We start from the raw sequence: 115343 nt of genomic DNA on the forward strand, positions 1-115343 counted from the left end.
AGCTGACATGCCGCCGGTGAACGGACCGGCGAAACTCTCTGCGACATTGATCAGTCTTCGGGAAAGGCCCGCCGCCTCCATGAGTGCACCCGCCAGGATAAAGGCCGGAAGGGCCATCAACGGAAAGGAGCCGACAGATGTGTAAGCAATCTGGACGAATTTGATCGGATTTTCATCAAGATAGATGAATGAGATCAGCGTCGAAACGCCCAGTGCAACAGTGATCGGAGCGCCGATGAAAAGCAGCAGCAGGAACGATCCGAACAGTATTAAAATGATTTCGCTTGCCATTATGTATTCCTAACAGATCTTCAGCTTCTGGCGGCTTCGGTCTCGGACTTGATAGCGTCGAGATCGATTGAATCGGGATCACGCATCTCTTCTTTGAGAATGATCTTCCGATAGTTGACCTGCAGAATACGTATGGTCATCAACGTGAAGGCGATGGGCAACACGATGTAAACCCAGCTCAGATGAAAGCCCAATGTTTGCGAGGACTGAAAACGGTTCATCTTGTTGAAGATGAAATCAATCGAGAGATAGACAAAATAGACATTGAAAAACAGCCAGAATATATCAGCAAAAGCTTCGATATATTTGATCGTGCCATTCGGCAAAAACTTGAACTGGAATGTCACCCGATTGTGGGCGCCCATCTTGGCGGCATAGCTGGCTCCGAAGAACACAAACCAAACGAACATATAAATGGATAGTTCTTCAACCCAGGAGAATGAGAACGAAAACAGGGTTCTTACAATAACCTGCAAAAACAGCAGGCATACAAAAATTACCAGCAATGTTCGGCAAATGTAACTTTCGATATGATCGATAACGTACCAGAATTTATTCATCTCACCCTCGCTTGGTGTGGATGAAGAGCGCCGGCGGCGCTCTTCAGGGTTTGTTTAAGCGGAAGGCTTATTCGGAAACCGGATCGCGACCGATTGCTGCAAGCATGGCGTTCACTTTTTCAATGCCACCCACGCTGTCGTAGAACTTCGGCCAAACCGCCGCAGTAGCCAGATCAATGAATTCCTTTTCGTCATTGTCAGCATCGACAATTTCCATGCCGTGATCGTCGATCAGCGACTGCTGGATTTCGGATTCTTTGTCGCGCAGGTATTTTGCGGAAGCTGCCGTGGCTGCCTTAGCGGCTTCAACAACGATAGCCTGATCTTCTGATGACAGTTCCTGAAACAGCTGTTCGGAGACGATCAGCGGCTCGATCAAGAAGAGATAGCGCAGGTTGGTCGCGTATTTCTGGATCTCGTAGAACTTCATCGCGTTGATCGTGATGTAGGGCGTGTCTTGGCCATCAACCACTTTGGTTTGAAGACCGGCAAAAGTTTCTGACCACGCCATCGGCGTAGGGCTGATGCCCCAGGACTTATAGGTGTCAATCATGATTGCGTTTTTAGGAACGCGAATCACCAGACCCTGCAGATCGGCAACAGTGCGCACCGGCTTTTTCGAATTGGTCAGACGCCGGAACCCTGCATAGGTCCAACCAATGATGCGCACGCCAGCGTCTTCGATTGTGTTGGCAACCAGTTCGTCGCCAATCGGTCCCTGGGTCAGCGTTTCAGCGTCTTCAAGGCTCAGCATTGCGTAGGGCAGCGAAAGAACGCCAACGCTAGGGGAAAAGGGTGTGATGTTGTTGATCGCGAGGATCGACATATCGAGCACGCCGATTGCAGCGTCATTAACTGTGTCCTGTTCGGACCCAAGTTGGCCGTTCAGGAACAGGGTTGCGGTGTGTTTGCCGCCCGAAAGCTCTTCTAGCGCTGCCTTGAAGGCCAGCCCGCCGACTTCCTGTGTGCTGCCGCCGCTGTCGCCGACAGCGATCTTGAAATTTTTGGCTGAGACACCAGATACCGCAGCGACGGACAGTGCCGCCGTGATCATCAGAGCTTTCGAAATTTTGTTGAAATATTTCATATGAAGTTCCTGTGTTTGACAATGTAACCGGAGCCACAATCAAAGCGGAGGAAGGACAGAATGCCAGTCCGCTGGTTTGACTGTGAATATTCTTCCCATCTCCTCAAGAACGGATCATTTTGTCAATGATCCCTACTCTGCAGTGATGGCAGCCTATGGAACTTGGCCTGCCGACTACGCTAGCAACTGGACAATGTTTCAGAAATAAGAAACAATGAATTGGTAATTTCAGTTTTATGAAACCTTTTTCATGGCAAAAACAGCGCTTCTACGGCGCCTCAGCGATACTGACCTCCGGCTGTTACGCGTATTTCGCGCGGTCGCTGATTGCGGGGGTGTGTCGGCGGCAGAGCTTGAGCTGAACATAGGGCGTTCAACGATTAGCCGACATCTGACCGATCTGGAACTGCGCCTTGGAAGCAAGCTTTGCCATCGCGGGCCATCCGGGTTTTCTTTGACAAATGAAGGTGTGCGAATTTATCAGGCGGCTCTTCAACTTTTTTCCGCAATGCATGATTTTCAGTCAGAGGTGGATGAAACAAATCATTCAATCACCGGTCGACTTTCAATCGCTTTTTTTGACAAGAATATGACCAATGCCCATGCCAGTGTACCACTGGCCATTAGAAGATTTGAGAAACTGGCACCCAAGGTTGAGGTGGAATTGCATGTTGAACCAATCAACGCGATTGAAACTGGCGTCCTCAATGGCACACACCAGCTTGGCATTGTCGCGATGCACAAGAAGTCAGATAATCTGAATTACCATTTTTTGTATCATGAAGAGATGCACTTATATTGCGGCAACCATCATGAGCTCTTCAATTACCCGGACAACACGATTACACGTACCGAGGTCCAAAAACACAAATATGCTGCCTTCGCATTTCACTCGCCAAACATGATGGCCAGCCACGACTGGAAGCTAAGGCGCAGTGGAACTGTGAACAATGAAGAAGCGCTGGCAATGCTGATCCTGTCTGGAAGCTATATCGGTTTCCTGCCCACCCATTTCACCAGGCAGTTCACAGAGCAGGGCCTTATGCGGACTGTGCGACCAGACATTTATCACTACCGCAGCGATCACGCAGCCATTGTGCGTAAGATACCGCGCATGCCCCGGCGGGTCGAAAAATTTCTGAACTGTCTGATCCAAGCCCACACGGTTTGAAACCACGATGACATGGCTCTCAAACCAGAAGGACATCGGCTGGGTGTACGTCAGCTGGATGTATTCATGTCTGACTGTTTTTTCGAGAATTCATCCGCAATAATTTGCCCGATCTGCTGGCAGTCTTCCACGCTGAAGCTGAGCGGAATGCGCATATCCATGATCCGCTTCAACACCAGTATTGTCTGGTCAAGAGACTGGTTTTGGGCATAGCGCCAACTGTCAAACCGGCTCGTGAAGCCAACAGGGTTGGCATCGCCAAACCATTTCAGTTCAACACCACGTTCAAGGCACGCAGCCAAAAATTGCCGACACGCATCGTCATCCCAATTCGGAACCAAAAACTGAAACGATGAGCCGACATAGAATTCCTGCTGCGGCCGAACCGGTATCGTCAATCCTGGAATGGTTTGCAGGGATTGTTCCATGACTTGATAGCGATGGTTCCAACGTTCAATATTCTGGTCCAGCAGCTTAAGCTGAGGCCGCAGAATGGCAGCGCGCAGATTGTCCATGCGCGAGGAACAGTTCGGCATATCCAGACGCGCCTCGGCATGGGCATCCATATCAGGTCGTGCGAGGTGTTTTTCATAGAGCATGTAAGACCCGGAAAGGATGGATGCCTTTGCCATCAGGTCAGGATCGTCTGATGTCAGCAATCCGCCTTCACCGCTATTGATGTGTTTGTAAGTCTGGGTGCTGAAGCAGGCGGCCAGGCCAAAATTTCCGCTCTTGGTGCCGTTCCATTTGGCACCCATTGTATGGGCGCAATCTTCAATCATCTGCGCCCCATGTTGTTCCAGCAGCGCGCAAAGCTTCTCCATGGGCGCAATATGCCCCCGCATATGCGACAGCATCAATGTCTTTGCGCCAGTGGAGGCAAGTTTGGCGGCCAGATCATCCAGATCAATCGTGAGGTTGTCATTGGCCTCGACAAAAACCGGCTCGGCACCCACCGCCGAAATGGCTCCGGGAACCGGCGCCAGCGTAAATGCATTGGTCAAAACCTGATCGCCGGCTTGAACACCGGAAGCACGCAGCGCAATTTGCATGGCTGTGCCGCCAGATGCCGTCGCCAGGCAGAACTTGCTGCCCTGATAGGCTGCATATTCGCGTTCCCATTCGGCGGTTTCGCCAAATTCGCCAGGCAGCGTATTGTATCTGTGTAAGCGGCCGGATTGCAGAACTTTGACAGCCTCATCAATGGCATCTGCGGGAATTGGTTCCTGCTGTGTAAAAGGCTTGTTGAAAACGGCTTGTGGCATTGGAAGGCTCGCTTGCTGTCTGCGGTATCTGGGCAGGGCTGTGGCCCTACAGGAAATCGTCGCGGCGCGGGGTGAACGTATCGATCAACTCTCCAGCCTCCATACACTGGCACCCATGCACAGCATTGGCAGGGATAATCAGCGAATCGCCTTGGCTGAGCTCAAAGTCCTCTCCAGAAATATGGAACAGGAATTTGCCGGAGTTCACATAGGTGGATTGTATATGAGGATGTTTGTGCAGCGCGCCTTCAGCACTTTTTTCAAAGCAAAAGATGACAGTCATCATTTCCGGTGCATCTGAAAGAACCTGACGTGTCACACCCTTGTCAGGGCTGATAACCGGAAATTTGGTGCGTTTGGTTGGTTGCATTATATTGGCCTCAAAATGTGGTGGGGCAGGATTAAGGAAATGATGTGGAGACGCGCTTGCCGCTTTACTGTCAGTTTAGACCATAATTTACCAATGTTAAATCCGGTCCCCGGTGATCAGATCTGGGCAAACATTTCCATAGTCAGCTGATCCAAAGCTGGCCTGAAGCTGCTGTGGCAACGAGGCCTGACGCGTAGGGCGAGCCGATGTGGTTGATCAAATAGTTTAACATTGGCCAATTATGTTCTAGTATGGTAGTCGAAGATACCTCAAGAGTGCGACATGAATAATCCTGCCAATCCAACGACAACAAGATTTTCCGGAGCATCCGGCCTGCGCCAACGGTCCGAGCAGATTCGGCGCACCAATACGGATGACATTTTCGATAAGATCTACGCCGACATCACGACCCTTCGCCTGAAGCCGGGCACAAAGGTGTCAGAGGTGGAAATTGCCCGTCAGTTTGATGTCTCGCGTCAGCCGGTTCGTGAAGCCTTCATTCGGTTGAGCAATATGGGGCTGTTACTGGTCCGACCTCAGCGGGCCACGATCGTCAAGAAAATTTCGTTGAAGGATATTGCCGATTCCCGCTTTGTCCGTAAGGCAATCGAAGTTGAAGTCGTGAGTGTTGCCAGCGGAAAGTTTGATAAATCCCACGAAGCAGCCTTTGATGAAAATCTGGCCTTGCAGAGTGAGGCGGTTGAAAACAACGATTTTCAGACCTTCAAGGAACTGGATTCTCAGTTTCATAAACTCCTGTGTCTGGTAGCCGACAGCGAGCTTGCCTATCAGACGATTTCGGAAAGCAAACTTCAGGTGGATCGCCTTTGCGCATTTGCCTTGTCGCGCCGTACCGAGTTCAATGATGTGTATCAGGATCATATCAAAATGTATGAATTTCTGAAGCAGGGTGATGCAGATGGACTTGTCGCTTTGATGCGCCTGCATCTGTCCCGGCTGGATTCAACAATTGCAGAAGCGACCGCTTCCAACCACGACTTTTTCGTCGACTGACGACGATGCCGGTGTAACGCGTCCTTATCTGAAAAGCGAAAATCCAGCTTGAAGCAAGAAACTGGTATACTAGTATAATTTCCTGTGATAGAGGTTGCAAAGGCAAGAGTGAGTTTCGTTCATTCCTGCTGTTCGAATTTGCCTGCTGACATAAATGATTGTTCTGGGAGGAACTCATGAGTATTTCGTCGAAATTCAGAAGACTGGCGCTTTGCAGCGCTCTGGCTCTTACATTTGCCGCTGGTGCCATTGGTACGCCAACAGCCGATGCAAAAGAAATTCGTGGCTGGAACATCCATGTTGAGGATTATCCGGTATCCATTGCAATAGAATCGTTTCTGAAAGAAGTCGCAGAAAAGACCGAAGGCCGCATCAGTGGCAAGGTTTTCCACAATGGCGTGCTGGGTTCACAGCCAGACGCAATTGAGCAGGTCCGCCTTGGTGCTATTGATTTTGGTGAATTCAGCCTCGGGCCAATGGGTCAGGTCATTCCTGAGACCAATGTTGTATCGCTGCCATTCATCTTCAAAAGCATTCCGCAAATGTATCGCCTGATGGATGGCGAAGCAGGCGCGAAAATCGCTGAAGGCATGGAGAAAAAAGGCCTGATCGCAGTTGGTTGGTATGACGCCGGAGCGCGTTCATTCTACACCTCCAAACGTGCCATCAATACGCCGGATGATGTAAAGGGCCTCAAGGTCCGCGTCATGAACAATGATCTGTTTGTTGGCATGATTGAATCCATGGGCGGCAATGCAACACCAATGGCATTTGGTGAAGTCTTCCAGTCTTTGAAGACAGGTGTTGTGGATGGAGCGGAAAACAATCCGCCATCCTATGAGTCTACCAACCACTTTGAAGTAGCCAAGTTCTATTCACTGTCTGAGCATCTGATCATTCCAGAATGCCTGTGCATCAGCAAAAGAACCTGGGACACCTGGTCCGCTGAAGATCAGGAAATCGTTCGTGCTGCAGGCCACGCAAGTGCAGTACTGCAGCGTGAGTTGTGGCAGGCACGTGAAATGAAAAGTATGGAAAAAGTTGCAGCCGGTGGCTCAACGGTCAACAAAATCGACGACAAGGCACCTTTCCAGGCTGCCATGACGCCAGTTTATGACAAATTCCTGGCTGCAAATCCTGACCTGACAGATCTGGTGAACTTGATCCGCAACGCGGACTAAGGGCACACTACCAAAACCAACCCGCGCCTTCATGTCCGGCTTGGACAAAAGGCGCGGGCTTTTCTTGGCAAAATGACAGGTGGCCCGTGCGCAGCATAGCCGGTTTTCTCAAAATGATTGATGGCTTGCTTCCCCTGATCAGCAGGGTCTGCATCTTCATATGCAGCATCGCAATCGTCACATTGCTGGTGATTTTTGGCTGGCTGGTGTTCGGTCGCTATGTGCTGAATGTCACGCCGACCTGGGTTGAGCAATTGGCGCTTCTGCTGGTGGTTTACATCACGTTTCTTGGTGCCGCAGCTGGCGTCCACGAAGAGACTCATCTGGGCGTGAGCTTCATTCGGGAATCGTTTCCGGACTGGCTGAGGAAACCCTTGCGCATCGTCGCCGATCTGCTCCTGGCTTTCTTCGGCCTCATCATGTTGCTGGCCTGTATTGAACTTGTGCAATTCGGTTGGAGTACAAATCTGGCGATGCTGAATATTCCAGAAGGCATTCGAACATTGCCGGCTGCAATTTGTGGTGGTCTCATTTTCATCTTTGCGTCAGCCCATGCCATGTCACGCACATATCGATATTATTTTGCCGATCCAACCACGCTTGAACAGGTCGCTGACTGATGGGCCTTGCTATTCTTCTCGGCCTGTTTGCCGTTTGTGTCATTATTGGTGTTCCTGTTGCATTCGCAATGGGTGTCGCAGCTTTGGCAGCCTTCTTCTACGAGGGTTTTCCGCTGCTGATCCCGTTCCAGCGGATTGTCTCGGGCACGACAATATTCTCGCTTCTGGCCATTCCATTTTTCATCTTTGCCGGTGAATTGATGCTCCATGGCGGTATCGCCAAGCGGCTCGTCCACTTTGCATCAGCTCTGGTTGGCCATGTGCGCGGCGGGCTGGCGTCGGTCAACATTTTTTCCAGCATGCTGTTTGGCGGCATCTCGGGCTCGGCTGTCGCCGACATTTCCGCGCTGGGCTCCCTTCTTATCCCGATCATGAAGGAAAAGGGATATGACGGTGACTATGCAGTCAACGTAACGGTGACGTCGTCCATTGCCGGTGTCGTCATTCCACCAAGCCACAACATGATTATTTTTGCTGTGGCCGCCGGTGGGGGAATTTCCATTTCGAAACTGTTTCTGGCAGGCGTAGTTCCCGGAATTTTGATGTGCGTTTGCCTTGCAATCGCTGCTTATGTCATTGCAATCAAAAAGAATTACCCCTCCGAGCCATTTCCCGGATGGCGCACCGTTGCAATTACGGCCGCCTCGGCTCTTCCGGGTTTTGTAACCGCCGTCATCATTGTAGGTGGCGTCTTGTCCGGCGTGTTTACGGTTACTGAATCAGGTGCATTCGGTGCAATCTATGCTTTGCTCCTGACCGCCTTTGTCTACCGTTCATTGTCCTGGAAACAGTTCAAGACCGCCGTTACCACATCTGTGCGCACAACCTCCATGGTCATGATCCTGATCGCTTGCGCCGGTGCCTTTGGTTATTTGCTGGCGCTTTATGAAGTGCCCGGATTGTTGTCCCGCTTCCTGCTCTCGATCTCTGACAATCCATTGATCATTCTCCTGATGATCAACATCATGCTGCTTCTGTTGGGCATGATCATGGACATGGCGGCTCTTATCCTGATCTGCACACCCATTTTCATGCCCATTGCGACAAGTCTTGGCATGGACCCGGTGCAGTTTGGCATCATGCTCATGATGAACCTTGGCCTTGGCCTTTGCACACCGCCCGTCGGTGCCTGTCTGTTTGTCGGCTGTGCTGTTGGCAAAGTGCCGATTGAAGACGCCTTGAAGACAATCTGGCCTTTCTATCTGGCAATTCTGGCCGCCTTGCTGCTGGTCACCTACGTTCCGGCCATCTCGCTGACTTTGCCTGCGTTAATGGGGAACTAGGACAATTTGACGCCGCTTGGCGTCACATTTCGGTCTTATCCCCAACACATTCTAGGCCTAATTCAATTCGGCAGATTCAAGTTAAACGCATGTCGTGTATGGCCTTTCCTGATAACCACGCTATTGTAAAATCTGAAAAACCTGCAACCCTTCACTGAGGCGCATTGCGCGTGTCGGAAAACTGTTCGTATGGAGTCTTTTTGAATGCGGCTGTCGCGGTTCCCAATCAGGTCTCTACCTGCTTTTGCGATAGCGCTGCTGGTTATGGTGCCGGCAGTGCCTGCGCCTGCTTATGCGCTGGAATTGTTCGGCAAATGTTTGTTCGGTGCCTGCAAGAGCGATGGTTCAGCAGACAGCGATCTGATTGACCCGAAGGAATATGAAGCCGAGCTCACCATCCTGCCTACGGAAGACAAAGACATTGCCAGCGCTGTTGAAGGCGCTTCCGAGCTGCTGCGCGGCAGTGGAACGCCCATCGGGGGCTCTGCAGGGCTGCTTGCCCGCGCCAAGGGTGATTATCGCCGCATTCAGGCCGCGCTTTATAATGAAGCGCATTATGGCGGTGGCATATCGATTAAGGTCAATGGCCGTGAGGCAGCTGACATTCCCGCCGGCACCCGGGTGCCGGATGTGTCGACCGTAGATGTTGTGGTGACACCCGGCAACAAATTCAGCTTTAAAGACAGCATTGTCATGAACCCGGCACCGGCGCCGACCGACCGGAAAGATGTTGTTGATCTGCCCGCAGATCGCGGCTTTGCAGACGGAGAACCGGCGCGTGCAAAAGTGGTTCGCCTGGCGGGTGAGTTGTCGCGCGAAGCATGGCGGCAGCAGGGTTATCCAAAGGCGCGCGTTTCAAAACAAACGGTTACGGCCGTGCACCCGGAGGATTATCTGCGCGTCTATCTATGGATGGCTGAAGGTCCTTATGCCGTCTATGGCGATGTCTCCGTTGAAGGCACCGAGCGCATGGACCCCGAGTTTGTGCGCTATATGGCAGGCCTTATCAAAGGCAAGGAATTCGATCCTGATGATCTGGAAAAGGCGCGCAAGCGTCTGGAGCGACTGGGCGTCTTTTCTCTGCAGAGAATTGAAGAAGCGCCAGAAGTTCTGTCAGATGGCAGCCTTCCGATCACCATCAGAACCAGCGAAAAGAAGACACGCCGCATTGGTATTGGCGCAACCCTGTCCACCATCGACGGGGCAGGCGTGCAAGCCTATTGGCTGCATCGCAATTTATTCGGAAAGGCTGAACGCTTGCGGATTGACGCGCAAATTGCCGGCTTCGGCAATACGGTCAATTACGACGAAATCGATTACCTTCTTGGGGCCCAGTTCACCAAACCCGGTGTCTTCAATCCGGATACGGATCTGAAACTTGGTCTGACTGCCAAGCGGGAAGTCAACGACACCTATACCGAGACATCTGTCTCCGGCGAGGCCACGCTGACACATTACTATTCCGATGAACTTACGTTTACCGGCGGATTATTTGCTGAATTTGGCGAGTATACGGACACGTTCGGAACGCGCCAACTGTTTACGACGGGCATTCTCGCAGAAGCCACTTTTGACAATCGCGACAACAAGCTGGAGCCAACCAACGGGTTCTATGCGGACCTGAAGGCCCGACCCTTTTACGAATGGGAATTTGAAAGCGCTGGCCTGCATCTGGAATTGGAAGGCCGCACCTATCTGGCGCTTGGCAGCAAGAAAACGGTTCTGGCCGGACGCGTCAAACTGGGCTCTTTAGCTGGCATTGCCGTGACCGAAGCTCCGCCCGATCTGCTGTTCTTCACCGGCGGTGGCGGTTCGGTGCGTGGTTATGGCTACAAGAATATCGGCGTGAACGAGCCGGACGGCTCGATCTCCGGTGGTCGCTCACTGCTTGAGGGCTCTCTTGAACTGCGCCAGCGTATCACCGAAAGCTTTGGAGCGGTTGCCTTTGTCGATGTCGGCACGGTCGGCGCGGAAAGCACGATAGATTTTTCAGAAGACATCAAAGTCGGCGTGGGCGCAGGGATACGCTATTACACCGGCCTTGGTGCTATCCGGCTGGATGTGGCGGTGCCGCTCGATCCGGATAAGGACGACCCGGACTTTGGTATTTATGTCGGCATTGGACAGGCGTTTTGATTTTGAGACCGCTGCTTTTTCTACTCGCTGTTACGATCCTGATGGTTGGCCTTGCGTCGCCAGCTGTGGCACAGGAAGAACAGGAAAAATCGACTTTTGTAGAATTTGTCGAGGGCCAGCTGTCTACGCCGAGCCGGCAGATCCGTCTTAACGGGCTGGAAGGGTCTCTGTCTTCGAACGTCTCGTTCGACAGCATCACAATTGCGGACCAGGCTGGCGTTTGGCTGGAGATTATCAAACCTGTCCTGATCTGGAACCGGACAGCCCTGTTTCGCGGCCGTCTGGAAGTTGAAAGCCTGGAAGCCGAGCGCATTGATTTCAAGAGAAAGGCGCTGGCCGACGAGAGCCTGCCGTCACCCGAAGCGGGCAGTTTTGCAATTCCTGACCTGCCGGTGGCCATTGAGCTTGAAAAACTCAGCGTACCGGTCATCGCCTTCGGGCCAACGGTGTTTGGTCTGGAAACGGAAGCAAGCCTGAATGGCGCTATCACTCTGGATGAAGGATCGCTGGATCTTAATCTGGACATCCAGCGGCTTGACGGGTCCGGCGGCCGTTTCATGATTGCCGCTGACTACCGCTCTGGCGACAGGACACTTGCCCTTGATGTAGATTTGCAGGAGCCGGAGAATGGCATCATCGCGACATTGTTGCGTCTTGAAAACAAACCACCGGTTGGACTGAAAATTACAGGCGACGCGCCGCTCGAAGATCTGGTCGTGTCGCTGGATTTCAATGTGGCCGCGCGACCGATTTTGCAGGGCCAGCTGACGTTTGATGATACGGCAGCCGGTCTGCAGACAATCGCTACCCTGCAGGGGCCCTTGTCAGACATATTGCCGGAAACGACACGGCCGTTTTTCGGAACGCGCAGCAATCTGACTTTTGATGCCTTGTTCGCACCGCAAGGCAATGTTGTCATCAACCAGTTGGAAATCGACAGCGGCAGTGTTCAACTGGCGGCCAATGCGGCGACGCTGGCCGATGGTTTCCTGAGCCGCCTTAATATGGATCTGTCGCTTGCACCAACCGGGGATGCGCGGCTGGAACTGCCTTTTGGCACCACAACAAGTACAATCGCCGGTGCATCGCTGACGATCGCTTACGATGTCAGCAACAGCGAGGATTGGCGGTCTGATTTACGCATGAGTGATCTGCAAAGTGCAGATATGAATCTCGATGAAGTGAGTTTCCAGGCCTTTGGCGTGGTGCAAAATGCCAATGACCCGACCAAGCGTCTGGTCACCCATCAATTTGAAGGCGTATTGGCAGGCATTGCGGCCACAAAGCCAGCTTTGGCACAGGCCATAGGCACGCAGATAAGCACCCGGGGCAGCGGCGAATGGTCTCCTGCAATTGGCATGAAAATCAACGATTTTTCCGTAACCGGTGAAACGCTGAGCGTGAAGGCCAACGGTATTTTGTCACGCGGCACATTCGATGGAAACATCGAACTGGAAACGGCTGATCTCAACGCGTTTTCGTTCCTCGCGGGACGCAAGCTCGGCGGTGCAACCGCCCTCACGGCACAAGGAAATATCGTCTTGATTGGCGGTAGTTTTGATCTGACGCTGGAAGGCGCTGGCCGCTCCATGCAGGTGGATATCGAGCCGGTAGATAATCTGTTGCGCGGCACAACGAGCCTGTTTGGCGGCGTTGCACGAACCACCGAAGGGTTGAGCTTTCGTAATTTCGAAGTCTCCAACGATCAGGCTCAATTGAACCTGAATGGGCGTTTTGCCTCTGAAGTTGCAGATTTAACCGGCAAGGCCCTGATCCGGAATATTGCAAGCATCAGCCCGAATGGCTCGGGACCTCTCACACTGGATCTGAGCCTGAACGGCCAGCAAACCCCGTTCAATCTGATGGCAACGCTTGGTCTTGAAGAGGGCATGCTGTCCGGCAAGCCGGTGCGCGATATCGCGCTTGTATTTGATGGCAACACCGATGGTGAAACGCTGACAGGTGATCTGTCCGGCGACGGGTTCATCGACCGTCAGCGCCTGACTCTGGCCGGGCGTGTGGATGCCAGCGAAGACGTGCGCAGCGTAACCGGGCTTCGCCTCAATATTGGCGCAACCGATATAGCGGGCGATCTGGCCCTGAACGCCAGTGGCTTGATTGATGCGGACCTCTCCATTCAAAGTCGTGACATAGGTCCCGTCGCTGCACTGGGTCTGGTCCGGGCATCCGGCGAAGTGAATGCCACCATCCGCTTGCAGCCCCAGGTAAATGAAACCCAGACAAGCGGAACTGGGGCAAAACAAACCCAGTCAGCAGATATCGATATGACGGCGCGCAATGTGCTGTTCAACGATATCCGCGTCGGAAGTGCTGATATAAAGGCAAAAATCTCGGAGCTGTTCCGGCTTCCAGGGATTGATGGCAAGATCTCAGCGCGGTCTGTGGTCGTCAGCGGTTTTAATGTCACAAGCATTGACGGCACGGTATCCACATCAGGGGATGTGACCAATTTTAATCTCGATGCGGCCTTGGCCGACAACAACACTTCGTTTTCCACGGCAGGGCAGATGGCCCGCGGTGAAGCTCTGTCCCGGATCACAGTCAATAAATTCGATCTGACATCGGACATCGCCGATGCCCGGCTCACTGCACCAGCAGAACTTCAATTGCGCGATGGCACGGTTCAAATTTCCAATGCCACCCTGCAAGTGGGGGATGGAAGCATCGAGCTGGCTGGCAGTTCGGGAAGCCAAATGGATATTCGCGTTGCGATCAACAATTTGCCGCTGAACATCGCCAACGCAATTGTTCCCGATCTGGCATTGCAGGGGCGTGTCAACGGGCAGGTGTTGATTACAGGAAGCCCGGACAATCCCAATGCCAGCTTTACAGCAGACGGGGCGGGCCTGTCCGCAAGGCCTTTGGCTGATGCCGGAATATCGCCGCTGCAACTCAACGCAACCGGCACGTTTCAGAATAATGTTCTGGTGTTGAACCGCGCTGCAGCGAACAATGATCAGGGACTGAATCTGACTGCAAATGGCGAGATTTCCCTGGCTGCATCCAGTCTGGCAATCGACGTTGCCGGCAATGCGCCGTTGTCCTTGGTTGATCCCGTGCTCCGTGATCGCGGTTCAAGAGCAACCGGCACTGCAACGCTGGACATGCAGATACGGGGATCCTTCCAAGACCCACAGATTGGTGGTCGACTGTCCGTTGCCAACGGCACGTTCTCCGATCCATTGTCCAATGCGCGGCTGAACAACATCAATCTCTCCGCATCATTAAGTGGCAGTCAGGCCATTATTGACAATTTCAGCGCTGCGCTGGCCTCCGGGGGCACCGTATCCGCCTCAGGTTCAGTGGGCATATTCGGTCAATCCACCAGCAATCTGACAATCCGTCTCAACGAGGCGCGCTATACGGACGCACAGACATTCTCCACCGTCCTGAATGGCACATTGTCACTGACCGGCAATCTTACCAGCAACCCGTTTTTGTCGGGTGAGATCAATTTGGGTGAAACGGAAATCACCGTACCGGAAAGCTTTGCCTCAAGCGCGGAATTGCTGGATGTACGTCACATTATGCCGCCGAGGATTGTGCGCCAGACCTTGGCCAGAATTGAGCGCGCGACACCTGCGCCCAAACCATCAGCACGTCCTTTTGTTCTGACTTTGGATGTAACGATCAATGCACCCAACCGCATTTTCGTGCGTGGTCGTGGACTGGATGCAGAATTGGGTGGCCGCATCCGCCTGACCGGACCTACTTTCGACATCGTGCCTGTCGGTCAGTTTGATCTGATAAGGGGCAGATTATCCATTGTGGGACAGCGCATCGATCTGGATGAAGGCAGAATCCTCATGCAGGGTGATCTCAACCCCCGGATTAATTTTCTGGCGCGCGTTGAGACGGAAGACGTTGACGCCTTCATTCGCATTCAGGGCCGTCTGGACGATATTGAAGTTACGTTTACCTCTTCCCCGTCGCTGCCTCAGGATGAAGTCCTGTCGCAAATCATCTTTGGCCGTGGCGTTGGTGAGTTGTCACCTTTGCAGGTCGCTCGTCTGGCCTCTATTGCTTTGGAATTGACCGGTGGCAACAGCCCCGGGCTGGTTGGCAGTCTGCGCGATGGCCTTGGTCTGGATGATATTGATATCGTGAGCGACAGCAGTGGAAACACCGCCGTGCGTGTCGGTAAATATATCAACGACAATGTCTATCTGGGCGTAGAGGCCGGTCAGGAAACGGAAGCCACCATCAATCTGGACATCACAGATGATCTGACCGCCAAGGGCTCGGTGTCTTCGGACGGCAATACCGGCATCGGTATCTTTTTCGAGAAAGACTACTAGAGCGTTTCCGGCTGTTGTAGTGTCGCTGCTGAACAATCATGATGTGAAGGCAGACACGTGGCGGGTGAACTAATCATTGGAATTGATGTCGGCACGACGGCTGTGAAAGTTGGCCTGTTGGATCAAACGGGTGCTGTTCTTGATCATGTCAGCCAGTCATACCCCACGCAGCGCGGGGAAGCTGGAATTGTTGAGCAGGATGCTGAACATTGGCTAGGGCCGGTTGAAACAGCCTTTGCGAAATTCTCACGCCAATTAAGCAGTGTCGCCGCCATTGGCATGTGCTCGCAGGTTAGCACCCATCTGTTTGTTGACAAGGATGGCAATCCTTTGGCGCCTGCAATTCTGTGGCAGGATGGCAGAGCCGTTGCCGAGGCGAAAGAACTGGACGCCGCAGTATCCCAGGAACAGCGCATCGCGTGGTGGGGTGCCCCCATGCCCATTGATGCAAGTCATGTTCTGTCGCGCATGCTCTGGATGGCCCGGCACAGACCGGATATTTGGGATAAAACGGCTTTGGTCATGCTGCCGAAAGACTATTGCATCCTCAAACTTACAGGTGAATTGGCGACAGACGGCCTGTCCAATATCGGGCTGGTTGATCAGAAACTGAAATTGATCCCGGAAGTTCTTGACCTTGTTCCAGGCGCTGCTGATCGCGTGGTCCCGGTGCGTGATGTGGTGTCAATTGTCGGCCAGGTTCGGTCTGGCCCTGCTGCCGGTATACCGGTTGCAAATGGAACCATGGATGGCTGGACCGGTCTGGTTGGGTGTGGGGCAACGAAACCGGGAACCACAGCTTACTTAAGCGGCACAAGTGAAATCCTGGGTATTTCATCGCCGACCCTGACCCCGACTGAAGGCGTGATTGTTGTACCTGAATGCGAAGGTATTCTCATACATGCGGGACCGACACAATCAGGTGGTGCTGCCAAATTATGGTATGGCGAACTGACAGATCAAAGCCCAACCGAAATGGCGGCTGCTGCCGCAACCTCTGATTTTTCCAAACCGGCGCCGATTTTCATTCCGCATTTGCAGGGCGAGCGCGCTCCGATCTGGAAGGCGCATACCAGAGGTGTTTTTCTGGGGCTCGACCAGACCACCAACAAAGCCGATATGGCCAGATCAATCTACGAAGGCGTGGCCTTTTCTGTGCGCATGGCGCTACAGGCGGTGGAACAGTCTGCCGGTGTGTCGAGCGGCTGTATCAATTGTGGCGGCGGTGGCTTTCAGTCCGACATCTGGAACCAGATCAGAGCAAATGTTCTGGGTCGCGAGTTGCAGCGGGTGGCCGTCACAGACACGGGTCTTCTGGGGGCCGCCGGTCTGGCCTCTACTGCGATTGGGCTGCACAATTCCGTGTCCTCGGCTTTCGAACAGATTGTACGTTTTGACAAAACCTATCAGCCGGATATGGCGATGAACAAACGCTATGATGCGCTTTTCGACATCTATGTCGACGCCATTTCAGCTAATGAGATGTTGAACAGCAGGTTTCTCGATGTGGCCAATTCGTCGCTGAGGGAGAAATAGCCCTACCCATTTTGGTAAAATTCTGGCTTCATGGGGTCATTAATAGAGCGGATGATTTATGGGCCCGTCCCAAACCGTCATCACGAATAAATCGGGAGATAATATGTTGAATTTGAAATCTGTTGCAGGCGCTCTCGTCGCAACGGCCATAAGCTTCGCGCCCGCTTGGGCGCAGAATGTAACGGTGGTGACACCCTATCTGGCGCAGCCAGGCACCCAGATGTTTGTCGAAGGCTTCAAGGCCGAAGCCGATGGCATGGGCTGGAATGCCAATATTGTTGATACGGCTGGCGATGTCGCTGCCGTCATCAGTCGCATTGAAGATGCGGTCACCCAGAAAGTGGATGCCATCGTCATCAATGTGGATCCTGAACAGATTGCAGCCGGTCTGGAAGTGGCCAAGGAAGCCGGTATACCGGTTATCGGCATGGACAGCGGCGCAAGCCCGCTTCTGCAGGCAAATGTCACATCCAATGGTTATGCCATGGCAGCAGAGACTTCGGTCTATGTGGCCAACCGTATTGCCGGCAAGGGCAGGGTGGTCATGTTCGTCTTTGACCCATTCCCACCGGTTCAGATCCGGGGCGTGATTGCTGACGCCGTGTTTGGTAATTTCCCGGATATTGAAGTGATCGACCGCATCACGCCTGATGTACAGGATGGTGGCATTGCCGACAGCCGCGCAAAAATGGAAGCCATTCTGGCTGCCAACCCGGAACCTGGCAGCATTTCCGCTGTTTGGGCTGCCTGGGATCAGCCAGGTCTTGGCGCATTGCAGGCAATTGAAGCTGCTGGCCGGGAAGGTGAGGGCATTGTCATCGTCGGGATTGATGCCAATCCGCAAGCCCGTGATGCCATCGCCGCAGGCGGCAATTTCGAAGCCTCCGTTGCACAGGATTTCGTCGGTATCGGCAAGGCCACAGCTGGTGTTGTGTCGCGTGCTATCAAGGGCGAAGAGATCAAGGAAGACGTGGTTTACGTTCCCACCGTGTTAATCACCAAGGCCAATGTTGGCGAATAAATCGCTCTCCAAAACATAAAACGGTCCATGGCTTCTTGAATTGATGATGCAGATGCTTTCAATCCGAAATGCTTCGAAATCATTTTCAGGAGCCATGGCCCTCTCTGCCGCGCAGCTGGATTTGGCCCCAAGCCGGGTTCACGCCTTGATGGGTGAAAATGGCGCGGGAAAAAGCACCTTGATCAAACTGCTGGCAGGTGTGCAGCGTGCCGATACCATGGATGTCACGCAGGATGGGCAAGCGCTGACGCTGAACAATGCCGAGGATGCGCGCAAAGCCGGCTTCCGTTTTATTCATCAGGAACTCAACATCGTTCCGCATTTGTCAGTGGCCGAAAACATCTTTCTGGGTTGGGCCTATCCAAAGCGGCTCGGTATTGCCATTGATTGGAAACAGCTGGAACAGCAGGCCGAGAAAGCGCTGTTGCGTCTGGGTGTTGATCATATTGATGTGAGGCTTCAGGCCGCCCGTCTATCCACCGGAGACCGAATGCTTGTGAAAATCGCAGGCTCTCTCGTCTCACTGGATGGCGAGGAGGCCCGACTTTATGTGTTGGACGAGCCGACAGCAGCCCTGTCGGAGGATGAAGCGGAAAAACTGTTCCGGGTCATCGAGCAGTTGAAGTCGGAGGGCGTTGCGGTCCTCTATGTCTCGCATCGGATGAATGAGGTCATGCGGATTTGCGATGACGTTACGGTGCTTCGAGATGGCAAAACCGTTCTGTCATCTCCTATCGCCGACACCAACAGACAACAGATCATTTTTGCGATGACGGGCCGTGATCTGGAAGAGGCCCATCCAAAACGCGAAACACCCATTGGCAAGGCGATTGTTTGCGCTGCAAAAGGGGCCGCAACCGCAGGCATTCGGGATATTGATTTTGAACTGCACGAAGGCGAAATCATTGGCATATGCGGCCTCACCAATGCGGGCCAAAGCGATGTGTTGCAGATGTTCATGGGCGTTTCCGCGTTGCTGAAGGGTGAAGCAATTGTCGCTGGCCAGCCTGCGCCCAAATCGCCCTCTGAGGCGTGGCGACGACATATTGCCTACGTTCCGCGGGAGCGGCGCAGCGAGGGGCTGATGCTACGCCGCAGTGCGCAGGACAATATTGTCCTGCCGCATCTGGCATTTCTGTCCCGAAGCACGGGCATAACGCATTCAAAAGCGGAAGCAGAAACCGCGAAGCAGTTCAGCAAGGCTGTTCGGCTGAAGGCGGCCTCCCCCAGACAAAGCGTCTATGAATTATCCGGCGGTAATCAGCAGAAGGTGGTGTTTGCACGCGCCCTTGCCGCAGCGCCAAAGCTCCTGCTGCTTGATGAGCCGACGCGCGGTGTGGATGTCGGCGCAAAATTTGATATTTATTCCCTGATGCGTCAGGCCAGCAGCGATGGTTGCAGCATTCTCTTAACGTCATCAGACCTGCCGGAACTGTTGGGGATGTGTGACCGTATTATTATCATGCGCGATGGCGCACAAAGTGCACCCATACCAGCCGAAACCCTGACACCCGCAAAGCTTCTGGCACAATTTTATCATTCTGAAGCGGCATGAGTATCTCCCTATGATCCGAACTCTTAAGCTATATGGCACCCTGATCGGGTTCGTCAGCATTTTGGTGTTTTTTGCGGTGCAATTGCCGGACACATTTCTGACGGCAAGAAACCTCCTCAACATCACTCAACAAGTCAGCATGCTGGCCGTGGTTGCCTGTTCCATGACCCTGGTCATGGTCATGAGGGATTTTGATCTGTCCGTTGGTTCAATGGCCAGTCTGGCCGGCATCGTGGCAGCACTCCTGTTTTCCATGGGCTATCCGATCTGGGTCGGCATTGCCGCCGCGCTTCTGGTTGGTGTGTTGGGCGGTGTCTTCAATGGTATTCTCGTGTCATTCTTCGGCATTCTGCCCTTTGTGGCGACCCTTGGCACGCTGACCATGTTCAGCGGCATGGCGTTCTTCACCAGCGGCGGAAAAACCATTTTTGGCCGGGATATCCCAACAGAATTTTCAGGTTTTGCGCGCAGCGGTATTGAACTGGATCAGATCGGCCTGATCGGTTTGAAACTGCCCTATCTCAGCCTGGTGGCATTGTTGGTGCTGGTGGTCGTCTGGTTCATTTTGGAGCAGACCATATTTGGCCGGCGTCTTTACGCCATTGGCGGCAATCAGGAAGCGGCACGTCTGGCTGGCTTGAAAGTGCGCACGCTGCGGCTCTGCGCCTTCGCCATGACCGGGTTTGGCGCTGCCATTGCCGGCCTGATGTATGCAAGCCGTGTTGCCTCTGCCAATCCCACACAGGGCAGTGGCCTGATGCTGGACGCTATCGCCGCCGTGTTCCTGGGCATGACCATGAGCGAGGAGGGCGAGCCAAGGGTCCTCTATTCCCTCATTGGTGTTTTGATCTTGGGAATTCTGGATAATGGCCTGACCCAGATGAGCGTGGACAGCTACATCAGGGAAATTCTGGTCGGTGCGATCATCGTAACCGCAGTTGCCTTTTCCAGCATTTCCAAACAGAGCCGATAGAAACCGCTCGGCTTTTTCATCAGCGTTATTTCTCTGTCATCGCCAGTGAATTGAAGAACCAGCGTTGAAAAATCAGCAGCAGGAAAAACGGCGGGGTGATCGTCAGGACGACAAGGGCCATGCCCGGACCGGATTCCTGCCCAATCAGCCTTATGCCGCGTACCAGCGTGTAAAGACTGTCATCTGTGCTGATCATCAGTGGCCACAAAAATTGATTCCAGCCGATCATGAAGGCGATGACGAAGATCGCACCAGTGCGCGGCCATGACAGGGGAATGAGGATGTCGCGCAGAAACTTGATCGGACCAGCGCCATCCAGTTGGGCTGCCTCCAGAAGCTCTTCCGGTAGGGTCAGGAAGAACTGGCGATAGAAAAACGTGCCCAATGCAGCCGCCAGAACCGGCAGAATGAGGCCGACATGGGTGTTGACCAGTCCAAGGCTGGAGGTCACTTCAAAGGTGTTGATGAACCGGGCTTCAAGAGGGAACAGCAGCGTGGTCAGGACAACCCAGAAAACAAAGCCCGACCATGGAAACCGAAAGAACACAATGGCATAGGCTGTCAACATCGAGAAAACGGTGGTCAGAATGGCAACGCCAAGACCGGCAATCATCGAGTTTTTCAGCATGGCGAGCGGCGTAACTTCGTCGGAGAATCCTGCCTCAAATCCCAGAAGGCTGGTATAATTGCGTTCAAATTGCCCACCCCAGGTCAGCTGCAGACTGTCGGTCTGCAGCGTTGCCGTGCTGTGAGTTGACGAGAAAAAAATCAACGCAATGGGCGCGACGAGGAATATCACACCCAGACAAAGTATCAGATGGTTGATGAAGTCTCTGAGCGTCACTTGATTGCCGTCAATTGAGATGGATGATTTGCATCAGCCTTCTCTATTACGGCCAAGCGACCCCTTAGACAATTCGTGCGCCGGTATCTTTTTCGAAAACCATCGTGCGAGATGTATCAAAGCTAAGTCCCAGATTGCTGTCGATATCAGGAAGGATTTGCTGATCCACCTTAATGCAAATCTCGGTTTCGTCGCCTTCGGTTGCGGCAGCCCCTTTCAGAACGCCATAGATAAGATTGTCCGCACCGTGCTGCTCAACCAGATCGACTCGCATTTCCAGTCGTGAATCACTGTTTTGACTCAGCGCATCGGGCCGGACCCCGAGAACAAGGTCTTTGTTTTCCGGCAGGTTTTCAAATCCATCGAGTTGAATTGAGCCGCTGACCAGCTTGCCGCCCTCAAAACGTGCCGGAATAAGATTGATCTGAGGTGAGCCAATGAAAGAGGCCACAAACAGAGTTGTCGGGTTGTTATAGAGCTCAATGGGCGCACCCATCTGCTCAATGCGCCCGTCATTGATGACAGCCAGACGATCCGCCAAAGTCATGGCTTCGGTCTGATCGTGGGTCACATAGATACTGGTAACACCCATACGGCGCTGTAAGCGCTTGATCTCGATGCGCATCTGCACCCGCAGCTTGGCGTCCAAATTCGACAATGGCTCGTCAAACAGAAAGACCTTTGGTTCGCGCACGATGGCACGGCCCATGGCAACACGTTGCCGCTGACCGCCCGACAATTGGTTCGGTTGGCGGTCCAGAAAGTCTGCAATGCGCAGCATCGTCGCGGTGTCTGTTACTTTCTTGTCTATTTCCTGTTTCGGAAGGCCGCGATTTTTCAGGCCGTAAGACATGTTTCCGCGAACAGTCATATGCGGGTAGAGCGCATAATTCTGGAACACCATGGCCACATCCCGTTCGGATGGTGACACATCATTGATGACACGGTCATCGATGCTGATGTCGCCACTGGTGATGGATTCCAGACCTGCAACCATGCGCAGCAGGGTGGATTTGCCACAGCCTGACGGTCCGACAAAGACGATAAACTCGCCATCATCGATTTTCATATCAACGCCGCGCACGGCTTCCGCTCCGTTGGGGTAGACTTTTTTGACCCCGGAAAGTTCAACGCCAGCCATTATTTTTCACTCTCTACAAGGCCCTTAACGAACCAGTTTTGAAATACAAGCACAACCAGCACCGGCGGTAATGTCGCCAGAATGGTAAGTGCAAATGCCTTTTGATATTGCGGCAACTCGCCGCCTTCAGACAGGATCTGGTAAATCTGCTTAATGCCGATAACCAGCGTGTAGTTCTCTTCCTTGGTGGTCATGATGAGTGGCCACAAATACTGGTTCCACCCCACCACAAACATGATGATGAGAATGGCTGCAATCATGGTTTTTGACAGCGGCACCAGAATGTCGATGAAGAACCGCCATGGTGTTGCGCCATCCAGCCGCGCAGCCTCAAGCAATTCTTCCGGTACCGATTTGAAAAACTGACGGAAAAAGAACGTCCCGGTTGCAGAGGCAATCAGGGGAACAATGAGGCCGGTATGCGTATCCAGCAGTCCTAATTGGGAGACCACCTCGTAAGAGGGGATGATGCGCACTTCCAGCGGCAGAAGCAGGGTCATGAAAATCACCCAGAACAGCGGCAGAGCCAGGCGAAAGCGGAAATAGACGATCGCGTAGGCCGCCAGCATGGAAATGATAACCTTACCAACCGCAAAACCGATGCCCAGGATCATGCTGTTTTTCAGCATTGTCGTCCCCAGGACCGATTTCATTACACCGCCTTCAACGAACAGCACTTCGCTGTAGGTTTCAAAAAAATGTCCGCCCGGCCAAAACTGCAGCCCGGTACGCAGAATTGTTTCCGGCGCATGGGTTGATGTGGCAAAAGCCACCCAGACCGGCAGGCTCATAAAGATCACGCCAACAATCAGGATTGCGTGGGTGGAAATCAGACGCCAATTGATCGAGTTCATAGTCGCGTCCCCCTAATAGTGCACTTTGCGTTCGATGAAACGGAACTGAATAACAGTCAGCGCCAGAACAATGATCATCAGAACAACAGATTGAGCAGAAGACCCGCCAAGGTCGGCACCACGGAAGCCGTCCTGGAACACCTTGAACACCAGGGTATTAGTGGCACCCCCCGGTGCACCCTGCGTGGTCGTATCGATAATACCGAATGTTTCGAAAAAGGCGTAGGTGATGTTGATCACCATCAGGAAGAAAGTCGTTGGCGCCAGCAACGGGAAGGTTATCGTCCAGAAGCGGCGCGTCGGACTGCGGCAGTCCATAGTCGCGGCTTCCATAACCGATGTTGGAATACCCTGCAGACCGGACAGGAAGAAGATGAAGTTGACACTCACCTGTTTCCAGACAGAAATCAGAATGACAACGAAACTGGCATCAAACGCATCAAGCTTGTGATCGAAATCCCAGCCGATCGCGTTGAAGAATTTGTAGAGATCGCCAATGATCGGATGGAACATCAAATTGCCCATCAGCCCGGCCACTGGTGGCGCGATGGCATAGGCCCACATCAGCGTTGTCTTGTAGGTGCGTGCGCCGCGCAGGACCTCATTGGCTTTAACAGCCAATAGAAGCGCAATTGCAAGCGAGAGAAACGTCACCAGGACGGAAAAAACCATCGTGAACCAGGCAGCCTGCAACCAGGATCCGCTTAGAATCGTATCTGAGTAGTTTTTGAACCAGACAAACTGTGAGGACAGCCCAAAAGCATCTTCCAGAAGAAATGATTGGTACATGGCCTGTGCCGCCGGCCACAGGAAAAACACGGCAATGATGATAATCTGCGGCGCGATGAACAGATATGGAATGGAACTGTGTTCAAATTGAACGCGCTTCATTGACGGCTCCCCCGAGGAAAATAGGTTTAAGCAGCTTGGTGGCAGGCAGAGCCCGCCACCAAACCGGTTTTATAACCGGATCGCTTAGTTGTAAGTCGCGTTGAAACGCTCAAGAAGATCGTTGGATTCTTCTTCCATAGCCACGAAAGCCTCATCAACTGTCGCGCTGCCGGAGAAGATGTTTTCAAAATTCTTGTACATCACTTCACGGATCTGAACGTAGTAACCAAGACGATAGCCTTTGGTCCACTCACCGCCCTTTTGGCTCAACTGCAGAATGCCGATTTCAGCGTCAGGTGTAGACTTATAGTAGCCTTCTTCCTTAGCCATATCGTACGCAGCAGTCGTGATCGGCACATAGCCGGTTTCCTTGTGCCAGAAAACCTGGCTTTTAGGATTGGTCAGATAGGCAAAGAAATCAGCAACACCTTTGTATTCTTCTTCGGTCTTGCCAGCCATTGCAAACAGAGCCGCACCACCGATGAAGGTGCCGGTTGGCTCATCAACAATGCTCTTCCAGTAAGGCAGGAAGGACGCACCGAATTTGAAGTCCGCAGATTTAGTCAGGCCACCAAATGAACCGGAAGAACCGAGCCACATGGCCACTTTCTTCTGCACAAAAGCATCCTGATTGTCGCCCCAGGCACGGCCATAGAAACCATAATAGCCAGCATCCAGCCACTCTTTCATTTTCGACCAGTGCATTTTCATTTGGTCGTTGTTGTAGAGCAACTTGACGTCAGTTGTGTCGTAGCCATTGTTTCCCGTGGCCATCTGAATGTTATGACGGCTGTGGAAATTTTCGGCCATAATCCATGGGCTGTGGCTCTGGGCCAGTGCAATGTAACCAGCTTCTTTCAGCTTCGGCGCCATTACTTCAAGTTCTTCCCAGGTCGCAGGAGGATTCTCGATGCCAGCTTCCGCAAATGCGTCCTTGTTGTAATACAAAAGCGGAGTGGAAGCATTGAAAGGCATGCCGATCATCTGGCCATCAGAATCAGCATAGAAATAGCGGACACCGGCAATGTAGTCTTCAATGTTGAAGCCTTCGCCATATTTCGTCATCAATTCTGCAACCGGAATGGTTGCGCCCTTGGCATTGATGATTGTCGCGGCACCAGCATCAAAAATCTGGATGATGTTAGGCTGTTGCTTAGCCCGGAACGCTGCAATGCCTGCAGTCATTGTATCTTCATAGCCACCCTTATAGGTGGGAATGAGATTGTACTCATCCTGACTGGCATTATAGTTTTCGGCAATTTCGTTGACGACTTCGCCAAGGCGTCCGCCCATGGCATGCCACCACTGGATATCAATAGCGGACCATGCTGCTGTGGTCATCAACGACGATGCACCGAAAACACCGGCGATTAAAATAGATTTTAAGTTCATAATATTCTCCCTGTTTGGGTCATGAAGTGCGCTCGCACTTCAGATCATTGTTCCGTGACACTTGCATGACACGAACATGATACCCCTCGTACAGACTTGTTATTGGTTTTGCCTGCTGCGGGAAGTCTATTCCTGTTCCTGCACAATTTGCAAACTCAATTAAGGCGGCTAATGAAAAACGTCTCAGTTAGTTGTGCACAGATTGTAAATTTAAATTTGTTTTTTGCTTGCTCAGACAATGTGCCCTATGTCCACATAACCCGCGTTTCAAAGGATTGAATTGATATGTTTCTCCGATTTACAACGCTCTGTCTTGCTGTGTCCCTCTTGTGTACCAGTGCAATAGCTTTTGATCTTCAGGGCCACCGCGGCGCGCGCGGACTGATGCCGGAAAACACACTCCCGGCCTTTGCAGAGGCGTTGACTATTGGCGTCTCCACTCTGGAACTGGATGTTGGCGTTACGGCCGACGGGCATGTGGTGGTGTCCCATGATCCTGCTCTCAATCCCAACCTGACGCGGAATGCCGACGGGTCATGGGTTGAGCCTGATCTGTTGATCAAGGACCTGACTTTAGAGGCACTTCAGGCCTATGATGTCGGGCAGATAAAACCAGGTTCGCGTGCAGCTTCCCGCTTTCCAGACCAGCAGGCGGTTGACGGAACACAGATCCCGACACTGCGTCAGGTGTTTGATCTGGTGAGGAAGTCCGGCAATGAAATGGTCCGGCTGAATATTGAAACCAAGATCAATCCTGGCAAGCCGGAAAGCACGTTGGATCCTGAGGCTTTTGTTGATGCTTTGCTGGCTGTGATCACAGAACAGAGCTTTGAAGATCGGGTCACCATTCAATCCTTCGACTGGCGTACATTGCAACTGGTTCAGGTAAAAGCACCCGCAATCGACACTGTCTATCTGACCGCACAACAAGACTGGCTCGACAATGTAAAGTCTGACGGTGGCAAGGCCTCACCATGGTCAGCCGGCTTTAGCCTGGCGCAATATGATGGCAATGTTCCGGCCATGGTGAAGGCCGCTGGTGGTGCCGTCTGGTCACCTTTTTCCGGGGACGTGACAAATGAGCGCATACAACAGGCACAGGCGCTTGGTCTCAAAGTCATACCCTGGACCGTCAATGATTCCGATGCGATGGGCAAACTAATGGATGCGGGTGTGGACGGCATCATTTCCGATTATCCGGACCGTGTGCGCGCCGAGATGCAGGACAGAAACATGGACCTGCCGTTGGCCACGCCAGTTCAGCCCTGATTGGTCAAACCCTCACGAGATAAACTCTGATCAGTCGTTGCCGCGCGGCTGCCAGACAAAGCGTTTCTTGATGCGCATCGTCAGTTCATCGCGCAAACTGCGATAGGCGTCGAGAATTTGCGACCGGGACCCGGTCGCCAGTGACGGGTCCATCGTTGGCCAATATTCAACGTCCATTGCATTGGTGCGCGTCAGTTCCAGAGCCTTGTGATGTGCCTCCGGCGCCAAGGTCACAACCAGATCAAAATTGGTGTCCTCAAGTTCTTCAAAGGAATGGGGAATATGTCTGCTGATATCGATGCCCATTTCCTCCATCACAATCTGGACAAACGGATCAAGCGCGCCCGGCCGAACGCCAGCTGAACGGGTATATATCTGATTGGGAAAAAGGTGCCGGGTAATGGCTGCGGCCATGGGGGAGCGGATGACATTCATCCGGCAGGCAAATAGCAAGGCGCTGGGACGCTCGGCGGCAGGTGCGCGGGTAGGAAAGGGAACACCGGTTGGCGCGCTGTCAATCAACGCACTCTAGCCTTTCCAGTACAGAACACAGACCAGCGTAAACAAACGTCTGGCGGTGTTAAAATCCATGGCGATCTTTCCAGACAGCCGGTCCAGCAGCAGTTGTGACCCTTCATTATGCAGGCCGCGCCGTCCCATATCGATGGCTTCAATCTGGCTTGGCGTCGCGGTTTTAATGGCAGCATAATAGCTGTCGCAGATCATGTAGTAATCTTTGACGATCTTGCGAAATGGCGTCAGAGACAGGATATGCGTCGCCAGCTGTCCGCCATCTTCAAACAGCACCTCAAATACCAATCGGGCTTCCTGAAGCGACAAATTGAGACGGTATGGGCCGTGAAATTCGGTTACATCAGGCGCTGACGGCGCAAGTGGCTGAAAAGAATTCTCTTCGACCAGATCATAAATTGCAATCGCGCGCTCATGCTCGATTTCGTTCGATGATCGGCCAAAGGTGCTTTCATCCAGCACAACTGCGCACAACCGTTCTGTCGTGTCGCCTTGTGTGCCGCTGTCAGACATACCTTGCGCCCCTTGCGCTACAGATTAAGCCGTATGGCCACAGATCGCCCATGAGCGTCAAGGCCTTCAACATCTGCCAGCTCAATTGCAGCTGGCCCCAGAACTCTCAGATTATCAGGGTTACAGCGCAAAATCGACGTGCGTTTCATGTAATCCAGAACCGACAGTCCGGATGAGAACCGGGCAGAACGGGCTGTCGGCAGAACATGGTTGGAACCGCCGACATAATCGCCAATGGCTTCTGGCGTATGGTGTCCAAGAAACACAGCACCTGCGTGGCTGATCTTGTCCAGAAGCGCATCAGGGTCAGCCACACATAATTCAAGGTGTTCCGCTGCAATCGCGTCAATCAGCGGAGCTGCCTGCATCACATCAGCAACCTGAATAATCGCGCCAAAATCACGCCAACTGGCACCGGCAATCTTTTCACGAGGCAACGTTTTCAACTGGGTTTCGACCGCATGTTCTACAGCTTCAGCCAGTGCGGCACTGTCGGTGATGAGGATGGATTGCGCTGAGGCATCATGTTCAGCCTGCGCCAACAGATCGGCAGCAACCCAATCCGCATTCGCGGTGTCATCGGCCACCACCAGAACCTCGGATGGCCCGGCAATCATGTCTATGCCCACAGTGCCGAAGACCTGCCGCTTGGCAGCCGCCACATAGGCGTTGCCGGGTCCAACGATTTTTGCAACCGGTGCAATGGTATCTGTTCCATAAGCCAGCGCTGCAACAGCCTGCGCCCCGCCAATGCGATAAATTTCGCTGACACCGGCCAGATGCGCCGCCACCAGCACAAGCGGATTAAGCGCGCCGTCAGGCGTTGGAACAACCATGGCAATCCGCGCTACACCCGCAACGCGTGCCGGCACAGCATTCATCAACACAGAGCTTGGATAATTGGCGGTGCCGCCGGGCACGTAAAGCCCAACTGCAGAGACCGCAGACCAGCGCGACCCCAACTCAACGCCCAGCGCATCAGTATAGTGCTGATCAACCGGTAACTGCTTTTCGTGGTGCGAGGTGATGCGGTCATGGGCCAGGGTCAGCGCTGCCATTGTCTTGGGCGCAACAGTTTCCACTGCCTGCATGATTTCGGCATCGGAAACACGCAGCTTGTCAGCTGTGAGGCTCAACCGATCAAATTTTGCTGTCAGTTCCAGAACGGCTGCATCGCCGCGTTTGCGCACATCCTGGATGATGTTTCGCACTGTAGCATCCACATCTTCGGAAACCTCCCGCTTGGCTACCAGCAAGGTCTGGAATTCAGATGAGAAATTCGAGTCGGATTGGGACAGTCGGTACACCAATGCAGTATTCCTTGGGGCAGGAGCTCAGGCTTCAGGCCAGCACAGTATCAGCTAAGCGGATGCTTTGGCTTGTTGGTGGTTTCCCACGCTGCATCAAAATCGGCAAGCCGTACCTCAATACAATCAACATCCAGCCGGATGGAGTGCCCCTCGGCCAACATCAGTTCTATTTGGCCGGAGACACCGTCGTCGTCGCCCAAAAATTCAATCGACAGAAGTGAAAACACCGCATCAGGATCAGACGGGTTGCGCCCCTTGGTTTGAACTTTTGATACCTGCTCAAAGTGCAAAACGGCTTTGTGCCGCTCATAGCTCTTGCGGCCCAGCAGGCCCTTAAGGCCGCCGGCCTTCTGCGCGTCTTCCCACACAAAGCGGTTGAGGGAGATCAGAAACCGCTTCTCGACAGCAAGCCATGTGACATCTGCGGCTTTGAACACAGCGTCCTGACAATGAGCGGAAAGAACCGTCAGGTCCTCTTCGTCCATCGCCATAATTTTCAATGCGGACATTGTGTTTCCCTTAAATGTTAGACTGAAATACGTTCAATTTCCGCACCACAATTGCGCAGCTTTTCTTCAAGCCGCTCAAATCCACGATCCAGATGATAGACACGGTTGACGAAGGTTTCCCCATCGGCAACCAATCCGCCTATGACAAGCGAAACGGAGGCGCGCAGATCTGTCGCCATCACCTGGGCACCAGTCAGTTGCGGCACACCCTCGACCATGGCCTTTTGACCATCAAGGCTGATTTGTGCCCCCAGTCGTGCCAGTTCCTGAACATGCATGAAGCGGTTCTCGAAAATCGTCTCCACAATGTCTGAATTGCCTTCAGCGCGGGTCATCAGCGCCATGAACTGAGCCTGAAGATCTGTCGGGAACCCCGGATAAGGTTCAGTGGTGACACTGACGGCCTTGATAGGCCCGCCATTACGGAACACGCGAATGCCGGAATTGGTTGGCTCTACATGAGTTCCGGACGCCTTGATGGCATCCAGTGCCGCTTCCAGCAGGTCCGGGCGCGCGCCTTCCAGCATCACATCGCCGCCTGTCATGGCCACGGCCATGGCATAAGTTCCGGTCTCAATGCGATCCGGCAACACTGTGTGAGTCGCGCCGTGAAGCTTCTCAACACCTTCAATGGTAATCGTTTCAGTTCCGGCACCGGAGATATTGGCCCCCATCGCAATCAGGCAATCGGCCAGATCAGTGACTTCAGGCTCGCGCGCTGCATTTTCAATGCGCGTTGTGCCCTTGGCCAGGGTTGCGGCCATCATCACAACATGTGTCGCGCCGACGGAGGCTTTTGGAAAGGTAACAGTCCCGCCAACAAGGCCATTGGGCGCTTTGGCAACAACGTAGCCGCCATCCAGTTCAATCTCGGCTCCCAAAGCGCGCAATCCATCGAGAAAGAAATCAACAGGACGGGTGCCAATAGCGCAGCCACCGGGCAGCGATACACGGGCTTCATGCATACGGGCGAGCAAAGGACCAATGACCCAGAAACTGGCGCGCATCTTTGACACCAGCTCATAAGGTGAGGTCGTGTCGACAATTTCCCCGGCGCACAGATCCAGCGTCTGTCCAGCCATGCTTGGCTGTCCGGGACGCTTGCCCTTGATGGTACAATCAACGCCATGATTACCCAAAATGCGCTGCAGCAGCGCAACATCGGCAAGCCGGGGCACATTCATAAGACGCAGGGTCTCGTCGGTCAGCAGGCTTGCGATCATCAAAGGCAATGCGGCGTTTTTGGCACCGGAAATCTGTATGGTGCCATTCAGCTTGTTGCCACCACGAATGCGGATTTTATCCATGTGATACTTTCATGTGTTGTGTTGGCGCTCTTTTTAACGGGATTTGAGGCTGCATCAAGGTCTGCAACGGCACAAGGTGCGGGAAAGCGGCGTATCATTCATCTTTTTTCAGCTTTTCGGCGCGCTGTTCTGAAATATCTTCGGGAATGTCATCGCGTTCCTGCTCAGCCGCATTGCGTCGTGCCCGCATCTGCGCTTTGCGCTTCTGCAGGTTTTCGCGCAGCATTGCTGAAAGCCGCTCCTGCTTTTTGTCCTGTTTTGATGTATCTTTTGTCACGCCCGCCCCGTCATTTGTCCCGTCGTTTCTCCCCGCAATGCTCTGCAGATAGCGTTACAAATTGCGCTTTTCAATCCAAACCATCTTGCACCATCGCCTAGGATATGTCAGATGAGCGCGATCATCTATATCGCAGCATGAATAACGCCGCAGTAGCTCAGTGGTAGAGCGCGTCATTGGTAATGACGAGGTCGGGAGTTCAATCCTCCCCTGCGGCACCATCATATTATTACCGCCTTGAGTTTGGCTTAACAGCTTGAAAGGTAAGGATGTTTTTGGTGTTCTATAACCTTCAATCCGGCGATACTCCAAACGGTCTGTAAATGCCAATCTTAGGACTGTTTTCTGCAGCATCAAATTGCCGGAATTCCATAGTTTCCAAGGGTTTGACAGGAATTTCAGGGAGAGTTCTAGAATTTGCTTTTTGCTCTTCTCCGGATGCTTGCTTTTGGCGAGTTTTTCAGCGGCTAAGAGCTTCTGGCGTTCCAGAGTCGCAATCTTATTTTCGTATGCGGCAACAACGGAACTGTTTTGCGTATTTACAATCCGGTCAAGAAAACTGTTGATTTCTTTGTCGATCTTTTTTGCTTCGCTGCGCAGACTCTCAACCAACTCATTGGCCTGCGTTCTGCGGTGTTCCCATAGTTTTTCGATTATGGCCTTCACCAAACGGAACAGGTTCTCCGTCGGGGTCATGGCTTTTAGGATATCTTCAAATAGACCTTCAACTTCAGCGCGCGGCAATGATTTGCAATACTCCGCACAGGTTTTGGTTTGGCAGAGGTAATAAGGGTATTCCTTATATTTCCCTTTCGACCAACCAGCCGTCAGAGGCTTTGAGCAAGAGCCGCATGCTACAAATCCGCGTAGTGGGAAATCTTCATTGATGTCTTTTCGCGCAGGTGCGTAGGTACCCGCTTGTAGCCGATGCAAGATTTTCTCGTGCGTCTCAAAAGAGATTATTCCTTCGTGCCGCCCCGGCCGTAAAGAAACATTCCAAGCTTTGGACTCAACATAACCCGCGTAAATCGACTTTTTCAAAAGACGCGTGACGGTCATCGGGCGGAGTTTTCCATTCGCCTTGTCCTTTGGATATTTGGGCTGGCTTTCAAGGAAGCGTTGTACTTCCGCTTGCATCGCAAACCGCCCCGATGCAAACCCCTCAAGCGCTTCCCGCAAAATTGACGCCTGAGGTTCGTCAAAAACAAGTTCTTTCCCTCCGTTTGGGGATTTCACATATTTGTAACCGACAGCGGCACGATTAACCCAAAAACCTTGCTCCATCCGCGCCTTCATTTTTTGCGATACTTGGCGGGCATTTTGTTCCCGTTCAAGCGTTCCCGTCGCGGCCAATATGGTCTCTAGAAACTTTCCTTCCGGCGTGTCTTCAAATTTGAAGTTCAGGCAGATGCGAATGGCATTGCGCTTTAGCATTTCACGTCGCAAGGCCAAGTGAAATTCGGTATCACGTGCATAGCGCTTGAGGTCATCAAAGATCACCAGATAGCGTTTGTGTGGGTTCGCATCCAGATGCGCCAACAAATTGACCATGCCTGAGCGCTTCATGAAGTTACCGCCACCTGTCATCGTATCAGGAAAAACGGCTTCAACAGGGCACCCCAATTGCTGTGCCTCTTGGCGGCAACGATGCTCTTGAGTGTCTAGACCTGACCCGTCGTTTTCCTGTTTTTTGCCAGAAACCCGACAATATAGGAGGGCGGCGTCGGGTATGATTATTTTTTCGCTTGTTTGACTCATGGATGACCTCCTTCGCTCTCAGGCAAGCCGTCTTTGTGCGCTCTACCTTCAAATCGTTGTCTTATTGAATTTTCCGATTCTATCAGACCAGCCAAATCCAGGGTAGAAATATGCCCCAATGTGCCTTTTTGCTCACAGGCTTGCTGCACAGGATGGGTGCCAAAGCCGAGATCAACAAAGGCAGTGACAATGTTGCATAAAATCTCGATGAATTCGCGTTTTTGATCGTCTGTCAGATCGCTATCTTCAAGCAAATGAGCGAATTCCTGCCAGTCTATTGTCAGGGGGGAAAACTGTACCGCGTCATTCCCCGGTGCAGAGTGTGCCGCCGGTGATTTGTCCGAGTTTGGGGGGGTGTTTTGTTTCATGTCAACATGCCTCTCGATAAGTTAGTTTACTTGTTTGATCTCCTTTTCAATTCAAACAAAAGAGAACATAATAGGAACATTGTCCTATTAAATCAAGTAAAAACGGCGTAATATTGTTGCGTTTTCAGTTAGTTATGAAAATAAACCGTGCCGGACGCACTCACCCAGGCTTATCAATAAGCCCTTCGCCAAATTGCTCTTTGATACTGTGAAGTTCACCGATGGCGTGCAACAGCAGCTCCCAGCGCAGGCATTGATTCATTGGCAATCGCCCGGCAGGACAATGATAATCAAGACACATTGCTTCGGCGCGTCCGATGTGACCCAAATCGTGCGTTTGCTCGTTTTCTATTCGGCGTACTGTATCGTGAGCCTCATTGAGATAGTGAACGGCGCTTTGACGTATCCCGAATAACTCCAGGTGAGATTGCGTCACTGGCAGGGCCATGTTTTTTCCGTTTGGCAAATCAACCTTGGCGAAGAAAATATCTCTCATGATGGTGTCTCCCTATTGCGACTGAGTGCGCGTTCGCCTTTGGGCTTGCCCGTCTTCTTTTCTTTCTCTTCGGCTGTAGGAACGTGATTCAGGAGTATAATGCTGCTTCTCAGTCTCCTTGGCCCACTGGTAGAAGTCTTTTCCCTCTTTGGCTTTGAATGATTCTGCGATGACGCGTTTAGCGCCCGCTTCGCTAATCCCGAGATCTTGTGCGTAATCCACAGCCGCTTTATCCAGGGCGCGGTAGAGAGGGATGTCACCGTCTTCTATCCGTATGCCGATATTAATCGCGTAAGCATGCCCTTTGCTTTTTTCGAGGTCAGTCAGCGTTGCCTCTCTGTCCTGCAGGACCTTCAGGTTGGCTTTCATGGTTAGGTCGTAACGCGAGGCATAGACATCCCTGATGATAATCTCGGCTTTCATGGCGTCGAAAGGTTGATGGCGGGCGAACGTTTGGGAAAAATCGGTGAGCACGTCCTTGAACTTGCCGGAATGCAATATCTCCCGGTGCGTGATTTCCGTGAGGTTCCAAACAACCTGAAACTGCGAACCTGTCAGGCTGCGGCCAGTCTTGCTCTCCATTGCGCGTTGAAAGCCAGCCATGTCGTTTTCCGTATTGGTGATGTTCATCTTGTTCTCCTTTGGCTTTTGATTAGCGGTCGCGGCTCAGTCTGCGAGACTGCCCGCGCGGTTGATTTTCCGTTTGATCTGCTTGGCGACGATCTGCGGAACGTTTGAATTCCTGCCTGCTTTTGTCGCGCTTTTCATTGCGCTCATGGACAACATCCAAAAAACTGCCGAGCTCGGTTTTTTCCCGGCCGTCAATTGAGCTCAAACGGCGGGCGTGGTCGTGTTGAACCTCCCGGTGCGCCTGGCGTTTTAAGCTCTGCTGATTGAACCGATCCGTACCAAAGAGCTTGAGAGTATGGTCTTTGGTTTTCGCGCCCGCTTTGTCGATGAGCGTTTTAAGCCGCTTTGCAACGCGGGCGTCATATTCGCCATAGTATTTTTGTGATGTGAGGCGTGTTTCATTTTTGTAGCGGCTGGTAATTTCATTGGCCTTGTCCCAGTCACCGGGTTGTCGCAAAATCTGCGCCTGCCTGCGCAAGGCGCGCAGTTCAAATTGCCGTTTTATGTCGTCTGAAGTATCAGAGCACATGAGGAAATATTCCTTCTGCTGTTTTTATTGCGTTGGCGAATCCGTTTGTGGTATTCTCAAAAGGTGAGAAGTTTCAGCGATATAGATGATGTTGACGAGTGGCTGGAACCGATGGATTACAGCGGTTTCTGGTACGCAATTGCGCCGTTTGATCTGGACATCATGACCAAGGAGCATTGTGACCAGCAGATCAGGGAGACCAATGTTTCCGCCGCTGTAGTGCTGAACGTCATGAAGAACTTTGCCCGGCAAGAATTGACGGAAAAACTCGATCTTGACCACCGCATGCCGACCCCCTGGGTGAAACTGGCAACCAGCCATTAGCCCCTCTCGCTTTGTTGCTTGAAGAATTTGAAGCGCGGGCAATTGCCATCACCGGGATGAATGGTGATTTCAGTGCGGAAATTCGTATAGGTGCAGCGCGTATATTGCCGTTCGGCAAACGGATCATTGCCGCCATCACTGTAAAAATCATACGACCAGTTGAGATAAGGCGTGCCAAAAACCAGATAGATTGCGACGAGCGCTGCCGGAAAAATCAGCCACGGGAAAAAACGCAAAATCCTCATGCCTGCCACCCGTCATAGTTGGGCAGTACCACCTTGTAGTCGGGCGGTAATATCTTTCCGCCTTCGTTCGGATTGCCTGACAAATCAGCGGAGAGGGGGAAGAAGTTATTCTGCCGCACTTTCTTGCAATGGAGAGTGGGTTGGCCCGGGATGAATATAATTTGCTGGTCAGCCGGGAGGCTTTGGAGTTGATCAGCGGTGAACAGGCGTTCTTTGCCTAAATTGATTGTTCTTGAAACGTCGGGTTTGCCCGAGCTTTCATTGATGCTGTAACTGACATTCTCAACATCACCGATGGCTTTTGAAATGGTCTCGGCTGCCTGGTTGGTAATTTGCAGATACTGGATGGCGCAATTATCTTCCAAGGTCGCAACTATTTTCACGCCGTTTTGACGTTCCAAGTCCGCTTTTGATTGGGCCAGATACAAGACCTGCAATCCGAACGATCTAAAGATCGTGACATTCTTAATGATGTCCTTGGCCGGAGTGTTTGCTACCTCATCGAAAATCAAAATCGTGCGCCCACACTCGCCGGACATCTGGGCATTCAGAAAGGCGTTGAAAGTCAGCCCATAATAAATACTGAGGTTGGCGGCATTTCTGGCATTTTGGCAGACACATACAATGTAGTTTTCTTTCAGCAATTGCTCATGGGTGATGTCCTCATTCTGTCCAACTTCGTGAAGGGGCCCGCCTTCCATGAAGATCGAGAAGGCCGAGAGCGCTGCCAAAATATGCTGGCTGTAATGCTCGGGATTATCGGCGTGCATTTGCAGTATTTGTCTGGCGCGGTTTTTGGTCAGCGGCGTGCCTTCTTCCGCTTCAATCTCGAGCGCGCTGTGCCATAGATCAGGATCAGCAATCAGGCTGGCTATTCCGCCCGGTGTGGCGTTATCGGGGCTGTGCGCTAGCAGGATTAATATCGCAACGATAACAAGCTCTCTTGGTGATTGCCGAAAATAGAAATTGCGGGGTTCGTTGTCGGGCTCATTTATAAAAACCTTGCTGACACTCTCAATTTCCAGCATCAGATTGGGCGAGTTTTCCCGGTGGGCAGCAATCAAATTGCTAAACGGATTGACGCGCACACGATGAGGATAGGTCTTGCCCATCGACCCGCTATCATCAATGACCGCAAAATTGCGCCCGTATTTCAGGCACAAATCTGCGATCTGGTAGGCCACTTCCGGCTTCACATCGTTGATGATCTGCCCCCGTGTGCTATCTGCCAGCAACGACAAAATCGCCGATATCGTGACACAAGTGGTCTTGCCTGATCCTGCGCCACCATAGACGAGCCAGGACAGGGTGGTGTTCGGCTCATAGATAGGCGTTTCATCCTCAAGAGTGAGGCCGATTACCCGCCGGATTTCTCGGTTTTCTGCCGCTATCTTCCGCACATCTTTGCGGGTCAGTCCAAACGGGTTTTTAAGATGCTGGAGAATGCTTTTGTGGCGTTTTCGCATCACAGCATCCCCGCTTTTACAAGATCTTCGCGGCTGGCAAGTTTGGCATTGTGGGGCGCTGGCCGGGTAAGCATGTCGTCCCGAACGGCGTCGTTCTGCCGTAATTTAAGGGCGGCTGAAATTGCCTTGCCAATCAATCCGGCAGCGGACAGATAACAGCAGATGCTTAAAAAGCCGAACGCCCACCAGTGCGGATCAGTGGGGTACACAACGTAACCCGCCAAGATCAAAAAACAGCCATAGGCAATCATCAGATTGATCTTTGCAACGTCGCGCCATGAGCTATTGAGTTCTTGCATGTGAGGCTCCTTTCTTCGACGCAGCAATGCGCGGCGTGATCTCGTCCCGGAGCCGATCAAGAGTCTTATAATCACCCCAGACTACGTTTCCCTGCTTGGCAGAAATGAGCTCGCGCGAGATGAATTTCAGTTGGCCGACCTGAAATCCGGCGAAGACGGAAATTGCGGTAACGCCTGCTATTGTGATAATTTCGACGGGGTACAAAAGATCACCGAAGGCGACCACAAAACCAATCGCAGCGACCCCGAAGAAAGCAAATGCAAAGCGGAATGGCCGATCCGTATCCACGTGATCCAGGCTTGAAATGGAATAGCTTGTCCGATGCGTTTTGACGGTATCGGTCCCAATGCGCACATACCCCAAAATCATTGAAACCTCCCGGCGCAAACGGGGGAGGACAAAGCCGCAAAAAGCTCTGCGTCCAGATTGCGGATTTTAGACGGGGTGATGAGCCGTGCCGAGCCGGCGTAGAGCGCCCAAGGCATACGGTCTTCCAGTTGGACGTTAACAGCGCATTTGCAGGATGATGAGGCGTGTGCCGCCGCATTTTTGAGGCGCGCATTATATGCGTCTTTCAGTTCTTGATTTTGTTTTTCAATCTGTCCCGCCAGCGGGTTCTGAAACAATGGCTCCACGATATTACAAAGCTGCTTGCCTTCCGGCCCGGCAAACATACCAATGATGCTATTGCAATCCGGGGTTGGAACAGGCGTTTGGAGAGTTGGCGCATCTTGCTTCGCCGCCAGAACAAGAGCTTGTTCACAGCGCGGCAAAAATCTGGACTTTTCGATTGTGCGTGCGCCAATAATCTGTCCGCCGATAAAGAGGGCAAACACCCCATATGCGACACCCGTCAAAACCAAGCCGCCGCCGCCGGGAAGTGTGTTCAGATCAAACATTTATTGCTCCTGTTTCTTTGCGCCTATCTCCATTTTGCCGAAACGACAGTGAGAAAAAGCGGCAGCACCTAAGGCATCACGCGTGACGCCGAGCGCGGTCATTTCCGATTGGGGAATGCTGGTGAGGTCAGCATAAACGGGGGTGGCAACAGAGTTCTTGTTGGCAAGATCGATGCGACGCGTGACCGTTCCTGTGCCGAAATTTACGTAGCACCACTGTCTTTGAATTTTGCCATCGACGACATCATGCGCGGTGGCAAAGGATGTGCCGGTTATGATGACCAGACCGCTATCATTCCATTTTACTTTCTGAAAAAATGAAATGTCTTCTGCATGCGCCAAGGCGTCAGCAAGTTGTTCAATTTCCGGCGCAGGGCGTAATTTTTCGTCCGTCACCCAATCGCCAAACCAAGCATATTTAAATTGCTCGAATTTAAGCCGGGCCTCAAAATGCTTGGCGTCCGCAAAGATAATCACCGCAAATATAAATACGGCAAAAGCCCCAAGCCCTATAATGGCGACGGACTGGCCTGCGCGTATAAGCGCAGACCGTCCTTTCCTTGTCTGTTTCACGGAATGCTCAGCCATCACTCAGCCATCCCGTCAGGTGACAAACCATTCCCATGATCCTTGCGCGGACGCCCGGGTTTGCGCTGGTTCAGGGTATTTTTGGGTGAGGTTGCAACCGGATTTGGCCTGTGAGGCGTCTGCCGCAGCGCCAGCAATTGCTCACGAAATTCGTCAACATCATCCCGGCGCTTAACAGTTGGGTTGATGCCATTTTCGGTAATGTACACATGATATAGACGCGCATATGTGATAACAAACAGCATCAAAGGCAGGCCGATTTCTGCGCCATAAACCACAGCAGCGAAAGGCCAATAATAGGCAATGTAGCTGAGCACATCAGCCAGCGAAGGACGGCTTGGAAACGGTGCAGACTGATCTGCTTTGCCCTCGATAGTTTCAAGAACCCGCTGCAATGCCTTGCCATGGCCGTTTAAAACCGCATCAACATTGCGAGTGGCGATGGGGTGGCCTTGCAACTCAACAGACCCTTGAAGCTCATTGGCATAAGCCAGCAGAAGGCTTTTGGGGATGGCATTATCGAGAATTGCCCCCTCCGCCACGATCTGCGCATGGTTTTTTTGGAGAACGCTGCGCTTCTCGCGAAAACTCAATTCTTGGCTGTCTAATGTGCTCTGATACTCACCAAGCAATTTATTCATGCGTTCGAGAGATTCCTGGCGCGTAATTTCGCCATCGGCCAAAATGTCGGAGATGTTTTGCGCGCGGGTGCTTTTCTCAATCAAAAGCCGAGTGACTGGCCCGGTGCCTGGCTGGCCGCTTTCGCTTAGTGATGCTGAAACGCGTTCACTTTCTGCATGTGCCGGTAAATCGCTTGTAATCGCAGATAGTACCGGGACCGTTTGTGTTGCCTGAATGGCCACTTCATTTTTGGCAGCAGCAGTAGCCGCCATACTGGCGTGATGTTCCTGAAGCTGGATTTCACCAACAGTATCCTGCACATTACCTGTGATGGTTGCCGATGAAATCGCAAAACCAATGGCGACAATCCCGACAATGCTTAAAAATTGCACTCCTTTGAAATTCAAGACACTGAGCACAGTCCCTCGCGTTATCGCAAGATGATTGATCGTATAGGCGCAAACCACTGCAATGAGCGAAATAATCAGGCTCAAAAAAAGCGAGAGTGGCGTGGTGTCACCAAGTATTTTGGACATGGCATTCCACAAAAGGGAAAATTGAAATATCCCTAGAGCTGCGAGCGATAATGTATTGAAACCAATGCCTGGTTTGTTCGGCAGTGCGAAGTTTCCACCATTGTCCCCGGTTTCTGAAAAGGGATTTTCTTCTGCGTAGTCAGTCACGTTCCGTGTCATGTCTTGCTCCAGAATTCAGGACGCAAAAATTCATTGCCGCAAACCGCGCGCATGAAAGCACCGCCCCGATTGTTGAGGTTGATAGGGTTTGGTTGATTGAATTAGGTAGGCCGAGAAGTGGTTAGACCAGAGTCCAGCCGATGCCCCGGCAGCCAGGACAAATAAAATATCTCCTCCAGCAACCCCGCCCCCTGCACACAGGGCATGAAATTTGCTCAAGGGCACCCATGTCAAAATCCGCATCCACTAACGCAGTGGCAGGAATTTGGTCAAAGTCTTCCCAATCTATCGCCGGGAATACATCTGCATCAAAACTTGATACTGTTGGCCAGTATCGGGAGATATCCATGTCCATCTTAAAATGTTCCTTCATATTGGCTTTGCTGAACCCGCAGATGTTGACAAAACAATGCGGTCACCCCTCCCCATAAATTAGAAAACCGGGTATGTGAGGGGGGCGTCTTGGGGTAACGGGTAGTTGTGAGAGAAGGACGTTTTAGATAGTGAAGTCGTGGGTTATTGACTGGCAAACAGCCAATATTAGAGAACGCAAAATTCTCTATCGGTACACACGTGATCAAAAACGCAAATTACACATTGGATGGCTAGGCGTCTTCCAAACCGCTTTGACGACTGCTGTCGGCAATGATTACGAAAACAATTTCCGCAAAGGGAAAATTTCCGGTGAGAGAGCGGCAGAGATATTTCAGTGGATTGCCGGACAGAGCCAGACGATTGCCGATCAAATAGAAGATGAAATATTGCGTGCGCGAGAGAAGGATGACGAAAACGTAGAGCAGTCTGCCACATCATGGAACGAATTATTACAACAGCAAGGTCGTTTTGAGAATATCGAGGTTTATCGTCATACACCCGAACTGAACATCGTGCGTTTTGCAAACCCGGAACCACTCAGCGATTTACGCCTGCGATTGACAGACGAATTCCATTCCGAGGTTACACTTGAGGCACCAGGAACATTGGGTGTTCTACAGGGATATAAATCAGATTGGTATCTGTTACCGATCCTGCGAAATGGACATGTTTTAAAGATTACAACTGCGGGTAAAATCACTATTCCGGAACGCGATAAGGATGGGGGTATCGACCCACTGAGCGAAGACGAAGATGAAGGCAAGCACCGCTTCGTCTTTCTCTGGAGCGCTGAAAACAATATTTTTTTACCTTGGCACAAATGGCCATTTGACAGACCCATTTTACGAAGGCAGCTGGATGAATTCGCGCGGAATTTGTTTTTTTCTCCGAACGCTGATTGGCTGATCTATCGATGCAATCTCCTGATTGGAAAATCATAATAACAACGCGTATGGATTTAGAACGTTCATGACAGGCGTATCTTTGTTTCAAACATTGTGTGATGAGGTTATCACTGACCTTAGAAATTATGCAGTGGAACTGGAAAACGAAATTGATTTTCCTGATTCTGCATATATCGCTGTCAATATTTCTGATTCAGATCAGGCGAGTGCCTCAGCGTCATGGAATGCAACAGACGGTTGTTATCAAGTCACACTTGACCGCGCCCTTTGTGTTTGGGCATTTGATGTTGCGGTAAATTCCAGCATACACATAGACAGCGATTTCAATTCGAATGTATCACATCGGCTGAACTTATCCGATTACAGCCGAAAGTGGTCTATCGATGAGATAAACAGGAAATCTCGTTTGGCAGAACAGAGACTGCCGCCACATCAAAACGGAGTGTGTCATTATTTGTTTGGCACTGTCTGTCTCGTGATATTCTGCCATGAGCTGGCACATATTTTCAGCGGCCATGTGGACTATCTCAAATCTCGCCGGAAATCCGATTGCGTTCTAATTGACGAGTTGAACATTGCACGGCAATCAGAGAAAGCCACTGGTTTGCCATTGAGATTTTTGGAATTTGAAGCTGATTATACTGGCGCGCGCTGGCTTGTTGAATTGGCTGGCGGGAAACGGTTTTGTCCCAGACTATGGCGTGGTTACACCGTTCAACAAAATCTTGTTATGGGCCTCTGGGCCTTCGTGCTTTTCACGATTTCACTGACAGAGGCAGTCAGTCATTCCGGCTATAAATCCGATCAATATCCAGAGCCGATGCTCCGATTCACAACAGCAGTTTCTGCAATGAACGGCATTTGGAACAAACAAGTGCCAGATGCCGAGTTTCAAGAAGAAATCTTCCTGCCTGTAGCCGATTTGTTACAAGCCTTTGAATCGCTTTATCCGGCAATCGATCATGCCAGGGATTTTGCTGACGCAAATTGGGCGAATGCAATGAAATACAAAGCAGCAAAACTTGCTACCGATCACAAGCAGATGACGCTCAAACTCGATCCTTACCGGTTCAATTTTATTTGAATCAATTGTCTCAGCGTAAATGTGTGGCTGTCCGGGCGGGCTCTATTTCACTAAGCGCCTACCTTGCCAAGCGAAACCGAACCAACAGGTTGTTTCGGCGCATGCGCGTAACGATCCCTGACAGAAAAAAGCCAAGCGGACGGCAGTCCAAAGGGTGCTCTCGATCCCACGGCTTTGGCCGCTCCTGCGGGAACACCGGGAACCTTGGCTCACCGATCGACGCGTCCCGCCACCTCAAATGTGGCTCCTGGCAGTCTTCATTTTATGGTGCCGTCGTGGACGGCGTTTTTAAGGACTGGTGGAGGCGGCAGATGTGCCGCCGCTTATAGTGATGCCCGGCACACCGGACATGGAAACCATAGGCCAGCTTACACCGACACAAAACACCTGATCCAATAGCCAAAATCCTCCGGCCCGCTCCATTCACCTCATTGCATTCGGCTCCCGTGTTGTCGGATCGGCTGGCGAGCAGCCGCCGCAAGCGGTGAGGCTTTGGGGTGTTTTGCTTTCGGCACAACCGTCCAAAGAGAAGTCGCCCCCGATAAATCGGAGGCGGCTTTTTTCGTTTTTGGACGCTCGCCGCGAGCAAGGTTTCATGTTCGGGGTAGACAGAAGAAAGTCTGAAAACCTCGTTTTTGAAAACCAACAATGCGAGGAAAAAATGACCCTGATATTTTATGCACAACCCTATGATATTTCTGCCGAAGGCTTCTATTTTCGATCTGTCGATGAGTATGAGAGCCAAGCGACAATCTTACGAAACAGCCACGGCCAAAAGGTCGAGGAATTCGAAATTCAATTCATTGATGGGGAAGGTATTGACTGTGAGCTTGCCAAAGTCTGGGGCTTAAACCAAGTCGAAATTGCCCGATTTATCGAAGCCGCAACCGATTGGGACAATGAGCAAAAAACCCGCTTCATTATTGCTGTTGGAGAATGTGGTTATTCACATGACCAGTTTGCGAATGATCCCGAAGATATTGAAATCGAAATTTACGAACTCGATAGCCTGAAAGAGCTGGCGTATCAGTTTGTAGAAGAAGGACTGTTTGGCGACATCCCTGAACGCATCCAGCACTATCTGGATTATGACGCTATCGCTCGCGATTTAGGTATCGATTACAGCGAAACAACAATCAACAGCACGAACCTGATTTACAGGTGCGCTTGATGGCGTCCTTAAGCCCCTGCACTGTCGGGGGTTTTGGGATGCAATCACGCATCATTTAATCCATTTATCAAAAAGGAAAATTATCATAGAGTTACAACATATTGACCTAAGCCAACTTAAAACGACAAAATTGAATGTCCGTAAAATCGGCGCAAAAGAAATTGATGATCTTGTACCAAGCATTCAATCTCTTGGTATTATTCAGCCGCTATTGGTGCGCAAGAATTGCGAGGGCTTCGAAGTCGTTGCGGGACAGCGCCGCTTTCACGCCTTAAGCAAGATTGCCGAAACAGGCGCTGTAGAACCTGTACCTTGCATTGTCATGCAGGACAGTGATGATGCCAAAGCAATTGAGGCGTCTTTAGCTGAAAACATTGCCCGTCTGCCAATGAGAGAAATTGACCAGTACAAAGCGTTTTCTGCCCTGTCCAAAAAAGGGACAGGCGTTGAAGATATTGCCGCGCAATTTGGAATTACCGACAGGCAGGTCAAACAGCGTCTTGCCCTTGGTAATTTATACGCGCCGATTTTAACCGCCTATGAAAAACAGGAAATAGGCGTCGATACAATCCGCTCCCTAACCTTGGCAACGCCGAAGCAGCAAAAAGCATGGTGGCAATTGTTCAAGAGCGACGAATACGCGCCCCAATTTCACGCGCTGAAAGCTTGGCTTTTTGGTGGGGCGAATATCCCGCTTGAAAATGCGTTGTTTGATGTCGCGGATTATAAGGGGCAGATTATTTCCGACCTTTTTGGGGAGGAAAGCTATTTTGATGACGCAGAGAAATTCTGGGCGCTTCAAAACCAAGCCATTGCCAAGCTGAAACAGGGTTTTCTGGATGAAGGCTGGCAGGAGGTGACTATCCTTGATGTCGGAGAGTTTTATTACAGATGGGATCACGCTGAAACGGATAAAGACAATGGCGGCAGGGTCTATATTTCTGTCAGCAAGCTAGGTGAAGTCTCCCAGCATGTCGGTTATGTCACCCAAAAAGAAGCCAAGCGCAAACAGCAAGAGCAGAGCGGCGAAACGCCCGTATCCAAAAACGGCGAACTCACCAAGTCCATGCAGAATTATCTGGCCTTGCATCGCCATAGCGCGGTGAGAACCGAACTCCTGTCACATCAGGGCATTGCCCTGCGTTTGGCAGTGGCGCAGATCATAGCGGGATCTTCGCTTTGGAGTGTTCAGGCCGACCCGCAAAAGGCCAATACGGACGCCATTGGCGAAAGCCTTGCAACCAATAAGGCGGAAAGCGTGTTTCAGGCCGAACGCGAACGGGTACAGAACCTGTTAGGCCTGTCTGGTGAAGACGGCGAACCCATCGTACCGCGCAAAACCGATTGGGGTAAAAGTCCTGATCTTTACGCCATAGTCGCCAAGCTGCTGGAACTGGACGATGCCAGCGTCAATCTGGTTTTGACCTTTATCGTTGCCGAAACCCTGCCAAGCGGTTCTGCCCTTGTCGAAGTTTTGGGCGAAAAACTGGCGGTGAACATGGCAGATCATTGGCAACCGGATCAAACCTTCTTTGATCTCTTGCGCGAGAAGCAAGCACTCAATGCCATGGTTAAACAAGTGGCAGGCAAAGACACAGCAGACGCACATGTTGCGTCAACCGCCAAAGTCCAGAAGCAGATCATTCAGGACGGCTTGAGCGGCAAGCGCAAGAATGGCAAGCAGGACTGGCAATCGGGCTATATGAGTTTCCCCATGACCGCGTACACCAAAAAGGGCGGCATCGAAGCCTTGGACAGCCGCAAAGCCCTCAAGAAGCTGTTTAAATAGCCGCCACTAAATAAAAACCGCCCGTTGGTTTCGACCAACGGGCGGTTCTCTGCATCCGCAGTAAAAGCAAGTTTTTATGAATTTTTCCGATTTTGCGCGCCATGTAGAATGCGTCCAATGACAGCAATTTGTTTTTCAACCCGGTATAGAATGATGTGTTTTCCATGCACAAATTGGAACGTGCGTTTAGAATAGGCACGACCTATTTTATGGTTGTCACCAATGATTTCAAAAACGGCATCAAGTTCATGCAGATATTTATCTGCCTGCCCTTCGCCGAACGTTTTAAATGTGTGCGTGTAAATATCTTTGAGGTCGCGTTCTGCCCGCCGGGATAGTCTATGCGCCATCCCTGATATCGGCTTTTGCCTCTGCAATGATATCACTCATTGACTTGTCGCTGACACCGCTTGAAAAACCTTCTTCAATGGCATCTTCCAGAGCCTGACGCTTTTCTTCGGTTGAAAGCTTATCAAAGGCGCGTTTTTGCGCATCCGTCGGCACAGCCCACGGATAAACGTTAATTTGAATTGTCTCTAGAACATCGTCTTTCATACAGCAATTATAGCTTAAACCAACTCGATTTGCCAGAATTTTGATGACTTATGGTGTGGCCTGGGAGCCAGTACTGTCATTCAGCATCCGGCAGTGGGTTTCGACAGGCATCTTGAGGATTAAATCAATCCTTAATGACACAACTGCTCCGTTGGTAAAGCCCGCATTCTGCGGGATAGCGTCCATGGGTGCACTTTCAAAGAGGCCGCTGCATCTTTGATGGTTGTATCAGAGCTATCAATCATTGCTTTTGCGTCACGTACCTGTTCATCGGTAATTTTGGGCGGTCTGCCTAACCGGCTTCCCCGCTTGCGTGCCAAGACCAGCCCTTCAATCGTGCGCTCCGATATCTTGCGCCGTTCCCATTCCGCCGCTGCCGCTCTGCTTTGATATTCGTGATTTCCATCTGCCGTGCTGGTGTCGATGTTCATGTTCATGGCCTTGAATTTTATGCCACGCCGCCGAAATTCCTTCTCATAGACAATCGCGTCATACGTCGTCCTGAAAACCCGGTCTAAATCCCAGACAAGAAACGTATCGCCGCGCTGTAGCTTTTGGGCGATTTCCTCAAATATTGGCCGTTTTGCCGATACAGCAGACAGCACTTCAACGAAAAATGCGTCACATAAGCCTTTCAGCCCCTCAATTTGACGATCAGGCCTCTGCATTTTTGTACTGATCCGAAGATATCCATATATCATATTTTTCAATGCGTTAGCTACATATGGTCGGTGACAAGCCAACCAACAAAATCGGTCCTTTTTGTGTGATCCTGAATTTGTGGGGAAGTGCCGGGATTGTGTCCAGCCAAGTCCTTGAAATTGCACGATTACAATTCAATTATAACAAAACCAAGGCATAAAAATCAAATTCCACAATATTGACCGATAATGTTGAATAGAAAAGTTAATATATTAAGTAAATGTAAAAAAATATCAGCGATAATACTTTTATGTATATTTGGAATCAGTGGCATGGAGTCTGCAAAGGCGCAAAATGCCGGTGATATTATGAATAAGATGAGCGACGATCAGAGAACAGGGTATCTGGCAGGCGTTGTTGAGGGTTTGGCCTATTCCCGCTGGTTAAGGGATAATCCAAGCAATGTAGGAATGAAGTGCATTTATGACTGGTTTTATAACGGTGGTATCGATCTCCAAAGGTCGATTGATTCATGGTTTGACCGTCATCCCGATAAACCGGCAGGGCCGTTATTATTTGTGCTGATCAAGAAAGAATGCGGGGAATAAGTTTGGTTCAATTAGGTGACCATTTCAAAGACAAAAACGGCAACCGCATAAATCAGGCGGGCCAACAGCGTTGGTTTATCAAGGCACGTCAGGATAAGCAAAGGCGGGATGACGCCGCCGAGAAATTGGATGACAACATACTTGCTACCGCCGCTGAAACTGTCATGGCGACACAAATTCAGATTGAGGCCTTTGAAGCCAAACTGGACAGCTACGACGAAGCAACCGTTATTGCCTTGATGGAAAATCAAGCGGCAATGGATTTAATCACCGCCCGCATAAATGATCTTCTGGCACGCGCTCATGTCATGGAAGATGGAAGGCGGGTTTTCAAAACGGAAGATGGTGCTCAGGTTTTTGATGAATTCGGACAAGAGGTCAGCCCAGAAGAATTGGATTCTGATCTTATTGACGCGACACATCCAACCTGGGAAAGCTTTTCCGCACTCGATGAACAGCGAACCCAGCTTAGCCAAGAGCAGCAAGAACTTTTTGAGTTTCAGGAAAAAGTTGACGCCGCACGGGTCGAAGCATCCGAGGAAGGGCTGACAGAAAAGCGACTTGAGGAACTGGATGCGGAGCTGTTGGATGCGATGCCGCCAGAAGTTGGAATGCATATTGTGGGATATCAGCCGCCATCACCAGCGCCCGACATGACAGCCGCTTTTGCTGCCAAAGCCATGCCAGCCATAATCCCATCAACCACAGGCGTTCAGGCTGTTTACAAACCAGAAATGTAATTGATGGATGCCTGTGCCGATCCAGCGGCAGCACTGCTGTCTCCAAACCATAACCCAGCCTTTCAACCTGACTAGATGCAAAGAGGTTTTACGCCGCATCTTTCTCTTGCCATGCGCGATTGAGCGAACGGATAAAATGATAGAGATGTTTACGCCCGTCATTATCCGGTAATTCCATGATCTCCGCCGCGAGGAGTAATCCGGTACGGTTTGTATTGGTCGCTGCCGGATGCTGGTCAGTCTCGCCATAGAAAAAGCCGACTGGCGTGCTCAGCGATGCGGCACATTTGCCGATTGCTTCCGCAGTCAATGGGATTTCACCCGCCTCGTATCGTTGCATTGTCGGGGTTGAAACACCCAGTCTCTCGCCCAGAACCTCTTGCGACCACTTGTTGAGACTTCGTATCTGCCGGACACGAAAGCCCAGCTCGACGTTGAATTTGTTTTTCTGTTTCTTTTTCATTGCGGCCCCCATCATCTGATCAGGCGGCAAACGCCTGACACAGGGGAGTGCCAGACGTTTGCGGGGAAAGCCGACTTGAAAGGTATGACGGCTTTGACAGTGCCGTTTTAACCTTGTGGTATAATGCGTGGTGCAGCTTCATGCTTGTCCAATAGAGCCGGAAGACGCGGTTGAACTCGATCTCAAGCGTGCGCTCGGCAATGTAGGCGATTTTGCTCTCTTCGCGGCTCCGGCGCATTTTTCTCAACTCTTTGGATAAGTCCTGCGCTTCCCCCCGGAACAGCTCCAGCATTTCTGTGCTGGCTTTGAAGGGCATATAGTCCGGCACAGTTGTTTCCGCTGTTGCGCGTTCGATTTGCTCCATGATTTCCTGTGCCACGGCCTCACCATAGCGTTTTTCAAGCTCTGCTCTGAGTGCCTCATTGTCTTCTTTTTCAGTATTCTTATTAGTATTACTCATAATAAACCCCCGTGTGTCTCAATATATAAATATGTAAATTAATAATATGTTGTACTTTCTACAGATATATGGTTAAAGAATGGTTAATATATAGTAATAATAGAAATTAAATTCCGGTATAGACAATGATTACTAAAGAACAATTACGCGCAGCAAGAGGTTTGGCGGGCTTCGAGCAAAAATTCGTTGCTGAGAATATCGGCGTAGACCCGAAAACTATTTCCAATATCGAAAACGGAAAGGGCAACGTTTCAAGCCCCCATGCTGCAAAGCTTGTCAATTTCTATGAAACGCGCGGCGTCGAATTTACCGATCACAATGGGGTCCGGCAAATCCCTTCGGGTGTTCGGGTCTATCGTGGAAACGCTGAGTTCCGCCAATTCTATGACGATATCTACGAAACAGCCCGAAAGGTCGGCGGCGAGGTATGCCTTTACAACGCCGCATCACACCTTGTCATCGGCGCTTTGGGTGCTGACTTCGTGAAGGTTCAACAAGAACGCATGCTGGCGTTAAAAGACAAAAAGCCCAATCAATTTAGATACAGGGTTATTTTTGCGGAAGGTGACGGCACATTTTTCGGCGCGTCCTATTGCGAATATCGCTGGATAAATCCCGAACACTTCAATGATACGGCTACCTTTGTCTATGGCGACAAGGTGGGCATTGCCACGTTTGAGAATAACGACGTCATGGTTGTTGTTATCAAGAATGCCGGTTTTGCCGAGTCCCTGAAAAAGCAGTTCAGCTTGCAGTGGCAATTGACGCATGAGCCAAAGTGATGCTCGGGACAATTAAACGCACACACTTCATGGAGACAAAGAACCAGTTCAATGCGCGTGGCGTTTGCGCGAAACACAGATTGGTTGAAGTCATCCCAAACCCAAAGGAGATTATTAATCGTGTGTCGCGCATTCCGTGGAATTGGATCAACAAGGAACTTTACGATGTTGATGTTTTAACCGCGCGGATCAAAAATCAAAATATGCGTTTGTTTGATTTTGTTGAAGCTGGAAAACAGATTGGCTATTGCATCGCTGTACCCCCGGATCAAAATATTACCAGGACGTTTCTTACGGCGGCAAGGCCAAAAAATCCGATTGAGATCGAGAACATCGCCCTGTTCCCCGAACATGCCGGCAATGGCAGAGGCCGTAGCGTGGTCAATCTCATGATGGGTAAGTTGTTTGAAGACGGTCATGATGTTGTCTGCCTCAACACCAGCGAAACAAACTATCCAACATTATCCGCATTCTATGAGCGCATCGGAATGACCAATGTGGGGCAGGATAAAATTCCGGACTTCAACATCAGGACGCGTCAGCCAGAATGCATCGTGGCTTGATCTGATTGCTGCATTGCATCCTGCGCAAATCCCGCGTTCAAAAGTTACGCAAGAATTTGCGTGTTGCGTAATGGTGCTACGTTGGCAACCGCGCAACACGCACAAAATGCTGCCTATGGCATGGTTTTTCTTGAGCGTTGATCTGGAGATCTGCGATTATCTTTTGATGAGCGAAACAAAAACCATCACCCAACATCACAGAACAATGCGATATTTCCCCATCGCTTGTGCAGATCGGGGGAAAGCCAGCCGAAAGCGATTTGGGGTGTGTAGGCTTTCCTCCGGTTTCTTGCGCTTTTGAAAGCTTGAAATGCGACTGGTAGATCGAGATATTGAAAAACTAATCGGGCAACGCCTAAAGAAGGCGCGCCTCGAGGCAGGTCTGACGCAAGCCGCTCTAGCTGAAAAAACTGGTATCAAATTCCAACAACTTCAAAAATATGAGTCTGGCAAGAACAGGATTTCATCATTCAAATTGTTACAATCCGCTATCATCCTGGATCAACCAGTGAGTTATTTTTTGTGTGATGCGCGTGCCGTTTTGACCGGCAGGCAATTATTATCAGAGCCGCGAAGCTTGGATGATGTTGAAACGATTTTCGGCTATGGCCTTATCGTTCATGAAATACGCGACCCTGCATTCAGGCGGTCTATTATCAATCTCATTCGCCGCCACAACAAAATTGCTGAAATCACCTAAATTGGTTTCAGCCCATCCTGTTTTGCCCCGCGCGCAACAATCTTGAGACTGTCATCAGGCAGAGGCCGCTGTAACTTAACGGCCTCGACCTACAACGGCGCTTCGCCTTCAAAGGCCTGACGCGGGTTCGAAGCCAAGCAATACAAAGGTCATTTTGCCTTCTACGTTGAATTTCTGCACCGTTTCGCCAACCCGCACCGCCGTCAGGCAGCGGTAACGCCCTTTGTCTGCCGCCATGGAGACACACACCTGATTATTATCGGTAATTGCATAGGCACCGGTGCCCTTCCAGCCACCGTTTGTCAGTTCGCCCTCCAAAATGTTGCTCGGGTCATAGAAAAATCGAAACTCTTTCTCCCCAGCTTTGGCAGTTACAACTTTTCCGACAATCAGCTCGGCGATCTGGCCTGCGTTGAGCATTTCGCCACCATTGTTGATCGCGGTTTCCAAATCTGTTCCGGCGAAGGCAACGCCGCCCGCCAAGGCAAAAGCTGTCGCCGTCGCGTATGCTTTCAAATGTGTCACGTCAGTTCTCCAATGTTTCTAATGCGTTATCTGGGCGATTGCCCATGTAGCAGTGTTAGGCTGTGCAGGTTGAGTAAGCTTGATCGAAAGCTGATATTTTCTGACATCGAGGTGACAATCCCCAAAGATCATTGAGAAAAAGATCGGCGAAGGGATAGAGTGACTGATGTATTCTTTTGATGACTTTCAGTTTGACCCCGCTACCGGTGGATTATCGCAGAGTGGGAAACCCATCGCTTTGGAACCCCAAGCCATACGGCTATTGGAAGTTCTGATCCGACACCGGGATCGGATCGTCAGCAAAGAAGACCTTATCGAGGAAATCTGGGACGGGCGTGCCATCACGGACGCCGCGCTCAATACGCGGGTTCGATCTGTCCGCAAGGCCTTGGGCGATGCTGCGACCACCTCCAAATTTATCAAAACATTTCCCAAACGGGGGTTCCAGTTTGTCGCTGAGGTAACAACTGGCGTGGCTGCGACGAAGGCCCCGTCTAACCAAATAAGACGGATTATGATTGTTACTGCACTGGCTCTTGCGGTTGCTACCGTCTTTATTGCAATGACCCTGTTCACCACGAAACCCAAAGCGCTTGCGACGGAAAAACCTTCGGTGGCCGTCGTGCAGTTTGAAAACCTTGATGGGCAAAATGGCGCGCAGTATTTTGTCGATGGATTGACCGACGACCTGATTGCGCATCTTTCGCGCCATCGAGAGCTGTTTGTTGTGTCACGTGCGACGATGTTTTCTTACGCAGAAGGTTCGAACACACCTGTGGAAATCGCGCGCGATTTGGGCGTTGGATATGTGGTGCGTGGGAGCGTGCGTCGAGACGGTGGGCAAGTGCGGGTCAGTGGTGAGTTAATAGATATCGATGCCAACAAGACGATTTGGGCTGAAACCTTTGATCGCAAACTCACCGATATCTTCGCCGTTCAGGACGAAATCAGCCAAGCGATTGCGGGCCAGTTGCTCCCTGAGATTTATGCGTCTGACGCTGTCCGGGTAAGGGACGAACCAACCGACGACATGGGCGCCTGGGACCTATATTTGCGCGGGCGTAGCAGCCAGGAAATTTACTCAAAGGACGCGCAAGAAGATGCGGTGCGTTATGCGCAGCAGGCGATTGATCGTGATCCTGAATTTGCCACTGCATACAGTCTGTTGGCGCGTGCACTCGGCACTATGTTTTTCTTTCAATGGACTGAGAACCCGCATGACACGCTGGTGTCTGCGACCGAGGCTGCCAAGCGTGCCATTGAACTGGACGATCAAGATGCTCAGGCGCATGCGGCTTTGGGCTATCTTTACCGATTTACCGGTGATGCAGACCCAGCCATCGCAAATCTGGAGCGGGCTGTTGCACTTAACCCGAATGACGCCCGCATCCGCTTAGAACTGGCGCACACACTCGATTGGTTTCGGTTCCAAGACCGAGCACTTCCACAAATTGAAATGGCCCTCAAGCTCAGTCCTCGAGATCCGCTGTTGCAAAACATGTATTTCTACAAAGGCCATATTCTGTTCCATCTTGGTCGCCACGAAGAAGCGCTTGAAGCAGCGCGTCAGCTTGGAACAGTCGCGACAAGTAACACGTGGCGCGTTTTCCATCATTTGCTGCGCGCAGCCAACCTTATTGAACTGGACCGAGCTGAGGATGCGTTAGATGCGATAGAGGCAGCGCTGGCCATAAATCCAAAACTGTCTGTATTGGCGATGCGACGACAGTTCGCGGGATCTCGGAACCATCCAGAAAATCGCAGGATTTGGTTGGAGAGTTTGAAGAAAGCGGGATTACCCGATCAATGAGCGAGGGTCGGCAAGGCGGACCTTTATGCATTTCGCAGCATCGTGCAGTTTGGGCTCAAAGCTGCCCATTCCCGCACCACAGTATCCAACGAGATAATCAGAATTGCCTGATCACCTACGGCCCTTTGCCGACCTTTGTGTCATCCGCAGCGAACGGCTGTAATCACTGGATCGGCAAAAACCTTTAACGATCACTTTGGTTTGAAAGGGGTTTTGAATAGCGTCAAACAAGGTTGTTGGCGCATGTTCCAAAAACGAGTTTTTTTGGGAAAACCGTTCATCATACTTCCATTAGTGTTCGGTCTCACAAAGCCCGTGATCGGCAAGTGTTTCGATAACGGCGCAGTCTGCTACATTGTCGGATTCACACTTGGTAATGCGCTTCAACTCACGCTCTAACCGCCGCAGTTTTGCAATTCTGGTCTGCACGTCTTTGAGGTGCTGAGCCGCAATACTGTGCGCATCTTGGCATGGCTTCTCAGGATGCTGACTCAAATCCAGCAACCCCCTGATGTCTTCAACCGAGAATCCAAGATCACGGGAATGCCGGATAAATGAGAGGCGTCCTAAGCCGTCTTTTGTGTATCGACGTTGGTTGCCTTCTGAGCGTTCTGGCGCATCAATCAAGCCCATCTGCTCATAATAGCGGATCGTCGGAATTTTCACGCCTGTGCGCTTGGAAAGCTGGCCAATTGAAAACATTAAAAAAATCCTTGAAGCTATAGCTACTAGAGACATTATATTTATAGAGAACCGAATTTGAAAGCCTGCAAATGAACAATACAACTGACGAAACCACACAGCCTGTCCAAAAGGGCGACACTGCTTGCGGATGCTCCGGCAACCCAAAATTTGATGGTGTCAATCCAACCTACAAGCGCGTGTTATGGGTCGTCATATTCATCAATGCCGCAATGTTCGTGGTGGAAATGTCCGCAGGTAAACTTGCAGGTTCGCAGGCATTGCAAGCGGATGCCCTCGACTTTTTAGGCGATGCTTTGACCTATGGTCTAAGCCTTGCTGTTATAGGTATGAGTCTTAAAGTCCGTTCAACCGCTGCTCTGCTTAAGGGTTTGAGTTTGCTGTTTATGGGGCTGTGGGTCTTTGGCTCAACGGTCTACCAGTTTCTCGTTCTTGATATGCCTAAGGCAGAAATTATGGGTCTGATCGGCCTTCTCGCCCTTGCAGCTAACTTGGCAAGTGTCCTGCTACTCATGCGCTACAAAGATGGTGATGCAAATGTCAGGTCTGTTTGGCTGTGTTCACGCAATGATGCCATTGGCAATGTCGCTGTCATGGTCGCTAGTGTGGCGGTATGGCTGACGGCCACAGCATGGCCTGACCTTGTGGTCGCAATATTCATGGCAGGACTTTTCTTGCGGTCCGCCCAGCTCATTCTGGTTCAATCATGGCAGGAATTGCGTTCCGGGGAAGATTCTGGTGCTTTGGACAGTCATGGACATCATCATGCTCATTGAAATCAAAAGACTGTTCGTTTCTTGAAAGCAGTCATTGACCCTACTGAGACCAGAGGTAACTTCGTCCGCAGACTAGACCTTGAAACAAAGCGAAGTGAGAGTGCGCTTCCCGTCTAAACTGTCCTTGCCGGAATCGGCCCAATGCGGACCTTCGTTGATACGATCTGTGTGCTAGGTTCGCACTACAACAATGCGGGACAAACCTGACTTTGGTCGATGCACAAAGCGCTCGCATTTTTTGCACGATCGGCTAATCTCACTGAACAATGACCTATGATGTGACCATGTTAATTCTGCTAGCCGCAGCTTTGCACGCTGGCTGGAATGCATTGATAAAAATCAGTGGCGACCGGATTGCCGTGATGGCGGTTGTCACAATGGCAGGCAGCATTTTGTCGGTGTTCGCACTACCCTTTGTGGATAGTCCTGACCCCGCAAGTTGGCCGCTGCTGGTTTTGACCATCGCTATTCACACCGGGTATCATTTTTTTCTTCCTGTTGCCTACGATCACGGTGATTTCGGGCAGGTATATCCAATTGCTCGGGGTATGGCCCCGATTCTTGTCACTCTGGGCGCATTGATCTTCGCTGGAGAGCACGTTAGCCAATTCGCGTTAGTAGGCATTTTGTGTCTCGCCGTTGGTGTAATGGCGCTGGCTTTCGATGGTGGAAAAGTCAGCTCTATCAATCCAAAGGCAATACTCTTTGCACTTGCGACAGGCGTTTGCATTGCGTCCTACACGGTTGTCGATGGAATAGGCGTGAGGCAATCCGGGTCGATATTGGGTTTTGCAGTGTGGCTCACCATTTGCAATGGTGTCCTAACTTTCCTGATTGCGCTCATTTGGAAGAAGCGCGAAATAGTAGTGGTCTTGAAAAACAACGCTTTGATCGGTTTCGCCGGGGGCGCGATGCAAGTTGGAGCCTATTGGATTATCGTCTACGCATTGGCTGTAGCGCCCATGGGAATGGTCTCTGGCCTACGCGAAACAAGCGTTCTTTTCGCCGCGCTCATTTCAACTTTCTTGCTGAAGGAAGGTTTCGGCGTTTGGCGCTTTGTGTCCGCCTGCCTGGTAACGTTTGGGCTAATAGTCAGTCGAAACAGAAGTTAGACAAATGAACAAGGTCTGCTTCTGTGAGTGGGTAAAACAGAGATGAACTGCGGTGAATAAAACGGTCAAAATGGGCTTGAAGTTGCCGATGTCATCTTGCAACAACTCCATGAATTTGCCCTGACGATAGCCGCTAGTTACGGCCCAAAGTTGCCTTTCGAGGGAGTCCAGGATTGTTCCTGCTATTTCTCCAAAGCGGACTGTCCTTTATCAGCGACTATCGCTTTAAATGCTTCATGTTTCCAACGTGAACTCAAACGCTTAAATCTACGCCACATAAGAAATACTAGAGTCGTCAGGACTATCGCTCCGACCAGGTGCGAGAAAGCGATTTTTTCAGACGTAAAGACAGCCGAACCAATCAAGATCGTTAGGATAGTCGAGTTCAAAAAAGCACCTCTCGCGATTCGATCTCTACTGCTTCTCATCTCGAATTGCTCCGACAGCCTCTCCGATCTTTCGAAGAGTTCTGCCGTGTCAATTTTGGTGTCGTACTTTTTTGGACCTCTTGGAAGCAACCATCTCAGATAAGCCGGCAAGCCATCCCGCAACTTAGTAGCGCATTTCGGATGCCAATAATCATCAAGCAACTTAGCCAATACGTCAGTTGAAATTTTAGAAACAAAGTCCACCAGCATGCCTGCAAGATATATGTTTGGCAGCAAGAACCCGGCGGTTACCACCGAAATTTGTAACGGTCGGAGCCCGTCTGGCATCGGCATGATCTCCAATGCTCCTGCAAACCAAAACACCATCAATAACCCCGAGCCGGTAATCAGGTATTCAATAAGAAGTCCGGGTAATGATTTCACAACTGAACTCCGAATCGTTAGCGTCGCAGTTCACCTAACTTGAACCACGAAATGTAGAATGTGCAACGCCATTCGCGGATGTTCGTGGGTGATAGACACACTCGGTCCATTGCCGACTTTCGTGTCATCCGCAGCGAAAGTCAGCCTGGAGCCATTGGTGATCGATACTGCGCGATGGGCCAAAGTCTGCTATGCCGGTAGAAACGGTCAATCCGTCATTCAAGAGTGGAGCAAACAATTAATGCTTGTTGCGCGTATCGCCGTGCATCATAACTGTGAGAAGGTACGTGACCAAAAAAACTGCCGAAGCTAAATTCAGTCCTGAACAAATAAAAACCCTAACCGATTATGCCGACGGTCTCGTTTGGAAGAACCCAAATGTTACGGTTTTGAATTCTGATTCCGAAATTGAATATAATGAACTCGTGCAAATTCTGCAGGACATGGTGCTTAAATCGCATCGGCGAGGCAAACTAATACTCCCGAACTTGGAGGCTCACGGCAATGAGACAGTTGCGGTTTTTTCTGACTACGCGGGCGAGTCTTCGGGCGACCATCACACTTACTCATTCTTAACGTGCGGTTGGAATACCTCTGGCGCTTTTTTGGATAAGATGAGGGATATTCGGGCAAAAACGCAGCTTGGTGATAAAGAAATTGCGTTCAAAGACTTTCGCATGGGCCAGATGCAACGCGCCTTGCCTGACTATCTAAAGGCGGCTGATCTATTGTTACACGGCTTTTTGTTGACGATTGTCGTTGATAAAAAACTGCTTTCGCTATTCGGCCCAAATGAAAAGAATACATTAAAGAAACTGTCAGAGACCCTAGAAACTGCTGGTTTAGGTGTCTGGAAGCCCGCGAGCGCCGAAAAGTTACTACGAGTGGTTCATAGCACCGCATTTCTAGTCGCACTGCTCGCTAAATCTGGTCAGAATGTCTTTTGGATGTCAGACAATGACACAATCTGCGCTAACGAAACTCTTCATAACAATGCTTTGGATCTCTTAGGACGGACCGTAAATACTTATTCCAAGGCGAAAAATTTTTCTAATTTTGGCGGAGCCGCACCATTTAAAGATCGCAACCTCGGGCATCTTGACCTTCTCAGCCTAGCAGACATTACAGCCAGTTCGATTGAGCACTATCTCACCCTTAAAAATGAAACGCATCTGAACAATTTTGAAGTAAAAGCTGGCTCTCACTCCGTATTGCAGTGGCTTGCGCACGACGGGTTATCTCTATCAAAAATGACGATCATCGTACGCCCCGGTAAAGATGGTGGGATCGAGACAGCTAATCTAGAATTCAACCTAATTGACGAGCCCGACAACCTTACGGCTATTCCCATCGTGATCTGATACATGTATGTTTGAAAGACTTGGCGTCACGCGATCGATGGCAGATTTGAGTAAATTTTACCTTGATCAAATTGGGAGAGGTGAAGCAGAACCGGACGTCGGCAAGGATGTTCTACATAGGCACCTTGTCCGCAGTGTTGACCTTTGAAGCAAGTGCGACGAATGTCTCTTCTCCGCCCAACTTCGCCGTTTGTTGCGTTGCAATAGGTATGGCCAGAAAATTTCCCTTCTTGGTAAAGACACTTGAATTTAGAAAAGCTCTATTCCCGATTGGCTTCGCTCATATGGATTTGCAAGAAAACATTAGAGCCCCGTGAACCAAATTTGCGACGGGTCATGACTGCTACGGAAGTGGAAATGAGCCGAGAAAGAATAAATACCGCAGGCGGCAAGATGTGTGTTGTTAAACAACACCGCTTGGCAAGGGGGCAAGGCCCCCGTTGCATCCCCGGGTTTAGGTTTGATGGATGTTAATAAACTGAGCCTGAGTCGTGAGCGGCCTTCCGGAGTTGTGTTCGCCTGCTCTGCATTCTAACTTTTTTATGTGTAGAACCGATTGCAGGAACTGCTTCATGGATGGATTTGTGGATATTTTTGCTGGCGCTGTTGTTGCTTCATCTGCTGCATTTTTTCTATTTAAACGATTGTACCGGTCCATCGTAAGGGATTTCGAGATTTCTCAATTGGAGAAAGACGAAAGACTAGCCGGGCAAAGCTTTCGGTATTTAGAAACCCTCTGCCGGGAACTTGCCAACCACATGATGACGCGGGATTCCGGTTTTTATTTGAAGACCTATGAAAAGTGGCAGGAAGAAAGGAAGCGGATTGGAGAGCTGTCCGAAAGCGAGATGCAGGATCGTTTGCGCGTAATATCGTCTGAAATTCCACGTTATGAGGATTTAATGCCCTGGCGTTACGCTGCCCAGACAGCGTAACTGTTGTTTCCAATCCCCGAAAGTTGGGGCTGGCCGGACGCTTTCTAAAGACGCTGGGTTTGATGAGCCAATCACCCATGCCTCTGTTGAAGCTATAAAAGATGATGTGAACTGGCATCGCGCTCGCGTGCAGATCGTTCCACTCATTGTTGAGTAGGTGGGTGATGCGGCTCCCATCTGCGCTTGATCCCTTGAGAAGCTAAATAGAGCGAACGCCACGTCGCATCGAGTTCGAGTTGTAAATCTATGCACATTGCGAGCTGTTCAATATCTTCGTTCTCGACACCCACACGGCTAACGGCTGTGCGATGATGTTGGCAGTCCTCATATATGGCGATTGCAGAGTCAGGGGAAATCCTCACAACATCTGATACATCGAGCCGCCAAGCCTCATAATACCAGTTACGCATCATATTCAGGAACTCTTGAGCCTGATCTATTTCAAGGTTTTGCTGAGGCATTTGGAAACTCATCAAACTGCGGGAATGGATATTGAAAATTGCCGGTTTTATGTCGCCGCGCGATCAGCTCTTGGATAAATTCGCTCGTACATTGGGCAAGTCTTAGGCCGCTTTGATCCTTCAATTCCTGAGCTTGAGCGAGAATTTCCGCATCATCGGCAACCTCTTTAGAGAAGTTATCCGCGCTCAGAACGCTATCTGACGATGCATGCATTTTGTCGAGGAGAAGTTTCATATCTCGGTCATTCATCGAGTTTTTTCCAATGCTGTAGACACTCAAAAAGTGTCCTCAACCATATAGGCAATCCCTTCAAAGGTGAATCCCTTGTAGCCGAATTGCTTTGAAATAAATCGCACCGGCCTACGCCATTTTAAAGCCCGTTCAGAGGGTTTGATGTTTTTGTTGCCTTTTTGGCATGTGAAGGAGTGGGCCTGACGATTGCGCCATTAGTCATATTCGCCGACGAAATCTCGGCCTACACCTTCAAATAGCTTTAATTCGATTTCAATTTCCCCGGCGTGGTTTGCAACTTTCCCTTGGCAGTGGGACGCGTAGGGGTAACCGGCGCTATGGCTCGATCAGAAGGAGCGGTCAGGGTGGGTTTTTGAAAACCAACTGGCCTTTTGGAATATGGGTATTTGGTGCAAGATCCACCTGCCACGCATTCAATGCAATATTGTAATTCTCCAGAACAACAATACTGATTGTTAGACCAAACTTTGTCTACGTCAGAGGGATATTTGTCTTTGTCCACCGATGCTTGGCATAACGCGAGTACTAGAATCTCAGGGATACCATCTATTTTATTATCTGTCGCCGATACGGGCGACATCGATAGCATCGTGAATAAGGCCACCACAGCCAGTTTGGCTGCGCAGTTGAGCCGCGTTGCTATTGTTTGATCTAACTTAAAAACATTTTTCATTTGCTTCTCCAATAGACACTGTTTGAACCAGAAAACCTGCTAAATCAGGCTCTAAGAGCCCGATCTGAAAGTTGTTGAGTGATACCAGTGGGATGTGATTCCGTCGGATTGACAAAGATTCGATGGAGGCCACTGTGTCCTGGACTGATATCACCCGCACCGAGCATAACCGCAATTCCGAGCGCCATCCAACCGATTTGACGAACGCCGAGTGGGCTGTGGCGTTACCATTGGTCCCACCCTCGCGGCCAGGTGGCCGACCCCGCACGAGCGATATGCGGGAAGTGATGAACGCAATTCTCTACATTGCTGGCAGCGGTATCGATTGAAAGCGTCCAGCCATTCTGATCTTTGCGGTATTGGAAGCGTCAGTTACGCTGTGTCGGCAACATAAAGCCAAGGCATTAACTCGTCCAGCTTGGTGATCTTGTGATCTGCGATACGGCTGAGAACATCTGTCAGCCAATCCTGCGGATCGACTCCGTTGAGCTTGGCAGTCTCAATCAGTGTAAAGGCAATGGCCATGGCTTTGCCACCACGCTGTGAACCAGCGAACATCCAATTCTTGCGCCCGATGGCCACTGGCTTCATTGCGCGTTCGCAAGTGTTGTTGTCCAATTCCAGAAAACCATTGTCGAGATAGGGGCGGGTTTTTGGCATCCGGGCGAGCGCATAGCTTCCACGCCACGACATAGCGCGAGAAGTCATCAAGAATGGTCGATAGGTAATACCAGCCCCACCCAACGATCTTGATGTAGGTGAAGTCCGTCTGCCACATCTGGTTGATGGCAGTGGTTTTATCGCGGAACTCATCGGCAGCTTTGATCACAATGAATGCTGGGCTGGTGATGAGATCGAGCGCCTTCAGTAGCCTGTAAACACTGGCCTCTGATACAAAATAGCGTTGTGTATCTGTGAACCGTACCGCCAACTCACGCGGTGACAGCTCCGGTTCCTCCAGTGCCAGATCAACGATCTGCTGCCGAACATCATCTGGAATACGGTTCCAGACATGTAAAGGCTTGGGAGAACGATCCTCCAAGGCTTCGACACCACCCAACAGATACTTATCGTACCAGCGGTAAAACGTGGTGCGGGGAATACCCAACTTGTCGATGGTTCGTTTCGTGGGAAGATGCGACTGTTCGACCAGCCTGATGATCTCAAGCTTCTCGGATGCGGGATACCTCATTCGATATCCTCCCCATCCCCGAGCATGCTTTTTTTGAGCAGGCGCAGTTCAAGCGTTTGCTCAGCGACAACCTCTTTCAGATCACGCGTTTCACGACGTAAGCCCTGAACTTCGCCAGTGCTGGCCTCGCGTGCCGTATCGCCAGCCAGACGCTTCTTGCCGGCTTCCATGAATTCCTTTGACCAGCTGTAATACTGGCTCTGCGCAATACCTTATTGCCGGCACAACTCAGCAATCGTGTCCTCACCGCGTAAACCGGCCAGCACGATGCGTATTTTGTCTTCAGATGAATACCGCTTACGCGTCTTGCGGCGGATGTCCTTTACCGTGCGATCAGCGGCATCGGTGTGACGTTCGGGTGTATGTCTCATTCTTCACTCCTAGGTGGTGAAGATGAGCCAAAAACTCTCCCTTATGCAATCAACCTACTTTGTTCCATTGGCGCTGACGGGGAACAAGATTCCTGGTCATTTGGAAGCTGGCATGCGCGCAAGCGTGATGATCAAATAACCAAAACTATTTTTATCAAAACATACTTTCAGACAAAGCTAGGGGTGGAATGGGCCTACTTTAGAGTTGGCCCATTTTCGTGCCGAAGCCTAGAATAACATTTAGTTTCAATTCGACCCCATGGCCGACACTTGGCCCAAGTTTCCATTGATCAAATTACGGGCACGGCTGCTTTATGTCGCTCAGCATACGTCGACCACGATTCGGCCAACGCCCGCTTCTCACCCAAACGGTCCATACGGTTTCCGGCCCTTAGCCGACTTTCAGACGGGACGACATCAACAACAAATTTGAGGTCAGTGCGAACCTCCACCTCAGTTGAAACACACAGCCGATGATAGGCTGAATGAACTCAAAACGTGAATGAATAGTGACAATCTTTGCCAAATGTGGTCAGACCGTGGAATGGATTTTCTGGAACGCTTTGTAACACTTTGGGTAGTAATTGATCCCATTGGCACAATACCCGTATTTATCGCAGTAACGGCTGGCATGGCGTCAGATGCGCGTCGAGCGACCGCTTTGCTTGCGACAATTGCGAGCATCGGCGTTCTGCTGTTTTTTCTGGTGTTTGGGCAGATTTTGATCGATGCGTTGGGGATCAGCCTCTTGTCCTTCCAAGTGGCTGGTGGCATCATTTTGTTTCTGTTTGCGTTGACCATGATTTTTGGAGAATCAAAGCCAGATTCGGACAAACGTTCAGTCGAATCTGGTATTGAGACAGCCGGCGACAGCCGTCCCTCACCTGCGATTTTCCCGCTTGCAGTTCCTTCACTCGCTTCGCCCGGTGCGATGCTCGCCATTGTGCTTCTGACAGACAACAACCAATTCGCGATAACAGACCAGGTTTTAACTGGGGTCGTGATGATCGGTATTCTCGGGATTGCCTTTGTCTTCATGCTTCTTGCAGACCCGATCATTAGGCTGATTGGAAATTCAGGCGCGGCCATCATCAGTCGGGTGATGGGAATGATATTGGCTTCCGTCGCTGCAGACGCGGTTCTGTCGGCGATTGTGGAAATCGTTCAAACTGGCTCCCTGTAGGGTCTTGTCAGAGGAGCTCTCAACGCGTGTCAAAAGCCACACAAGTTTGGTTTACCCAACGCGCAATTAACGCCAATCGATTAATGACTAATCGCGTAATTGCTTGAAATTTGATCGGCTTAGGAAAGCACATTGCTGGCCAAACCGGTTAAAAGAAGACGGCGTGGATTGATGAGAATTTCTGCAATGCGCCCGTCGATCTAAATTGGTCCATTGCACGTTCTCATCGTCGAAAATGAAAATGTGAATTTTCGTCCTGATTGTTTTCGTATTTTCCAGTCTCATGCTTGAGGCTAATTCCAAGATCACGCAGAGCCGGACTTCCACAGCATTTTACTTCATACTTTCAATGCAGCGCGGCGATCTCGCCGTTTGGAAACATAGCTTTCCAGCGTCAGTTTGAGTGGGGCCCTGCCTGATGGTGCCAGGTTTCCTTCGTTAATATCGGCCCAAGACCGTTTCACCAAAAACGATTGTTTCGTGACAGATGTCGATGCCGCGTTCATGCGGAATGCCTCCGACCTGCTGCAGAGTGAGCGGAAATTGGATGTAATACATGATCGCAAGTTTGATGATTTCGGGCAAAGCACTGAAATGCTTGAAAGCGTTTCTCGTTGTTATGGTGAAAAACTACCGAGGCTTGTTATTTACGACAGGCTCAGCTGACAAGACCTTACAAAGGTCCGGTAAAATCGAGCGATGGCGAATAGGAAAAATCTATGACAATAACCAAGCGTAACGCTTTGAAGCTGGGCATTGCTTCGTTTCTGGTAAACCTTGCGGGTAACACAGCAGCGAAAGAAACGGTCGGCACAAAAGTTATCGTTGTCGGCGCTGGCATTGCGGGGCTAGCCGCAGCACAACAACTTCAATCTCAAGGTGCGACCGTGATTGTCCTTGAGGCGGGGGACTATATAGGCGGACGCATTCGTACTGATATGTCTTTGGGAGCGCCATTTGAATTTGGGGCTGGGTGGATTCATGGGCCAGACGAAAAAAATCCGATCAAGCGGCTTGCAGACCGTGTTGGTGCAAACACCTTTGTCACCAATGATGACAGTCTTGAAGTTTTTGATACGCAGGGCCAGCCACTGAAAGGCGAAGATTATGACCGCATGGACAGAATGTATGACCGGTTGCAACGCAAGCTCTATCTGCGGGGGCGCCGTAGGGACAAGCGCAGCATTTACGAGGCGATCACGGAAATAGAGCCTGAGTTGTTGAATGATCCATTAGGGCGTTGGATGTTGTCAGCTTATATCGAATTTGACATAGGAGCGGGCATCGAAGACATCTCTGCCGCCAACGCCTTTTCAGACACATCGTTTGATGGTGATGACGTCATTTTCACTGATGGGTATGATGCCATTCTAGCCCCATTGTCCGATGGAATTGATGTCCGCCTGAACTCCACTGTGTTCCAAATTTCTTATGGCAAAGATGGCGTTGAGGTTAACGGTATTGAGGCGGATTACGTTGTCTGCGCCGTGCCATTGGGTGTTCTAAAGGCAGGCACAATTGCGTTTGATCCGGCGCTCCCAAGCGCTGTTCAAGACGCAGTGAATGAGATTGGTTTTGGCACTGTCACTAAAATTGCGCTGAAGTTCGATAAGCCGTTTTGGAATGTTGAGACCCAGTATTTTGGCGTCATGACTGAGCCAAAGGGACGTTGGAACTATTGGCTAAATTATCGCAAATTCAGCAATGAGAATGTCCTTCTTGGTCTGTCGTTTGGCCAATACGCTCCTGTCGCCGACAAAATGAGCCAAGATGATATGACCAAAGATGCGATGGAGGTACTCCAATCTGTCTGGGGCGAAGCTGTGACTGCACCTAACGCGGTATTGACCACGCATTGGTCCCAACATCCAAATTTCAAAGGGGCCTATTCCTACCCGCAAGCAGGTGGTTCTATTGCGCAATATGAGAGATTTGAAAAACCAATAGGCAATCGTCTCTTTATGGCGGGCGAACATACGGTCTTCAACTATCATAGCACCACTCATGGTGCCTTGATGTCTGGTCGCCGAGCTGCGAAGGCAATAGCAAGTCTTTGGTGAAAAAAGGCGGGGACATTATTGCTGAGACAGTAGCTTTTTCCGCCAAGCGAAGTTAGCGTCTTTAGCGGTGGTGGTGCCGCGTTGAAGATATTTAGGTCTGGGTAGCAAATGGAATCTCTGACTTCAACGGCCAGCATTGCTCAAGAAATTCAACTTTCCATCGGCCCTGTTTTTCTTTTAACTGCCATCGCGGGCATGCTTACTGTGTTAACCGGTCGCCTGACCCGGGCCGTTGACCGCGCGAACGCGGTTTCATCAGCACCACATTTGGATGACGAACAATCGGGCGTTTTGAGCGACCACGAAACTTTTACTTTGCTGCACCGCATCCGGCTTATCGAATGGGCTATACGGCTCAATGTTAGTGCCGCTTTGTTCATTTGCCTGGTTGTTGTCGCCCTGTTTACGGGTGACTACGTTGAACAAAACTTATCATCAGCAATTGCCGGGCTGTTCATATTTGCCATGGTGTTGCTGATTGTGGGATTGCTGTTATTTCTGCAGGAGGTGCGCCTATCTGCCCAACAGACCCGGAGAGATATCGAAATTCTACTTAAGGTCAAAAGTAAATAACTTGCGAACAGGCATTGGTGTTCCACAGGCGCTGACGTCAAACAAACCAAGCATCGCTGCTGCCCAAAAATGTAGTTTGCTGATCACGGATGCTAAAGTCCGAATAGCGAAAGGCGCATTGTGGCGATGGCGCAGCTATCCAACATCTACGATCAGAACTCGGTCTCTCGCCATCTCACACTTCAACAGACCACCCAAACTCACGCCTGAAACAAGCGCATCCTAAAGCTGTACCTGCTCCGATTACGTGGACCCTGCGGTATTCGAGATGAATTCCACCTCGCTGCAACAGCCCAGAACCTCAGAAAACTAGCAAAACTGATCCCAGTTCAAAGCCAAACCCTGTAAACAGAGCAAAAGCCAATGACATGCTGGACTTGCCCCGCTTTGATTCCGCATCCAGTTCTCGTTTATGCTACTTTTTGTTCGAATGCGATGGGGGGGTTGCCTCCTAATGTTGAGTGGCGGCGGCGTGGATTGTAGAAGCCGTTGATATATTCGAAGATCGCAATCTCGGCTTGGCGCCGCGTGTGCAATGTCCGGCGCCAGATCAATTCGGCCTTGATGGTTTTGAAGAAGGTTTCGACAACGGCGTTATCATAACAGTTTCCCTTGCCGCTCATTGAGACCTCGAAGCCGTGTTTGCGCAACTGCTTTTGATAATCATGCGAACAATATTGGGCGGATTCAAACGGTCGTCGCAACGGTTGGTTTGTAGCTCATCTTAAGACGTCTTCCAACGCTTCTGCCGGTGTTTTCCATCCCAGCGTTTTTCTCGGGCGACTATTTAAGGTATGAGCAACAGCCTCCAATTCTTCCGCACCGTGAGCACTGAGATCTGTGCCTTTTGGGAATTATTGACGCAGCAGGCCGTTGGTGTTTTCGTTGGAACCGCGTTGCCAGGGGCTTTGAGGATCGCAGAAGTAGACGTCGATCCCGGTGTCAGACGTCAGTTTTTCATGCTGAGCCATTTCAGCTCCCTGGTCCCACGTGAGCGATCTACGCAAATGTTCGGGCAGCTCTCGAATAGATTTGGCGATGGCGTCGCGCACGGCCTCCGCCCCGTGTCCGGCAAGGGCCAGGCCGTTTTTGATGCGTGGCTCCGTTCCATGGCCCGGCATCGGTGGTAAGTGGAGCAGAAGGGTAAAGCGGGTTTTGCGTTCAACCAATGTACCGATCGCAGAGCTTTTCAGGCCAAGGATCAAATCCCCTTCCCAGTGACCTGGAACCGCACGATCCTCAACTTTGGCAGGGCGTTTAGTGATCATTATCTCGTCAGTTACATAGGCCTTGCCTTTGCCCTTTCGCCGAGCGCGGGGAACACGCAGGGCGCGACCAGAGCGCAGGTAAGCGACCAGTTCTCGACGCAGCGCTCCATGTCCCTGAATGAACAAGGACTGATAGATCGCTTCATGGCTGATACGCATCAAAGGGTCATCCGGATAATCCAGCGGCAGCCGGCGTGCAATTTGCTCAGGTGACCAAGCTGTTGCCCAACGGCGATGCTGTCTTCGAACAGATCGGCGTTTCGTCCAGATAACATCCGGCCCTGGCGTGATATCACCGTCAATTCTGGTCACGTCACCAGCTAACCTGTCTTCGACATATTGGCGCAAGGCCGAATTTTGGGCCAACTTTGTCGTCTTGGGGCGTTTTGCAGCTCGGTTAGCGTGCCATTGGGCCGTTGTCGCACGATACTCGAAGCCGCCACTGCGCGTCGCAGCATTCCGGCGGAGCTCCCGCGATACCGTTGAAGCCGCCCGCCCAATTTTACGTGCAATCGCGCAGACGCCCAGGCCTTGAGCTCGACAAAGTGCAATTTCTTCACGTTCCCCAAAACGGAGATATCGCCCTGAAAGCGGTGGCGCTGAAATGGAATATTGTGACGGCGGCATGCCTCCAGCCTCTCGGAACCAACGACTGCCTACAGGGGCAGACGCACCAGCCTGAACTGCGGCCTCTGAATTGGAAATACCCTTCTCAATCAATCGCCAGAATAAAACCTGCTGCGCTCGATGAGCCACTTTGGGACGGCCGGGCGAGCGCATTTTGTCCCGTGTGCTTCCATCAGAAGCTCGTTTGTGTGTCGTCATCGCAATCTCCAATTCGGAACCGTTGCGACGACCGTTTGAATCCGCCCTATGAGCATCTTTGTTTTGCCTTCAAATGAACGTAATGTCTCGGAGGGATGGATAAGGGAGGCTGAACTGGCCTTTCATGTTTTTGACGGCGTTTATATACTCGTCTAGCCAATGCAATAATCCAGCCCTCAGAATGAAGGGCTCAAAAGAAGGTAATCCTGATGAATCGAAATGTTCTTTACTTGGTGATCGGCCTGCTGGCCGTTTGCGTTGCGGTGGTGGGTTACTTTTACTATCAAGAGAGCCAAAGCGGCATCAACATCGAGATCGGCGAGGACGGCGTAAAGATCGAAGGGAACTAGCCAATCGGATTCGCATGGTGTGCTGCACCTAAAGCAGAAATTCAGCCAATCTTTTTGCGACAAGATTTTGCGATACCTAAACCCTTGAAATCATACAGCACGAAAATCCGTTGCAAAAACCTTCGATACTGATGACAAAGTCGAAATTGACAGTCTCACGCCAGATCTACTAGAAAACAATTCTTAGAAGAGGCTGTTATGGAACTGGCGTTCTAAACGGGGCAGTAGGCAGGAATTAAGTTCTATGTGCACTTTGGAAAGCTATGCTGCTTAGGCTTTGTCATCAGTATCGATCGATTTTGCGACGAATTGACAGCACTGCAAAGCGCTTATGATATTCAATCGAAATCACTTAAGAGTGCGGATCAAATGCAAGAGCTAGTTCTTGTCCGAAGACATCACTACACGATCAACTTGTTCTGACCTTTCCACCCTCTCTTCCTTGGCAGCTAGTATGTGCAGCGTAAAACTGTCGTCAGCGTCAGTCGAGTCTTCTACAGCTAAGGGGTCAATTATCGCCTTGGACGTAAGACCAGTCCTCTATCGCGCTCCGGCACACGCTCCCGCATCATCCCTGGCATGTTGTCGCTGTCGCTATAGAATTGCGCGTCATGTTTGTGGCGTGTGAGAGCGACGTAGGTCAGGTGTTTGTCCAGCGTGCGCGACGATAAGACAAACGATCTATCCACCGTTGCGCCCTGGCTTTTATGGATGGTAGTGGCGTAGCCATGATCTATGGATGCGTATTGGTTTGGGGAGAAGGTCAGGTGGCGCGGTTTGTCGCTGTTGGCACCATCAAGGGTAACGAATATTTTGTCTTTGGTGACTTTTTCAATCGTCGCCAACGCACCATTCTTAACGCCAAGCTCGGTATCGTTTTTGGTGAAGATGATGCGGTCATTGGGGGCGAAGGCACGCTTGCCATGATTGGTTTTGAAATAATGCTCATCGACCAGTTCACCGCTTGATTTGCGAGCCATGCGAACAGCCTGATTGATAGCATGTACATCTTTGCGGCGATGGGCGAAGGCGAGCCGTGAGGCGGTCTCGCCGCGTGTTTCGATATCAACCATATAATCCTGCACCAGGGCGGCAATGGCATCATCCTGGCTTTTGGTCGTTTTGACCGCGCCGTGCTTTTGATAGGCATCTATCGCCTTTCCGGTATTGCCCGTTGCCAGATCAAGCGAGGCTTGGCGCTGCCAGTCTGATTTCTGGCGACGGATTTCTGTGAGTTTTGCCGCTCCAATACTTTCAGCAATATCTTTAAACGGCGTTCCGGCATTGATGGGCTGTAATTGTTCCGGGTCGCCGACCAGAACGAGCTTTGCACCATATTTCTTGGCGTGCTCGACAAAACGGCTCATTTGGCGTGTGCCAATCATTCCGGCTTCATCAATCACCAGAACGTCACCGGGTTTTAATTGGTTGTATCCGTTCTTCCAGCTCATTTCCATGGAGGCCAAGGTGCGACTGATAATGCCGGAGGCGCTTTGCAGACCATCGGCAGCCTTACCGGACAATGCCGCACCAAAAACCTGATAGCCTTGTTTTGTCCAAGCCTCATGCGCGGCTGCAAGCATGGTGCTTTTTCCGGTGCCGGCCAGACCGATAGCGGCGGTTATTCGTTCTGGCTTTAGAATATGATTTATCGCCGCGTGTTGTTCATCGCTCAGGCTCGCCCCGTGCAGTTTTTGCAAAATCGCGTTTTGACGTTTAATGGCGTCATGCGTATGGGCAGGTTTCACGCCATGAGTGTTTTGATCGACCATGATTTTTGCATCATGCGTGAGCCCGCTTTTAAGCCCCTCCATTTCCCGCGTTGAATAAATCGGTAGCGGATGATTTTTAATCTCGACCAGTTCTTTCGAGCGCAAAACCGCATCGGAGGCGGCGCGTAAGGCCAACGGATCATCGATATAATTAGCCAGCCCGCGCAGGATATCACGGCGGTTAAACTCGGACTTTTTATCGGTGATAATATCCAGAATTTTAATCGGCGATTGCCGGACTTGTTGCGCCGTATAGAGTTGGTCTTCTTCGGGCAGCAAAAGCGCTTGGTCGGGATCTGCCAACAGATCGACACCAAGCACCTGTTCGTTAAGGTCAAAAGCATTCCCACGATGCAGTTTCGCCAGATGCACCGCGTGTTGTTCTTTGAGGCTGCAAAATTCTTCTTCTAAGCCGCGTCTTTCACCGAGTTGCCTTTCAATCAGTTTTTGTAATTCGGTCTGGTCACGGCTTTTATCTGCTTCTGCGGCCTGCGTGTGTTCAGCACGCATAATGTCGTATCTGCCGGAAAGCCTTGCCCAGATAGCTTTGATACCTGTCGGCAAAAGCGCGGCGCGGGATTTAACGACTTCAATCCTGCGCGCCTCTTGTGCTACCTCCAATGCTGCACGTGTTTGTCTGTGATCACCGACAAGAGCGCGGCGTTTTGATTCAACGGCATCAATTTGTTGTTGAAACAGTGTTTCTGCTTCTGCAAAGGCGGCATCAAACGGAGCACCTACCTTATCGGCAAAGCGTTCTGTGATATGCAATTGGACTTCATCAACAGAAGGCAGCTTTTCAATATCACCAAGGCGCGCGCGTAATTCTTTGGTCTTCGCGCCAAGCCAGCGCGAAAGCGAATAAACTTCGCCCTGACCATCAACCGCAACAAAGCCGCGCCTGTCACCTTTAGCGAGCGTCAAACCATGTTCAGACAAGGCGGCGGCAAAGGCGGCCTTTGAATCAGAGCCCGCCCAGCAATCCAGCAAAAGGCTTTTCAATTCCTTCGGGTCACGTTGAACCCTTTTTGCTTGCTGGTGTTCAGCTTGGGAGTAATTGAGCTGGTCGCGTTCCTCGCTGTTCATCAAACCGCGTGGTATTTGCCAACCATGTTCAAGGAATAGCTCCCGCGATAGTTCTTGTAGCTTGCGCTTGTAAAGCGAGACATTCAGCGCACGCATGCGGACAATATTAATGCGTGACCACACACAATGCGCGTGCCGTCTGCCCTTCTTCTCGTGAAAAATGATTGCGCGGGGTTGGCCGGTTAATCCAAGTTTTGCTTCAATTCCGGCAATGGCTTGCTCAAATGCTTCGACAGAAACATTCTCTGTTTCCGGCGGACTTAAGACCAGCGAGAACATGAAATTCTTGCACTTCGTTCCCCGGCTCACCGCATAGGCTTCTGTTAAAGCCCCGGTCAGATCATCAGACACAAATCCAAAAATCTCATGCACGCGGACATGCTCATTCTCACGCGTGTTCAATAGATGCCGCGCCAATTGCACAGCACCACCGCGTTCATTGCCTTTTAAAATCAATGTTGCGTCTGCCCGCCAATACCGAGCGCCTGCGTCAGATCAAGCCGCATAGAGCGCACATAGGCATAGGCTTCATTGATCTGGTCTTCGCTCTGTTGATCCAGCAGTAACGTGCCGCTATTGGCGTCATAGGCAAGTTGGTTCAGATTATTGGCAATCCGCGATTGCCCCAACAATCCCAACACTCGTCCTAAAGCCTCCTGATCTTTGACGGGAGCGCGAAGTCTGATCTTGCGTGGCGCACCATCCCCGCCAAACAGACACTTGCGAATATAGGCACTCACCGACATCCCCGCCGATAAGTGTTTTAGCTGCGCCATTTCCTCAGCTGTCACCCGAAAACCCACGAACGGCGCTTTTGACGTTTCTTTGTCTTTCGGTGTTGAACCTCCCGCAAATGCCCTGCCTGCAGCCTTGTTTTCCTGAAGCTTTTTACTCTCCCTCATATCGACAGCCTCGGGTGTTGCACACGAGGGCCAGCCTGCTTTTCCGGCTCTAGGGATAGATCGTCTAAATCAATGTTCTCCTGTTTGAGGTACTGGTTCCATTCCTCCAAAGTATCCAAAATTGTGTTCGAAGTTTGTATCTCCCCGGGCACCATTTTTCCCAACTGAAAACATTGTGCTGTGCTTGGGATGTGGCGGCCCAAACCAGTCAATTACAACAATTAAGCAATTTTTTCAGACGCTGCGGGAAACACTTCAGCCAATTCAATGCCGTCTCGATAGGGCGGGTAGCGGCCATGAGCAGCGGTTAGCACCAATGTCTGCTTTGTGGGCAAAATCGGCCTTGGTGAATTTTCGCTTTCGGTAAAATTTTGGCTATCAGACCCGTAGATCGGTCGAATCAAACAACCATTCAATAAAAATACGCGATGCACTTCTGCTCAAGGTCTCGCTCTCAATCACCCAGTATGCTTCGGCCATGGGAGTGGTTCATGTTTTTATGGCCTGCTGATCCAAGCTCATTTTGGCAACGTCGCCTGACCAGTTGCAACAATACAAGAAATAAGTGCTCAAAAAATTACGGCGACATCTGATGAATTCCCGATTGAAAACTGCCATCTGCGCTGCCGCCCTATGTTTTTCTGGTGCCGCTGCAAACGCAGCCAATATTGTTGAAATTGCCGTCGGCGACGAACGCTTCTCAACGCTTGTCGCTGCCGTTCAAGCCGCTGGCCTTGCTGAAACACTCAAAGTCCCGTTTCGAACGCGTGTCGGCACCTCTATCGAGTTTCGCCTCCACTTTTGCGACATGCACTATCAGGTGCCGTCGATAAAGTTCTATTTCATGGAGGAGCGAATGATCTCTGCAATTTCATCGTAACCGCGAGAGATCGCGTGCTGCAATGGAGTAACGCCGTCGCGGTCGGCGATTGAAATATCTGCACCAGCTTCCACCAATGCCTTCACAGTCTCAATGTGATCGGAACCACCATCACCCAATACCACAGCTTCCATTAGCGCTGTCCATCTGAGGTTATTGATGTGGTTGAGTGGTGCCCCCATCCTGATCAGCCGTCTGACGACTTCATGGTGGCCAAGATGCGCAGCGGCAATAAGTGCTGTGCCGTCATAAATACTTGTCGTCAGGCCGGGATCATTTCCGACTTCGATTGCGAGCGAAACCAATTCCGGATCGTTTGCCACAGCCGCGATTGTCACCACGTCATAAATACCGTTTTCCAAGGCGTTCATATCGGCGCCCGACTCAGCCAGCGTACGGACAATCTCATCATTCGAAGCAAAAGCTGCGACATGGGCAGGAGTTCGGCCATAATTATCTCGCTTATCAAGAGCCGCGCCGCTTGCAATCAATATCTCCAATTTTGCCATGTCGTTTTCATGCGCCGCTTTGTGTAACCCGGTAAAACTTTTTATCTCCGAAGAAGACGGAGCGCGCTGAGCCGATGCTGATTCAGCGAGATAAAAAGTCAAAAAGGGAAGCAGGGCGAGGAGTTTTAGGCTGGTGCGAAGCATGGTTTCAATCCTTGGTGCCGGCCACGTCAAATGTTCAACGTGGCCCGATATTATCAGTGGAAACAGACTACTCTGCGTTGATTGCATCAAGGCCTGTGCGAGCGCATGTCGCATCAATATCGCCAGATGGTGCACCACCAACGCCGATACCGCCGACAAGGACACCATTGAACTTGATTGGAAGACCACCGGCCTGAATAACCAGGCGCGTGTCCATGTAACGCAAACCATCGTTCTGCGGATTGCCGCCGATAAAACCGGCGAGACCCGCTGTATCACGCCCCATGCTGGCTGAAGTGAATGCTTTGCCGGTGCTGCTCCCTACAGTGTGGGGCCCGGCATTGTCTGCGCGCAGCAATACCTTCGTTTCGCCGCTACGTGCAACCACGGCGACGCTTACATTATGACCTTCACCAGAACAGGCTTCAACGGCTTTCTGTGCCGCTGTTTGTGCCAGGTCAAGCGGCAGGTAAGGTGCTGTTGGAAGCTCTTGAGCGAGCATTGCTGTAGGGACAAGAATTGCCGCCATCGATATGAGAAGATGTTTCATCTGGTTCTCCATAAGTTGATCATGAACCAGATTTACGAGCTGTTGTTCAAATCCGACATTCGTAGAGGCCACAGCAATATACGTATATCTACGTAGACTTTCTCGCTTCAAGCCAGAGTTTTGCCTGTTCGGCCACCGCGATTGTCCCAAGTTTGTGTCCAATAGCAGCGCGGTGAGACTCAACTGTACGCGGAGAGAGCTCCAGGGCCCCGGCAATTTGAGACGACGTGTGGCCATCGACCACCATAGCGAGCACTTCCTTCTCGCGGCTGGTCAGTTGGGAAATCAGTGTGATCAACTCTCGTCTTTCGTTTTGCTGTTGGATATCTTGCTCTAAGGCAGATAATCCTTTTTGAATTGCATCGATAAGATCCTGTTCGTCGATTGGCTTGCTCAAAAAATCGATAGCCCCATTGCGAAATGCTTTGCGGCAAGCATCAATATCTCCATGACCACTGATAATAATCGTGGGCCATACGATACCATCTGCGACGAGTTTTTCCTGTAATTTCAGACCTGTGATCATGGGCATTCGAATATCCATGACCAAGCAGCCAGGTTCCAGCTTTTTGATCTGACGTAGAAGCGCTTCGGGTCCATCGAAGGTCTTCACTTTTATGCCGACCGTGTCCAACAGCAGTGCAAGCGCTTTTCGAACCGCTTCATCATCATCGATCAAATAAACCGGATGGTTCATCATGCTGCTTCCGCTTTTTGCTCGTTTGAAATTGGAAGGCGCACGCGGAATATGGTGCTATCCGCATCCTCCACAAGTGAAATTTCGCCCCCCATTTGTTCGGTCAGCCGCTGCGATAAAGCCAGCCCCAGACCCGTTCCTCCTTTCTTCCGAGTTACGAATGGCTCGAAAATACGCTGGCGAATTTCCGGAGCCACACCACCGCCATTGTCGCTCACATCTATAAACGCTTCGGTAGCTCCAGTATGAAGCTGCACTTTGACAAGAGGATTGACTTGATTTTCAACTGCATCAAGAGCGTTGCGCACGAGATTGAAAAGAACTTGCTCCAATTCTACTGGATCAGCCTTTACGAGCACAGGCATAGGGGGAGAATCGAACCTCATGGAGATTTTTAATTCGTTTGCTTTCGGTAAAAGCAGTGATCGTATGGTTTCCATTGATTCTTGCAACGAAGTAAGTTGTTCCGAAGGCTCTTGCGGCGTGGTCCAACGCCTCATGCGTTCCAAAATGGACGCAGCGCGCTTTGACTGTTCGATTGCATCATCAAGAACTTTGCCGAGTGACTTGTTCTCGCTCCGCCGAAACATGTGTTTTCCGGCTTGCAACTGGCTTAATATTGCGGTCAGGGGCTGTGTCAGTTCGTGAGCAATCCCACTTGCCATCTCCCCCAGCGCATTCACCCTGGAGGCATGTGCCAGCCTTAATTCCAATGCGCCAGCATGCGCGGCCCGTTCAGCACTGCGTGCTCGCAAGTACTGGCGAACCAAAGAAAGGAACAACAGATACGCAAGCGAGACAGCTGCAATACCGATGAAAATCGGCCGTAAAGGAAAAAGACTTGCCCAAGATGGGTTAAGCGCAGTTTCCAGTACAAGTGGTTGCGAGGCGCTTCCTAGCGCCTTTGAGAATGCAGCAGTATTGCCAAGGTGCTTGCCGGTTAACAAGGATCCATCAGGTGCTGTGAGACTGCTTTGCACGGATTCTTGAGCCCAAAAGTCGGCATCAGTGCGAATTAGCGCTTCCCCATTAATTGTAAGTGCAAGGCCAAAACGTGCTTCATCTGTATTGGGGCTTCGTTTGATCAGCAAATACTCGCCTGAGATTTCCGGAATAGCCAAGAGTTGCAGCGCGCCTTTCGAGCGGCGTGTTGCGTTGGCAATTATTTCAGCATTATCATATGTTTTTACACCATCCGTTTTCGCCACGGATGTGCCATCGGTCAATGACACGAGATCAATTGAAACGATCCGCGGGTAAAACCGCCGAATTGAATTCGCAACATCCAAAAACAAATCAGTTCTCAAGTCAGTTCCCGCAGATGCAACAGCGGAAAGAGACGTCAAATGAGCATCGTGCTGATCCGCGCGTTGTGACACTACGCGATGCAATATTTCGCTTTCAGTCACTAATTCGCTCTGCAATGACCAGCGTTCAAACATAGACACACCGATCACAATCAACACAATTAGTGCCAACCAAATTGCAACCAATCTAACTCTGCTGGAATGAGCCACGTCGTTTCCCATAGAAGAAATTTCCATACCCATCTATCAGCATTTTAAGAACAGAAGAACACGAGGGTCCAATAATTGCTGAGGTGTGAGTTTGACCTTTGACATTTGGATATCGCGATCTCGCCGGTAACCCATCGGAAAATAGCGGCTGCAATAGGCAACCGGCAAACATTTCCAACCGTATTGTAGGATGGATCAAACATTTATCGATCAACGCCATCTTTCACAGCATCTGCTCTCTCCACGCCTTAGACAACTGACTCTGACCTGGCATGTCAAATGTCTGCATCGGGAAAGTAAGCGTGAAGCAATCGAAACATTGAGCGGCAGCAATGGGCCGGAGACTGAAAAGTTTAAGGCAACGCATCCTGTTAAAGAAGCGCTCCTTATGCACATACACCATCAGTTGCAAACTTGAATATCACATCATGAATGCTCTACATTGGCCAATACCAACCGAGCATCTCGATTCCAGCAAAATCAAATGTGGTTGCACACTACCATGGTAGTGTGGCATAAAGGTTAAATCCGATTGGGAAAGGGGAGCCATGTGTGTTGTCATAACGGGTGCGGCGAAGGGCATTGGCTACGCCGTGGCCGAGATTCTGGCCCGGGAAAACACATCAATGATTTTGGTGGATTCTGATGGCGATGCCTTGCGGACCGCTGAGAAAACACTCGCGCCTCTGATCGAAACTCTGATCTGTATTGAAGGGTCTGTTGCGGACCAGAAAACCGCTACACAGGTTGCGGAGGCTGCTTCAGAATTGGGCGGTGCCAAGGGCTTCTCGCACAATGCAGGCATTCAGCGTTATGGAACGGTCGTGGACACGCCCCCAGAGCTTTGGGACGAGGTCATGAACGTCAATTTGCGCGGCGCTTACTTGATGGCGCAAGCGCTGATGCCGCAGCTCGTCAAAAACAAAGGAAGCTGCGTTTTCATGTCGTCAGTTCAGGGCTTGGCGACGCAACAGAATGTGGCGGCCTATACCGTATCCAAACATGGACTGATCGGGCTGGCGAAATCCATTGCGGTGGATTTCGCGAAGGATGGCGTGCGTTCCAATGCGGTCGCACCCGGCTCAGTGCATACACCCATGCTGGACTGGGCCGTCGGCCTTTCAGACACCCCGGATGCTGTCTGGGACGAAATCAATAACATGCACCCGCTTGGCCGCGCGGCAGAGGCTTCCGAAGTGGCTGAACTCGTGGCATTCCTGCTCTCCGAAAAAGCGTCATTTATGACCGGCGAAGTTTTGAAAGTCGATGGTGGCCTTATGGCGCTCATTGGCGGAACTCCCAGACAAAGGGCTTAGAACGTGACAATTGCGGATATCAAAGTAACGACTGTCGCTGTTCCGCTGGAAGCACCCTTGCGGCATTCCGCCGGGGCGCATTGGGGACGGTTTGTCCGCACGATTGTCGAAATTATTGGCAATGACGGAATGTCAGGATGGGGCGAATTGGGCGGCGGCGGAGAAGGGGCCGAGGCGGCGATCCTGTCTTTGCTGCCTTATCTGAAAGGCCATGATCCCCTGAACCTTGAGCAGTTGCGTTGGAAGATCATGAACCCGACAGCAACGCTCTATAACAACCGGCTGCAATTGCACGCGGCAATTGAGATGGCATGTCTGGATTTGGCCGGCAAGCGGCTGGGTGTGCCAGCGCACAGTCTGCTGGGCGGAGCCATCCGCGACAAGGTCGAGTTTGCCAGCTATCTGTTCTATCGCTACGAAAACGACCTGACCGGCCTGGGCGGGGAAACCAGCGCGCAAGAACTGGTCGCCCATGCCACAGCGTTGCGCGATAAACACGGGTTCCGTGTTCACAAGCTGAAGGGCGGGCACTTCAGCCCGAAGCACGACGTAGACGTATTCGTGGCCCTTGCTGAGGCATTTCCAGAAGATCGTGTGCGGCTTGATCCCAACGGCGTGTGGTCAGTTGAAGACGCGATCCGCATCGGTCGTAAGATCGCGCATTTGAACAATGACTATTTCGAAGATCCCACCTGGGGACTTGAAGGCATGCGCCGTGTGCGTGAAGGCCAGCCAATACCCACTGCCACCAATATGGTGGTCATCAATTTTGAACAATTGGCCCAGTGTTTGCGGCACGATTTGGTCGATGTGATCTTACTGGACACGACGTTCTGGGGAGGCTTGCGACAGGCTGTGAAGGCTGGGCATGTGCTTGAGACATTTCAGCGCTCGGCTGCGGTACATTCATCCGGTGAATTGGGCATCCAGCTTGCCTCGATGTTGCATCTTGGTGCGGTGTTGCCAAATCTCAATTTCGCGGCGGATTCTCATTATCACCATCTGACGGATGATATTCTGGTTGGAGGTAAATTACCCTATGTGAACGGCTGTATTGACGTGCCCACGGGCCCCGGTCTTGGGGTTGATGTCAGCCGGGAAAAGCTCGCTGAATATGCAGAGTATTTTCGCAAGACCGGTGGCTACACATATGATCGTGATCCTGCCCGTCCGTCCTGGTATTCTATCTGGCCGGAGCAAAATTTTGCAGATCCCGCAGTTAAAACAATGCCGGAGGCGAAGTAGATGGCAAAAGTCATTCTGCGTGATCTGGTAAAGGTCTATGGCGACCAATTGGCGGTCCGGGGCATTGATCTGGATGTCGAAGACGGGTCATTCGTCGTTCTTGTTGGCCCTTCAGGCTGTGGCAAATCCACAACCTTGCGCATGATTGCGGGCCTGGAGCCCATTTCTCATGGTGAACTGAGGATTGGCGGAGAGCTGGCCAATGATTTGCCATCGCGTGATCGCGGTGTGGCAATGGTCTTCCAGACCTATGCTCTGTATCCACACCTGACTGTGAAAGAGAACCTCGTATTCTCGCTTAAGCTGGCAAAAGTATCGCCTGACGAGATTGCCCGACGCGTCAATGAAGCGGTCGACGCGCTTGAACTTGGACCCTATCTGGATCGTCGACCCTCTGAACTTTCCGGGGGGCAAAGACAGCGCGTTGCCATGGGCCGTGCCATTGTGCGCGAGCCGAAGGTTTTTTTGTTTGATGAGCCACTGTCCAATCTTGACGCCAAGCTTCGCAATCAGATGCGGGTCGAGATCAAACGCCTGCAGCATCGCCTAGGTGTAACCACAATCTACGTCACCCATGACCAGATCGAGGCGATGACACTGGCCGATGTTATTGTGGTGATGAAGGATGGCGAAATTGCCCAGCAGGGGACACCTCTGGAGGTGTTTGAGAATCCGGCAAATCGGTTTGTTGCCAGTTTCATTGGCACGCCGCAAATGAATTTCTTTGACGGTGAGATTCAGCGCAGCGGCGACAGGCTCGCCTTTGTCTCGGCAGATTTGCGTGTGGATCTGGATGCAAACCAGTTCGAAAATTCACTTCAGGAGGGCCTGAAAGTGACAGCTGGGCTGCGCCCGGAAGATATCATCCCAAACGGCCACGGGCTGCAACCGGACGGTGGGATCGAAATCGAAGCGACGGTCACGCTGACAGAGCTATTGGGCAATGAATCACTTCTTTTCGCGGATGTGGGGGGGACAGATTTTGTCGCCCGAATGCAGCAACCGCGTATCGTCGAGGACGGCGAAAAGGTCCGCTTCCATGTGAACGGGTCACGGCTGCATCTGTTTGATGCAGAAACTGAACTATCCCTGCGCAAGAACTCATAGCGCGAACAGACGAAGGAGGAATAATGTCTATTAAAGGAAAACTATTTGGTGCACTGGTCGGCTCGATGTTGGCAGCAACACCGGCCATTGCGGAAGAAGTCCAGCTTTTTCACGACAAAGGGTTCTGGTCTGAACAATTGCAAACCGTTGGCGATGCATCCGAAGCGGCAACCGGCGTTCGGATCAAGGAAACGCCTTATGCGTCAGCCGAACAATACAAGGCGTTCATTCAGGCCTCGATTGCTTCGGGTGAAACCCCGAACATGTTTAGCTGGTGGACCGGCGCAACATTTGCAGAACTGGTCGGGACAGGACAGATCGCCCCGCTGGATGAGCTGTGGGCTGAAATGAACGATAGCGGCGGCTACAGCGCATCAGCCAAGGATTTGTTCATGGTCGATGGCAAGCCATACGCAGTGCCGATGGTTCTGGCGCGCTGGGTTGTGATGTATAACAAACCATTGTTTGCGGAACTGGGCCTGTCCGAACCGACGACTTGGGACGAGCTGAATGGCGCTGCTGAAGCGATCAAGGCTGCTGGGCACACCCCATTCCTGGCAACGGTTCAGGAAGGCTGGCGCGGTTTCATCTGGTTTCAGGAATTGCTTCTGCGCTTGCATCCCGAAGCCTATAACGGTCTCAATGACGGCTCGATCGCCTATGATAGCGATGAGGTCCGCAACGTCTTCCAGACCTGGTCGGACATGTATGCCAAGGGCTGGTTCTCGGACGCACGCTCAACTGAAGAGGTCAACGACTATGCACGCGGTGACGGCGCTATGTATCTGATCGGTGAGTGGGCATATGGCCTGATCACAGCAGCCGGCGTTGCCAGCGAAGACATTGGTGTATTCATAATGCCCAATGCAGCAGATGGTGTCGACAATGCCGTCATCGTTGAAGGTGGGCCGATCGTTGTCTCCACGGCAGGTGCAGCGGATGCCGATACGATGGCGGCCCTGCGCTTTTGGGTTTCGACAGAAGGCGCCAACGCATGGGGTGAAGCTTCGGGGAACTATGTCGGCAATGATTTAGCCAAAGCTCCGAACGCAGTCGTTTCAAAGGTCAATGCTGACATTGCTGCCTCGAACGCAGGGGCGTATCTGCGTTGGTGGGAAGCTGTTGCACCTGATCTTCAGGGTGAGCTGGTTGCTGAAATGAACCGCTTCATGCTGGACCCGACCATGGAAGTAGCAGAGGAAGTTATGGCAACCATGCAGTCACTGAATGCGGCCTATTGGGCTGAGCAATAAGGCTGGATAAGACAATGGACCGCGCCGCAAAAGACAAAGCGCTCCTTGAGCGTATCGGGATGGATAAAATCGCCCGTAAGGAACGTGCAAGGCGGCGCGGTCAACTTGGGCTGGGGCTGATCTTCATGTCCCCGGCTCTCCTTTTGGTCGTCGGGGTTTTGTTGGCACCCGTGGGTTACAACATCTGGCTAAGCTTCACCAAATGGAAGAAATTCAAAGGCTTTGGTGAATATGCCGGAGTGTCCAATTACGAAAAAATGGCGTCCAATCCATTCTTTACCGATGCCCTTGTGAATACGGCGATATGGGTAGGTGCATCGATTGTTTTCCCCATCGCGCTGGGACTTGGAATGGCGATGTTCCTGCGCAATATGCGGGGCGCTGAGACCTTTAAAAACATTGTATTTATTCCCCGCATACTCGCCCCCACTGCAGTTGGTGTTTTGTGGTTCTATGTCTATGCGCCGGACGGGCTGCTTAACCGCGGATTATCCCTTGTCTCTGGCCAGGATGTCAGCATTGGCTGGCTCTATCAAAGCGAGACCGTCACACCGGCGATCATTGCCACATTTGTATGGCAAACCGCTGGACTGGTCATGGTGCTCCTGCTTCTTGGATTGGCGGCGATCCCGCGTGATCCAATCGAGGCGGCACATATTGACGGTGCTACACCGTGGCAGGTGTTTCGCTACATCACTCTGCCGCTCTTAACGCCGACCCTCCTGATGGTGACGATCCTGTCTGTTCTGGCCGGTTTCACCGTGTTTGATCTTCTATGGGTTATGGGGGCCAACTATCCCGGTCAACGCAGCCTCGCGCTGGCTGTGTTCATGTATTTTGAAGCCTTCCAGAAAGGTAGTTGGGCGTTTGGCTCAGCAGTGGCCGTGGTGATTGGGCTGGTCGTGCTGAGCGTTACCTGGATTCAGACCGTGCTGCAATCACGGGTAGACAGGATGGTGCGCTGATGGCTGTTGATCTGAGTACGCTGGATTTCGACGCAATCCGAAAACGTGAGAACGCCCGCCACAGAGGCGCGAACTGGAAGCTTGTCGCTGCCGTTGCTTTTTCTCTTTTATGGATTGTGCCGTTCTATTATCTGGCGATTTCGATTTTCAAATCGAACACCGAATACGCAATGAATCCGCCATTGTCTCTGCCGCAGGGGTTCGCTCCCATCCTTGAAAATGCCCGTCAGGCATGGGAGTTGGGCAATATGGGACAGGCCATGATGAATTCGGCCTTCTATGGTGTATTTGGTGCAGGTGCTGCGGTTTTCTTTGCCGCCATGGCAGCGTTTGCGATCGCTCGCATCGATATTCCCTGGCGTACAACATGGTTCATGTTGATTTTTGCCGGCACTGTGTTTCCGTTCCAGATGTATCTGATCCCATTGTTTTTCGGATACCAGAAACTTGGGATCCTGAATTCCCACATCGGCATGTTATTGTTCTACACCGCAATATGTGTACCCTTTCCAACACTGGTGCTTCGCAATTTCATGTCTGGCCTGTCGCGTGAAATGGACGAGGCTGCGCGCATGGATGGTGCCGGAGAATTCACCGTATTTTTCCGCATCGTCCTGCCAAACACAATTGGACCAATGACGGCAGTCTTCCTGTTGCAATTCACCTGGATCTGGAATGACATGCTGTTTTCCACAGTGCTTGGCAACCGGCTTGAAACACGTTCTATCATGAACGCATTGCTGGTCTTTCAGGGCAGCTATTCCTCAACCGGACCAAATGTTGTCCTGACAGCGGCACTTCTGGCAAGTATTCCAAGCTTGGCGCTTTTCTTTTTGTTGCGGCGTCATTTTATGGAAGGCTTGCAGGTTCAGCAATCATGAGAATAAGAGCAACATCTTTGGCTTCCCCATACAAAACAATATCCGAGCGCTCCTTGCCTCTGGCAAAACAGGTGTTCGACGCATTGCACCTGCAAATCCTGACGTTTGAGTTGAAGCCATATCAGATGCTGTCAGAGGCGTCGGTATCGGAAATGCTGGGCGTCAGCCGGACGCCAGCACGCGAAGCGCTTGCCCGCTTGGCCGAAAAAGGTTTTGTTGATGTTCTGCCGCAACGCGGATCGCAAGTTGCACCGCTCCGGGTCGCGGATCTGGAAACCTCTCAATTCATGCGTGAAGCCCTGGAAATCGGGCTTCTCCGCCGGGCAATGGGCACCGAGCGGCGCGCAGATTTGGTGCGGAGTTTGCGCAAAGAGATAACGTTACAGAGGACCTATACCCGGTTCGACGACAAGGCCAGTTTTTACATATCAGACGAGACATTTCACGGGTTGATCGCAGAATATGCCGGGCTATCTCACGTGTTGCCGGAAATCCTGCGCATGAAGGACCACATGGACCGCTTCCGCCATTTAATGGTGTCGGGGGTTGATGATTTGAACGTCGTCGTGGATCAGCATGTCGACATTGCAGATGCAATCGAAGCTAGTGATGATGAGCTTGCCGAGAAGCAAATGCTAACGCATCTGCGGCGCATCCTTCATTACGTCAATGAAGCCCGTCAGCGCTTTCCCGAGTATTTTGAAGTCAGTGCCGCTGACAAACGGGCCATAAGGTGAAGCCGAAAACGCCTGGACCCGTGCGCAATGGAGCCGGTGAAAACCCGATTTGGAATGCCGGGGATCTGCCGACAGCTTTGGCGTTGTACTGCGATGATGGCGCTATGTTGGTCGTTCAAACTGACATCCGGGGACAAGATGAAAACTGGTTGGCTGGCTGATGCAGAAAAATATCATTCTTGAGGATCGTTGCAAGGAACTGGTGGTCGAGCTTGGGCTTGGCACATCAGACGACATTGTGTCGGCGGAGCCACTCGCTGGTGGTGTGGCATCTGATATCGCGGTGGTCGATTTGGGAGATCATCGTATCTGCGTGAAATTCGCGCTGGCCAAACTAAAGGTTGCCGAAGACTGGTTTGCGCCGGTTCATCGCAACAAGGCTGAGTATCATTGGCTGCGTACTGCGGCTGAAATTTCGCCAGATACCGCACTTAAACTTCTGGGCAGATCCGAGGTTCAGAATGGTTTTGCCATGGAATATCTGGACGGAGAAAATATCTATCTTTGGAAGGCCGCGCTCCTGCAAGCTCAGCCTGACAATGGCGAAGCTGCTGCTGTGGGGGCTGTAATTGGCCAGATCCACGCAGCGTCGGCAATTTCCGGTTTTGACACCAGCCCATTTGAGAACCGCGACGATTTCCATGCGCTTCGGCTGGAGCCATATCTACGCTTCACGGCAACGCGCCATCCAGCATTGGCTGATCATCTGAACGGAATGGCCGACAGTCTCTATGCCAGCCATCAGGTGTTGGTCCATGGTGACGTTAGTCCCAAGAACATTCTGTTTCGTGCGGACAAGCCAGTTATTCTGGATGCGGAATGCGCCACCATGGGGGATGCAAGTTTTGACGTGGCTTTTTGCCTGAACCATCTGCTGCTGAAGGCGGTGCACATGCCCGCATTGCGTCAAAACCTGTTGGCAGCGGTGGAGAGTTTCTGGAGGGCTTATTCAGCACATATCAATTGGGAAACACCCGAGGCGCTCGAGGCGCGTGTCAGCGCGCTTCTTCCCATGCTGATGCTTGCCAGGATCGACGGAAAATCGCCCGTTGAGTATTTATCCGATCAAAGTCGCCAGCAGGTGAGGGACCTTGCGGCCCCGTTGATCGAGAACCCCGTAACACGCCTGTCCGCACTTACCCAATACCTTGACGCCAAGCTCGAAGGAACAGACCTGTGACAACAATAAAATCTGTCAAAGCCCGCAGGGTTTGGGATTCACGCGGCAACCCCACAGTGGAAGTTGACGTGACCTTGGCAAACGGCGTGACAGGGCGTGGCATTGCTCCTGCGGGAGCCTCTCGTGGCGCCCGAGAAGCGATTGACCTGCGAGATTGTGGCGCAAGACTTCGGGGTATGGATGTGCAGCGGGCACTGACCTCGGTCAACGAGATCATTGCTCCGGTTCTTGTCGGGCGCGACGTTGCGGATCAGGTCGGAGCCGATAGGGCCATGTTGGAATTGGACCCGTCCCCGTTGAAGAGCACACTTGGCGGCAATGCAACTGTGGCAACATCGATTGCGCTGTTGCAAGCGGCAGCGGCGGCAGAAAACAAGCATTTATGGCAGCATATAGCAGACGTCTATGACAGGTCGGCTTCTATCCCTTTGCCAGAAATTCAGATCTTTGGCGGGGGCGCGCATGCGGGCCGCCGGGTTGATATTCAGGACTTCATGATCATGGTGCCTGGCGCGAACAGCTTTGATGAGGTGATGGAAATCACCAGCGAAGTTTACTTCGCTGCGGGCGACATAATGAAGCAAAAGGGTCGTTTGGCCGGTGTCGCTGATGAAGGCGGTTGGTGGCCGGTTTTTGACAGCAATGAAGAAGCGCTGGAGACCCTGGTTGCAGCCATTGAAAAGGCGGGAGAAAAGCCGGGCGAGCGGGTTGTGATCTCGCTTGATATTGCGGCATCCGAATTTGGCAAAGATGGGAAATACCGACTGGCGCTGGACGACCAGAGCATGGATTCTGCTGCGTTCATCGACCTGCTGGGCAGATGGATCGAGGCCTATCCTATTGCATCGATAGAAGATCCGGTCGGCGAGGATGACCCCGAGAGCATGGCGGAATTCACGCGTCGCTATGGTCAGCGCGTTCAAATTATTGGCGACGACTATCTCGTAACCAACAAGGCGCTTGTCGAAGAGGCGGCTGCTGCCGGTGCCTGCAATGCCGTTCTGATCAAAGTAAACCAGGCTGGGACGATATCAGAATCTGTTGATACGTTTCTTGCAGCGGAAAAGACGGGGTTTCGCAGCGTCGTTTCTGCCCGCTCCGGTGAAACCGAGGATGTCACCATAAGCCATTTGGCGACCGGCCTTGGCTGCGGACAGCTGAAAGTCGGTTCATTCACCCGCTCGGAACGCATGGCCAAATGGAATGAATGCTTGCGCATTCAGGACATTCTTGGGCCATCCGCCTTCGTAGGTGGCGCGCCATTGGCTGCCACTTGGTGGGGCAGAAAAAACTCTGGCGACAAATCGTGATGGCCCCAAGCATCGGCGAAACAGTGGTTTTGGATATCGAGAGTCTGAGCGAGTAGGCTTACATGTCATTCCCTAGAAGGAGAACAAAATGGATTTAACGCAACGTCTTGCTGGCAAGACAGCAATTGTAACGGCTGCTGCCCAGGGCATCGGACGTGCTGTCGCAGAGCGCCTGATGGCAGAAGGTGCGAATGTGTATGCTTCGGACTTGAATGGCGACGTTTTAAGCACGTTGAAGGGCGCGGATATCAGCACACTTGATGCCACTGACGGGTCGGCAGTCAGCGCCTATTTTGAACAATTTGACCGGGTGGATATTCTGGTCCATGCGGTGGGTTACGTTCATCACGGTGACATTGAAGAATGCAGCCTTGAAGACTGGCGCAGATCCTGTGCCATTACCTTGGACAGCGCCTTTTTCGTGCTGGGCGCGGCCATTCCCAAGATGAAAACAAACGGCGGAAGCATCATCACCATCGGTTCAGTGGCAAGTTCCACCAAAGGATTTCCGAAACGCGCAGCGTATGGTGCAACCAAGGCTGGCGTTCTGGGCCTGACCAAAGCTGTGGCGGCGGATTATCTTCACCAGGGCATTCGTTGCAACTCGGTTTGTCCCGGCACGGTGGACAGCCCAAGCCTGCGGGGGCGTATCGGGGTGCTGGCCGAAACGATGGGCAGTCTGGAAGAAGCCGAGAAGTATTTCATTGATCGTCAGCCAGCGGGCCGCTTTGGAACCCCCGATGAGATTGCCGGCCTCTGTGCGTTTCTGGCATCGGATGACGGGGCGTTTATGACCGGACAGATCGTCAACATCGACGGCGGGATTACCATCTGATTACGGACCGGCAGTCAGTCACTACTTAGTGGCCGGTCTTGCTGTTCGGCAAATAAGCCATACCCAGCAGATCAAACCTTCCGGCTACGCTGCTGACAGTAGGGTGTCAGCGGTCTGCGTCTACAAATGCCATATGCCAATGTGGCAGTTTTAGGATACCATCAAGGAGCGATAACAGTGCCCGCAAATCTGTTTGGGTTGAATGTTATTGGGCAGATCGCTCTACTGAATGAGGGTAAGCCTCTTGAGGCGTTTGATCAGTATTTTGCGCCGGATGGCGTAATGTATGCCAACGGTAAGATTTTCGCCCGTGATGCTTCCGAGGGGCGTAGGAAGCAAGAGCCATACATAAATTCTGCGACGTCAATTAGCGGTAGCATCGTCGATCTCATTATGTCGGAGGAAAAAGAGATTTGTGCTTTTCGCAACAGATCTACTTTTGTGGCTCCCGACCGCAAGAAACACCAAATTGACGGTGTATGTTGGCAACGGTGGTTTGCTGGTAAGGTCGTTGAAGAGCGATATTTCGACGGCGACGAGATGCAGAAAATGCTGAACATTGGTATTCTTACATCACCAGAGAAAATCGCTTGATCGAGCGGTGCATGCCCCCGACGTCAGCGAGATAAAGCTTGCAAGTTATTATTACCATTCAGGGTTCACAAACGGGTCAATCGCCATTGATGGGCTAAAAAAGACGTCTCGGTTCTTGCGAAACCTGAAAACTTTCAACCAATCAAGACTGTGTTAGGTGAGCATGTCAAAAAATGACATGCCCAGTGTGCTTTCAAACCATCTCACCGGATCAGAAAGTAGCGCCGCGTCACCGCTTGATTGGTGCAGTGGTTCTTTACCACTTCGTCAATGTTACTTTGAAGGGTTGCAATGCGTTTATTGTACAGTTTTGCAATACACGAGACGTTTGAGCCACAGGCCGCGCGGGACTTCTAGAAAGCAGTCGCGGCGTAATGACAAATGCCGCTTACACCCATCAGCAATGGCGGCAGATACAGGAAGTGAAAACAACGTTGCAGCGAGTGCAATTGTCACAGGCCCAAAACCGTTTCGGTCAGAGGGAGGTGCTTTGGTAACTGCACGCTTCCACTGTACAAAAGCGTGACCTTCGATCCTGCGCTAATTGGCGGTCAAAAGAATGTGCAAAATAGCATCATATCTGCAGATGTTTAGAAGTCCGGCATATCTTCGATAGCTTCAAAGGTCAGTTGTAGGCATCTGTCTCAGACGCTGCATTATTTAGCTCAGTGGATCTGCATACCTTCACATGCATCCGAGATGATTTGAATTTCAGGCAAAAATCCAGTGCCCAACCTAACATTGTGCCATTGACCGTGTGTCAGATAATTAGAAGAAACATCTATATGTTTTGATAAATCCCATGGGATGAGGTTGGTTTGTTTTAGAGCTGGCCCCGTTCCGTCGCGGAAACTATTTTTCCGGCAATGCGTTGAGCATGTTCACTTGTAAGACCCGCCATCCAGACTTTCAACGGAACGGTTACAACGCGTGACCTGATACCTTTTTTATATCGTCGGATACCCACTTCGGATTGGACAACTCTGGCGGAAAGGCTCCATCAAGACAGGGCGCGGCCGCATTAATGTCGGACGCAATTTGAGGTGCGTCACATGATCTTGCCTGGTTTTTCGCAGGCCCTTACCGGCATTTCCGGAATTCTTGTTTGTCCGTTTTCATCTGATGACAGCCTGGATTGTGGCAAATTAAAACCACTGGTGGATCGTGCGATTGGTGCCGGTGTCCATGTTCTGGTGGCGAACGGCAACACAGGAGAATATTACGGTCTGACAGCAGATGAAGCTGAGCAGTTTGTCCGTTCAGCGGCGCAGCATATCGCCGGGCAGGTGCCTTTGCTTGCAGGTATAGGGCGCTCAATCAAGGAGGCCTGCCAATTGGCAAAAATATCTGCTGAGGCTGGCGCGGATGGCTTGATGATCCATCAACCGCCAGACTCATTTGTCGCGCCGCGCGGGATTATCGACTATGTTCAGCGGGTGCACGCGGCGAGCGATGGCCTGCCAATCATGCTCTATTTGCGCAATGATGCCATTGGCACAGATGCGATTGTAAAACTATGCTCCCTGGAGGGCGTTGCTGGCATTAAATGGGCGACACCCAATCCCCTGAAACTGGCGGAGGCCATCGCAGCCTGTCCGGATCATTTGATTTGGGTTGGTGGCTTGGCCGAGGTCTGGGCTCCATCTTTTTATGCCGTTGGCGCCAGAGGCTTCACCTCCGGCCTGATCAATGTCTGGCCTGAGCGTTCGGTCTCCATTCACACTGCGCTTGAGGCCGGGGACTACGCGCAGGCACGGTTTTTGATCGATGGAATGCGAGACTTTGAAGATGTCCGTGCCGAGGAGATGAATGGTACCAATGTGACGGCGGTAAAAGCTGCCCTTATCATGATGGAAAACGATTGTGGGCCGACGCGGCCTCCCTCTGCCTGGCCGCTTACGTCAACACAGGCACAAAAACTGAAAACCTTTCTGGGTCGCGAAGGTCTGCTGCCTCCTAGACGCTGAGCTGGTAGCTGCTCTAAAGTTTGGCAAACATGCCTATTCATGCGTAGGTGACAGCCTGATAGATGGATTTAGGGAGTGAGTTTCCGTGTTCGAACTAAACCAGTTGAGAAGCTTTATTGCGGTGGCCACGGAGCTGAACTTCCATCGCGCAGCTGAGCGTCTCAACATGACCCAGCCACCATTGAGCCGTCAAATCCAGATGCTGGAGCGTGAGGTTGGCGTCCTGCTTTTTGACCGAACCGGGAACAGCACCCGACTGACCGCTGCGGGCCGCCGTTTTTTCACCGAAGCGCAGGATATCCTCAGGCGCGCCGAAGCTGCCGCCCTGTCGGCTCGCCGTGCCGAATCCGGAGAGGAGGGGGCTGTGGTTTTGGGTTTCATCCCAGTTGCAACACTTGGTTTGTTGCCACAGGTGGTGTCAATTCTGCGGCAGGCTGTGCCAACCGTAGACGTCATTTTGAAAGAAATGCAGACCATTGATCAGCTCGAGGCGTTGCCATCAGGCATGATTGATCTGGGGATCATGCGCTTGCCGCGTGATCGCAGCAAAATGAATTTTGCTCGTCTGCTGAGCGAACCTTACATGCTGGCTATGCATCAGAATCATCCGCTTGCGGACAAGGACCATCATGTGGTTCAGGATCTGCACCGTCAGGATTTCCTGATGTATGCGCCTTCCGATGGTTGGTACGGTTATGAAAATCTCAACGGGCTTTTTATCACGCATAAGGTGCAGCCGAATTTTGTACAGTATTTTGGTCAAACCCTGACGATGTTGTCGATGGTTGATGCAAATGTTGGGATCGCCCTTGTTCCAGCCGCCGCGCGCTTTCTTGGCTTCCCGAATGTGGTCCTGAAACCAATTGAGTTTCCCTCCCCAATTCGCTCGGAACAACATTTGGGATGGTCAAACGCCTCAGATGAGCAGCCAGTGGTTCAGCGTGTGCGAGAGGCGCTTATCGGGGCATTTGAAAATGCAAATGAACCCGCGCTTCAGACATAGGACAGGTCTTAAGCGATACCTGATCGGTATCAGCCGATAGCAACCCAATATTGGACGCCCTGATGTCGCCTACCTAGGTTCAGCCGGTCAGCGAAACCTCTGAGCCACAAGAGTAATTATGTCCCTGTCTTCCTTCATCATAATCAATCCTGCCGACACTGTTGCTGTTGCTCTCATGCCGGTTGCATCCGGAACAGCGTTGTCAAGCGGGGCAAGCACTGTTGAGCCTGTTCCGGCAGGGCACAAGGTAGCGCTGCGCGCCATCGCAAAGGGCGTGCCGGTGCTGCGTTATGGGCAGATTATTGGGTTTGCCAGTGAGGACATCGCAGCTGGTGCTCATGTGCATTCTCACAATCTGGAAATGGGTGCCATCGACAAGGACTATGCCTTCGGAGCTGACAAGCAACCTCCACAGGCCCAAAAAAAAGACCGGGCCTTCATGGGGTTTCGCCGGGCTGACGGGCGCAGTGCCACGCGCAACTACATCGGCATCCTGACAACGGTTAACTGCTCGGCACATGTAGCGAATGCTGTGGCCAGAGCATTTGAGCGGCAGCTTGGAACAGATCACGATCCGCTGGCTGATTTCCCCAATGTTGATGGTGTGGTTGCGCTGACGCATACGACAGGCTGCGGCATGAGCGCAGGCGAGCCCTTGGAGGTGCTTCAGCGAACCATCAGGGGCTATTGTGACCACCCGAATTTCTCCCATGTTTTGGTTCTGGGCTTGGGGTGTGAGGTCAATCAAATCGGAGAATTGGTCAATGCGCCTTCAACGCAACACCGTCCCCATGCCTTAAACATTCAGGCGGCGGGTGGGACCCGTAAGACCGTTGAAGCCGCGATTGCAAAGGTGCGTGGCTGGCTGGCGGAAAGCAACGCCATTACCCGCGTGCCCATTCCGGTATCCGAGCTTAGCGTAGCCCTGATTTGTGGCGGATCTGACGGCTATTCGGGTATCACGGCAAATCCCGCTTTGGGTGCTGCAAGCGACAGGCTTGTTGCCCATGGCGGTACAATTATTCTTTCAGAAACGCCTGAAACCTATGGTGCTGAGCATTTGCTGACGCGGCGCGCGATCCGCCGCGATGTCGGCGAGAAGCTGATTGAACGCATGGCCTGGTGGGAGGCCTACGGCTCTACGCAAGGCGCATCGTTGAATGCCAATCCTTCTCCTGGAAACAAGCGCGGTGGGTTGACCACGATCCTGGAGAAGTCGCTGGGTGCCCTTTCCAAAGGCGGCACATCAAATCTCAACGACGTTGTGGCCTATGCACAAAAATCTGATCACAAAGGGTTGGTCTTCATGGATGCGCCTGGCTACGATCCTGTTCAGGTGACCGGACAGATTGCCGGAGGTGCCAACCTTGTGGCCTTCACAACCGGGCGTGGCAGCGTGTTTGGTAGCAAACCAGCTCCGACACTCAAAATCGCCAGCAATAGCAAAATGTTTGACGCGATGGTAGAAGATATGGACATCAATTGCGGTGGTATCCTGGATGGTTCTGATACAATTGATGAATGCGGGGAGCGCATATTCGAGGCCCTGATTGCATTGGCATCCGGCGAGAAAAGCAAAAGCGAAGCGTTGGATTTCGGCGCTTCGGAATTCGCTCCCTGGATCGTTGGCCCCGTCATATAAGGGGCCGCCTGCGGTTGGTCGGCGCTGCCGGTGATACCGAAAAGGTATCAGCCGACTTATCCATAACATTGGATCACCTTCGGCTTGTATCCTACAAGGAAGGCAGCGCGAGCCGTCAGTATTGAGCACGCGAAGAGATTATAGGGAGAAACACAATGACCATTAAAGCCACACTCCGCGCACGGGCTCTCGCCCTGTTAGCGCCAGCCGTTTTACTCATGGCGCCAGCCGCTCAAGCGGCTGATTGGCCTGAACGCGCTGTACAGATAGTTGTGCCTTTCAATGCGGGCGGTGATACTGATTTTAACGCCCGATTGCTTGCCAAATATCTTGAGCCGGAAATCGGCGTAGCGATGCCGGTGGTGAATGTCAGCGGCGCTGGCGGTAGCATCGGTGCGCGCCAGGTGCTCGACGCTGATCCCGATGGTCACACGGTTTTGTTGTTTCACACAGCCATGTTGGTAAACACAGCCTCGGGCCTTGCCGATTTTTCATTCGATGATCTTGAGGTTGCAGCCATCGTGGGCCGTGAGCCTGGCGCTGTTATGGTGGTTAAAGCCGATGCGCCCTGGCAGTCCCTTGAAGAATTGATGAAGGCGTCGGCGGATAACCCCGGCTCAATTGACCTTACGACCAATATTGGCGCGACAACTTATCTCATTGGTTCAATGATCAATAAGGCGGGCGCGGCGTTCAACTTTGTTGATGTTGGCGGCTCGTCAAATCGGTTGACCGCTGTTCTTGGCGGCAATGTCGATGTCTCCCAGAACCCGTTAGGCCAGGTCGCGCCCTACCTTGAAACCGGAGAGTTGCGTGCGCTTGCAACTGTTGCGCTGGAACGCAGCGATGCGCTGCCAAAAGTGCTGACCTTCCGCGAGCAAGGTTATGAGGACGTTGGGTTCCAATACGCATTCTTCTTTGCATTCCCTCCCAAAACGGATCCCGCCATTGTTGCCAAGCTTGCAGAAGCAGCAGGCAAAGTCGTTCAGCAAAACGCGGACTATCAGCGCGAGCTATACGACACATATCGTCAGGTTCCCTTTTATCTGAACACGTCAGATGCGCATGATTTCCTGACCTCTGAGGCTGCCACCATAAACGCCTTCGATTTCTAGGGGTTTGCTCAAAAGCGCCGCCCTTGCATTATTCATGTAGTGTGGCGGCGCAATACGAAATATCCAGGTGGCTCTAAAAAGCTGTTTGCTTCGCGCAACCACCCGGAAACCGGTGCGTAAGCTGCCGAGGGGGAAATTATGCAGGAGCGCAGTAACACGATCCTTGCGGGTGCAGCGTTGCTTGTAGCGGCTGGTGTGATCTTCATCGCAGCCAGTCAGATCAAGAGCCGTTTTCCCTTTGGCGTGGACTCTGGTTTCTTCCCTGAAATTGCGTCCGCTGCGCTTGGCATTCTGGCAGCAGTGATTTTGCTTCAAGGCCTGCGGACAGCCCCCGATCTTAAAATGGAGCCGGTGGCGCCCGAGGGGCAAAAAACCGTCCTTCTCTCTCTGGTTTTACTCACGGCTTTCGGTGGCGGCATGGCGGTGATTGGCTTTCTACCGGCCGCTGCCATCTATCTTTTTGCCCAATTTTTTGTGCTCAGCCCGCCCCCTCAACGCCGCCCACTTTACTTCGCTTTGATTGCGCTTGGCTCTGCCGCGATTATCCAATTCATATTCGCAAGTTGGTTTGGACTTGTCCTGCCTACGGGCCTCTGGAGATAATATCATGGACCTCTGGATTGCCGGATTTTCACAAATCTTTCAGTTGACGCCAATGTTGCTGATCGCAATTGGTGTGGCCATTGGCATTATTTTCGGGGCAATCCCCGGCATGAGCGCCACAATGGCCGTGGCGCTTTTCCTGCCAATCACATTCGGGATGGAACCAATTCCGTCCATTGCATTGTTGGTTGCGCTGTTTATCGGCGGTATTTCCGGCGGGCTGATTACGGCAATCCTGATCAATATTCCCGGCACACCAGCTTCCATTGCGTCGACCTTTGACGGGTTTCCGATGGCGCAGAACGGACAGGCCGGGCGCGCTTTGGGCATCGCCATTCTCTATTCATTTATCGGAACCCTGATGGGTTGCCTGGTCCTGTTTTTTGTTGCCCCGCCGGTTGCACGTTTTGCCCTGCGCTTTGGCAGCTTTGAATATTTCGCAATTTCCCTGTTTGCGCTGACGCTTGTGGCAGGGCTGTCTGGCGACAACCTTGCGAAAGGTCTGGTCAGTGCTCTGATCGGCCTTCTGGTGGCGATGATTGGCGTCGCCCCAATTGATGCCTATAAACGCTTCACATTTGAATTCAGTCAGTTGGATGCGGGTCTGGCACTGGTGCCGGTGCTGCTTGGTCTGTTCGCTGTCTCTGAGGTGCTCAAGGAGGCGGAAACCTCATTTGGCAACAATGTAACAAAGCTGCCAAAATTCAACATGCCGGGATTTTTCGGCACAAACTGGAAAGGGATAAAAGGCCAGTCGCCGAATATGGTGCGGTCGGGCGCCATTGGAATTGGTATTGGATTGTTGCCTGGCATCGGCGCAGGCACCTCCAACCTTCTGGCGTATCTGGCCGCCAAAAACAGTTCCAAAACACCTGAGAAATTTGGCACCGGCATTCCCGATGGCATCATTGCCAGCGAAACTTCTAACAATGCAGGGATAGGCGCGGCCATGGTGCCGCTGATCACATTGGGAATTCCCGGGGATTCCGTGACAGCAATGCTGCTGGGCGGGTTTTTGATCCATGGTATCCAGCCCGGCCCATTGCTGTTTCAAAACAATGGCGAGTTGGTCTATTCCATTTTCGTCGCGCTTCTGGTCTCCAGTGTCGTGATGCTTTGCCTTCTTTACTTCGGGCTTCGTGGTTTTGCAGCCATGCTTTCAATCCCCAAACACTACCTGCTCTCGCTGGTTATGGTGATGTGTTTCGTTGGTGCCTTTGCGGTCAACAATCGTATATTCGACGTATTCACGCTTATAGCCTTCGGTGTGCTTGGCTATGCGATGTTGAAGTTTCGCTTCCCGTTCCCGCCGCTCATACTAGGGTTTATTCTGGGGCCGATGTTGGAACAGAACCTGCGCAGCGCATTAATGTCGACAAAAGGCAGTATCCTTCCCTTCTTCGAACGGCCGATTACAGCTTTTTTCCTAAGCCTTGCAGTGCTTTACGTCATCATTGTTACTGCGCGGAAACTGAAGGGCTGGAAGACCAGGACCTAAGCGCGCTGGTCGGGGCAATGTGCAATCATGTGGCTTGTTCAAGTTTGTCCGCTTGGTCAATCCCACATATGCATCATGAAACGCGGATTTGCTTCGCAAAATGCCATGTGTTGTTTTGATGGTAACGACAACAATCGATGCGCAATCCTAGCGAAAAACAATCTTCGATTGAGTAGTTTCAGATCGGAATAGTTTATGATGACAAATTTTTGTCGCAATTGTTGGCCGAATACTGGAGCCGGTGGCCCGTCAGTTCATATCCCTTGAATTCTCAGCTGATTTTCTATTTGAAAATAACTGCAGAATTAGTAGGTTGAATGCATGATTAAGCAATTGATATCAACACTGAACAAAGCTCGGATTTCCCAAATCAGTGGCGGCATAACCAGCCTGTGGCGTCGGACGATTTGTCTGACAGCGTGCCTGATAACCGCATTTTGTATCTCGTTGCTGTCGACTGTTTCCATTGCAATTGCGCAGGACGTGCCGGAAATCACGCCCGAAATGATTGAAGCTGCAGATGCAGGTGATGCCTACTCTGCATACATCATCAGCTATGATCTGATTGTGAAAGGTGGCGAGCAGAACATCCGAACGGCGCTTCGGTATCTTGATATTGCCTATGAGGGATATTCAAAGGCTGAGAACGACGACGAACGTTTTGCCGGCTCGCTCCTGAAGATGATTGGCGATGGATACGGCCAATTGAACAATTATGCCGTAGCGTTGGAGAGATATCGCGCGGCTGACAAGGTCTTTGAACGTTTCATGCATCTTGAGGGCGTGGCGCTTGAGCGTGCTTTAAACTTGCAGGCGCAGGGTCTCACCATGATTGATCTGTCGCGCTACAAGGAGAGCCTTACCTATTTCGAAGCCGCGCGCGCACTTATGATTGCTGGCGATGGCGAAGAGAGCATTTACCTCGGGGATACCTATCTGAATGAAGGCATCGCATTTGAGGGCATGAAACGCTACGTCGAGTCCATTCAGACCTACAACAAAGCGATGCTGCATTACAGCAAGGCCTATGGGCCGGAAAGTGCTCCGGTCGCTTATGCCATCAACAATATCGGGTGGGTGTTCAGGCGGCTTGATAATTTCGAAGAGGCTGAAAACTGGACGCTCAAAGCCTTGCCGATGATAGACAAGCATGAAGGTGCATTCTCCGACAATGGCGGAAAAGTCAGAATAAATCTTGGCATCATCTACCATCAAATGGACCGGACGGATGAAGCCATTCGCTGGACCATGCGCGCCATGCCTTATATTTCGGCTAATAAATCAACAACCTATGATGATCAGCGTTGGGCCTTTGATACGCTTTCCCGCGCCATGCGCGCCAAAGGCGACATCGACAAGGCGATCACCTTCGGAAAGCTGGCGGTGAATGCACAGCAAGCCATTCGAAACCAGAATGCAGATTTGGGTGAAGCGGGAACCAAGGAATTGCGCAGCGAATGGTCGCGGCTGTATGAGCACCTTGCCTCACTGCTGATAGAACAGGGCCGCATTGCAGAAGCACAAGCGGTTTTGAATATGGAAAAGGAGCAGGAGGTTTTCAATTTCCTGCGCCGTGACGCAAGCGCATCTGTCGCAAACACCACAGCCATATTGACCGACGCCGAATTGTCTGAAGAAGAGCGATTGAAGCAACTTTCCCAGTTTCCACTCGAAGCCGCACAGACCCTTTTCGCGCTGACACTAAAGCTGGAAGCTGACACTGCGGATGATGCTGAAATCGAGCAGATTTTTGTGTTGCAGGAAGCACTGGAAGCCTCCAACGCCGCGTTTGAAGCACAGGTCGAGGCATTTTTGGAAAGCGTCGAGCCCACCCAGACCGAAGGTTTATCGGCCCAGTTTGACAAGATCGAAAGCTACCAGGCCCTGCTGGAGGATAAGGCACAAAAGGCGGCCATTCTTCAAATTGCTGCAATTGATGACAAGGCCCATCTTTTTCTGACCCTGCCGAATTTGAATTTGCATGAAGAGGTGACGGTCAACAAGGCAGAATTGGCCCAACTGGTTTTCGACAGTTTGCAACTTATTGAACAACGATCGCCCGACGCATCAGCCAAGCTGAAGGAGTTGAACGACATATTGTTCGCACCTGTGCGTGAAGCGCTGGACAAGAGCGAAACCGAGGTGGTGATGCTGAACCTGAACGGGTTTTTGCGCTATGTGCCATTCGCGGCCCTGTTCGATGGCGAGGAATATCTGGTCCAGAATTTTGCTTTTTCTCTGTATACCACGACCATTCCAACGCAATTTAATGAAGGCGCACGCGAGCGCACCAAGACCGCTGGTTTTGGGGTTACCGCTGCCCATCCCGGATTTTCCCCGTTACCCGGCGTGCGCCAGGAATTGGAGACCATTTTTTCCGGCGAGGATGCAGAAGGTGTGCTGGAAGGCCCAACTGCGCTTGACGCAAGTTTCGATGAAAAGAGCCTGAAACTGGCATTGCTGAAAAAGCCCTCCATTCTTCACATCGCAAGTCACTTCAATCTGAAACCTGGCCAGGAAGATGATTCATTCCTGCTGTTGGGAGATGGCTCTCATCTGAAACTGTCAGACATTCGCAAGCAAAAAGCCCTTAGTTTCAAGGGGATTGATCTTGTCACGCTGTCTGCTTGTCAAACCGCTCTCGGTGGCGGCGATGGTTCGGAAATCGAAGGGTTCGGTGCGGCAGCCCAAGCCAATGGTGCGGGCGCGGTGATGGCATCTTTATGGCCGGTGGCCGACGATGCAACCCCGATCCTTATGCGCGATTTCTACCATGCAATGATAGATCAGGGCCACACCAAAGCCGAAGCACTACGCATTGCACAGGTTTCCATGTTGACCGGAAATCAGGCGCCACAACTTGTGGTAAGTCTTGAGCGCGGCGTCTCTGGACGTCAGAAGAAGGAAGCTGCAGAGGCGCCGCAGGCGACATTTGCGCACCCTTATTTCTGGTCTCCATTCGTGCTGATGGGCAATTGGCTGTAGCTGCTTTGAGTTCTAGGCCTGGATGTCGAGAATTTCGCCGTCTTGATTTACCCAGGTTACCTTGACCTTATGGGGCTGTAGCGAATTCACCTCGTCTTTTACCAGTTGAGCTATCGAATGGGCTTCGTGGAAATGTGTCCGCTTCTCAGGATCGTTCCAGTTTGGTTCATCGTTCAGCGCGTCCATTTCGTCTGTGTCGCAGAACCGGTCATATCTGTCCTCCCACTTGGAAATTCGCAATTCCAAAGCGATTGAAATACCAAGCAGATCCGGTTCAACTGTTTCCCATACATCACTTGCCTTTGACCGCACCCAAAGTCCTTCTTCATCCGCGGTCGCCTGAACCCGTAGTTCCGCAATTTTGAAAGTGTCATTGGGTTGCAGCGGTTGTGTGAGGTCGGGATCGGGGGCGTGATCAGTATGGGGAGCCCGCATCAGCCGATAAGCGTAAATCGCGAAGGCCACTGACAGCGCCAGGCCTGCTGATTCTCGTTGAGACCAGGAGGGTGGGAATGACGGCAGCGCACCAAGGTGCTGAGCGTACAGCAGACAGAACGTCACCACAGCGTAGACAATCATGGCATTTATTGTGGCCTGGCGACCTGAGCCTATGGTGTCATCATCTTCATCCCGGTCAAAGAAACGCGGTCCAAGCACCAAAATGTGCAGTAATTGCATGGCAAGACAGATGCAAAATAGTGCAGTTGCGAGCGCCGACTGAAAAAACAGGAAGGCCCCGCCCGCAAAGCTGACAACAGCCATTGCGCCAAGAAATTGTTTTTTGAAACCTTCGCTGTCGACAGTTTCGGAAGCTTCTCCCGGTAAATTGATGCGCTCTATAACAGTGTCAATCAGCCCATCCATCGCAATCGCGCGCGTAAGCGCATAGCCGCCAAACATATAAAATGCTCCGAGCAGGCCAAAAGCGATAGCGATCATGTTCTCCACGTAAAAATCATCTCCCAACTGATTCCAGGCCTAACAACTGTTCTTGGATATGTTGCAAAAAAATGCGCAGTAACATAGGGTTAGACTATAAATATTATTGAATGAGCCTAAATAAACATAAGATTGAATAACGTTTTTACGTGCAACTAATTGTTGTAAGTGCAATCTGTATTTTGCGCATACAGGTAGACAAGTTTGGGAACACAGAGCGTCACCGCTGTGCGTGAGGTATTGGATTTTCTTAGGCACAAAGAAGACAGAATCTGGTGTATGTAAGCCTGTTATGAAAAAATTAATGTGTTTCAAGCGTGCGTCTGTTTTGCTGTCGATAATATGTGGAGTTGCTTTGCTCTCCGGGGCCGAAGCGATTGCAAAAAAAAATCTTGCATTGATTGTTGGCGTATCAAAATACCAGAATCTGCCAAAGGAACTATGGCTGAAAGGTCCCAGGAACGACGCCATACTGGTGCGAGATTTTTTAATCTCCAATAGCGCCAGACCTTTTGAAGAGGACAACATCAAGGTTCTCGCTGATGGTGTTGAGGGCGCTGACATCCCTACATTGGCGGCGATACGCGGTGCCATGAGCGATCTGGCCGCGGAAGCAGGGCCTGGCGATTTTATCTATCTGCATTTTTCCGGTCATGGAACGCAGGCACCGGCCCGCGATCCTTCAACGGAACTGGATGGTTTGGACGAGTTGTTTTTGCCTGCGGATATTGGCGCATGGGACAACACGGTCGGTACGGTTACCAATGCTCTGGTGGATGATGAAATTGGTGAGTTGATTGGCGCCATTCAGGCCAAAGGTGCCCATATCTGGGCGGTTTTTGATAGCTGCCATTCAGGCACGGTCACGCGCGCAGCGAGCTTGGCCGATCCGCTGGACAGAGAGGTGTCCCGTAAGCTTTCGCCTGCCGTTCTTGGCATAAGTGATGCCGAATTGGTTGCCGCCCGGCCAACCACACGCAGCATTGGTGTTGAAGAAGCGGGCAGTCCGGTTGAAAGTCTGGCCGACAGTCCGACCTCCGAAACCGGAAGTTTTGTTGCCTTTTACGCAGCACAAACCAATCAGACAACGCCGGAAATGCGGCTTCCAGCGAACAAAACTCCGCGTGAACCGCACGGGCTCTTTACCTTCACCATTCTGGAAGCCATCGCACAAAATCCAGGCATGTCCTATCGCCAGCTCGGTCAGGAAATCCTGCGAACTTACTCAGTTTTGAATCGCTCGCAGCCCACCCCACTGTTTGAAGGTGATCTCGATTTTGGTGTCTTTTCAAATACCGAAGCAGCTTTTATCCAGCAGTGGCCGGTCAAACAAACGGGTGGCACACTGACCATAACTGCCGGCCGCCTTCATGGCCTGTCTCTTGGTGAAACCCTGGGAATGGTTGAGACGCCGGCTCAGACAGAAGTAGACGAAAACCTGCAGTTCAAGATCGAAACCATCACCGATCTGACCGCGACGTTGACGCCGGTCAGCAAAAGTTTCGTAATTCCGGCCGACACGCAGTTTGCACGGAAAACCGAGACCAGCATCGATTACAGTTTCACCATTGCCAAACCATTGGACGAGCAGCAGACCCCCCAGACTGAAGCGCTTTTCTCGGCTCTGGATACATTTGAGCAGGCTGGTCTGAGATTGGAAATCACCGATCCTGAAACCGAAGCCGATGTTCAGTTTGTTGTCAGAGACAACAACCTCTGGTTCGTCGGAAGGGACGGCATTTTGGTGCCCGAGGGGCTGAACAAAACCCCATCAATCTCGATGGAAGATAAATCCGCCGACGCTTTTTTGGCTATTGTCGGAGATAATCTGGCACGCATGGCGCGGGCCAATAATCTCATCAAGCTCGGTGGCATTTTCAGACCATCTGCAATGGGAGTTGATCTTGAATTCACGGCCCAGAACACGGTGCGCGAAGAACCGCTTGTGCTGGATGCAGCTTCTGTTTCAAAGCTTGTTCCCGGGGACATTGTTTTTCTGAAAGCAAAAAACACCCAGCGCAATCCGGTCGATGTGAACGTATTGTATATCGGCAGCGATTTTTCAATTTCCCACATCTATGCAGAGCGTTTGAACAGGGAAGACAGTTTTGATCTTGATCTGTTTGATGTCACCGGTGCCTCCTTGGGCCGGGAGCGCATTCTCGTTGTTGCAACGCCCGCAGCGCCACAAAGCGCGGTTGAAGATTTAAGCTGGCTTGAGCAGTCAAGTCTGGAACGCACCAGAGGAAATCAGAGTGAATTGGGCGGAATGCTGGCTGAAGCAGGCTTTGCCTCCACGACACGCGCGGTGAAGAAGCGTGGCGGTGCCGGTGGTGGAATAGCCCAGATACTTGTTGATGTGGTCGGGCAACTGGAATGAATACACTTTCTGTCGTGATCATCTGTGTGTTTGCACTGGCAATCATCCTCGCCATTTTTGGTGCCTTCAAGTTCTTCCGGCACCTGCCAGCTTATTTGCGGGTGCGCACAGGAAGTTCTGTCGCGGTGCACAGATTTCGATTTCAGGATTACGTTGACTGGTTGGCCGCAGACAACAAAACAGATGGCAACGGACTACTTCTCTTCGCAGCAGGAATGGCTCTTTCACTAATGGCTTTTCCATTTTTGCTGGTCTTTTAATCGTAAAAACCCCTATGGAGGAAAATGTATGAAAATTGGTTTGAGTCTCGCGGTCGCGTCATTGCTGATGACAACGGCAGCCTTGCAGGCCGCTGAAAAGCTTGCGCCCCTGGAAAAGGGTGTGAACTTTGTCGCGCCCTACACACTGGCAGGTTCTGCTGAAAAAAGCGCGTTTGTGGAACGTGCAGGTGAAGACGAGGAAGCCTCTCGAGTTCTCAACGGACAACGTGCTGATGAAGGTGAGTATCCCTATCAGACCGCATTGCTGCGCGTTGATGTAGAGAAGAGCACAGTGGCTCAATTCTGTGGTGGCTCGATGATTCAGGACCAGTGGGTTTTGACAGCGGCACACTGCGTTGTCGATGCGCGTGATGATGGGCTTTATCTCGTTGACTCAAGCAATATTGGCATTCTTGTAGGGTCAAACAATATTACAAAAGGCGGGGATTTGATCGGCATTGAACAGATCAAGGTCCATCCGTCCTATAACCCAAACAGCTTTGAAAATGATATCGCGCTGCTGAAGCTTGTGCGCAAGCCAACGTCGGCTTTCAAGACCATCACGATTCCCACCGAGGAATATGCTGATATTCTGGAACAGCCCGGTGTGGAATCAATTGTGACAGGTTGGGGCCGGACGGAAACCGGGACAGCATCTATTGAGCTTCTTGAAGGCAAAATCGAAATTCTGGACCGCGCCATCTGTAATGCAGTTATGATGGAGCCACGCCGAAAGGCTGCGGCCAGTTCATTTTCGGAAGCCGTTGAAATTCTGGGCGTCAAGGGTGACATTGCCAATAAGCTGTGGCTGGATATGAACGCCGCTGTGCAAGAACCTTTCTCCGAGAATATGATCTGCTCGGGAACACCGCTTGGCCCACGCGGCGCATGCGATGGCGATAGCGGTGGCCCTTTGGTCGTGCGTCAGACGGATGGCACGTTCATTCAGGCCGGGATCGTAAGCTGGGGCATGTTCAGTTCAGACGAACCGGGTTGTAACCGTAACGCCAAATTCTCGGCCTATACCCGTGCAGGCAATTATGCCGATTGGGTTCTGGGCGAGTTAGGCTTTAAATAATCCAGGCTCTGAAGTCGTGCATATCATCGGAAAAGTCTTTTTCGGCGTTATCGCGACAATCCTGCTTTTTCTGATCATGACGGCTGGAAACCCTCCAGCCGTCTCTTTTTTTTGGAAAACCGAAACTCTGACTGTTGTCGGGCATGAGACTGAAGACTGGAATTCTGGCTGGGGCATCATCAGAAGAACCCTGCCGCGTGTGGACCGCAGTTCGCCTGAAGCGAAGTATCCGACAGCCATGCTCCATATCGACGAGCACATAACAGATCGGGATGCAGTGGTGGAAAACTGGCCCATTGGCCTGCAGGTGAAATCACGCCTGCACCCGTCTGAACGCATCGCCTATCCCTCCAGCAAATGGCCATTCATGACGGTGCCGGCATTTGGCTTTGCAACGGTTCTGCTGTTTCTGGCGGGATTTCAAATACACCGCCTGTTTGAACAGAAACCTCCTGCAAACAGCAGCCAACGGCAATCCAGTGGCTACGGCTCAGCGGGCTGGATCCTGGCGCTTTTCATCCTGCTTTTCACAGCGGTTCCGCTGTTTCTAACGATTTTCGCAGCAAACTTTGGCGACCCTCCGCCGCGCTCTGTCCTCTGGCCCCGTGAAACGGTGGAAATTGTCTCATCGGAGGCGCGTATCTTCAATGTTGGCAATGGCACCAAGGCTGCCTATTTGGATGTATTCGTCAAAGCACCGAATGATTTGAACGCGGCAACAGAACAGATTAAAGGCACATCCTATTCGTCTGTTTCGATCCGCCACGCGCGTGAGGTTTTGGCGTCTGACTATCAGACCGGAGAATTGAAATCTGCAATGCGCTCCCCCAGGGGGGAATTGTTTGTGGTGAGATTCAGATACACTGACGGTTTTGCAATCCTCGCCATCCTGCTGTCATTGCTCTGCTTTTTCGTTGTGCGCATGCTTTGGCGCGTGTTTTCCTGAACCGGTATTACTCAGCTACGTGGCCTAAGCGCTTCGTTTAGAGGTTGTTGACTGCTGGCCACGTAGAGGCGGCACTGCAACTGCGTGACGCAAGCATCCGTGTCATCAGCACCCAGACCAATGAAACATATGCTGGTACCGACCTGGATGGCCCGCTGACTCTGGACACAGTTGCAGAGGCTGTTTGACTTCATACTGACGTGAAGAACATGAAGGCGGTGGCTGGTAAAACGGCACTGGATAAACTAAGTCCAAGACAAAACACCGTCCATTCCGCTATGCAGGAGAAAACAATGGCAGATTCACACAAGAAACTTGCAGACATGCTCTCAGATCCGAAGCTTTTGGCGACAAAAGCCTTTTCGGGTGGTGATTGGGTGGATGCAGATGATGGTAAAACCTTTGACGTGACCAATCCGGCAAATGGCGAAGTGATTGCCAAAGTTGCTGATTTAGGCCGCGCCGAAACCGCTGTAGCGATTGGCAAAGCATCAAAAGCGCAGGTGGAATGGGCCAAACAGACCGGTAAAGAACGTTCGGCAATTCTGCGTAAATGGTATGAATTGATGGTCGAGAATGCCGATGATCTGGGAACCATCCTGACCAGCGAGCAGGGCAAGCCCTTTGCCGAGGCCAAAGGGGAAGTGCTCTATGGCGCTTCCTTTATCGAATGGTTTGCAGAAGAAGCAAAACGCGTCTACGGCGAAACCATTCCCGGTCACCAGCGCGACAAGCGCATTACAGTCATTCGCCAGCCGATTGGTGTCGCAGCGTCTATCACACCCTGGAACTTCCCCAATGCCATGATTACGCGCAAAGTTGGTCCGGCACTGGCGGTTGGTTGCGGCTTTGTCGCACGGCCTGCCGCTGAAACGCCCTTGTCAGCGTTGGCGCTGGGTGTATTGGCAGAACGGGCAGGGCTGCCAAAAGGCCTGCTGTCCATTATTCCATCCTCCCGGTCTTCTGATATTGGCAAGGAATTCTGCGAAAACCCGTCCGTCCGGAAACTGACCTTTACTGGCTCAACCGAAGTTGGCCGTATTCTGCTCAAACAGGCCGCCGATCAGGTCATGAAATGCTCTATGGAACTGGGCGGCAACGCGCCATTCATCGTATTTGACGATGCCGATCTTGATGCCGCCATCGAAGGCGCGATGATCTCGAAATATCGCAACAATGGTCAAACCTGCGTTTGCGCCAATCGCATCTATGTCCAGGCTGGTGTCTATGATGCCTTTGCCAAAAAACTGGCTGACGCAGTGAACAAGATGACGGTTGGTGATGGCCTCAGCGAAGGGGCACAACTGGGACCGCTCATCAATGCTGATGCGGTTGAAAAGGTTGAACAGCACATCGCCGATGCCAAGGCAAAGGGCGGTGAAATTCTGACCGGCGGCAATCGACACGCCTTGGGTGGCACCTTCTTTGAACCAACGATCATTACCGGCGCTACAAAGGATATGCTGTTTTCCACCGAGGAGACTTTCGGGCCTGTTGCGCCACTGTATAAATTCGAAACGACAGAAGAAGTTATCGAACTGGCCAATGACACGATTTTCGGTCTGGCGGCTTATTTCTATGCCAATGATCTGTCCCGCGTGACGCAGGTTTCCGAAGCGTTGGAATATGGCATGGTTGGGGTCAATACGGGCCTCATCTCAACAGAAGTCGCGCCCTTTGGCGGCGTCAAACAGTCCGGCCTCGGGCGCGAAGGCAGCCACCACGGCACTGATGATTATCTGGAGATGAAATATATATGCATCTCTGTTTAAGCGGGGGTGATCACAGTGGTAGTGGGCGTTTGTAGCTCACTACTGCTGTGATCAATGCCGAGGTGGACCATCGACTGAAAACTTGATTGCAAGGCTGCGTGGATACTCGGAATAAATCCGAGTATGACGCCATTAAAGGTCGGCACAAAACACGGATGCTGCTGTGAATCGATTGCGCTGTTTTCGAACTGCTGCTTATCATTATTGAGGTTTGTAGCTATTCTCGCGGTCTCACCCACCGCCGCCGTCATACTCGGATTTATTCCGAGTATCCACAGCGCCCGTATCAGCTGAGTTGAGCCTCAACCGAGTTGCCAGCTGTAATGTAAATTTAGACCAAGCTCCGAACAGAAATCTAAGCCTCAGCCAGTTCTTCCCAGCGATGACAGGCCACATCGTGCTCCATGCCCGAATGCGTCAATTCAGGTTCGACGGATTTGCAGATATCAATCGCGTAAGGGCAGCGGGTGTGAAACTTGCAGCCTGATGGCGGGTTGGTCGGGGAGGGGATTTCCCCTTCAAGTTTCTGAGCATCACCCTTGTTGTCCGGGTCCAGCGATGGGATCGCGGAGAGCAGCGCCTTGGTGTAGGGATGACGGGGCGCTGCAAACAGTTCACGAGTTGGTGCGGTCTCGACAAGACGTCCCAGATACATAACAGCCACATGATCACAGATATGCGCAACGACCGACAAATCATGGCTGATGAACAGATAGGTCAGCCCCAATTCCTTCTGCAAATCCTTCAGCAGGTTCAGAATATCAGCCTGAATGGACACATCCAGCGCCGCAACACTTTCATCGGCGACAACAAAGCGCGGATTGGAAACAAGAGCCCGGGCAATTGAAATGCGCTGTCGCTGACCACCGGAAAACGCGTGTGGAAAGCGGCGAAGATGTTCCAGATTGAGCCGGCATTTGGCGGCAATCTCACGCACGCGTTCATCGGTTTCTTCGCGTGAGGAAGTCAGACCCATCACTTCAAGCGGCTCTGCAATAATGTCGCGCACCGTCATGCGCGGGCTGAGCGCCGCATAGGGATCCTGGAAAATCAACTGTGCCCGTTTGCGATAATCGCGCAACTTGTCCTTGGGCAGCGTCACAAGATCATAGTCGACCTCGCCATCATTAAAGCGTGCTTCGCCGCGGGTAATACTCAGAGCTTTCAGAAAAGCGCGACCCAATGTTGTCTTGCCGGAACCGCTTTCGCCAACAAGCCCGAAAAAGGACCCCTTGGGAATATCCAGATTGACGCCTTCAACGGCTTTCAGCGTCTGTGTTGAAAACAGCGCGCCACCGCGCAAAGTGAAATGCACGGACAAATCGCGGGCAGAAATGATCGGCTTCTCGGTCATGCAGCACTCCGCTCGCGGGCCGCGACCAGACAGGCCGCAGTATGGTTGGCGTCAAATGCCGTCATGTCAGGAACCTGTTGGCTGCACATTGGCTCTGCGACCGGACAACGGGTGTGAAACACACACCCGGAAGGCCGCTCCAGAGGGCTCGGTATGTCACCTGCGACCGGTGTCAGTTCCGCATCCAGATCATCCAGCTTCGGGATCGCATTGATCAGGCCCTGCGTGTAGGGATGAATCGGTGTTCTGATGACATCGCGTACGGAGCCATATTCAATGATCTTGCCAAGATACATCACAGCCACCTTGTCGGCAGTTTGTGCAATGACCCCAAGATCATGGGTGATGAATATGATGCCCATATTGAATTCAGTCACCAGATCTTTCATCAGATCAATAACTTGAGCCTGAATGGTGACATCCAGTGCGGTTGTCGGCTCATCCGCAATCAACAGTTTTGGATTGGTCGACAGCGCCATGGCAATCATCGCACGCTGGCGCATGCCGCCAGACAGTTCGAAGGCATATTGGCTAAACCGTTTGGCCGCATCGGAAATGCCAACCCGGTCCAGCATATCCACTGAAAGGGCCTTAGCCTCTTTCTTGCTGATTTTCTTGTGCAACACCAATTGCTCAACCATTTGATCGCCAATGGTAATGGCAGGTGCAAAACTGGCCATTGGTTCCTGAAAAATCATCGATACAGAACCACCACGCACAATGCGCAGCGACTTGTTGTCCTTCAAGGACAGAACATCCACGGTTTCATTTTCAAGTGACAGCGTGATCTTGCTTTCGGGGGAGTAAATTGCATTGCCCGGATTGAGCTTCATCAGCGATTTGGCCGTGACGGATTTTCCCGAGCCGGATTCCCCGACAAGCCCCAGAACTTCACCGGCATTCACTTCGAAAGACACGCCATCCACTGCAGTGATGCGACCTTCGTCGGTATCGAATTGCAGCGTGAGATTATCAACAGTCAGCAGGGTCATTATTTTTTCACGCTTGAATAGGGATCGGCCGCATCACGTAATCCATCGCCGACAAACACAAAGGCCAGCACAAGAGCAACGAAAAACACGACGGGAATAAAATACCATTGGTAGTTCAATAGAACATCGGCTTGCGAAACATTCTGCATCATCGAACCCAGTGAATTCACAGGGTCTTTCAGACCAAGTCCGATGAAGGAAAGCGCGGTTTCAGAGCGCACCATATAAGGAAATGAAATCATCAGATCGACGATGATGTAGCTGGTAAAACTGGGCAGCAGATGCTTGCGGATTACATGCCCGGATGAGGCGCCGCACAATTCAGCCGCCAACACGTATTCCTGGCTGCGCTCGGTCAGCAAATGGGTCCGGATGCGCCTTGCAAGCGTAGGCCAGCCAATCAATCCCAGAATGATGGAGATAAAGAAGAACCGTGTTTCCGAACTCCACGAATCCGGCATGAACGCTGCCAGGGCCATAAACAGCGGAATCGGTGGCACCGTTCGAATGGCATCTGTGAGCATTTGCAATGAGGAATCAATCCAGCCGCCAAAATACCCCGCTGCACCGCCAATGATCAGTGCCAACACAAAGGAAATCAGAACCCCCAGCGTACCCACCGCAAGCGAAGTCCAGACCGCATGCAGCGTTCGGCCGAAAATATCCTTACCACTGGAATCGGTGCCGAACAGGTGAATGCCGCCTTCCGCAACGCCAAACAAATGGCTGTCAAAGGTCAGCGTCTTGACATTGATATCCAGCAGATCGCCTGGTAGGTCCCATGCAATATCAACAAGGCTGTACTCCCACCCCTCAACAAAAAATTCCACATAGCGACGCTCTTCGCGATCAATCGTGGTGACCCAGCGAAAGTTGGTTTTGATAGAGCGCTCGCGGGTAGATGAGTAAATAAACGGTCGTACAGAAAATCCATTTTCATCCCAGAATTTCGGGATTTGCGGCGCGCCATTCTCATATTCGCTGTCACGACCCGCAATTGTGGGATCATAGGGTGAAAGGAAAGGCGCGAATATGCCCATGCTGATCATGATGATCAGCGCCCAAAGCGCTATCATGGCGGACCGATTGCTTTTGAACCGAGCCCAAATCAACTGCCCTTGGGAGGCAGTGAAATACTCTTCTTTCAGCTTGGCGGCTTTGGCCAGATCTTTTGGGTCTGCGGTTGTTGCGCTCATCATCTACCCCATCATCCCGCGACGCACGCGCGGGTCCATCAACGCCAAAAGAATGTCAGTCACAAAATTCAGGACAACAATTGTTGCTGTCAGAAGGAAAATAATGGCACCGGCCAATTGCTGATCATTTGAACGTGCCAGTGCTTCAATCAAAAGGGCGCCGGCTTCGGTCAGCGTTAGAATCAGCGCGATAATAGGCAGTTCATTGAAGATACGGTTCAGATCAAATCCGAGCGAATTGATCACCGGCCCCAACGCGTGTCGGGCCGGATAGCGCCATAAAAGGGTCCATCCGCCAATGCCCCTGGCAGAAGCGGCAGTGACATAGAGTTTGCCATTTTCATCCAGCATCAACGCTCTGACGGTTTGCAGTGCAAAGGCTGTGGCGGACCACCCCAGAATGAAAATTGGCAACCAGGCTCGGGATAAGAAATCCCAGAACTTGGCCATCGACCAGGCGGCATCACGGTACTCTTTGGAAAACAGTCCCGTTAAGGAATCGCCGAAAAACACTGTCGAAATCAGCATTATGATGAGGGCCAGCAGGAAGTTTGGCAGAGCCAGGCCCAGATAAGAGACAAACCTGAGTGAGTTGTTGGCAAAAGCATTGTTCGATGAGGCTGAAATAATGCCCACCGGAATGGCGATGAGGTACGCGGCGATCAGAGCTGCCAGACAGATCATCAGACTGATCCAGAATTTGTCGCCCAGAAGCTGGTTGATATCGAGACGCAAAATACAGCTATCGCCGAATTCACCGCGGAACATCACATTGCTGACCCAACTGACCCAGCGCACCGCAAAGGGGCGATCCAGGCCAAGGCGGCGTTCTTCCGCCTGAATATCATCAATGCTGATTTGCGCGCCCTGGGTGTTCTTGAAGGCAAGATACCGTTCAGCGCAACTGCCGGGAACCAGCTCCATAAGTGTAAACACGATCAGCGACACTGTGAGTAGCGTAAAAATCGCCATCACTGCCCGCATTAACGTGAATTGTAAGAAGCGCCCCATATATCCAACCCAACCTGATCGTCCAAGTGTTGGGACCCGTTACAAACGGGCCCCAATTTGCAGTGAAGGCGTCAGATCAATTTGACTTGATACTGACGCCTCCCGCGATTTTTATTCTTCCAGGAACCACTGAGCTCCGCGATATGGGTATGTCCGATAATACTCATAAGACGCAGTTTTGAATTCCGGAACATTTTTCAGCTTGTTGTTCACATAGATCGGATCAGGCGTCAGAGCCGTACCGATGAACAGCAGATTGCCGGTCATGTTCTCAACCATACGTGCACCCAGCATGTTGGACTTGTCTGTGCCAACAGGCTCGGACTGAAATGCGTTGATGTCTTCAATCAACTGCATGACATATTCCGGTGGCTTCACGCCTTTGGCGCCGTTTGTGTCCACATATTCAGCCCACAACATACCAACGCGGTGTGCAAAATAGTTCTCAAATGGTGGAACCCAGAGCTCATTGTTGCCAAGGATAATACCAAGTGGCTGGCCTTTTTCCCAAAGACCCACATCCAGCTGATTGGAAGACTGAGCCGAACGATACTCATCCGGTGTCACTTCCTTAACAGTGGTTTTGATGCCCACATTTGACCAGTACTGACCGACCAGTTCAACAACTTGTCCGGCAATACCCTGTGTCGCGAATTGCAGGTTCAGAACCAGCGGATCGCCATTTGGCAAATCACGGAAGCCATCGCCGTCTGCATCAGCTAGGCCGACTTCGTCGAGCAGTGAGTTTGCTTCATCAGGCGCAAATTCAGTAGCAAATGTCTTCCATTTGGGATCGACAAAATCCGGTACCGGAGAGAAGCCGGTGAACTGCTGGATGGTGCCTTGACCGAAATACGCGACTTCGTTCAGTTCTTCGCGGTTGATGGCAATTGACATGGCCTTGCGGAAATTGAAATCGCCGAAGACTTTGCGTTTTTCCTCATCAGCCGAAGTCACGTTGAACGAAAATGCGTGCATCGCGATTTTTGGCTTCAATTGGACGGAGTAGCCGCCCTTTTCCTGATTTTCCAGAAGCAGCGGTGCATCTGACAATTGCAGGGACTGTGTCTTGTAGTCCACTTCGCCATTGATCAGTTTCAGCAAACGCACCTGGTTGTCATTTGCGTAAACTTCATCCTGCTCATTGATGTATGGGAGCTGATTACCAGCAGTGTCCACCATGAAGAAGTAAGGATTTGCAACATAGTGACGGCCCTCAGTGGAGTCCGCAACTGTGATGAATGATTCCAGCGTTGGAACCACGGCGGCTGGCATGTTGGCAACCTTATCCGGGCTGTTCAGCAGTGGTGACGGGGTATCTGTCCAGTCTGAATTGCCGAAATAGGCTTTGATGACGTCATAGCCATTTTCAAAACCCAATGCTGTGGCTTTTTCATCCGCATCAGCACTTATATCCGGGTGAAACTGACCCAGAAAATGCTTGGGCTGGAAGCCCTGTGCAAATGATGTTGCAAAGTGAGCGATCAGACCAGGTTTTGGCGCTGGCAGAATGAATTTAACTGTCTGCGGATCAATCACCTCAACAGTCATACGCTCGCCGCCAACCAGCACATAGTCTTTTGGCTTTTCATTGATGTTTGGATCAAGCGCGATGTTATCGTACCAGAATTTTACATCTTCGGCTGTGAATGGTGCACCATCCGACCATTTGTGACCTGCACGCAGCGAGAAGGTTACTTCTGTATAATCGTCATTCCAGGACCAGCTTTTCGCAACATTTGGAACGATGGTCTGAAGATCATCGGAATAACGAACCAGATTGACGTGACGCGTGGACAGGAAATCGGATGTGCCGGCTTCTGTCGCATTGGACAGGGCATCCAATGTGCCGCCATAGCTGCCGATCATTTCGTATGGGGCAACAACAAGAGGCTCGGAAGGCAAACGATCTGCCAGCGCTGGCAGATCAGGATTGCCCTGAATCTTAGCGTTCAGATCGCCAATGGCAGGATTTTCCTGGAACGCCAGTGTGCAGCTTGCTGCAGCTTGAAATTCAGCGAGCTCAAATTGCTGCGGATATTCACCCGCGGCAACGCCCATCATATCGGCGACGGTTACTTCCGGGCATCCAGCAGCATAAGCTGTGCTGGATAGCGCGGCGAACGCGACGCCTGTTAAAAATAGTTTCTTCATAGATTTATCTCCTCAGGATGTGCATCAGAACTGACAGTGACTAGCGTTTCTATATGAAGCTTTTACAACGTGGATTTATCAAAGCCTCTTTGGGGGGAACCGTCAAATGCAAATGAGTGCGAAATTATCCGTTACCAACTCGGTTCGACCACAGCCCCCTGCGATAGCTCATGAAACCGTACGAACCGTCGAATTATCAGTGAAATCGATTATTCTTATCACAGAATAGGAAATTCTGATGATCTTCAATTGCAAGGAAGCACTATCTTCCCGGTCCATGCCAGTCACAAAGCGCTGACATACTTAGGGTTGCAGGATTTGGAGCAGACATTGAAGAAAAAAATTCTGATGATCGTCATTGATCAGTTTCGCGCAGACTGTCTCAATGGTGCACTATCTGGGCATATCAAACTGCCGCATTTGCAGGCGCTGATGCGGGAAAGCACTTGTTTCAAGCGCCATTATACAGTGACATCTCCATGCGGGCCGTCCCGCGCCAGCCTTTTGACCGGCCTTTACGCCATGAACCATCGGTCAATTCGCAATGGCAACCCGCTCCCCAGACAGCATCCGACCCTCGCCTCCGAATTCCGCAAGGCAGGATATGAGCCCCTGTTGTTTGGCTATACCGATGTAAGCGCCGATCCCCATTTTCTGCATCCCAATGACCCGGATTTGAAAAATTATGAAGGCCTTGCCCCCGGATTTTCAGAGGTCGTCAGACTACGATCGGAGAGCAATTCGTCGTGGATCGGGAACTTGAAAACCAAAGGCTACAATATTCCGGCAGCCTATTGGGACCTGTTTAAACCTGTTGCGGCAAATGGCAACATGGCACCGGCGATCTCCGATCCTGCCCTTTATGCAGCTGAAGACAGCGATACCGCATATTTAACAAACCGGACACTGGAGGAATTATGCGCCAGAGAGCAGCAGGACTGGCTTTCTCTGGTAACCTATATTCGCCCACATCCACCTCTGGTAGCGCCGGCGCCTTACAATAAAGCATTTGCGCCTTCAGAATTGCCAGCACCAGTGCGCCCCCAAAGCCTTGAAAAACACAAAGAGGCCCATCCATATTTCGCCGCAAATTATACACATCCCGCCAATCAGGGTCTGTATATCGGTTTCGATGGCCGTCAGGATTTGATGTCAGACGACGATGTTGCCGAGTTGCGCGCTGTCTATGCCGGATTGGCGATGGAGGTGGATCACCATATTGGCCGGATTCTGAATTATTTGCGGGACAGTGGGCAATTTGACGATACGCTGATTGTTGTCACGGCGGACCATGGGGAAATGTTGGGTGATCACTATATGTGGGGCAAGGAAACGCCGCATGAGGCCGCGCTTCACGTTCCACTCATCATCCGCGATCCGCATAATCCGCAAAGTCACGGGACTGAAATCAATCATTTCACCGAAACTATCGACATCACGCCAACCTTGCTGGATTGGGTTGGTGAAGAGCCAAATATCAGCTTCAACGGCAAGTCCCTGTTGCCCTTCCTGAAAGGAGAGCCACCCCAATCCTGGCGCAGCCACATTTTTGCTGAGGTAGATTTTGGTGACCCGCTGGAGCCAACCCGTTTTCAGGAAGCGTTTGGCCTGTCACAGTTCCAGTCGAATTTTGCCGTCATTCGTGATGATCGCTTCAAATATGTCCATTTTAACGGCGGGTTACCGCCATTGCTATTTGATATGCAGGCCGACCCGCAGGAATTCAACAATCTGGCCGCAGAGCCATCCCACGCGAGCGAACTTCTGCATTACGCAAATGTGATGCTGGACCACCGCATGTCTTTTGCGCACCACGCAACCAGCCGCATGAAGATAAAGGAAACAGGAATTCAGTACGCTTAGAGAAGAGGTGTGGTCGGGTCAGCAGGGTTACGCTGACCGCAACAACACTAACTCACAGGTCATCAGCACCGCATTTCCGTCACGGAGCAAAGGACCATGCATGATTTCGCCATCAAGACCGACAATCAGAATGTCGATATTTGCGCCAGATTGCGGGCCTTTCAGATTGATCAATCCCTGTCGCACGAGAAATTCCGTTGCATAGCTTTCCATAGTGTCGCCATTGTCAAAGGAAGCACCGATCAGGCTGCCAAGGCCGTGAATTTCCGCCTTTGCCCAGCCAAGCTTCTTGCAGATTTTTGCCAGTTCCTGACCAATTTCCACATTTGGGCGCAAACGCACCAGAGCCGCATTCGCAGCTGGGTCTGCAGCCGCTCCATTTGGCTGGAACAATGTAAAATTTGTCTCTGGATCGAACTGGCCCTCAAACCTTGCATCTGGAAACATCCACCCGGTGAAGGTCGCCGTGTCCTTGATGATGCAGCGGTCCGGCAGCATATGACCGGCAAATTGCTTGCCCATTTCATTGGTCCATGACCCATGGCAATGAATGAAGGGTCCGCCATCGCGCCAACCGAACACAAGACCAGCCTCTTCAATCCGGCCTGATCCAGCCAGATCATGAGTCTCACTCCACCACGCTGTATGATCATCATCAGGGGAGGGGGCGGGCATGACGAATTCCAGTTGGCGCACATTTGCGTCTTGAACAGAAAGATAAGCAGACATTGCACCAAGCTTGGCCAACGCCGCAGCAAGTGCTGGCAACACACATTGTCCGGACTCCAATTCAATGCTGATCGGAACCGCATCCGTGAGGCTGATAAAATGGCGCTCCGGCTCAACCGGACCGGGTTGCCGGATGTAACGCATTACGTCTCTGCACC

The 115343-nt window shown here is 51.5% G+C and carries 109 protein-coding genes, 1 tRNA gene and 6 pseudogenes (2 of these 116 only partly in view); 58 read left to right on the forward strand and 58 right to left on the reverse strand.

The features are described from left to right. From RAL91_RS08080 to RAL91_RS08090, 3 genes are all read right to left on the reverse strand, one after another. Window positions 1-291 carry the 5' portion of a TRAP transporter large permease gene (locus tag RAL91_RS08080; protein ID WP_306261249.1) on the reverse strand. 1050 nt of this gene lie to the left of the window's left edge, so the window shows 291 of its 1341 coding nt (coding positions 1-291); its start codon is at window positions 289-291; the stop codon falls past the left edge of the window. 20 nt (window positions 292-311) lie between these two features. Beyond that, complete coding sequence (locus RAL91_RS08085) at window positions 312-851, reverse strand: TRAP transporter small permease (RefSeq protein ID WP_306261251.1); 540 nt, start codon at window positions 849-851, stop codon at window positions 312-314. A gap of 67 nt (window positions 852-918) precedes the next feature. After that, on the reverse strand, window positions 919-1938 hold the full coding sequence (locus RAL91_RS08090; RefSeq protein WP_306261253.1) for a TRAP transporter substrate-binding protein: 1020 nt from the start codon (window positions 1936-1938) through the stop codon (window positions 919-921). Between the two features lie 250 nt (window positions 1939-2188). On the opposite strand from RAL91_RS08090, the gene RAL91_RS08095 reads away from it, so the two are divergent. Then, window positions 2189-3109: a LysR family transcriptional regulator gene (locus RAL91_RS08095; protein WP_306261255.1), complete on the forward strand. Its 921-nt coding sequence runs from the start codon at window positions 2189-2191 to the stop codon at window positions 3107-3109. Window positions 3110-3159: 50 nt separating this feature from the next. Here the strand turns inward: RAL91_RS08095 and RAL91_RS08100 are convergent, their stop codons facing one another. Next, a complete protein-coding gene (locus tag RAL91_RS08100; protein ID WP_306261257.1) occupies window positions 3160-4374 on the reverse strand; it encodes a DegT/DnrJ/EryC1/StrS aminotransferase family protein in 1215 nt (404 codons plus the stop codon). Window positions 4375-4420: 46 nt separating this feature from the next. Further along, on the reverse strand, window positions 4421-4744 hold the full coding sequence (locus RAL91_RS08105; RefSeq protein WP_306261259.1) for a cupin domain-containing protein: 324 nt from the start codon (window positions 4742-4744) through the stop codon (window positions 4421-4423). 282 nt (window positions 4745-5026) lie between these two features. On the opposite strand from RAL91_RS08105, the gene RAL91_RS08110 reads away from it, so the two are divergent. The 10 genes from RAL91_RS08110 (at window position 5027) to RAL91_RS08155 (ending at window position 20382) form a co-directional block, all read left to right on the forward strand. Next, window positions 5027-5758 carry a GntR family transcriptional regulator gene (locus RAL91_RS08110; protein WP_306261261.1) on the forward strand — a complete coding sequence of 244 codons (732 nt, stop codon included), beginning with the start codon at window positions 5027-5029 and terminating at the stop codon, window positions 5756-5758. Between the two features lie 176 nt (window positions 5759-5934). After that, complete coding sequence (locus RAL91_RS08115) at window positions 5935-6939, forward strand: TRAP transporter substrate-binding protein (protein ID WP_306261263.1); 1005 nt, start codon at window positions 5935-5937, stop codon at window positions 6937-6939. A 113-nt stretch (window positions 6940-7052) separates the two neighbouring features. Then, on the forward strand, window positions 7053-7559 hold the full coding sequence (locus tag RAL91_RS08120; protein WP_306261264.1) for a TRAP transporter small permease: 507 nt from the start codon (window positions 7053-7055) through the stop codon (window positions 7557-7559). After that, on the forward strand, window positions 7559-8842 hold the full coding sequence (locus tag RAL91_RS08125; protein ID WP_306261265.1) for a TRAP transporter large permease: 1284 nt from the start codon (window positions 7559-7561) through the stop codon (window positions 8840-8842). Before RAL91_RS08120 ends, RAL91_RS08125 begins: the two co-directional genes overlap by 1 nt. A gap of 264 nt (window positions 8843-9106) precedes the next feature. Then, the gene (locus RAL91_RS08130) at window positions 9107-10978 is read left to right on the forward strand and encodes an autotransporter assembly complex family protein (protein ID WP_306262852.1); all 1872 of its coding nucleotides are present in this window, start codon (window positions 9107-9109) and stop codon (window positions 10976-10978) included. Between the two features lie 2 nt (window positions 10979-10980). Continuing rightward, complete coding sequence (locus RAL91_RS08135) at window positions 10981-15297, forward strand: translocation/assembly module TamB domain-containing protein (protein WP_306261268.1); 4317 nt, start codon at window positions 10981-10983, stop codon at window positions 15295-15297. 57 nt (window positions 15298-15354) lie between these two features. After that, window positions 15355-16833, forward strand: a complete 1479-nt coding sequence (locus RAL91_RS08140) for an FGGY-family carbohydrate kinase (protein WP_306261269.1) — start codon at window positions 15355-15357, stop codon at window positions 16831-16833. Window positions 16834-16936: 103 nt separating this feature from the next. Continuing rightward, a complete protein-coding gene (locus RAL91_RS08145; protein ID WP_306261270.1) occupies window positions 16937-17854 on the forward strand; it encodes a substrate-binding domain-containing protein in 918 nt (305 codons plus the stop codon). A gap of 94 nt (window positions 17855-17948) precedes the next feature. Further along, window positions 17949-19409 (forward strand): sugar ABC transporter ATP-binding protein, encoded by a 1461-nt coding sequence (locus RAL91_RS08150; protein ID WP_306261272.1) that lies wholly within the window; start codon window positions 17949-17951, stop codon window positions 19407-19409. Between the two features lie 10 nt (window positions 19410-19419). Beyond that, window positions 19420-20382, forward strand: a complete 963-nt coding sequence (locus RAL91_RS08155) for an ABC transporter permease (RefSeq protein ID WP_306261274.1) — start codon at window positions 19420-19422, stop codon at window positions 20380-20382. 25 nt (window positions 20383-20407) lie between these two features. On the opposite strand, the gene RAL91_RS08160 is transcribed toward RAL91_RS08155, so the two are convergent. The 5 genes from RAL91_RS08160 to RAL91_RS08180 form a co-directional block, all read right to left on the reverse strand. Further along, window positions 20408-21226 carry an ABC transporter permease subunit gene (locus tag RAL91_RS08160; RefSeq protein ID WP_306261276.1) on the reverse strand — a complete coding sequence of 273 codons (819 nt, stop codon included), beginning with the start codon at window positions 21224-21226 and terminating at the stop codon, window positions 20408-20410. Window positions 21227-21290: 64 nt separating this feature from the next. After that, window positions 21291-22367 (reverse strand): sn-glycerol-3-phosphate ABC transporter ATP-binding protein UgpC, encoded by a 1077-nt coding sequence (gene ugpC, locus RAL91_RS08165; protein WP_306261278.1) that lies wholly within the window; start codon window positions 22365-22367, stop codon window positions 21291-21293. Then, window positions 22367-23221 (reverse strand): sn-glycerol-3-phosphate ABC transporter permease UgpE, encoded by an 855-nt coding sequence (gene ugpE / locus RAL91_RS08170; RefSeq protein WP_306261280.1) that lies wholly within the window; start codon window positions 23219-23221, stop codon window positions 22367-22369. Before ugpE ends, ugpC begins: the two co-directional genes overlap by 1 nt. Before the next feature lie 12 nt (window positions 23222-23233). Then, window positions 23234-24112, reverse strand: coding sequence for an ABC transporter permease subunit (locus RAL91_RS08175; protein ID WP_306261282.1), 879 nt, complete (start codon window positions 24110-24112; stop codon window positions 23234-23236). An 84-nt stretch (window positions 24113-24196) separates the two neighbouring features. Beyond that, window positions 24197-25504 (reverse strand): extracellular solute-binding protein, encoded by a 1308-nt coding sequence (locus RAL91_RS08180; RefSeq protein ID WP_306261284.1) that lies wholly within the window; start codon window positions 25502-25504, stop codon window positions 24197-24199. Between the two features lie 285 nt (window positions 25505-25789). Here RAL91_RS08180 and RAL91_RS08185 point away from each other — a divergent pair, with 285 nt between their 5' ends. Beyond that, on the forward strand, window positions 25790-26773 hold the full coding sequence (locus RAL91_RS08185; RefSeq protein WP_306261286.1) for a glycerophosphodiester phosphodiesterase: 984 nt from the start codon (window positions 25790-25792) through the stop codon (window positions 26771-26773). Window positions 26774-26803: 30 nt separating this feature from the next. On the opposite strand, the gene RAL91_RS08190 is transcribed toward RAL91_RS08185, so the two are convergent. The 6 genes from RAL91_RS08190 to RAL91_RS08215 all read right to left on the reverse strand — a co-directional run bounded on the left by RAL91_RS08190 (window position 26804) and on the right by RAL91_RS08215 (window position 31220). Next, window positions 26804-27295: a low molecular weight phosphatase family protein gene (locus RAL91_RS08190; protein ID WP_306261288.1), complete on the reverse strand. Its 492-nt coding sequence runs from the start codon at window positions 27293-27295 to the stop codon at window positions 26804-26806. 6 nt (window positions 27296-27301) lie between these two features. Continuing rightward, window positions 27302-27817: a UPF0262 family protein gene (locus RAL91_RS08195; protein ID WP_306261290.1), complete on the reverse strand. Its 516-nt coding sequence runs from the start codon at window positions 27815-27817 to the stop codon at window positions 27302-27304. 17 nt (window positions 27818-27834) lie between these two features. Continuing rightward, window positions 27835-29127 carry a histidinol dehydrogenase gene (gene hisD, locus RAL91_RS08200; protein ID WP_306261292.1) on the reverse strand — a complete coding sequence of 431 codons (1293 nt, stop codon included), beginning with the start codon at window positions 29125-29127 and terminating at the stop codon, window positions 27835-27837. 47 nt (window positions 29128-29174) lie between these two features. Next, the gene (locus tag RAL91_RS08205; RefSeq protein WP_306261294.1) at window positions 29175-29636 is read right to left on the reverse strand and encodes a DUF2948 family protein; all 462 of its coding nucleotides are present in this window, start codon (window positions 29634-29636) and stop codon (window positions 29175-29177) included. A gap of 17 nt (window positions 29637-29653) precedes the next feature. Beyond that, window positions 29654-30943 carry a UDP-N-acetylglucosamine 1-carboxyvinyltransferase gene (gene murA, locus RAL91_RS08210; protein WP_306261296.1) on the reverse strand — a complete coding sequence of 430 codons (1290 nt, stop codon included), beginning with the start codon at window positions 30941-30943 and terminating at the stop codon, window positions 29654-29656. Window positions 30944-31037: 94 nt separating this feature from the next. Continuing rightward, on the reverse strand, window positions 31038-31220 hold the full coding sequence (locus RAL91_RS08215; RefSeq protein ID WP_306261298.1) for a hypothetical protein: 183 nt from the start codon (window positions 31218-31220) through the stop codon (window positions 31038-31040). Window positions 31221-31366: 146 nt separating this feature from the next. Here RAL91_RS08215 and RAL91_RS08220 point away from each other — a divergent pair. After that, a tRNA-Thr gene (locus RAL91_RS08220) sits at window positions 31367-31441 on the forward strand. A gap of 499 nt (window positions 31442-31940) precedes the next feature. Here RAL91_RS08220 and RAL91_RS25045 read toward each other — a convergent pair. From RAL91_RS25045 to RAL91_RS08240, 5 genes and pseudogenes are all read right to left on the reverse strand, one after another. Beyond that, window positions 31941-32978: pseudogene (locus RAL91_RS25045) on the reverse strand (recombinase family protein); the annotation flags it as partial. After that, a complete protein-coding gene (locus tag RAL91_RS08225) occupies window positions 32975-33346 on the reverse strand; it encodes a hypothetical protein (RefSeq protein WP_306261299.1) in 372 nt (123 codons plus the stop codon). The gene RAL91_RS08225 and the pseudogene RAL91_RS25045, both read right to left, overlap by 4 nt. 160 nt (window positions 33347-33506) lie before the next feature. Continuing rightward, window positions 33507-33842 (reverse strand): hypothetical protein, encoded by a 336-nt coding sequence (locus RAL91_RS08230; protein WP_306261300.1) that lies wholly within the window; start codon window positions 33840-33842, stop codon window positions 33507-33509. Window positions 33843-33854: 12 nt separating this feature from the next. After that, window positions 33855-34472, reverse strand: coding sequence for a hypothetical protein (locus tag RAL91_RS08235; RefSeq protein ID WP_306261302.1), 618 nt, complete (start codon window positions 34470-34472; stop codon window positions 33855-33857). 22 nt (window positions 34473-34494) lie between these two features. Beyond that, window positions 34495-35001, reverse strand: a complete 507-nt coding sequence (locus tag RAL91_RS08240; RefSeq protein ID WP_306258389.1) for a hypothetical protein — start codon at window positions 34999-35001, stop codon at window positions 34495-34497. A 63-nt stretch (window positions 35002-35064) separates the two neighbouring features. Between RAL91_RS08240 and RAL91_RS08245 the strand changes: the two genes are divergently transcribed. After that, a complete protein-coding gene (locus RAL91_RS08245; RefSeq protein ID WP_306258390.1) occupies window positions 35065-35325 on the forward strand; it encodes a hypothetical protein in 261 nt (86 codons plus the stop codon). Here the strand turns inward: RAL91_RS08245 and RAL91_RS08250 are convergent. From RAL91_RS08250 to RAL91_RS08280, 7 genes are read right to left on the reverse strand one after another with little or no spacing between them, the layout of a single operon-like run. Then, window positions 35322-35570 (reverse strand): hypothetical protein, encoded by a 249-nt coding sequence (locus tag RAL91_RS08250; protein WP_306258391.1) that lies wholly within the window; start codon window positions 35568-35570, stop codon window positions 35322-35324. The two genes, RAL91_RS08245 and RAL91_RS08250, sit on opposite strands and share 4 nt — an antisense overlap. Further along, window positions 35567-37036 carry a type IV secretory system conjugative DNA transfer family protein gene (locus tag RAL91_RS08255; RefSeq protein WP_306261304.1) on the reverse strand — a complete coding sequence of 490 codons (1470 nt, stop codon included), beginning with the start codon at window positions 37034-37036 and terminating at the stop codon, window positions 35567-35569. Before RAL91_RS08255 ends, RAL91_RS08250 begins: the two co-directional genes overlap by 4 nt. Next, window positions 37036-37335, reverse strand: coding sequence for a hypothetical protein (locus RAL91_RS08260; protein ID WP_306261305.1), 300 nt, complete (start codon window positions 37333-37335; stop codon window positions 37036-37038). The genes RAL91_RS08255 and RAL91_RS08260 overlap by 1 nt, the downstream gene beginning before the upstream one ends. After that, window positions 37319-37705, reverse strand: coding sequence for a hypothetical protein (locus RAL91_RS08265; protein WP_306261306.1), 387 nt, complete (start codon window positions 37703-37705; stop codon window positions 37319-37321). The genes RAL91_RS08260 and RAL91_RS08265 overlap by 17 nt, the downstream gene beginning before the upstream one ends. Further along, a complete protein-coding gene (locus RAL91_RS08270) occupies window positions 37702-38235 on the reverse strand; it encodes a hypothetical protein (RefSeq protein ID WP_306261307.1) in 534 nt (177 codons plus the stop codon). The genes RAL91_RS08265 and RAL91_RS08270 overlap by 4 nt, the downstream gene beginning before the upstream one ends. Next, window positions 38236-38823, reverse strand: a complete 588-nt coding sequence (locus RAL91_RS08275) for a hypothetical protein (protein WP_306261309.1) — start codon at window positions 38821-38823, stop codon at window positions 38236-38238. It lies immediately after the preceding gene. After that, window positions 38823-40139: a hypothetical protein gene (locus tag RAL91_RS08280; protein WP_306261310.1), complete on the reverse strand. Its 1317-nt coding sequence runs from the start codon at window positions 40137-40139 to the stop codon at window positions 38823-38825. The genes RAL91_RS08275 and RAL91_RS08280 overlap by 1 nt, the downstream gene beginning before the upstream one ends. A gap of 503 nt (window positions 40140-40642) precedes the next feature. Here RAL91_RS08280 and RAL91_RS08285 point away from each other — a divergent pair. The 4 genes from RAL91_RS08285 to RAL91_RS08300 all read left to right on the forward strand — a co-directional run bounded on the left by RAL91_RS08285 (window position 40643) and on the right by RAL91_RS08300 (window position 45463). After that, window positions 40643-41455, forward strand: coding sequence for a hypothetical protein (locus RAL91_RS08285; RefSeq protein ID WP_306261312.1), 813 nt, complete (start codon window positions 40643-40645; stop codon window positions 41453-41455). Between the two features lie 28 nt (window positions 41456-41483). Continuing rightward, window positions 41484-42503 (forward strand): hypothetical protein, encoded by a 1020-nt coding sequence (locus RAL91_RS08290; RefSeq protein WP_306261314.1) that lies wholly within the window; start codon window positions 41484-41486, stop codon window positions 42501-42503. A gap of 568 nt (window positions 42504-43071) precedes the next feature. Continuing rightward, on the forward strand, window positions 43072-43674 hold the full coding sequence (locus RAL91_RS08295; protein WP_306261315.1) for an antirestriction protein ArdA: 603 nt from the start codon (window positions 43072-43074) through the stop codon (window positions 43672-43674). A gap of 100 nt (window positions 43675-43774) precedes the next feature. After that, a complete protein-coding gene (locus RAL91_RS08300; RefSeq protein ID WP_306262854.1) occupies window positions 43775-45463 on the forward strand; it encodes a ParB/RepB/Spo0J family partition protein in 1689 nt (562 codons plus the stop codon). A gap of 74 nt (window positions 45464-45537) precedes the next feature. Here RAL91_RS08300 and RAL91_RS08305 read toward each other — a convergent pair whose 3' ends face one another. The 3 genes from RAL91_RS08305 to RAL91_RS08315 form a co-directional block, all read right to left on the reverse strand. Further along, window positions 45538-45813, reverse strand: a complete 276-nt coding sequence (locus RAL91_RS08305; protein ID WP_306261317.1) for a type II toxin-antitoxin system RelE/ParE family toxin — start codon at window positions 45811-45813, stop codon at window positions 45538-45540. Continuing rightward, window positions 45803-46018 (reverse strand): hypothetical protein, encoded by a 216-nt coding sequence (locus tag RAL91_RS08310; RefSeq protein WP_306261318.1) that lies wholly within the window; start codon window positions 46016-46018, stop codon window positions 45803-45805. Before RAL91_RS08310 ends, RAL91_RS08305 begins: the two co-directional genes overlap by 11 nt. Window positions 46019-46149: 131 nt before the next feature. After that, a complete protein-coding gene (locus tag RAL91_RS08315; protein WP_306262856.1) occupies window positions 46150-46719 on the reverse strand; it encodes a recombinase family protein in 570 nt (189 codons plus the stop codon). A 273-nt stretch (window positions 46720-46992) separates the two neighbouring features. Between RAL91_RS08315 and RAL91_RS08320 the strand changes: the two genes are divergently transcribed. Further along, complete coding sequence (locus RAL91_RS08320; RefSeq protein WP_306261319.1) at window positions 46993-47268, forward strand: hypothetical protein; 276 nt, start codon at window positions 46993-46995, stop codon at window positions 47266-47268. A gap of 2 nt (window positions 47269-47270) precedes the next feature. After that, the gene (locus RAL91_RS08325; RefSeq protein WP_306261321.1) at window positions 47271-48008 is read left to right on the forward strand and encodes a hypothetical protein; all 738 of its coding nucleotides are present in this window, start codon (window positions 47271-47273) and stop codon (window positions 48006-48008) included. Between the two features lie 88 nt (window positions 48009-48096). Here RAL91_RS08325 and RAL91_RS08330 read toward each other — a convergent pair whose 3' ends face one another. Both RAL91_RS08330 and RAL91_RS08335 read right to left on the reverse strand, forming a co-directional pair. Next, complete coding sequence (locus tag RAL91_RS08330; RefSeq protein ID WP_306261323.1) at window positions 48097-48471, reverse strand: helix-turn-helix domain-containing protein; 375 nt, start codon at window positions 48469-48471, stop codon at window positions 48097-48099. A 19-nt stretch (window positions 48472-48490) separates the two neighbouring features. Further along, window positions 48491-48931, reverse strand: coding sequence for a hypothetical protein (locus RAL91_RS08335; RefSeq protein ID WP_306261325.1), 441 nt, complete (start codon window positions 48929-48931; stop codon window positions 48491-48493). 125 nt (window positions 48932-49056) lie between these two features. On the opposite strand from RAL91_RS08335, the gene RAL91_RS08340 reads away from it, so the two are divergent. The 3 genes from RAL91_RS08340 to RAL91_RS08350 all read left to right on the forward strand — a co-directional run bounded on the left by RAL91_RS08340 (window position 49057) and on the right by RAL91_RS08350 (window position 50976). Then, the gene (locus RAL91_RS08340) at window positions 49057-49713 is read left to right on the forward strand and encodes a helix-turn-helix transcriptional regulator (RefSeq protein ID WP_306261327.1); all 657 of its coding nucleotides are present in this window, start codon (window positions 49057-49059) and stop codon (window positions 49711-49713) included. After that, entirely contained in the window at window positions 49713-50276 is a 564-nt protein-coding gene (locus RAL91_RS08345) for an N-acetyltransferase (RefSeq protein WP_306261328.1), read from the forward strand. The genes RAL91_RS08340 and RAL91_RS08345 overlap by 1 nt, the downstream gene beginning before the upstream one ends. A 310-nt stretch (window positions 50277-50586) precedes the next feature. Continuing rightward, window positions 50587-50976: a helix-turn-helix domain-containing protein gene (locus tag RAL91_RS08350; RefSeq protein ID WP_306261330.1), complete on the forward strand. Its 390-nt coding sequence runs from the start codon at window positions 50587-50589 to the stop codon at window positions 50974-50976. A 108-nt stretch (window positions 50977-51084) separates the two neighbouring features. Here RAL91_RS08350 and RAL91_RS08355 read toward each other — a convergent pair whose 3' ends face one another. Further along, window positions 51085-51501 carry a hypothetical protein gene (locus RAL91_RS08355; protein ID WP_306257372.1) on the reverse strand — a complete coding sequence of 139 codons (417 nt, stop codon included), beginning with the start codon at window positions 51499-51501 and terminating at the stop codon, window positions 51085-51087. Between the two features lie 166 nt (window positions 51502-51667). Here RAL91_RS08355 and RAL91_RS08360 point away from each other — a divergent pair, with 166 nt between their 5' ends. Beyond that, window positions 51668-53311 (forward strand): winged helix-turn-helix domain-containing protein, encoded by a 1644-nt coding sequence (locus RAL91_RS08360; protein WP_306261333.1) that lies wholly within the window; start codon window positions 51668-51670, stop codon window positions 53309-53311. A 291-nt stretch (window positions 53312-53602) separates the two neighbouring features. Here RAL91_RS08360 and RAL91_RS08365 read toward each other — a convergent pair whose 3' ends face one another. Next, window positions 53603-54013, reverse strand: coding sequence for a helix-turn-helix domain-containing protein (locus tag RAL91_RS08365; RefSeq protein WP_306261335.1), 411 nt, complete (start codon window positions 54011-54013; stop codon window positions 53603-53605). Window positions 54014-54084: 71 nt separating this feature from the next. Here RAL91_RS08365 and RAL91_RS08370 point away from each other — a divergent pair, with 71 nt between their 5' ends. Together RAL91_RS08370 and RAL91_RS08375 are read left to right on the forward strand one after the other, a co-directional pair. Then, window positions 54085-54789 (forward strand): cation transporter, encoded by a 705-nt coding sequence (locus tag RAL91_RS08370; protein WP_306261337.1) that lies wholly within the window; start codon window positions 54085-54087, stop codon window positions 54787-54789. Between the two features lie 377 nt (window positions 54790-55166). After that, the gene (locus tag RAL91_RS08375; RefSeq protein WP_306261339.1) at window positions 55167-55901 is read left to right on the forward strand and encodes an EamA family transporter; all 735 of its coding nucleotides are present in this window, start codon (window positions 55167-55169) and stop codon (window positions 55899-55901) included. 182 nt (window positions 55902-56083) lie between these two features. Here the strand turns inward: RAL91_RS08375 and RAL91_RS08380 are convergent, their stop codons facing one another. Then, entirely contained in the window at window positions 56084-56713 is a 630-nt protein-coding gene (locus tag RAL91_RS08380; RefSeq protein ID WP_306261341.1) for a hypothetical protein, read from the reverse strand. 287 nt (window positions 56714-57000) lie between these two features. On the opposite strand from RAL91_RS08380, the gene RAL91_RS08385 reads away from it, so the two are divergent. Both RAL91_RS08385 and RAL91_RS08390 read left to right on the forward strand, forming a co-directional pair. Beyond that, on the forward strand, window positions 57001-58074 hold the full coding sequence (locus tag RAL91_RS08385) for a hypothetical protein (RefSeq protein ID WP_306261344.1): 1074 nt from the start codon (window positions 57001-57003) through the stop codon (window positions 58072-58074). A gap of 572 nt (window positions 58075-58646) precedes the next feature. After that, window positions 58647-59009, forward strand: a complete 363-nt coding sequence (locus RAL91_RS08390) for a hypothetical protein (RefSeq protein WP_306261346.1) — start codon at window positions 58647-58649, stop codon at window positions 59007-59009. A 143-nt stretch (window positions 59010-59152) separates the two neighbouring features. Here the strand turns inward: RAL91_RS08390 and RAL91_RS08395 are convergent, their stop codons facing one another. The 3 genes from RAL91_RS08395 to RAL91_RS08405 all read right to left on the reverse strand — a co-directional run bounded on the left by RAL91_RS08395 (window position 59153) and on the right by RAL91_RS08405 (window position 60396). After that, on the reverse strand, window positions 59153-59470 hold the full coding sequence (locus RAL91_RS08395; RefSeq protein ID WP_306261347.1) for a hypothetical protein: 318 nt from the start codon (window positions 59468-59470) through the stop codon (window positions 59153-59155). Next, window positions 59451-59720, reverse strand: coding sequence for a hypothetical protein (locus RAL91_RS08400; RefSeq protein WP_306261348.1), 270 nt, complete (start codon window positions 59718-59720; stop codon window positions 59451-59453). Before RAL91_RS08400 ends, RAL91_RS08395 begins: the two co-directional genes overlap by 20 nt. A 244-nt stretch (window positions 59721-59964) precedes the next feature. After that, window positions 59965-60396, reverse strand: coding sequence for a hypothetical protein (locus RAL91_RS08405; protein ID WP_306261350.1), 432 nt, complete (start codon window positions 60394-60396; stop codon window positions 59965-59967). Between the two features lie 122 nt (window positions 60397-60518). Between RAL91_RS08405 and RAL91_RS08410 the strand changes: the two are divergent. Continuing rightward, window positions 60519-60716 (forward strand): annotated as a pseudogene (locus RAL91_RS08410) (transposase); the annotation flags it as partial. A gap of 52 nt (window positions 60717-60768) precedes the next feature. On the opposite strand, the gene RAL91_RS25050 reads toward RAL91_RS08410, so the two are convergent. The 3 genes and pseudogenes from RAL91_RS25050 to RAL91_RS08420 form a co-directional block, all read right to left on the reverse strand. After that, entirely contained in the window at window positions 60769-60921 is a 153-nt protein-coding gene (locus RAL91_RS25050) for a transposase domain-containing protein (RefSeq protein ID WP_371932533.1), read from the reverse strand. Between the two features lie 63 nt (window positions 60922-60984). Further along, window positions 60985-61104: pseudogene (locus RAL91_RS25055) on the reverse strand (hypothetical protein); the annotation flags it as partial. Continuing rightward, window positions 61046-61959 (reverse strand): annotated as a pseudogene (locus RAL91_RS08420) (transposase); the annotation flags it as partial. The pseudogenes RAL91_RS25055 and RAL91_RS08420, both read right to left, overlap by 59 nt. 502 nt (window positions 61960-62461) lie before the next feature. Here RAL91_RS08420 and RAL91_RS08425 point away from each other — a divergent pair. The 3 genes from RAL91_RS08425 (at window position 62462) to RAL91_RS08435 (ending at window position 65775) form a co-directional block, all read left to right on the forward strand. Continuing rightward, the gene (locus tag RAL91_RS08425) at window positions 62462-63142 is read left to right on the forward strand and encodes a MarC family protein (RefSeq protein ID WP_306261352.1); all 681 of its coding nucleotides are present in this window, start codon (window positions 62462-62464) and stop codon (window positions 63140-63142) included. Between the two features lie 719 nt (window positions 63143-63861). Next, window positions 63862-65202: an FAD-dependent oxidoreductase gene (locus tag RAL91_RS08430; protein WP_306261354.1), complete on the forward strand. Its 1341-nt coding sequence runs from the start codon at window positions 63862-63864 to the stop codon at window positions 65200-65202. Between the two features lie 108 nt (window positions 65203-65310). After that, a complete protein-coding gene (locus RAL91_RS08435; protein WP_306261356.1) occupies window positions 65311-65775 on the forward strand; it encodes a DUF2721 domain-containing protein in 465 nt (154 codons plus the stop codon). Between the two features lie 410 nt (window positions 65776-66185). Here the strand turns inward: RAL91_RS08435 and RAL91_RS08440 are convergent. Together RAL91_RS08440 and RAL91_RS08445 are read right to left on the reverse strand one after the other, a co-directional pair. Then, window positions 66186-66458 (reverse strand): annotated as a pseudogene (locus RAL91_RS08440) (IS3 family transposase); the annotation flags it as partial. A gap of 36 nt (window positions 66459-66494) precedes the next feature. Then, window positions 66495-67868 (reverse strand): annotated as a pseudogene (locus tag RAL91_RS08445) (IS30 family transposase). Between the two features lie 209 nt (window positions 67869-68077). Here RAL91_RS08445 and RAL91_RS08450 point away from each other — a divergent pair. Then, the gene (locus RAL91_RS08450) at window positions 68078-68218 is read left to right on the forward strand and encodes a hypothetical protein (protein WP_306261358.1); all 141 of its coding nucleotides are present in this window, start codon (window positions 68078-68080) and stop codon (window positions 68216-68218) included. A 512-nt stretch (window positions 68219-68730) separates the two neighbouring features. Here RAL91_RS08450 and RAL91_RS08455 read toward each other — a convergent pair. Both RAL91_RS08455 and mobC read right to left on the reverse strand, forming a co-directional pair. Then, a complete protein-coding gene (locus RAL91_RS08455; RefSeq protein WP_306261360.1) occupies window positions 68731-71532 on the reverse strand; it encodes an AAA family ATPase in 2802 nt (933 codons plus the stop codon). Beyond that, entirely contained in the window at window positions 71529-71978 is a 450-nt protein-coding gene (gene mobC, locus RAL91_RS08460) for a plasmid mobilization relaxosome protein MobC (protein ID WP_306261362.1), read from the reverse strand. Before mobC ends, RAL91_RS08455 begins: the two co-directional genes overlap by 4 nt. A 592-nt stretch (window positions 71979-72570) precedes the next feature. On the opposite strand from mobC, the gene RAL91_RS08465 reads away from it, so the two are divergent. Continuing rightward, on the forward strand, window positions 72571-72858 hold the full coding sequence (locus RAL91_RS08465; RefSeq protein WP_306261364.1) for a hypothetical protein: 288 nt from the start codon (window positions 72571-72573) through the stop codon (window positions 72856-72858). Here RAL91_RS08465 and RAL91_RS08470 read toward each other — a convergent pair. The 4 genes from RAL91_RS08470 to RAL91_RS08485 all read right to left on the reverse strand — a co-directional run bounded on the left by RAL91_RS08470 (window position 72816) and on the right by RAL91_RS08485 (window position 76302). Further along, on the reverse strand, window positions 72816-73511 hold the full coding sequence (locus tag RAL91_RS08470) for an ankyrin repeat domain-containing protein (RefSeq protein ID WP_306261365.1): 696 nt from the start codon (window positions 73509-73511) through the stop codon (window positions 72816-72818). The two genes, RAL91_RS08465 and RAL91_RS08470, sit on opposite strands and share 43 nt — an antisense overlap. A gap of 67 nt (window positions 73512-73578) precedes the next feature. Next, window positions 73579-74061: a heme-binding protein gene (locus RAL91_RS08475; RefSeq protein WP_306261367.1), complete on the reverse strand. Its 483-nt coding sequence runs from the start codon at window positions 74059-74061 to the stop codon at window positions 73579-73581. A gap of 88 nt (window positions 74062-74149) precedes the next feature. Then, window positions 74150-74758, reverse strand: a complete 609-nt coding sequence (locus tag RAL91_RS08480; protein ID WP_306262858.1) for a response regulator transcription factor — start codon at window positions 74756-74758, stop codon at window positions 74150-74152. Continuing rightward, entirely contained in the window at window positions 74758-76302 is a 1545-nt protein-coding gene (locus RAL91_RS08485) for a sensor histidine kinase (RefSeq protein ID WP_306261369.1), read from the reverse strand. The genes RAL91_RS08480 and RAL91_RS08485 overlap by 1 nt, the downstream gene beginning before the upstream one ends. A gap of 521 nt (window positions 76303-76823) precedes the next feature. Between RAL91_RS08485 and RAL91_RS08490 the strand changes: the two genes are divergently transcribed. The 18 genes from RAL91_RS08490 to RAL91_RS08575 all read left to right on the forward strand — a co-directional run bounded on the left by RAL91_RS08490 (window position 76824) and on the right by RAL91_RS08575 (window position 98511). Next, window positions 76824-77591 carry an SDR family NAD(P)-dependent oxidoreductase gene (locus RAL91_RS08490; protein WP_306261371.1) on the forward strand — a complete coding sequence of 256 codons (768 nt, stop codon included), beginning with the start codon at window positions 76824-76826 and terminating at the stop codon, window positions 77589-77591. A gap of 3 nt (window positions 77592-77594) precedes the next feature. Next, entirely contained in the window at window positions 77595-78836 is a 1242-nt protein-coding gene (locus RAL91_RS08495; protein ID WP_306261373.1) for an enolase C-terminal domain-like protein, read from the forward strand. Next, window positions 78837-79943, forward strand: coding sequence for an ABC transporter ATP-binding protein (locus tag RAL91_RS08500; protein ID WP_306261374.1), 1107 nt, complete (start codon window positions 78837-78839; stop codon window positions 79941-79943). 23 nt (window positions 79944-79966) lie between these two features. Next, on the forward strand, window positions 79967-81196 hold the full coding sequence (locus RAL91_RS08505) for an ABC transporter substrate-binding protein (RefSeq protein ID WP_306261375.1): 1230 nt from the start codon (window positions 79967-79969) through the stop codon (window positions 81194-81196). Between the two features lie 14 nt (window positions 81197-81210). Next, a complete protein-coding gene (locus RAL91_RS08510; protein WP_306261377.1) occupies window positions 81211-82161 on the forward strand; it encodes a carbohydrate ABC transporter permease in 951 nt (316 codons plus the stop codon). After that, window positions 82161-83042 (forward strand): carbohydrate ABC transporter permease, encoded by an 882-nt coding sequence (locus RAL91_RS08515; protein WP_306261379.1) that lies wholly within the window; start codon window positions 82161-82163, stop codon window positions 83040-83042. The genes RAL91_RS08510 and RAL91_RS08515 overlap by 1 nt, the downstream gene beginning before the upstream one ends. After that, window positions 83039-83779, forward strand: a complete 741-nt coding sequence (locus tag RAL91_RS08520) for a GntR family transcriptional regulator (RefSeq protein ID WP_306261381.1) — start codon at window positions 83039-83041, stop codon at window positions 83777-83779. Before RAL91_RS08515 ends, RAL91_RS08520 begins: the two co-directional genes overlap by 4 nt. Before the next feature lie 160 nt (window positions 83780-83939). After that, window positions 83940-84959 carry a phosphotransferase family protein gene (locus RAL91_RS08525; protein WP_306261383.1) on the forward strand — a complete coding sequence of 340 codons (1020 nt, stop codon included), beginning with the start codon at window positions 83940-83942 and terminating at the stop codon, window positions 84957-84959. Beyond that, window positions 84956-86269, forward strand: coding sequence for a phosphopyruvate hydratase (gene eno, locus RAL91_RS08530; protein WP_306261385.1), 1314 nt, complete (start codon window positions 84956-84958; stop codon window positions 86267-86269). The genes RAL91_RS08525 and eno overlap by 4 nt, the downstream gene beginning before the upstream one ends. Window positions 86270-86357: 88 nt before the next feature. Then, window positions 86358-87104, forward strand: a complete 747-nt coding sequence (locus RAL91_RS08535; protein ID WP_306261387.1) for an SDR family oxidoreductase — start codon at window positions 86358-86360, stop codon at window positions 87102-87104. Between the two features lie 177 nt (window positions 87105-87281). Next, complete coding sequence (locus RAL91_RS08540) at window positions 87282-87698, forward strand: hypothetical protein (protein ID WP_306261389.1); 417 nt, start codon at window positions 87282-87284, stop codon at window positions 87696-87698. Between the two features lie 1052 nt (window positions 87699-88750). After that, on the forward strand, window positions 88751-89665 hold the full coding sequence (locus RAL91_RS08545; RefSeq protein WP_306261391.1) for a dihydrodipicolinate synthase family protein: 915 nt from the start codon (window positions 88751-88753) through the stop codon (window positions 89663-89665). Between the two features lie 85 nt (window positions 89666-89750). Then, window positions 89751-90668, forward strand: a complete 918-nt coding sequence (locus RAL91_RS08550; RefSeq protein ID WP_306261393.1) for a LysR family transcriptional regulator — start codon at window positions 89751-89753, stop codon at window positions 90666-90668. Window positions 90669-90786: 118 nt separating this feature from the next. Continuing rightward, entirely contained in the window at window positions 90787-92310 is a 1524-nt protein-coding gene (locus RAL91_RS08555) for a UxaA family hydrolase (protein WP_306261394.1), read from the forward strand. 155 nt (window positions 92311-92465) lie between these two features. After that, window positions 92466-93425 carry a tripartite tricarboxylate transporter substrate binding protein gene (locus RAL91_RS08560; protein ID WP_306261396.1) on the forward strand — a complete coding sequence of 320 codons (960 nt, stop codon included), beginning with the start codon at window positions 92466-92468 and terminating at the stop codon, window positions 93423-93425. 138 nt (window positions 93426-93563) lie between these two features. After that, window positions 93564-94028, forward strand: coding sequence for a tripartite tricarboxylate transporter TctB family protein (locus RAL91_RS08565; protein ID WP_306261398.1), 465 nt, complete (start codon window positions 93564-93566; stop codon window positions 94026-94028). A gap of 4 nt (window positions 94029-94032) precedes the next feature. Then, complete coding sequence (locus tag RAL91_RS08570; protein WP_306261400.1) at window positions 94033-95526, forward strand: tripartite tricarboxylate transporter permease; 1494 nt, start codon at window positions 94033-94035, stop codon at window positions 95524-95526. A gap of 321 nt (window positions 95527-95847) precedes the next feature. Further along, entirely contained in the window at window positions 95848-98511 is a 2664-nt protein-coding gene (locus tag RAL91_RS08575) for a CHAT domain-containing protein (RefSeq protein WP_306261402.1), read from the forward strand. A 12-nt stretch (window positions 98512-98523) separates the two neighbouring features. Here RAL91_RS08575 and RAL91_RS08580 read toward each other — a convergent pair whose 3' ends face one another. Then, window positions 98524-99450: a hypothetical protein gene (locus tag RAL91_RS08580; protein ID WP_306261404.1), complete on the reverse strand. Its 927-nt coding sequence runs from the start codon at window positions 99448-99450 to the stop codon at window positions 98524-98526. A 355-nt stretch (window positions 99451-99805) separates the two neighbouring features. On the opposite strand from RAL91_RS08580, the gene RAL91_RS08585 reads away from it, so the two are divergent. The 5 genes from RAL91_RS08585 to RAL91_RS08605 all read left to right on the forward strand — a co-directional run bounded on the left by RAL91_RS08585 (window position 99806) and on the right by RAL91_RS08605 (window position 105886). After that, window positions 99806-101830, forward strand: a complete 2025-nt coding sequence (locus RAL91_RS08585) for a caspase family protein (RefSeq protein WP_306261406.1) — start codon at window positions 99806-99808, stop codon at window positions 101828-101830. After that, window positions 101827-102090 (forward strand): hypothetical protein, encoded by a 264-nt coding sequence (locus RAL91_RS08590; protein WP_306261409.1) that lies wholly within the window; start codon window positions 101827-101829, stop codon window positions 102088-102090. The genes RAL91_RS08585 and RAL91_RS08590 overlap by 4 nt, the downstream gene beginning before the upstream one ends. A 28-nt stretch (window positions 102091-102118) precedes the next feature. Further along, window positions 102119-103168, forward strand: coding sequence for a serine protease (locus RAL91_RS08595; RefSeq protein ID WP_306261410.1), 1050 nt, complete (start codon window positions 102119-102121; stop codon window positions 103166-103168). Window positions 103169-103184: 16 nt separating this feature from the next. Next, window positions 103185-104114 carry a hypothetical protein gene (locus RAL91_RS08600; protein WP_306261412.1) on the forward strand — a complete coding sequence of 310 codons (930 nt, stop codon included), beginning with the start codon at window positions 103185-103187 and terminating at the stop codon, window positions 104112-104114. A gap of 293 nt (window positions 104115-104407) precedes the next feature. Beyond that, window positions 104408-105886, forward strand: coding sequence for an NAD-dependent succinate-semialdehyde dehydrogenase (locus RAL91_RS08605; protein ID WP_306261414.1), 1479 nt, complete (start codon window positions 104408-104410; stop codon window positions 105884-105886). A 355-nt stretch (window positions 105887-106241) separates the two neighbouring features. Here the strand turns inward: RAL91_RS08605 and RAL91_RS08610 are convergent, their stop codons facing one another. The 5 genes from RAL91_RS08610 to RAL91_RS08630 form a co-directional block, all read right to left on the reverse strand. Beyond that, complete coding sequence (locus RAL91_RS08610) at window positions 106242-107240, reverse strand: ABC transporter ATP-binding protein (protein WP_306261416.1); 999 nt, start codon at window positions 107238-107240, stop codon at window positions 106242-106244. Continuing rightward, entirely contained in the window at window positions 107237-108232 is a 996-nt protein-coding gene (locus RAL91_RS08615) for an ABC transporter ATP-binding protein (RefSeq protein WP_306261418.1), read from the reverse strand. Before RAL91_RS08615 ends, RAL91_RS08610 begins: the two co-directional genes overlap by 4 nt. Further along, window positions 108232-109428, reverse strand: a complete 1197-nt coding sequence (locus RAL91_RS08620) for an ABC transporter permease (RefSeq protein WP_306261420.1) — start codon at window positions 109426-109428, stop codon at window positions 108232-108234. Before RAL91_RS08620 ends, RAL91_RS08615 begins: the two co-directional genes overlap by 1 nt. A 3-nt stretch (window positions 109429-109431) precedes the next feature. Further along, a complete protein-coding gene (locus RAL91_RS08625; RefSeq protein WP_306261422.1) occupies window positions 109432-110439 on the reverse strand; it encodes an ABC transporter permease in 1008 nt (335 codons plus the stop codon). A gap of 111 nt (window positions 110440-110550) precedes the next feature. Next, window positions 110551-112593: an ABC transporter substrate-binding protein gene (locus RAL91_RS08630; RefSeq protein WP_306261423.1), complete on the reverse strand. Its 2043-nt coding sequence runs from the start codon at window positions 112591-112593 to the stop codon at window positions 110551-110553. Window positions 112594-112923: 330 nt separating this feature from the next. On the opposite strand from RAL91_RS08630, the gene RAL91_RS08635 reads away from it, so the two are divergent. Further along, a complete protein-coding gene (locus RAL91_RS08635) occupies window positions 112924-114456 on the forward strand; it encodes an alkaline phosphatase family protein (protein WP_306261425.1) in 1533 nt (510 codons plus the stop codon). Window positions 114457-114483: 27 nt separating this feature from the next. Here RAL91_RS08635 and RAL91_RS08640 read toward each other — a convergent pair whose 3' ends face one another. Both RAL91_RS08640 and RAL91_RS08645 read right to left on the reverse strand, forming a co-directional pair. Further along, window positions 114484-115329 (reverse strand): hypothetical protein, encoded by an 846-nt coding sequence (locus RAL91_RS08640; protein ID WP_306261427.1) that lies wholly within the window; start codon window positions 115327-115329, stop codon window positions 114484-114486. After that, window positions 115329-115343, reverse strand: the final stretch of a protein-coding gene (locus RAL91_RS08645) for an acyl-CoA synthetase (protein ID WP_306261429.1). It continues 1566 nt past the right edge of the window; only the last 15 of its 1581 coding nucleotides appear in the window; the start codon falls outside the window, past its right edge — the gene reads right to left on this strand; the stop codon is at window positions 115329-115331. The genes RAL91_RS08640 and RAL91_RS08645 overlap by 1 nt, the downstream gene beginning before the upstream one ends.

Origin of the sequence: Pararhizobium sp. IMCC21322 (assembly GCF_030758295.1) — a bacterium.
GTDB lineage: Bacteria > Pseudomonadota > Alphaproteobacteria > Rhizobiales.

What these genes read in the sequence shown, in the direction of transcription:
- RAL91_RS08085 (WP_306261251.1), bottom strand. Translation starts at nt 851, where the DNA reads ATGAATAAATTCTGGTACGTTATCGATCATATCGAAAGTTACATTTGC.
- RAL91_RS08090 (WP_306261253.1), bottom strand. Translation starts at nt 1,938, where the DNA reads ATGAAATATTTCAACAAAATTTCGAAAGCTCTGATGATCACGGCGGCA.
- RAL91_RS08095 (WP_306261255.1), top strand. Translation starts at nt 2,189, where the DNA reads ATGGCAAAAACAGCGCTTCTACGGCGCCTCAGCGATACTGACCTCCGG.
- RAL91_RS08100 (WP_306261257.1), bottom strand. Translation starts at nt 4,374, where the DNA reads ATGCCACAAGCCGTTTTCAACAAGCCTTTTACACAGCAGGAACCAATT.
- RAL91_RS08105 (WP_306261259.1), bottom strand. Translation starts at nt 4,744, where the DNA reads ATGCAACCAACCAAACGCACCAAATTTCCGGTTATCAGCCCTGACAAG.
- RAL91_RS08110 (WP_306261261.1), top strand. Translation starts at nt 5,027, where the DNA reads ATGAATAATCCTGCCAATCCAACGACAACAAGATTTTCCGGAGCATCC.
- RAL91_RS08115 (WP_306261263.1), top strand. Translation starts at nt 5,935, where the DNA reads ATGAGTATTTCGTCGAAATTCAGAAGACTGGCGCTTTGCAGCGCTCTG.
- RAL91_RS08120 (WP_306261264.1), top strand. Translation starts at nt 7,053, where the DNA reads ATGATTGATGGCTTGCTTCCCCTGATCAGCAGGGTCTGCATCTTCATA.
- RAL91_RS08125 (WP_306261265.1), top strand. Translation starts at nt 7,559, where the DNA reads ATGGGCCTTGCTATTCTTCTCGGCCTGTTTGCCGTTTGTGTCATTATT.
- RAL91_RS08130 (WP_306262852.1), top strand. Translation starts at nt 9,107, where the DNA reads ATGGTGCCGGCAGTGCCTGCGCCTGCTTATGCGCTGGAATTGTTCGGC.
- RAL91_RS08145 (WP_306261270.1), top strand. Translation starts at nt 16,937, where the DNA reads ATGTTGAATTTGAAATCTGTTGCAGGCGCTCTCGTCGCAACGGCCATA.
- RAL91_RS08150 (WP_306261272.1), top strand. Translation starts at nt 17,949, where the DNA reads ATGGCCCTCTCTGCCGCGCAGCTGGATTTGGCCCCAAGCCGGGTTCAC.
- RAL91_RS08155 (WP_306261274.1), top strand. Translation starts at nt 19,420, where the DNA reads ATGATCCGAACTCTTAAGCTATATGGCACCCTGATCGGGTTCGTCAGC.
- ugpC (WP_306261278.1), bottom strand. Translation starts at nt 22,367, where the DNA reads ATGGCTGGCGTTGAACTTTCCGGGGTCAAAAAAGTCTACCCCAACGGA.
- ugpE (WP_306261280.1), bottom strand. Translation starts at nt 23,221, where the DNA reads ATGAACTCGATCAATTGGCGTCTGATTTCCACCCACGCAATCCTGATT.
- RAL91_RS08175 (WP_306261282.1), bottom strand. Translation starts at nt 24,112, where the DNA reads ATGAAGCGCGTTCAATTTGAACACAGTTCCATTCCATATCTGTTCATC.
- RAL91_RS08180 (WP_306261284.1), bottom strand. Translation starts at nt 25,504, where the DNA reads ATGAACTTAAAATCTATTTTAATCGCCGGTGTTTTCGGTGCATCGTCG.
- RAL91_RS08185 (WP_306261286.1), top strand. Translation starts at nt 25,790, where the DNA reads ATGTTTCTCCGATTTACAACGCTCTGTCTTGCTGTGTCCCTCTTGTGT.
- RAL91_RS08195 (WP_306261290.1), bottom strand. Translation starts at nt 27,817, where the DNA reads ATGTCTGACAGCGGCACACAAGGCGACACGACAGAACGGTTGTGCGCA.
- RAL91_RS08205 (WP_306261294.1), bottom strand. Translation starts at nt 29,636, where the DNA reads ATGTCCGCATTGAAAATTATGGCGATGGACGAAGAGGACCTGACGGTT.
- murA (WP_306261296.1), bottom strand. Translation starts at nt 30,943, where the DNA reads ATGGATAAAATCCGCATTCGTGGTGGCAACAAGCTGAATGGCACCATA.
- RAL91_RS08225 (WP_306261299.1), bottom strand. Translation starts at nt 33,346, where the DNA reads ATGAAACAAAACACCCCCCCAAACTCGGACAAATCACCGGCGGCACAC.
- RAL91_RS08230 (WP_306261300.1), bottom strand. Translation starts at nt 33,842, where the DNA reads ATGAGAGATATTTTCTTCGCCAAGGTTGATTTGCCAAACGGAAAAAAC.
- RAL91_RS08235 (WP_306261302.1), bottom strand. Translation starts at nt 34,472, where the DNA reads ATGAACATCACCAATACGGAAAACGACATGGCTGGCTTTCAACGCGCA.
- RAL91_RS08240 (WP_306258389.1), bottom strand. Translation starts at nt 35,001, where the DNA reads ATGTGCTCTGATACTTCAGACGACATAAAACGGCAATTTGAACTGCGC.
- RAL91_RS08250 (WP_306258391.1), bottom strand. Translation starts at nt 35,570, where the DNA reads ATGAGGATTTTGCGTTTTTTCCCGTGGCTGATTTTTCCGGCAGCGCTC.
- RAL91_RS08255 (WP_306261304.1), bottom strand. Translation starts at nt 37,036, where the DNA reads ATGCGAAAACGCCACAAAAGCATTCTCCAGCATCTTAAAAACCCGTTT.
- RAL91_RS08260 (WP_306261305.1), bottom strand. Translation starts at nt 37,335, where the DNA reads ATGCAAGAACTCAATAGCTCATGGCGCGACGTTGCAAAGATCAATCTG.
- RAL91_RS08265 (WP_306261306.1), bottom strand. Translation starts at nt 37,705, where the DNA reads ATGATTTTGGGGTATGTGCGCATTGGGACCGATACCGTCAAAACGCAT.
- RAL91_RS08270 (WP_306261307.1), bottom strand. Translation starts at nt 38,235, where the DNA reads ATGTTTGATCTGAACACACTTCCCGGCGGCGGCGGCTTGGTTTTGACG.
- RAL91_RS08275 (WP_306261309.1), bottom strand. Translation starts at nt 38,823, where the DNA reads ATGGCTGAGCATTCCGTGAAACAGACAAGGAAAGGACGGTCTGCGCTT.
- RAL91_RS08280 (WP_306261310.1), bottom strand. Translation starts at nt 40,139, where the DNA reads ATGACACGGAACGTGACTGACTACGCAGAAGAAAATCCCTTTTCAGAA.
- RAL91_RS08290 (WP_306261314.1), top strand. Translation starts at nt 41,484, where the DNA reads ATGACAGGCGTATCTTTGTTTCAAACATTGTGTGATGAGGTTATCACT.
- RAL91_RS08305 (WP_306261317.1), bottom strand. Translation starts at nt 45,813, where the DNA reads ATGGCGCATAGACTATCCCGGCGGGCAGAACGCGACCTCAAAGATATT.
- RAL91_RS08310 (WP_306261318.1), bottom strand. Translation starts at nt 46,018, where the DNA reads ATGAAAGACGATGTTCTAGAGACAATTCAAATTAACGTTTATCCGTGG.
- RAL91_RS08315 (WP_306262856.1), bottom strand. Translation starts at nt 46,719, where the DNA reads ATGATATATGGATATCTTCGGATCAGTACAAAAATGCAGAGGCCTGAT.
- RAL91_RS08320 (WP_306261319.1), top strand. Translation starts at nt 46,993, where the DNA reads ATGGAGTCTGCAAAGGCGCAAAATGCCGGTGATATTATGAATAAGATG.
- RAL91_RS08330 (WP_306261323.1), bottom strand. Translation starts at nt 48,471, where the DNA reads ATGAAAAAGAAACAGAAAAACAAATTCAACGTCGAGCTGGGCTTTCGT.
- RAL91_RS08335 (WP_306261325.1), bottom strand. Translation starts at nt 48,931, where the DNA reads ATGAGTAATACTAATAAGAATACTGAAAAAGAAGACAATGAGGCACTC.
- RAL91_RS08340 (WP_306261327.1), top strand. Translation starts at nt 49,057, where the DNA reads ATGATTACTAAAGAACAATTACGCGCAGCAAGAGGTTTGGCGGGCTTC.
- RAL91_RS08345 (WP_306261328.1), top strand. Translation starts at nt 49,713, where the DNA reads ATGCTCGGGACAATTAAACGCACACACTTCATGGAGACAAAGAACCAG.
- RAL91_RS08350 (WP_306261330.1), top strand. Translation starts at nt 50,587, where the DNA reads ATGCGACTGGTAGATCGAGATATTGAAAAACTAATCGGGCAACGCCTA.
- RAL91_RS08360 (WP_306261333.1), top strand. Translation starts at nt 51,668, where the DNA reads ATGTATTCTTTTGATGACTTTCAGTTTGACCCCGCTACCGGTGGATTA.
- RAL91_RS08365 (WP_306261335.1), bottom strand. Translation starts at nt 54,013, where the DNA reads ATGTTTTCAATTGGCCAGCTTTCCAAGCGCACAGGCGTGAAAATTCCG.
- RAL91_RS08370 (WP_306261337.1), top strand. Translation starts at nt 54,085, where the DNA reads ATGAACAATACAACTGACGAAACCACACAGCCTGTCCAAAAGGGCGAC.
- RAL91_RS08375 (WP_306261339.1), top strand. Translation starts at nt 55,167, where the DNA reads ATGGCAGGCAGCATTTTGTCGGTGTTCGCACTACCCTTTGTGGATAGT.
- RAL91_RS08390 (WP_306261346.1), top strand. Translation starts at nt 58,647, where the DNA reads ATGGATGGATTTGTGGATATTTTTGCTGGCGCTGTTGTTGCTTCATCT.
- RAL91_RS08395 (WP_306261347.1), bottom strand. Translation starts at nt 59,470, where the DNA reads ATGCCTCAGCAAAACCTTGAAATAGATCAGGCTCAAGAGTTCCTGAAT.
- RAL91_RS08400 (WP_306261348.1), bottom strand. Translation starts at nt 59,720, where the DNA reads ATGAATGACCGAGATATGAAACTTCTCCTCGACAAAATGCATGCATCG.
- RAL91_RS08405 (WP_306261350.1), bottom strand. Translation starts at nt 60,396, where the DNA reads ATGAAAAATGTTTTTAAGTTAGATCAAACAATAGCAACGCGGCTCAAC.
- RAL91_RS25050 (WP_371932533.1), bottom strand. Translation starts at nt 60,921, where the DNA reads ATGGCCATTGCCTTTACACTGATTGAGACTGCCAAGCTCAACGGAGTC.
- RAL91_RS08425 (WP_306261352.1), top strand. Translation starts at nt 62,462, where the DNA reads ATGAATAGTGACAATCTTTGCCAAATGTGGTCAGACCGTGGAATGGAT.
- RAL91_RS08430 (WP_306261354.1), top strand. Translation starts at nt 63,862, where the DNA reads ATGACAATAACCAAGCGTAACGCTTTGAAGCTGGGCATTGCTTCGTTT.
- RAL91_RS08435 (WP_306261356.1), top strand. Translation starts at nt 65,311, where the DNA reads ATGGAATCTCTGACTTCAACGGCCAGCATTGCTCAAGAAATTCAACTT.
- RAL91_RS08450 (WP_306261358.1), top strand. Translation starts at nt 68,078, where the DNA reads ATGAATCGAAATGTTCTTTACTTGGTGATCGGCCTGCTGGCCGTTTGC.
- mobC (WP_306261362.1), bottom strand. Translation starts at nt 71,978, where the DNA reads ATGAGGGAGAGTAAAAAGCTTCAGGAAAACAAGGCTGCAGGCAGGGCA.
- RAL91_RS08465 (WP_306261364.1), top strand. Translation starts at nt 72,571, where the DNA reads ATGAATTCCCGATTGAAAACTGCCATCTGCGCTGCCGCCCTATGTTTT.
- RAL91_RS08470 (WP_306261365.1), bottom strand. Translation starts at nt 73,511, where the DNA reads ATGCTTCGCACCAGCCTAAAACTCCTCGCCCTGCTTCCCTTTTTGACT.
- RAL91_RS08475 (WP_306261367.1), bottom strand. Translation starts at nt 74,061, where the DNA reads ATGAAACATCTTCTCATATCGATGGCGGCAATTCTTGTCCCTACAGCA.
- RAL91_RS08480 (WP_306262858.1), bottom strand. Translation starts at nt 74,758, where the DNA reads ATGAACCATCCGGTTTATTTGATCGATGATGATGAAGCGGTTCGAAAA.
- RAL91_RS08485 (WP_306261369.1), bottom strand. Translation starts at nt 76,302, where the DNA reads ATGGAAATTTCTTCTATGGGAAACGACGTGGCTCATTCCAGCAGAGTT.
- RAL91_RS08490 (WP_306261371.1), top strand. Translation starts at nt 76,824, where the DNA reads ATGTGTGTTGTCATAACGGGTGCGGCGAAGGGCATTGGCTACGCCGTG.
- RAL91_RS08500 (WP_306261374.1), top strand. Translation starts at nt 78,837, where the DNA reads ATGGCAAAAGTCATTCTGCGTGATCTGGTAAAGGTCTATGGCGACCAA.
- RAL91_RS08505 (WP_306261375.1), top strand. Translation starts at nt 79,967, where the DNA reads ATGTCTATTAAAGGAAAACTATTTGGTGCACTGGTCGGCTCGATGTTG.
- RAL91_RS08510 (WP_306261377.1), top strand. Translation starts at nt 81,211, where the DNA reads ATGGACCGCGCCGCAAAAGACAAAGCGCTCCTTGAGCGTATCGGGATG.
- RAL91_RS08515 (WP_306261379.1), top strand. Translation starts at nt 82,161, where the DNA reads ATGGCTGTTGATCTGAGTACGCTGGATTTCGACGCAATCCGAAAACGT.
- RAL91_RS08520 (WP_306261381.1), top strand. Translation starts at nt 83,039, where the DNA reads ATGAGAATAAGAGCAACATCTTTGGCTTCCCCATACAAAACAATATCC.
- RAL91_RS08525 (WP_306261383.1), top strand. Translation starts at nt 83,940, where the DNA reads ATGCAGAAAAATATCATTCTTGAGGATCGTTGCAAGGAACTGGTGGTC.
- RAL91_RS08535 (WP_306261387.1), top strand. Translation starts at nt 86,358, where the DNA reads ATGGATTTAACGCAACGTCTTGCTGGCAAGACAGCAATTGTAACGGCT.
- RAL91_RS08545 (WP_306261391.1), top strand. Translation starts at nt 88,751, where the DNA reads ATGATCTTGCCTGGTTTTTCGCAGGCCCTTACCGGCATTTCCGGAATT.
- RAL91_RS08555 (WP_306261394.1), top strand. Translation starts at nt 90,787, where the DNA reads ATGTCCCTGTCTTCCTTCATCATAATCAATCCTGCCGACACTGTTGCT.
- RAL91_RS08560 (WP_306261396.1), top strand. Translation starts at nt 92,466, where the DNA reads ATGACCATTAAAGCCACACTCCGCGCACGGGCTCTCGCCCTGTTAGCG.
- RAL91_RS08565 (WP_306261398.1), top strand. Translation starts at nt 93,564, where the DNA reads ATGCAGGAGCGCAGTAACACGATCCTTGCGGGTGCAGCGTTGCTTGTA.
- RAL91_RS08570 (WP_306261400.1), top strand. Translation starts at nt 94,033, where the DNA reads ATGGACCTCTGGATTGCCGGATTTTCACAAATCTTTCAGTTGACGCCA.
- RAL91_RS08575 (WP_306261402.1), top strand. Translation starts at nt 95,848, where the DNA reads ATGATTAAGCAATTGATATCAACACTGAACAAAGCTCGGATTTCCCAA.
- RAL91_RS08580 (WP_306261404.1), bottom strand. Translation starts at nt 99,450, where the DNA reads ATGATCGCTATCGCTTTTGGCCTGCTCGGAGCATTTTATATGTTTGGC.
- RAL91_RS08590 (WP_306261409.1), top strand. Translation starts at nt 101,827, where the DNA reads ATGAATACACTTTCTGTCGTGATCATCTGTGTGTTTGCACTGGCAATC.
- RAL91_RS08595 (WP_306261410.1), top strand. Translation starts at nt 102,119, where the DNA reads ATGAAAATTGGTTTGAGTCTCGCGGTCGCGTCATTGCTGATGACAACG.
- RAL91_RS08605 (WP_306261414.1), top strand. Translation starts at nt 104,408, where the DNA reads ATGGCAGATTCACACAAGAAACTTGCAGACATGCTCTCAGATCCGAAG.
- RAL91_RS08610 (WP_306261416.1), bottom strand. Translation starts at nt 107,240, where the DNA reads ATGACCGAGAAGCCGATCATTTCTGCCCGCGATTTGTCCGTGCATTTC.
- RAL91_RS08615 (WP_306261418.1), bottom strand. Translation starts at nt 108,232, where the DNA reads ATGACCCTGCTGACTGTTGATAATCTCACGCTGCAATTCGATACCGAC.
- RAL91_RS08620 (WP_306261420.1), bottom strand. Translation starts at nt 109,428, where the DNA reads ATGAGCGCAACAACCGCAGACCCAAAAGATCTGGCCAAAGCCGCCAAG.
- RAL91_RS08625 (WP_306261422.1), bottom strand. Translation starts at nt 110,439, where the DNA reads ATGGGGCGCTTCTTACAATTCACGTTAATGCGGGCAGTGATGGCGATT.
- RAL91_RS08630 (WP_306261423.1), bottom strand. Translation starts at nt 112,593, where the DNA reads ATGAAGAAACTATTTTTAACAGGCGTCGCGTTCGCCGCGCTATCCAGC.
- RAL91_RS08640 (WP_306261427.1), bottom strand. Translation starts at nt 115,329, where the DNA reads ATGCGTTACATCCGGCAACCCGGTCCGGTTGAGCCGGAGCGCCATTTT.